This window comes from Limnohabitans sp. WS1 (assembly GCF_003063265.1).
Lineage (GTDB): Bacteria > Pseudomonadota > Gammaproteobacteria > Burkholderiales > Burkholderiaceae_C > Limnohabitans_A.
The window spans coordinates 55,243-170,585 of the sequence record NZ_NERU01000006.1; the positions used below are offsets into that span (position 1 = coordinate 55,243).

A 115,343-nucleotide genomic window follows, 5' to 3' on the forward strand; every position below is an offset into this window, starting at 1 on the left:
GCGCGGTGGATGAGCAGCGTGGTCATGGACTTGTCCTGGGCAAGGGGTGAAACAAGTCGCGGCCGAATCCCCAGGCCCCTGACTTGCAGGGGGAGGGCGAGCACCACGTTGCCGCGCGTCCCGGGCTGTGCAGTGGGGCGATTTTAAGCAGATGAGCGTTCGTGAAGCGCTGGCGCGTTGGCGTTTTCGCAAGACCTGAAGATGAACGGGCCTATTCTTCTGAAGCCCATCAATTGGCAAAACCCACCGGAATCAACAAGGCTTGAACGCGCCACAAAATCGCGTCCCCACCGACAGGTACACCCGGGGTGTGAGTGCCATGCTGGAGCGGTCATGCCAGACTTCGCCTGTCCCGTCGGCGTAGTGGCGATCGCGGTTAAAGCGGGCGTTGCCGATGTTGTACACCCCCACGCGCCAGTAACCCCAGGTCGGCTGCACGCGTCCGATGTAAACATCCAGCGCCGCACGGGCGTGGTCTCGTCCGGTGATGCCGGCAGAGGTGTTGAGTTGGGTCGGTCCCGTCAGCGATAAGGTGACGCCACCAAACAAACCGCCTGTGCTGCGCAGGGGTTTGGCCACGTTCACGCTGGCGGTGTAGCGGGCTTGGCCAGGAATGCGGTTGCCTTCGCTGGGGCCACTGGTCATCCGCGACTGCAACACACTGGCGTTGCTCGACAGCGTCCAGTCCCGCCCCAAACCCGCCCAGGCCAGTCCGGTTTTGACATCGGCCTCCAAGCCCCAGACTGTCGCATCACCCACATTGGCGCGGGTTTGTAACCAGCGGCCATTGATCGGCGTCACCAAGGTGGCCAGTGTGTCGCTGAGCTGGCGCACAAACAGGTTCAAGCCCAAATGACCTTGCTCACTCAGGCGTTGGTCCAGCCCGGTGTCCAGACTCCATGCCACTTCGGGACGCAGGTCGGGGTTGCCTGCGTTGTCAGGGTTGGTGATGCTGTTGCCCCCCACACTGGGACTGGTGCGGTTGAACAAATCGCGAACAGCGGGGTTGCGTGTGACCCGGGCAAGGTTCCAACGCCACTGCATGTCTTTGCCAATGGCGGTGCGTGTGTGCAGCGAGGGTTGGATGAAGTGCATGCGCCGCTCAGGGATGACGCTGGCATCGGCACTGGTCAGGATCATCGTTTCGGCGCGCAAACCGCCCGTCAGGGTGCTTTTGCCCGGTAACGCCCATTCGTTTTGCCCCCAGATGATCTGGCGTTGCAGCTTTGCGCCCATCTCCACGCGCTTGCTGCCGCGCAGGGTGTCGGTGTTCTGGGTCAATGCGTCCAGGCTCAGCGTATCCAGCTCCACCCCGGTCGACCACAGCAAGGGGCTGTCGGTGCCTGTGAGTTTGGATTTGAGCGTCCATTGCCTGTCGCGCTGCTCGTCAGACAAGGCGTAGTCGGAATTGGGGCTGCCCTGGGACTGCACGATGCCCTGGCGGTTCAGGCGGTAGTTGCTGCGTGCGCCATGCAGTGTGGTGTCGAGCTTGCTGCGGTCAAAACGGTGTGTCCAGTCCGCTGCCACTTGCAGGTATTGGCGCTGGTAGTCGTTCATGTCCTGGCTGTTGAGCGCATAGGGCGTGCCGTCGCGCCACAGGCTTCCAGAGGCCAGGGCGGTGCCGTCAAATTCGGTCTGGCTCAAGGTCGCGCGCAAGGTGAGCTGGTCACTGGCACCCATGCGCCCACTCACCTTGGGAAGCAGCATGGACTCGCTGCGGCGGTAGCGGCCCGCGGTATCGGTTGTCGACGTGAGCCGCCCATCGGACTGAGTTTGCCGCTGGGTATCGGAGCCAATCAAGTAATCGATGCGGCTGGCCGCGACAAAGTAAGTCCAGGGTTTGACGGGTGGCGTGTCCGACGCCGCATCGGCTTTGAGGGCAGCGGGGTCGGTGCCCAAGGGCCCTGACTGCGAGAAGTACAGCTGCCCCGCATTTTGACCCCAGACATGGTTGTCGGTCAGTTGCAAGGTGGTTTCGCGCTTCACGGTGGCAGCACGCAAGACGATGTTCAGTGTGCCCCCGGTGGCCCCAGCAAATTCAGCCGTTGGTGCGCGCACCACCTCAATGCGCTCGATCAGCTCAGAGGGCAGCTGGTCCAGTGGCAGGGAACTCTTGCCGCTGCTGACTCGCTGACCGTCAATCAGCAATTGCGTTGCACTGGCCTCCATGCCGCGCATGCGAATCTCAACGCCCCCTTGCCCGTTGGGCGTGACCTGCACACTCGGCAGCTGCCGCAGCACATCCACGACAGAAAATGCGCCCAAGGCGGCAATGTCTTTGCGCTCCACCACCACCAGTGATCCTGTTGCCTCAAAACGCTGCTCGATCGCACGCCGGGCAGACACTGTGACCGTCTCCGTTGACTGCTCCTGCGGCGTTGCCCGCTCATCGGGCAGGGTTTGAGCGATGACGAGCAGGGGCGCACCGATCAGGGAAAGCACTGAAATATGCAGAAAAAGAGGAGGAGTTCTCATGACACTTGGCGTTGACCTGCCACGCCAACAAGGCATGTAGAGGTTATTGACTTTAATGGCGGCAAATGGACCCTTTTGATCTGCACCGCTGTGGATTTGAATTTAACCATAATGGATTAATTTTTTACAAACTCACGCGACGCGATGCAGGGTTGGATTTGCTTGTTATTGCCCATGACAAGAAGTCTGAACGCCTTGGCCACAAAGTCCACAAACGCCCTGACCCCCAGTTTTCAGGGGGCGGGCGAGCACCCCGTTGCCGCGTGTTCCGGGCTGTGCAGTGGGGCGAATTGAAGCAGACGATTGGATCGCTTCACACCTTGGCCAGCCAGCGCTCCACCAGTTTGACCCAGTAAGTGGCACCGGTCGACAAGATGCGGTCGTTGAAGTCATAACCTGCGTTGTGCACCATGCAGCCGCCCACGCTGCCCACGCCGTTGCCGATGTTGATGAAGCAGCCGGGCACCTTTTCCAGGAAAAAGGCGAAGTCTTCGCTGGCCGGCACGGGCTCGGGCTTGGGCACCAGGCCGGTCTCGCCCAGCCAGTCGCGCACCAGGTCCAGACAGAAGGCGGTTTGGGTGGGGTCGTTCATGAGGACCGGGTAGCGACGCATGTAGTTCACATCGGCCGTGGCACCGTAGGTTTGCGCCACGGCGCTGGCGATTTCGTGGATGCGCCGCTCCAGCAGGTCGCGAATTTCGGGTTGCATGGCCCGCACGCTCAGCCGCAGCTCGGCTGTGCCCGGGATCACGTTGGGTGCGTCGCCTGCCAAAAATGCCCCCAGCGAAATGATGCCGGTTTGCAGGGGTGGCACGTTGCGCGAGACCACACTTTGCAAGGCCATGACCATGGCCGAGCCCACGAGGATGGGGTCGACCGCGTTGTGCGGAAAGGCTGCATGGCCGCCCACCCCCTTGACGGTGATGATGCAGGTGTCTGCGCTGGCCATGGCACAACCGGGCACGGCCATGAATTGGCCTTCAGGAATGCCGGGGCCGTTGTGCATGCCAAACATGGCATCGCAGGGGAACAAGTCCAGAAAACCGTCTTCGAGCATCTTGCGGGCACCGCCCAGGCCCTCTTCGGCGGGCTGGAACACGGCGTGCACAATGCCGTCGAACTGGCGCGTGGCCGCCAGATGGCGTGCCGCAGACAGCAGCATGGCGGTGTGGCCGTCATGGCCACAGGCGTGCATCTTGCCAAACACCTTGCTGGCCCAGGCCTTGCCCGAGGTTTCGGCGATCGGCAAGGCGTCCATGTCGGCACGCAGGCCGATGCGGCGTGTGCTGGTGCCCGCACGCAAGGTGCCGACCACGCCCGTGCCGCCCAAACCCCGGTGCACCTCCCAGCCCCAGCGTTCCAGCCGTGCGGCCACCAGATCACTGGTGTCGTTTTCTTGAAATCCCAGCTCGGGATTGGCATGAATTTGGTGGCGTATGTCCACCATCTCGGCTTCGTGCGCACGGATGGCTTCTAGGGCAGGTGGGAGGAGGGCGGTGTCGTTCATGGCGTGTCTTGGTCGTGGGCATCGGTGAGAGGGTCAGGTGCTACTTTGCCTTGTTCAGAGTTTCATGGCTGTCATGTTTGCGCCTTGGAGTGCACCACACAGTGGCCATCCATCGAGTCGGCGTTGTGTGGGTTGAACCCGACTTTGCCTCAGACAATGAGTGCGACGGATTTCACCTGGCACCAAACCGAAGCACCTTGTCGAAGCGCCAGATGGCGCAGCGATCTGCGTGTGACACGTCCAAGAATCAATGCTTGACCGCAACGCACGCGCACGACAACTTGCGAAGGATGGGCGTCTGAATCTATCGATTCGATGAGGCCCTGCAGACGGTTTTGTATGGTGGAGTCCTCGTGATTGGAGAGTGCGAGGCTGACATCGCGGGCCAGGATGCGGACACGAACGGTTTGACCCACTGCAACGCCCTGGTCGCGCACCCAAAGGGTTCCGCCGCCCCATTGAATTTGTGCCATGTGGTCCTCTGGGTTGCGCTCCATGACCCGGCCCAAGGTCACCATACCCGCCTCTTCGCCGATGGCCAGGGCCATGTCCTGCGACACCATGGCTTCGGTCATCGGTGCGCAAGATCGGACGTTGCCACCATCGAGCATGACCACTTGATCGGCCAAGCGAGCGAGTTCGTCCACCGAGTGGGTGACATACAGCATCGGGATCTTCAGTTCTGCGTGCAACCTCTCCAGCCAGGGCAAGACTTCTTTGCGCCGAGCGACATCCAGTGAGGCCAGCGGTTCGTCCAGCAAGAGCAGCTGAGGTTGTGTGGCCAAGGCCCTGGCGATCGCCACACGCTGACGCTCACCGCCTGACAGCGTGGTGACGCCACGCTCGAGCAGGTGGCCAATGCCCAGCAGCTCCAACGCCGCGTCAAGAACCTGCGTTTGTTTGGTTTTACCAGCCCTGCGCAGACCAAAGTGCAGGTTTTGCTTGACATTCAGGTGTTCAAAAAGGCTGGCTTCCTGAAAGACATAACCCATTTGACGCTGCCATGTGGGCTTGAAAAGTCGTTTTTCACTGTCTTGCCATATTTCATGGCCGAATGAGATGAGACCCTGGGCCTTCTCCAAACCGGCCACACAGCGCAACAGGGTGGTTTTGCCTGAACCGGACGGCCCAAACAAGACCGTGATGCCGTTGACTGGCAGGGTGAGGTCCACCTTCAGTGCGAAGTCGCTGCGGTCGAGCTGAACTTGGATGCGAAGCTGGGGTGAAGTGGTCATGACAGGACTTTGTCACTGCGTCTTTTCAGTCGCGCCAATGTGATCAAAACGGCAAATGAAAAGACGACCATGCCCGCAGCCAAGCCATGAGCTTGGGCATATTCCATCGCTTCAACATGGCCGTAGATTTGTGTGGACACCACGCGGGTTTGCCCCGGAATGTTGCCGCCGATCATCAGCACCACCCCAAACTCGCCAACCGTGTGCGCAAAGCTCAGCACAGTCGCGGTCAACAGACCGGGCTTGGCCAATGGCAGCGCCACTGAAAAAAAGGCGTCGATGGGTCTGGCCCGCAGTGTGGCTGCAACCTCCATGGGTCTTGTGCCCATGGCTTCAAATGCAGACTGAATGGGCTGCACCGCAAAGGGCAGAGAAAAGATGATCGAGCCGATCAGCAGTCCGGTGAATGAAAATGACAGAAGGCCCCAACCCACCGCTTGTGTGAGCTGTCCCACCCAACCGTGTGGACCCAGCAGCACCAAGATGTAAAACCCCAGCACGGTAGGCGGCAACACCAAGGGGAGCATGACCAAGGCGCTGATCGGGGAGCGCCAGCGCGACGGTGTCTGGGACAACCACCAGGCCAGTGGCGTGGCGATCAACAGCAGCAAAGCCGAGGACAGCGCTGCCAGTTTGAGCGTCAAACCGATGGCCTGCCAAGCTTCAGGGGTGAGGGCACCGTTCATTGGCTTGAGGGCTTCATGGATGATTGAAGTTCGTACCCGAATGAACGGATGACCGCCTTGGCCTGGTCACCCTGGAGGTATTGGAGGAGTGCGGCGGCAGCGGCATTGTCCTTGCCTGGGTTCAGCAAAACAGCATCCTGCTGGATCGGGGCATGCATGGAAGAGGGCACCACCCACCCAGAGCCTTCCTTGATCCTGCCGTTTTCGTAAACCTGAGACAGGGCGATGAATCCCAGTTGCGCATTCTCCGACGAGACGAATTGGAAGGTCTGGGTGATGTTGGACCCCTCTGCGATCTTGGGTGCGATGCGCTCGCGCAAGCCCATCTTGTCCAGTGCCGCGATGGCCGCTGCGCCATAAGGAGCAAGTTTGGGGTTGGAGATGGCGATTTTGTCGAACCGCCCGCTGCGAAGCACCTCTCCATGGGCATCGACGAATCCCGGCTTTTTGCTCCACAAGACCAACTTGCCAATGGCATAGGTGAACCGCGCGCCTAGCACCCCCAGCCCTTCCTTCTCCAGTTTGAGAGGCGTCGTGTCGTCGGCCGACAGCAGGATCGAAAACGGCGCACCATTCCGGATTTGCGTGTAGAACAGGCCTGTGGCCCCAAATGCCAATGTCAGCTTGTGGCCTGTGTCACGCTCAAAGTCTTGCGCGATGCGCTTCATAGGGGCCGTAAAGTTCGCCGCGACCGCCACACTGGCTTCGGCGGCCAGAAGGGTCACAGGCATGACCATTGCGATCAGGGCGATCACGAGTCGCCCCCATTCTTGTTTTTTCATGATGCCCTTCGCTATGGGAAAATATGAAATCAATTGCGTTTCGTTATTCTACATAGGAATAGCGGTGCCATCACCTTGAGGGACTGAGCATGTCTGCTCCAAAAATTCAATTTGACGACGTCCTGGGAGCCCCTGCTGTAGACAAGCGCCTGGAAGTGTTGAGATCCATGCACCATGCGGGGTCCATCTCTGAGGCTGCACGAGCCAATGGCGTGAGCTACAAAGCGGCTTGGCAGGCCCTTGAGACGCTGAGTAATCTGGCCGGGGTTCCTCTGGTGGAGAAAGCCGTGGGCGGTTCGGGCGGAGGAGGCGCCAAACTCACGCCTGCCGGCCTTCAGGTGTTGGAGGCCGCTGACCTGCTGAGTTCGGCTCGCGAAAATGCGCTCGCCCAATTTGTTCGCTCTGCCGACGGCTTGGGACTGAATTTGCGCGGTATCGCTGGCATGGGCCTTCGAACCAGCATGCGCAACCAGATGCCGTGTCAGGTTCAGGACATACGTGTGTCAAAAGGCGCAGCAACCGTCGTTCTTGAACTGCCCGATGGGCAAGGATTGACGTCGAAAATCACGCTGGAGAGTCTGCAACTGCTGAGTCTTCAACCCGGGCAGAAGGTGTTGGCCATGTTCAAAGCCACTGCTGTGACGGTGGCACCCACCATCGTGGGCGCTGGCGAAGTCAATCTGCTGCGTGGCAAAGTGGTGCGCCGAGGAACGGGTGCTGCAGGGCTAGAGGTCTCATTGCAACTCACGCCAGGATTGGTCCTGGTGGGGTTCGCTGATGCCGAGTCACCCCTCAAACTTCGGCAAAACGCGATGGCCGCTCTAGAGCCCAATGCGGTGGTGATCGGGCTTGCAGGGTGATGTTTTGAATTCGTCCGGAAAGGAAGAAATCAAAACACCAGGCTATTTTTCAGGCAAAAAGCAAACAGCTTCTGATCGAGGGCTGGGCAGCAGTTGTTCTTTGGCGGGCCCCACTTGCATATCGCGTGGCAGTGGCACCGCATTTTTCACGGCCAGCACTTCCGCCATCACGCTGACTGCAATTTCAGGCGGTGTTTTGCTGCCAATGAAAATGCCAATCGGTCCGCGCAGAGGCGCAAGACTTTCCTGAGTTTGATCAAAGTGTTCAACCATGCGTGAGCGCCTGGCCTCATCGTTGCGTCGAGAGCCAATCGCGCCAACGTACAGTGCATCACAGCTCAAAGCTTCCAACAAGGCCAGATCATCGAGTTTGGGGTCGTGTGTCAGAGCAATCACGCAAGTGCGTTTGTCGACGTGGAAAACTTTGACCACATCGTCGGGCATGTCAGACAGCAGAGTCACCCCGGCCACCTGCCAGCCACTGCGGTACTCTTCGCGGGGATCACAGACCGTCACTGCAAAGCCGCAAAACAAGGCCATCGTCGCCAAGTATTCCGTCAATTGACCGGCACCAATCAGCAACATGCGGTATTCAGGGCCGAAACAATTGCAAAGGTCCTTGCCATCGTCACTCAACGCTTGGGGTTGCAACGCCCGCAACAAGGTCACCTTTCCGGTGGACATGTCAGTGCGCCGATGAACCATTTGACCTTGGGTGAGCATGTCCACCAGTTGTTGGAGTTCAGCCACTTCGGGATTGAATTCGAGCACAAGCTCCAGCGTTCCGCCACAGGGCAAACCAAAACGGTGCGCTTCATCAGCGGTGACACCGTAGGTCACCCGCTCAGGGGGACTGTCTGGGATGTCATGTGTCAGATTTTCTGAGGGATGGGCAGCGGTCGGCTGACTGATGCGCTTGTAGCGATAAATCAGATCGTCTTCGATGCAACCACCAGAAACCGAGCCCACCACGGACCCGGTTTCACAAAGCGCCATGATGGAGCCCACGGGGCGAGGTGAAGAGCCCCATGTTCGCACCACAGTGGCCAACAAGGCTTTTTGGCCCTGTGCACGCCAGCCCAACAGCTGGTTCAACACCATGAGGTCGAGATTTTCCATCGTCTGGGGCTGTCAATCAGCGGGTCACCATGACCACCACGGCCAGGGCAACAGCTGCGCCCGCAGCCCACATCCAAACAGGCACGCCAGCGGATGTCTGTGCAGGCGCAGATTGTTGGGGAATCGGTTCTTCGGCGGGCGGGTAGCGTTTTTCGAGTTCAGCTTCAAACCGTTTGAAAAAGTCTTCGGCCATGTTTTTGGCCACGCCATCGATCAAGCGTTGGCCCAACTGTGCGATTTTTCCACCCACCGAGGAGTGCACGGTGTAATGCAATTCGCAGCCCTTTTCCAGTGGCTTGATTTCGACGGAAGACTCCCCTTTGCCAAAACCGGCCACCCCACCTTGGGCATCGAAGTTGAGTTTGTAACTTTGGGGGGCCACGATGTCCGTGAGCTGGACACTGCCATTGAACATGGCCGAGACCGGACCCATTTTGATGCCTGCTGCGACGGCGAATTTTTGATCACCCGAGGGCTCGAATCTTTGACAGCCGGGAATGCAGGCCTTCAGTATGTCGGGGTCATTCAGCGCCTCCCAGGCTTGCTGCTGCGTCACTTGTAAGGTGCGTTGTCCAGTCATGTCCATGATGAGTTTCTCCTGTCAAATGAAATGGGGGAATGGTTTGAACGTTTCATGAGCTTGCTGATGGCTTGTGCAAGGTCTTCAAGTTTGCTGAGATTGTGAACAGCCAGCATGCCATCTGCGTGTTGATGCAAGACTTGAGCACCGCTGGCCAGCGGCGCGTAGCCATCAAAGCGCAAGAGGGGATTGAGCCAAAACAGTTGGCGGCAATGCCTTTTGAGCCACTGCACTTCAGACTGCAATTGTTCAGGTGCGCCTGTGTCCAAGCCATCGCTGATGAGCAGCACCATGGTTCTGCGCCCAACCAGGCAACGCGCATGACGCTCGCGCAAAGTGGTCAAGGACGCGCCCAAGCGGGTGCCACCGGCGAAATCAGAGATCCGTGTGTTGGCCTCCTCCAGCATGCGATCGGTGTCTTTGTGCTTGAAAGCAGGACGCAGGTCCGACAGGTCAGTGCCAAAGGCAAAAACAGAGCGCGGGTGGGCCCGGGTGGCCTGGTGCAAGAAGGCCAAAAGCAATCGGGCATAGCGTTCCATCGATCCCGAGATGTCGACCAGCACCAGCAAGGGCAAAACCTGCGGGCGACGCGCCCGTTGAGGCAGCCACAACAATTCTCCCTCTGAGCGACCTGCTTGCTGCATGGCGGCAGGCCAATGGGGGCGTTGGCCGCGTGTGCCAGCGCGTGTGCGGCGACCGGGCACCGGTGCCAAAGACAAGGGAATGTCTCGAACCAAGCGTTCAATCAGGCGGAACTCACTGGCGTTCAGTGTCGCGAAATCGGCATGCTGCAGGCGATGGCGGTCACTGGCGGTCATGGCCGCATCCAGTTGGATTTCACTTTCTTGGCGTGGGCCGCCTTCTTTTTTGGAGGTGGCAGCCAAGGCTTCTTGCACCCTGGCTTTGCGTGATGGGGGCTGACCTTGACGCACCTTGGGCAACATTTGCGCCAACAGTTGCTGGGCCAGTTCGGGGTTTCTGAACAAGGCCGAAAACAACTGGTCAAAGACCTCCATGTCCTGCTGACGATGGATCAAAACCGTGCCAAGTGCTGCGTGCAGATCGTCTTTTCGTTCAAGACCCACGATGCTGGCCGCTTCAATGGCCAGCGCCATGCCTTGGCTGTCAATGGGCACACCCGCTCGCCGCAAGGCCCGACCCAAGCCCACGATGTTCTGAGGCAGTTTGCCACTTCGGGCGTCACCCAGTTTCATGGCATCAAGCCGACTGCGGCTCAGGTCGCAAAAGCTCGTCGATCATGGGGATCAAAGCTGCCACATCCTCACGCTGCTTGAACAAGATACCGGCCGTGTCCTGGATCACTTCCGGGTCAAGCTCCAGTGTGTCCAGTGCCACCAGTGCCTTGGCCCATTCCACACTCTCGGCGATGCCCGGGGAGCGCTGGAATGCATTGGCAAATGGCATCGCACGCAGCCGAGACACAAATTGTGTGACGGCTTCGGTCAACATCGGTGCGGCCTCAGGCACTTGACTTTGCACAATGGCCAGTTCCCGTTCACGCTCAGGGTAATCCAACCACTGGTAAAGACAACGCCGTTTCACGGCATCGTTCAGGTCGCGCGTGCGGTTGCTGGTGAGGATGGTGATCGGTGCCACTTGGGCCTTGATCGTGCCCAACTCTGGAATGCTCACTTGGTATTCGCCAAGGTATTCCAGCAAGAAGGCCTCAAACGGTTCATCGGCACGGTCGACCTCATCGATCAGCAAAACGGCACCCGGAGCCGGTGCTTGCAAGGCCTGCAACAAAGGCCGACGAATCAGGTAGCGCTCTTGATAGACCTCTTGCTCGATTTCGGCCACGGTGTGGGTGGCTTGCGCCGCACGCATGTGCAGCAGCTGCGCTGTATGGTTCCACTCGTACAAGGCTTCGCGCTGCTCCATGCCGTCGTAACACTGCAGGCGCAGCATGGGCCGCCCCAACACCTTGGCCAGTGCTTTGGCCAATTCTGTTTTGCCAACACCAGGTTCGCCTTCGAGCAACAAAGGCCTTTTGAGCTTCATGGCCAAAAAGACCGATGTCGCCAGACGACGAGGCGCGTGATAACCCACACCCTCCAGGGCGTGGGTCAATGCATCGATGCTCACAAAATCGTGAATGGTTTCACGCATTGGCTTGTTGCACCGCCCGCTGTGTTTGCACCTTGATCAATTGGGCACGGAACGCAGCGCTGGCATGCAAGTCGCCATTGAGTTCATTCGCATCAATCGACACACCTTCGACAGCCTCGGCCGTGAAGCTTTTCGACAAGGCCGCTTCCAAGCCAGCATGGCGAAACACGCCATTGCCCGCACCGGTGATGGCCACGCGAACGCCTTGATCGGTTTGTGCCACAAACACGCCCACCAACGCAAAGCGCGAAGCTGCTTGGCGGAACTTGGCATAGGCCGCTTTTTGGGGCACAGGGAAATGAATCGCGGTGATCAATTCACCTTCTTCCAGCGCCGTGGTGTACATGCCCTGAAAGAAATCGTCAGCCGCGATTTTCCGCTTGTTCGTTTGCACTGTGGCACCCAATGCCAAAACGGCGCTGGGGTAGCAAGCTGCGGGGTCGTTGTTGGCCACCGAGCCGCCCATGGTGCCCATGGCACGGACTTGGCGGTCACCGATTTGGCCCGCCAGTGCGGCCAATCCCGGGATCGTGGCTTTCACTTCGGCGCTGTCGGCCACAAACTCATGGCGTGTCATGGCACCAATGACCAATGTGTTGCCTTCTTTTTTGATCCCGCTCAGTTCACCGACACCTGCCAAGTCAACCAAACTGCCGGGCTGGGCCAGGCGCTGCTTGAGGGAGGCGATCAGGGTTTGGCCCCCTGCCAGAGCTTGACCTCCGGCAGAGATTTTGGCCAGTGCGTCTGCCAATGCGGCGGGACGTTCGTATGCGAATGCGTACATGTTGTGGTTCCTCAGGCTTTGGCTTGTTGAATGGCGGTCCATACCCGGTTCGGGCTGGCGGGCATGTCCAGGTCTTTCACGCCCAGGGGGGCCAAGGCGTCGAGCACAGCGTTCATCACCGCAGGCGGCGAGCCGATGGCACCGGCTTCACCGCAACCTTTGGTGCCCAAAGGGTTGGTGGTGCAAGGCGTGCACACATGGCCAATCGTGAAGGAAGGGAAATCGTCGGCGCGGGGCATGGCGTAGTCCATGAACGAACCTGTGACCAGTTGCCCGGTTTCGCGGTCGTACACGCAGTGCTCCAGCAGCGCTTGACCGATGCCCTGAACCAAGCCACCGTGGACCTGGCCTTCCACAATCATCGGGTTGATGATGGTGCCAAAGTCATCCACCGCAGTGAACCGGTCCACACGAACTTGGCCTGTGGCCGGATCGACTTCGACCTCGCAAATGTAGGTGCCGGCCGGGAAGGTGAAGTTGGTCGGGTCATAGAAGGCTGTTTCATTGAGACCGGGCTCCAACTTGTCCAGCGGGTAGTTGTGGGGCACATAGGCGGTCAGGGCCACTTGGCCAAATGTGACCATTTTGTCCGTGCCCTTGACCTTGAATTCACCACCGGCAAAGTCCACATCGGCATCGCTGGCTTCCATCAGGTGCGCCGCAATTTTCTTGGCTTTGGCCTCAATTTTGTCCAACGCCCGCATGATGGCTGCACCGCCCACCGAGATGGAGCGCGAACCATAAGTGCCCATGCCAAAGGGCACCCGACCCGTGTCTCCGTGCACGATGTCCACTTGCTCGGGCGAGAGGCCCAAGCGAGCGGCCACCACCTGTGCAAACGTGGTTTCGTGGCCTTGGCCGTGGCTGTGCGAACCGGTGAAAACGGTCACGCTGCCCGTGGGGTGCACACGCACTTCACCGCACTCAAACAGGCCTGCACGCGCACCCAGAGCACCTGCCACATTGGAAGGGGCCAGGCCGCAAGCCTCGATGTAGCTGGAATAACCCAAGCCACGCAACAAGCCTTTGGCTTTGGATTGCGCTTTGCGTTGCTCAAGACCTGCCACATCGGCCAATTCATTGGCTTGTTTCAGGCAGGCGTGGAAGTCACCGGTGTCGTACTGCAAGGCAACCGGTGTCTGGTAGGGGAACTCGGTGATGAAATTGCGACGGCGAATTTCGTCTTGAGACAGACCCATTTCCCAAGCCGCGCGAGACACGATGCGCTCCAGCAAGTAGGTCGCCTCGGGTCGACCTGCGCCTCGGTAGGCATCCACGGGCGCTGTGTTGGTGAACCATGCGTCGACCTCCACATAGACCTGTGGCGTTTTGTACTGACCGGCCAGCAATGTGGCGTAAAGGATGGTCGGAACGGCCGTTGAGAACGTCGACAGGTACGCGCCCAGGTTGGCATCGGTGTGGACGCGGAAACCCAAGAACTTGCCATCCTTGTCCATGGCCAACTCTGCATGGCTGACGTGGTCACGGCCATGGGCGTCAGACAGGAACGCTTCAGAACGGTCGCAGTTCCACTTGATGGGGCGGTTGAGCTTTTTGGAGGCCCAAGTCAGGCAAACATCTTCTGCGTACAGATAAATCTTGGCACCAAAGCCGCCGCCCACATCGGGGGCAATCACACGAACTTTGTGTTCGGGCAGGCCCATCACAAATGCCGTCAAAAGCAATCGCTCGACGTGCGGGTTCTGGTTGGAGACATACAGGGTGTAATCGTCACCGGCCCGGTTGTAGTGCCCGATGGCCGCACGCGGCTCCATGGGGTTGGGGGCCAAACGGTTGTTGACCAGGTCAAGCTTGGTCACATGCGCAGCATTGGCAAATGTGGCATCGACGGTCGCCTTGTCACCAATGGCCCATTTGTAGCACTGGTTGTTGGAGGCAATGTCGTGGATCACAGGTGCGCCCGGGGCTTGCGCATCACGCACATCCACCACCGCAGCCAAGGGTTCGTAATCCACCACCACCAATTCGGCGGCATTGCGGGCTTGTTCGTAGGTTTCTGCCACGACCATGGCGACGTGGTCGCCCACATAACGCACTTTTTCGAAGGCCAAAATGGGGTGTGGCGGCTCTTTCATGGGTTCGCCGTTGGTGCTGGTGATCAACCAGCCGCAAGGCAAACCATTGATCTTGTCAGCGGCCACGTCCTGGCCATCCAAAATACCGATGACACCCGGCGCTGCCAGAGCTGCCGATTTATCGATGCTGCGGATTTTGGCGTGTGCGTGGGGCGAACGGACAAAGTAGCACTGGGCCATATTGGCCAGCACGATGTCGTCGGTGTACTGGCCCGCCCCGGTCAGGAAACGGTAGTCCTCCTTGCGGCGGAGGGATTCCCCAATGTGGGGCAGGTTGGCGAAATCGGAAGCACCCATGTTCGATCTCCTTAAGATTTCATGGCCGCTGCACCCTGCAGCACGGACTTGACAATGTTTTGATAACCGGTGCAGCGGCAAATATTGCCTTCCAGCGCCTCACGGACTTCGTGTTCACCCGCATTCGGTTGACGTTTGCACAAATCCAGTGCGCTCATGACCATGCCTGGGGTGCAAAAACCGCATTGCAATCCATGGCACTCCTTGAAGGCTGCTTGCATGGGGTGCATGGTCCCATCGGCCGCCGCAAGGCCTTCGATGGTTTCGACCTCGGAGCCAGCAGCTTGCGCCAACAGCATGTTGCAGGACTTGACGGCCCGGCCATTCATGAGAACGGTACAGGCACCACATTGGGCCGTGTCGCAGCCCACATGTGTGCCCGTGAGTTTGAGATGCTCGCGCAATGCTTGCACCAGCAAAGTATGGGGCGCTGCCTCCACCGCAACGGCCTTGCCGTTGACCTTGAGTTGAACCTGCATTCCTGTCTCCTTTTTGAGGGTTTCACTTTTCATTTCAACGCACAAACACCCCAGATCCCGAGGACCCAAGTCCTTGGCGTGCATCCAGTTTCAGGCCGATCTTCAACCGATGGGCTCACGACCCGCAAAGCAGGACCGCAGTGAGGCGAGCCACAGCACAACCGTCTGGAAATGGCCTGACAAGGTGTTCTTGTTTGTGCAGTCATCCTAAGGGACGAAAGCTCATTTTTGGCTCAGGGATATCCGCTATGAAATGCGTTGCATACATCCCGGGCACGCGATGGACTGTCACCGTTCGCAATGAGGCACACTTCTGCCCGTGCAACACATCAACCTCTCTTACAGCTGGACCCCGCATCAAGCGCAGGCGCAGCAGCGTGACCAAATCAGCCCCCTGCGCAATCCTTTGATGGACATGCTGCAAGCCGTGCGGGCAACCGGCTCCATTGCGGGCGCTGCCCGCGTTTTGGATTTGTCCTATCGCCATGTCTGGGGCGAACTCAAGCGCTGGGAACAAGTGCTCGGCCAGCCATTGATTCTTTGGGAAAAAGGCCAAGCCGCCCGCCTGACGGAATTTGCCGACAAGCTGCTGTGGGCCGAGCGCCAAGCCCAAGCCAGGCTGGTCCCCCAGATCAGCGCTTTGCAAGCCGAACTGGAAAAAACATTTGCCGTGGCCTTTGACCCTGGCAGCCATTTGTTGACGGTCTATGCCAGCCACGACGATGCGCTGGTCAAACTCAGGGAACACAGTGCCCGGCAATCCCTGCACTTGGACATGCGCTTTTGTGGCAGCGTGGATGCGATCCGCGCTTTGAACGAAGGCCGCTGCACCGTCGCAGGGTTTCATGCCCCTTTGCAACCCGATGCCAGTACCTTGACGGCCCGCACATACAAGCCTTTGCTGAAAACCGGGCACCACAAACTGATCGGATTTGCCAGCCGCGAGCAAGGCTGGATGGTGGCCCCAGGCAACCCCAAGAACATCTCGGGCTGGCACGACCTGACGCGGGCAGACCTGCGCTTGGTCAACCGGACACTGGGCACCGGCACCCGTCTGCTTTTGGACCAATGGCTGCAAACCCACAAGCCTGCAAGCTTGCCCACTGGCTACGACAACGAGGAGCCCTCACACTCTGCCGTGGCCACCCGCATCGCCTCGGGCCACGCTGATTTGGGGCTGGGCATTGCATCCGCTGCACAAGCCCAAAAACTGGATTTTGTGCCCCTGACCCAAGAGAACTACTGGCTCGTGTGCCTGAAATCGGCCTTGAACAACCCGGCCGTGATCGCTTTACGGCAAGTGTTGCAAAGTCCCGAATGGCAGCAAGTGCTGGGGCAACAAACCGGCTACCGCCTGCATGATGAAGCTGGGCAAATTCAATCGCTCAAACAATGCCTGCCTTGGTGGCCAAATCGATGAAGTCTCCGACTTGAGTGAAGCAACATGGACACAAAAACTGCGTCCAGAAAAAATCAGGCCTTGATCCCTCAAGGCCTGGCGGGCCTGAACGCCTCGGCCACAAAGTCCACAAACGCCCGCACCCGCGCCGCCGATTTGTGCTGCGCGGGGTAGACCGCATAAATGTCGGCATCGGGTGTGTGGTGCTGCGGCAGCACTTGCACCAGCTGGCCCTTGGCCAGGTGCTGGCGGACGTCCCATTCGGCCCGCAGCAAGAGGCCGTGGCCGTCCAGCGCCCATTGCACCGCGATGCTGCCGTCGTTGGTGGTCAGGTTGCCGCGGGTTTTGATGGTCTCGGTGGGGCCTTGTTTGCCGCGTGTGAGTTTGACCACGCCATAGGCTTCGCCCCCTTGGCGGATGCTGATGAAGTTGTGCCGGGCCAGCTCGGCTGGGGTTTTGGGCTCGCCATGTGCCTGGAGGTAGGCGGGCGATGCACACAGCAAGCGTTGGTTGTCGGCGATCTTGCGTGCAATGACGCGGGTGTCGGGCGGCGGGCCAAAGCGGATGCACACGTCAAACGCGTCGTCGGTCAGCGAGGGCGGGTCCACCGACAGCTGCAGCTGTGCATCGACTTGCGGGTATTGCCGCACAAAGCGGCTGATCAGCGGGCCGATGTGGCTGCGCCCAAAGCCCAGCGTGGCGTTGATGCGCAGCAGGCCGCTGGGCGTGGAGCGGCTGGCGCCCAACTGCTGTTCCAGATCGGCCATCTCGGCCAGGATGCTGCGGGCGTGGCGCAGCATGGTTTCGCCTTCCACCGTCAGGCTCATGCGGCGGGTGGTGCGGTTGACCAGGGGCACCCCCAGGCGCGACTCCATGTGCGACAGGCGCTTGCTCACGGCGGCCGTGGTGATGCGCAGCTCACGCGCAGCGGCGCTCAGGCTGCCCGCCATGGCCAGTGCAGAAAAAAAGCCGAGATCGGCCGCTTGCAGGCGTGGTTCCATTGTTGATATCAGGTTAACAATGGATTGAATTTTAGGGTGTTTGTTGATCTGTTCCGGCTCCAGAATGTCTGCACCTTTCAACACCCATCCCGCATTCATATGAAAACCTACCGCATCGCCACCATCCCCGGAGACGGCATTGGCAAAGAAGTCATCCCCGCAGGCCAGCAAGTCATGCAGGCCTTGGCGCAAGCCTGTGGCACTTTTGCTTTTGAGTTTGAGAACTTTGGCTGGGGTGGCGACTACTACCGCCAGCACGGCGTGATGATGCCCGCCGATGGCCTGGACGCCTTGCGTGACAAAGACGCGATTTTGTTTGGCTCGGCCGGTGACCCGGACATTGCGGACCACATCACCTTGTGGGGCCTGCGCCTGAAGATCTGCCAGGGCTTTGACCAGTACGCCAACGTGCGGCCCACGCGCATCCTGCCGGGTATCGATGCGCCCTTGAAGCGCTGCACGCCCCAAGACCTGGACTGGGTCATCGTGCGCGAAAACTCCGAGGGCGAATATTCGGGCGTGGGCGGCCGTGTGCACCAAGGCCACCCGATCGAGGCCGCTACCGATGTGTCCATCATGACCCGCGCAGGCGTGGAACGCATCTTGCGCTACGCCTTCAAGCTGGCGCAGTCGCGCCCGCGCAAGCTGCTCACGGTGGTGACCAAGAGCAATGCCCAGCGCCACGCCATGGTCATGTGGGACGAGATCGCGGTGCAGGTCTCCAAAGAGTTTCCCGATGTGAAGTGGGACAAAGAGCTGGTCGACGCCGCCACGGCCCGCATGGTCAACCGCCCGGCCACACTGGACACCCTGGTCGCCACCAATTTGCATGCCGACATCCTGAGCGATCTGGCCGCTGCGCTGGCGGGCAGCTTGGGCATTGCGCCCACGGGCAACATCGACCCCGAGCGCCGTTACCCCAGCATGTTCGAGCCCATCCACGGCTCCGCCTTTGACATCATGGGCAAGGGCTTGGCCAACCCGGTGGGCACCTTCTGGTCGGTGGTCATGCTGCTCGAGCACATTGGCGAGCCCGCTGCGGCCCAGCGCCTGATGGCGGTCATCGAAAGCGTGACGGCCAATCCGGCCTTGCACACCGGTGACCTGGGCGGGAAAGCCCTGACAGCCGATGTCACCCAGGCTGTATGCAAAGCCTTGGCTTGACGTCATGATGCAGGGCTGGATGCAGTCTGTCCTTTACCTGATCAATGAATCTTGATCCCCCTCTCTTTGAAAGGTTTGACCATGCGCTTCCCATTTTTGCCCGTGTCCGTAGCTTGTGCCTTGCTCTTGTCTGCGAACGCCTTCGCACAAGACTACCCCGCATCGAACAAGTCCATCACCTTCGTGCTGCCTTATGCCGCAGGCGGGCCGACCGATAAAGCTGCACGCGACCTGGCCCAGGCCATGAGCAAGGCCATGGGCGGGCACAGCATCGTGATCGACAACTCGGCCGGCGCTTCGGGCTCGATTGGGGCCAACAAAGTGGCCAAGGCCTCAGCCGACGGTTACACGCTTTTGTTCACGCACATTGCGCAAGCGACCTTGCCGACTTTTTTCCGCAACTTGCCTTACAACGTGGAAAAAGACTTTGAGTACATCGGTTTGGTCAGCGAAAACCCGATGAACCTGATTGGCCGCCCCAGTTTGCCCGTCAACACCATGGGTGAGTTGGTCACCTGGATTCAGGGCAACAAGGGCAAGATCAACATCGCCAACGCAGGCCCCGGTTCAGCCTCGCACCTGTGCGGCATGTTGTTCCAGTCCACGCTCAAGGTGGACATGACCTCGGTGCCCTACAAAGGCACGGCCCCCGCCATGACCGACCTGATCGGCGGCCAGGTGGATTTGATGTGCGACCAGACCACGACCACGATCCCGCAGATCGAGGGCAAGAAGGTCAAGTCATTTGCCGTGACCACGCCAGCGCGTTTGTCCTCGCCCGTGCTCAAGGACATGCCCACCATGCGTGAAGCCGGTCTCAAGGATTTCACCGTCACGATCTGGCAAGGCCTGTATGCCCCCAAGGGCACGCCCGCAGCGGTGCTCAAAAAGCTCAATGACGCCCTGAAGGTGGCCGTCAAAGACCCGGATTTCATCCGCAAGCAAGACGCTGGTGGTGCCTCGGTCATCAACGACGCCCGCAACGATCCGGCAGGGCACAAGGCTTTTGTGCTGGCTGAGGTTGCCAAGTGGGCGCCTGTGATCAAGGCGGCGGGCGTTTACGCGGATTGACGATCTCCAGAGGGGATCGTTTTCGGATTCAGCACAATACGCCAGAACAAGACCTTCTGGAGATGTGCTGATGTCCAAGCCCGGATACAACCTGGCGCGATTTGATTTTGTGTCGATACGACTGGCGGTTTTATGCGCCCAAACCGGTAGTTTGACCACGGCTGCACGGGAATGCAATCTGGTTTTGCCTGCGGCCAGTCGACGTTTGAAAGAGTTGGAAACCGCCACCGGTTGTCAGTTGTTTGTGAGGCACTCGCGTGGTTTGGACATCACCCCGGCGGGTAGAGTTTTCATGCGCAGGGGCTTGGCTCTGCTCCAAGAGATGGATGGCTTGGTGAGCGAGTTGACCGATCTGCGGCAGGGCATTGCACGACATGTGCGCTTGTTTGCAGGGACAGCGGCCATCAACCAGTTTTTGCCGCCGTTGATGGCCGAGTTCACCCATTTGCATCCTGAGGTCCAGATCGATCTGGAGGAACAGGTTTCAGAGCATGTGGTGCAGGCTCTGCGCGAGGGACGTGCGGACTTGGGGGTATTTGTGGAAGGCCCCGACACCGAAGGCTTGGACGTGAAGGACTTTCGCCAGGATGAGTTGGTCTTGATATTGCCAAGGCATCACGCCTTGGTGGGTAAATCCCCTTTGGCTTTTGCCGATGCACTGGACGAGTCTTGGGTCAGTCTCAATCCCGGTGCGGCCCTGTTGCAGCAGCAGCAAAGTGCGGCCATGGCAGCAGGTCGAACATTGAAGCTGCGCATGCAGGTGCGTAGTTTCGACGCCGTGGGGCACTTGGTGGCTTCGGGGTTGGGAATCGCCTTGTTGCCCAAAGTGGCGGCATTGCCAATTGTCCGGGCGATGCAACTCAGCTGGCGTCCGTTAAAGGACGAATGGGCTCACCGACGGCTGAAAGTGGGTATTTGCAAAGAGGCCGATTCTCTGGTTGTCAACTTCAGGGATTTCCTGAATTCGCCTTCGCAAAACGCGAAGGCTGCCTGAGCGATTCACCAATAGACGTATTGGGGCATCCGCAAGACACTGTGGAGCATGAATGCCACAAGTACTGCCCATCACATCCAAGATCTCAATGCACTTTCGGGTTTGAAGGTGCTGGAGTTGGGCCAGCTGATTGCGGGACCCTTTGCCGCCAAAACTTTGGCTGATTTTGGCGCCGAAGTGATCAAGATCGAGCCGCCCAGCAGTGGTGACGCGCTGCGCAAATGGCGCATGCTCATGGAAGGCACCTCGGTTTGGTGGCAGGTGCAGTCGCGTAACAAACGTTCGCTTGCACTGGATTTGCGCACACCCGAGGGGCAAGACCTGGTTCGCCAATTGGCCACCGAGGCCGATGTGTTGATTGAAAATTTCCGACCGGGTGCACTCGAGGACTGGGGCCTGTCGCCCGAAGTGCTGATGGCCAGCAATCCGCGATTGATCGTGCTTCGCATCAGCGGCTATGGCCAAACCGGGCCATACCGCAACCGACCTGGCTTTGGTGTGATTGGAGAGGCCATGGGTGGTTTGCGGCACCTCACCGCAGAGCCCGGACGCGTGCCGGTGCGTGTGGGCGTCAGCATTGGTGACACCTTGTCGGCCTTGCATGGTGTCATTGGCATTTTGATCGCCTTGCAGCACAGACATGCCACCGGGAATGGACAGGTGATCGATGTCGCTTTATACGAGGCGGTGTTCAACTGCATGGAAAGTTTGCTGCCCGAATACAGCGCTTTTGGGGCGGTTCGTGAACCTGCTGGCAGTGCTTTGCCAGGCATTGCGCCAACCAATGCCTACTTGTGCAAAGACGGGGGGTACGCCTTGATAGCTGGCAATGGTGATAGCATTTTTCGCCGCTTGATGACTTTGCTGGGTCGTGACGATTTGGCCAACGATCCGACGCTGGCTGATAACGCCGGTCGTGTAGCGCGTGTGTCTGAATTGGACGAGGTGGTTGGGGCCTGGACTGCCGAACGCACGGTCGAAGAGGTGCTGTTGGCCTTGGAGACGGTCTCTGTACCTGCCGGTCGAATTTATACCGTGGCGGACATTGCTGCTGATCCGCACTACCAGGCCCGCGGCATGTTGCAAAAAATCATCATGGACGATGGCACAGCCCTGAGCGTTCCAGGCATTGTTCCCAAACTGACCACTACGCCGGGAACTCATCGTCGTCATGCACCGAAATTGGGTCAGGATACCGATCAGGTCCTGAAAGAGTTGGGTTTGACGCCCAGTCAAATTCAGGCATTGAAAGACCGTGGCATTGTAGAGAGCGCATCATGAAACAGCTTATTCATTTCAACGAAGTGGTGACGCGTGACGGTTTCCAGATGGAGCCCGAGTATGTGCCCACCGACACCAAAGTGGCCTTGATCAATGCGCTCAGTGGATGTGGTTACGCCAAGATCGAGGTGACATCTTTCACTTCCGCCAAATCGATCCCAATGCTGCGTGATGCAGAAGAGGTGATGGGGCGCATTGAGCGCGTGCCTGGTGTTGAGTACACCGTGTTGGTGCCCAATTTGCGTGGCGCCGAGCGGGCCCTGGGATCCCGACCCGATGAGTTTAATCTGGTCATGTCCACCTCTGAAACCCACAACTTGGCCAATTTGCGCATGCCACGCGAGAACAGCTTTGCGGCCCTTCGCGAAGTGGTGCAGCGCTACGGCGGGCAAGTGCCGATCAATGTGTCTTTGTCAGCTTGTTTTGGTTGCCCCATGGAGGGTGATGTTCCCCAGCAGGAGGTCTTGCAATGGGCTCAGCGCTTTGCTGATCTGGGTGTGCGTGGTTTGACCATTTGCGATACCACTGGCATGGCGCAGCCTGCGCAAGTGGCGAAGATGTGCGACGTGTTGCTAAACCTTTTTCCGAGTTTGCAGTTGACGCTGCACTTTCACAACACCCGGGGCATGGGGCTGGCCAACGTGCTGGCTGCGGTCCAGTCGGGTATTGACCGATTCGATGGCTCATTGGGAGGCTTGGGTGGTTGTCCATATGCGCCTGGTGCGAGTGGCAACATCTGCAGTGAAGATGCGATTCATATGTTGGAGGCCATGGGCTACGACACGGGCGTAGACCTGCAGCGCTTGTTGTTAATCGCCGCGCAGTTGCCTTCTGTCGTTGGCCATGAGGTACCAGGACAAGTTGCCAAAAGTGGTCGCATCACCGATTTGCACCCCGCGCCACCTTCGGTGGCCGAACTGAAAAAGGCGTTTTCATGATTGATCATCTTGACCATCTTGTGTTGACCACGGCCCGTGAGACTGCGTGTGTCGATTTTTACACCCGCGTCCTGGGCATGCAACTTGAAAGTTTCGTCGGTGGTACGCCACCGGTGGAGCGTCGCGCCTTCAAGTTCGGCAACCAGAAGATCAACTTGCATGTGCAGGGTTCAGAGTTCGAGCCCAAAGCGCATCTGCCTGTTCCGGGTGCACTGGATCTGTGCTTCATCGCCTCGGTTCCGCTGGCCCAGGTGATCGAACGCTTGAGCGCCGCAGCTTGGCCCATCATTGAAGGGCCAGTGATGCGCACGGGGGCGACACAAAAGATACGTTCGGTTTACGTGCGTGACCCGGACTTGAACCTGATCGAAATTTCCGAGTTGGCTTGAGCAACTGACGCATCTAAGAGAGCACACCATGACCACTCGACCCGCGTTGGCTTTCGCCTGCGCCCACATGACTGACGAACGGTTGTATGCGCACCAGATTGCTGCGCTGCAGCCAGCTTACGACTGCAGGGTGTTTGTCTTTCGCGAGCACGATTCGATGGCAGGCATGGCTCAGCAGGTGTTGTCTGCGATGCCGCAGCGCTTTACCTGGATTGGTTTGTCACTGGGAGGCTATGTAGCCTTTGAAGCGATCCGCTGCGCACTCCCTCGTCTTAAGCGTTTGGTACTCATCGATACCACGGCGGTGGCCGATCACCCGGCGCGTCGTCAAGGCAGACAAAAGGACATCGCCACAGTTCAGCATGGTGGCATTGAGGCCCTCATACCTGAGTTGCCTTCACGCTGGCTATTGCCTGACCATCTGGAAGATGTTGCGCTACAGGAACTGATGTCTGACATGGCACGCAGTGTGGGTGCGATGGGGCAGTTCAACCAGCAGACGGCCATGCTGGGAAGGCCTGATTCGCATGTCGACCTGGCGCAGGTGCGTGTACCAACACTGGTCATGTGTGGCAGGCAGGACCCTGTGACCCCACTGGCTGACCATGAAGCCATGGCCGCCTGCGTTCCAGGGGCTCAACTCACGGTGATCGAGCGCTGCGGGCATCTCGCGACGATCGAACAACCAGAGCTTGTGACAAACGAGCTGACGCAGTGGCTGCGATCAAACAATTGATGGACGTTTACCAAACAGATGACGCCCCTTTCCAATCTGAAATTATGAACAAGGAGATACCCATGCAAAGACGTCAATGGATCAGCATTTTTGGAAGCGTTACTGCTTTGGTTTGTGCCCACAACGTAGGGGCTCAGGGCAAGTTTCCGGATCGCCCTGTCACCATCGTCGTGCCCAGTGCGCCAGGCGGTACGACCGACTTCACTGCGCGTTTGATTGCAGAGCCATTGTCACGGGCGCTGGGGCAACCGGTCGTGATCGATAACAAGGCGGGGGCCTCTGGCAACATCGGCAACCAAATGGTGGCCAAAGCCAAGCCCGATGGTTACACACTGCTGTTGGCCTACAGTGGCTATCAAGTCGGTAACCCGCACTTGTTCAAAAAAGCAGGTTGGGATCCCATCAAAGATTTTGCACCAGTGTCCATGCTGACCCGAGCGCCACAAATCTTGGCAGCAAAGGCCAGTTTGCCGGTCAACAATCTGCGTGAGCTGATCGCTTATGCCAAAGCCAACCCCGGCAAGCTGAACTATGCCTCTTCAGGCAATGGTTCCATTCAACACATTGCCGGTGAGTTGTTCAAACAACTGTCTGGGACATCGATCACGCATATCCCTTACAAGGGCGCAGGCCCCGCGGTACAGGACTTGCTGGGAGGGCAAGTGGACTTGTTTTTTACCACGCCTGCTTCGGTCGTGAACCATATCAAAGCCGACAAACTCAAAGGTCTGGCTGTGACCAGCAATGCACGCTTGACATCTTTGCCCCAAGTGCCCACGACCAATGAAGCTGATTTCAAGGGATTTGCATTGGATTCCTGGTTTGCACTGTATGCACCCGCAGGGACTCCACAGGAAGTGGTGCTGCAGCTCAACAACGAATTGGCAAAAATTCTGAATACAGCCGATGTCAAGAAAAAGGCAGAGGAGGCGGGAACCCAGGTGGATCACATGGGGCCGGCTCAGTTGGCTGACTACACTCGCAAAGAATTGGAGTATTGGGGGCGAGTGATCCAGTCCGCCAAGATTTCGGCTGAATGAGTCATCCCTGAGAGATCGAAAATCCTCCATTGAACGCCCGTCTTCCGAGGTAAAACCTTTATGCTCAGGTTTTCTCGATTGCTCCGATGTCTCTGCTTATGATCGATCCCTCGGATTTCCTGCGCCACCTCTACGATGTGGCCGTGCAACGCGCCTTGCCCCTGCACAACACCGCAGCCCATTTGCCCACCCCGCCAGATTCTGCGAAGGGCCGCACCCTGGTGCTGGGTGCTGGCAAAGCCGGGGGTGCCATGGCGCAGGCGGTCGAGGCTTTGTGGCCCGCTGACGCGCCACTGTCGGGCCTGGTGGTCACGCGCTATGGCCACACGCCACCGCGCCCGGCGGGATTGCCCGAGCGCATCGAGGTGGTCGAGGCCGCCCACCCCGTGCCCGATGCGGCGGGCTTGCAAGCGGCCGAGCGCATTTTGGAATTGACGCAAGGTTTGACGGCCGACGACCTGGTGCTGTGCCTGATCTCGGGCGGCGGCTCGTCGCTGCTGACCTTGCCTGCCGAGGGCATCGATTTGCAGCTCAAGCAAGACATCAACCGCCAGCTGCTGGCCAGCGGGGCCAATATTTCCGAGATGAACTGCCTGCGCAAGCACCTCTCGCGCATCAAAGGTGGGCGGCTGGCGGCGGCCTGTAGCCCTGCGCAGGTGGTCACGCTCACCATCAGCGACGTGCCGGGCGATGACCCGTCCATCATCGCCAGTGGCCCCACCGTGCCCGATGCCAGCAGCTGCGCTGATGCACTGGCCATCCTCAAGCGCTACGCGATCACGGTGCCTGATTCGGTGCTGCAGGCTTTGCAGTCGGGTGTTTGGGAAACACCCAAGCCCGGCTCGCCCGTGTTTGCGGGGCACAGTGTGCACATGATCGCCACGCCCCAGCAATCGCTGGAGGCCGCAGCTGCTGCTGCTGCTCGTGCCATGGGGCTGAACGCCTACATCCTGAGCGACGAGATTGAGGGCGAGTCGCGCGAAGTAGGCAAGGTGCACGCGGCGCTGGCCCGTGCGGCGGCCAAGGGTCTGGGGCCCTTCACCAAGCCCTGTGTGATTTTGAGCGGTGGCGAAACCACCGTGACGATCAAGCCCCAAGCCGCCGGTGTGCCCAAGGGGCGCGGGGGCCGGGCGGGCGAGTTTTGCATGGGGCTGGCGCAAGCGTTGCAAGGCCAAGCGGGCGTGTGGGCCTTGGCCGCCGACACCGACGGTATTGACGGCATTGAAGACAACGCCGGGGCGCAAGTGAGCCCCGACACGCTGACCCGCGCCCTGGCGTTGGGCCACAAGGTGGACGAGCACCTGCAGCGCAACGATGCTTATGGCTTCTTTGAACCCTTGGGCGATCTGGTCATCACCGGACCCACACACACCAATGTGAATGACTTCAGGGCCATGCTGGTGCTGTGATGCAGCTCGATGGGTTAAGGCGCTGATGGGCCAGGTTTGCTTGGTTAATGCTTCAATGACGGCTTGTGATTGTTTTCTTGAAAATAAAAAAAAAGATCAAAATTCAATCCTATTTAGAATTCCTTGGTGGTTTTTTAAAAACGTGTGTCAGGGATACAAGTCAGGGTTTTCATGATCTTTCAAGTTTTTCGTCGTGGCGCTCAAATCATGGGCGCAAGCTGTGTGGTGATGGGTTTGTCTGCCTGTGGTGGTGGGGGATCAGGCCAGGCAACCGTGGGTGTTCCTGGTGCACCCACCGTGGACGCCGCTACGCCAGACCGTGCCAGCGCCAGTGTCCGCTTAAATGTCACACCCCCCGCATCTGACGGGGGTGCTGCCATCACTGGCTACAAAGCCACCTGCGCCGAAGCCCTTGAAGTGCCCCTGGGTGCTGCGGCCACCAGTCCCGTCGTTCTGTGGTTTGGCGAGTCTGCCAGCAGCCCTGTCACCGTCACGGGGCTGACCCGAGGTGCTTCTTACGTCTGCTCGGTCAGCGCCAGCAACAGCGCAGGCACCAGTCCTTCGTCTGCGTCGGTGAGTGTGTCCCTGGCAGGGCTGTGATCCATCTCGCCGGGGAAGGGTTGTCGGCGGCTGGGCCACAGCCATGACGGACAAAGTCGGCCTGCTGCCATGACCCAAGAGGTTTGGCCGCTGGAATTCCTGCGGGGTCAATCGCGCTGATTTGATGTGTGTCAAAGCCAAACACCGCCCGCTCTGGCACATTCAGGGTCATCATGTTGGATACTTCTTTGCACATTTTGTCCGAGCCCATCGTCACCCATGGGGCCGGTACCGCATTGCTGCGTCGCGGGGACCGGGTGGACCGCATCGTGCATGTCATGCAAGGGCGTGTGGTCTTGGGGGTGGTGATGGACGGCCAAATGGCGCATCAGTTGGGCGTGGTGGAAGGGCCTTTTTGGCTTGAAGCCGCTTCGGGCTTGTTGGACCTTCCACATGTGGTGGATGCCGTCGCCGAAACTCAGGTGAGCTTGCAGTACGTGAGCGTTTCCGATTTTGTGGCACAAGTGCATGCCTTGCCCGAGGCTTCGCAAAACCTGCTCATGGACATGGCGCGGTCACAGCGCCAACAAACCGAACTCGCCGTCAGCCGCGTGGCCAAAGACGCCGATGCGCGATGCGCCGAATGGCTGCTGCGCCATGCCGAACCCACTGACCCGTCGGGCGGTCTGGCCGTGAAGCTGACCGAACGCAAACGCACCATCGCCGCCCAGTTGGGCATCGCGCCCGAAACCTTTTCGCGGGTTTTGCGCCATTTGCGCGAACGCCAGCTGATCAGTGGCGGCGGTCGTGTGCTGGGCCTGCCCAACCCGCAGGCGCTGCGCGAGTTGGCCGGGGTTTGAGCTTTTTTTAATCTCCGCTGATCTTGCGTTCGCGGATGATGGCACCAAAGCGTTTGGAATCGTCCGCAGCGCGGGCACCGAACTCGGCGGGGGTCAAGGGTAGGGCCTCACCGCCCAAATTCTGGATGCGGTCCTTCAAGGCTTGTGTGCCCAAAATGCGGTTGATCTCGCGGTTCACACGGTTGACCACATCGGCGGGCGTGCCCGCAGGCGCGTAAAAGCCGAACACCGAATCGGCATCAAACCCTTTCAGGCCTGCTTCGTCCAATGTGGGTACGTTCGGGAACAGGGGAGAGCGCTTCATGCTGCCCACGGCCAGCAGCTTGAGCTTGCCCGCACGCACTTGGCCCAGACCAATGCCGGGGTCAAAGTAAAAATCCAACTGACCCGCCAACACGTCTTGCAGCGCGGGTGCTGCACCCCGGTAGGGCACATGCACGGCAAACAGGCCCGCCTGGCTTTTCATCATTTCGCCAGCCAAGTGGGGTGAGCTGCCGTTGCCTGCCGAGCCATACGACAAGCGGCCGGGGTTGGCCTTCACATGGGTCAGAAATTCTTGGATGGTGTTGGCCGGAAAGTTGGGTTTGGCGACCAGAAACACCAGCACGCGGGCGGCCGAGGCCACGGGCACCAGGTCTTTGGCGGGGTCAAAGGGCATGCGGGCGTAGATATGGGGGTTGACCGACACCATGCCGCCGGAGCTCATGAGCAGGGTGTAGCCGTCGGCGGGTGATTTGGCGACCATTTCACCGCCGAGGTTGCCGTTGGCACCGCCCCGGTTTTCGACCACCACAGGCTGGCCCAGCGCCTCGCCCAAGGGCACGCCAATGGCACGGGCAATCTGGTCAGCCGCGCCACCCGGTGGAAAGTTCACCACGATTTTGATGGGCTTGGTGGGCCAGCTTTGCGCGGCGGCGCTCAGGCACAGGGCAGGGCCTGCAGCGATGGCGAGCAGGGCGGTGCCGATGGCTCGGCGTGAGAAAAATTGGGTTTTTGTCATGCTTGTCTCCTTGTTTTTGGATGGGCTCAGTGTCGTTGATGAGGTCAGGATTTTTGCAGTCTCGGATTCTTCATCCAAAGCACCGGTTGTTCCTTGACCGGACGGGCTGGCGCACCATGTTGCAGCAAAGCCTGATCAAGCGCTTGACCGGCCTCGTCTTGCAAGGCCGCTTGGCGGATGCGGGCCACCGCCTCAGCTTGCTCGGCCACAGGTACTTGGGAGGCTGGTCCGCACACATGGCGCAGGATGTGCAGCAGGTTGTCCTTACCGCGCTCGTTGGTGCTGCCGTAGCCTTTGATGAGCTGCCCGCAACGCGCCAACTCCAGACCCAGCGCGGGGGACAGGCGCGTGGCCGCTTCGATGCCGCCCAGCCATTCTTCGATCAGGGTTTGTTCGGTGGCATAGCGGCTGCCCAGGGGGCGCAGCACGCGCAGGCTGGCCAAGAAGCGCAAGCTGGCCATGCCCCACAGCGCATGCCGCGCCACCTTGAGCGGCATGGACCATGGCGCAAGGCCTCGGGCCACGCGGGCGCGGTCCCAGCGCAGCAGCCGGTTGGCCAAGCCTTGTGGCAGCAGAGCCGCCAGCTCGGGCACGCCGGGTTTGAAGTGGTCGTACACCTTGAGCACATCGCCCTCTTTGGCTTTGACTTCTTGTGTGACGCGGTCCCAGCGGCTGGCGCGGCTTTTCAGGTCGGCCACGCGGATGATGTCGTCAAACGCCATCCACAGGGCCAGCCAGCGGGTGGCTTCAAAGGTCACTGGGCGGGTGCTGTCGGGTGAATTGGCTTCTGCACTGAGCAAGCGTTCGAGCCGCTGCACATACAGGCGGGCATAAGCGGGGCCTTGGTATTCCACCAAGCGTTGGTGCGCCAAGCCCATGAGGGGGTGCAGCTCGGCTGGAAACTTGGTGGCCACATCTGAAGGCAAAGCCGCCGCTGAAGATTCAGATGCAGAGGGCGCAGGCACAGCAGGTTTCATCACATGCTCAACATACTGCGCCTGCTCGCGCTGGCGCGTGACCAAGTCAAAAGCCGACGCAAAGCCACGCAAGCTGGCTTGCGCCGCCTTGCTCGGGCCTGCCAACACCGCTTCGTAATGTTCGCGTGTGAAAGGCAGCAAGCCACTGCCCGCAATGGCTCCCAACATGACCGCGCTGACCAGGGTGCCGCTTTCCTGACACAGGCGGGCCATGTCCATCACATGGTGACGCTGGCTGTGCGCAGCCACCACGTCGAGCAGGGGGCCTTCGGGGCGGCGGCCATCGCCCATGGTCATCTTCTCGGCGGTGGTGAGTGCCCGCGATGAGGCGCTGATCACCAGTGTGCGGTCGCTTGAAGCCAGGCCGTTGCCAATTTGGCGTGCGGTCTCCAGCAACTCGGACGACACCAGCGCATCGAGCCGCCCAGGCAGCGGGTTCAGGCCCAACACCGGCAAGCGGCCTTGCAGCTGGCTGTGGGGCAGGGGGTAAATTTCCAGGTAATAGGTGGTGGCCCCGGTGCGTTGCGCCACGCCGGGAATGGAGGTGGCTTGTGCCGGGTGGCCTGCGTGGCGGGCCACGTCGACCAGCCAGTCGGCCAGCACGCCGCCACCTTCGCCACCCAGGGCGCACAGCAAAATGGAAATCGGTTGGGTCATGATCTGTCTCTGGAATGGGCGTTTCAAGCGGGTTGCAACCAGCGTGTGGCCAGGCTTTGCCAGCGGGCCCACAGGCGCTCGTGCAGCTTGGGGTTTTGCACCACTTCGGCGCGGTAGAAGGATGGGCACAGCGTGGCTGCATGCGCGTTTTCGCCGCACAGGCCGCAGCCCACACAGCCGTCGATCACGGTGGCCACCGGGTCCACTTTCAGCGGGTCAGGGTTGTCTTTGAGCGTGAGGGTTGGGCAGCCCGAGAGGCGGATGCAGGCGTGGTCGCCGTTGCACACGTCTTCGTCCACGCCGTACTTCACGCGTTCCACCCGCTCGCCTTTGGACAGCAACGAGGCCAGCCAGGGCTTGATGCGGCGCTGGCGCTCCAGCTGGCATTCGCCTTCGGCCACGATCACTTTCAGGCCCTGAAACTCGGTGGTGAAGGCTTCGGTCAGCGTGGCTTGCATGTGGCTCACCTCGTAGGTGTGCACCGTGCGCAGCCATTGCACGCCCAGGCCTTTGAGCGTGGACTCGATGGTCTGGTTGGTGTGCACCATGCTCTGGCGCTTGTCCCCCGCCAGCTCTTTGGCGATGTCGGTGGGCGTGTTGATGATGTCCTGCGTGCCGGTGGCCGAGGTGTAGCCGTTCTTGAAGATCAGCAGCACCGCATCGTCGCCATTGAACAGCGCACTTTGCACGCCCGTGAGCAGGCCGTTGTGCCAAAAACCGCCGTCGCCCATGACCGACAAGACCCGCCGCTTCATGACAGGCGAAACGCCCGCCCGACTGGCCAAGCTCATGCCGTAACCCAAGATCGAGTGGCCCACCGAAAACGGCTCGAAAGTGGCCAGGGCATGGCAGCCGATATCCCCAGAAATGTGCACCGGGCCGACATCTTGCTGGGCCAGCTTGAGGGCCGAGAAAACGGGCCGCTCGGGGCAGCCAATGCACATGCTCGGTGGCCGCGCTGGCAACGGGGTGCCCAAGAGGGCTTGCACTTGTTGGCGGCGCTCGCCATTGGTGGTCAGCCATTGGCGTGTGGCTTCGGGCACGGCTTCGGCTTGGTGACGGTCCAAAAACTTCAGCAGGCCCTGGGCCATGACCTCGGCGGTGTATTCACCACCCGAGGGCAGCATGTCTTTGCCGTGCAGCGGGGTTTGCAGGTCCAGGCGGCGCAGCATCAGCGCGAGTTCTTGCTCGATGTATTCGGGCTGGCCTTCTTCGAGCAGCAGCACGGCCGATTTGTCTTTGCAGAAATTCACCAGCTCGTCAGGCACCAGCGGATACGTCACGTTCAGCACCAGCACCGACAGGCTGGTCACCCCAAAGGCATCGGCCAAGTCGAACTGTTGCAAAGCGCGGATCAGCGTGTTGTACAGACCCCCTTGCACGATCAGGCCCAGGTGGCGATGTGTTGTGCCTTCAAAGTGCTCGTTCAGGCGCTGCTCGGCAATGTATTGGCGGGCGGCGGGCAAGCGGTGCTCGACTTTGCGTTTTTCTTGCGCAAAGGTCACAGGCGGGTGCGCCAGCCGCATGTAGTTGAAGCCTGCGGGTTCGTCGATCAGGTGTTTTTTGGACAGCTTGGGGGCTTGGTTGTCCTTGGCCACAAACTGGCCGCGCACATGACAGGCGCGGATGCGCAGCTCCATCATCACTGGCATGTTGGACGCTTCGGACAGCCTGAAACCGTGCTCCACCATGTTGACCATCTGGCCCAGCTCGGGCCGGGGGTCCAGCAGGCACATGCCCGACTTCAGCGCATAGGCGTGTGTGCGCTCTTGAATGACGCTCGCGCCTTCGCCGTAGTCTTCGCCCACCACGATCAGCACGCCGCCGGTCACGCCGGGCGAGGACAAATTGGACAGCGCGTCAGCCGCCACGTTGGTGCCCACAATCGACTTCCAGGTCACCGCACCGCGAATCGGGTAATGGATGGACGCGCCCAGCATGGCCGCAGCAGACGCTTCGTTGGAACACGCCTCCACATGCACGCCCAGCTCGTCCATGTAGGGCTTGGCCTGCACCATGACATCCAGCAGGTGCGAGACTGGCGCGCCCTGGTAGCCGCCCACATAACTCACGCCCGACTGCAGCAGCCCCTTGGTGATGGCCAAAATGCCTTCGCCATGAAAGACCTCGCCCTCGCCCATGCGCAGGGCCTTGATTTCTTCGTGAAATGAAACTTCCAAAGCACGCTCCTTGCGTTGTTGTGCCCGCGTTCGAAGGGCCAGACCATCTTACATATCAGTTCATTCAATGCGTTGAATAAAGTTCATGCATCAAACGCATGTGCTGTGGCCAGTCATCTTGGTTACAGCCGAGCCGCAGGCAAGACGCCACCATGCGCCATCCCCCCAACCAACAGGAGTCGAGACATGAGCAGCAGACGACAGTGGATTCAATGGGCCGGCCTGGGTGCCGCTTCGCTGGGTGTGATGGGCCGAGCGTGGGCCGGGCCATTTCCTGAAAAGCCGATCAAAATGATCGTGCCCTATCCCGCAGGCGGCGGTGCCGATCAGTGGGCCAGGATTGTGGCGGGCAAGGCTGAGAAATTGTTGGGGCAGCCCATCGTGATGGATTACAAGCCCGGTGCCAGCACCACGATTGGTGCGGATGCTGCCGCCAAAGCGCCCGCCGATGGCTACACCGTCCATTTGATTGACAGCACCGCTTTTGCCTATGTGCCCAACATGCGCAAAGTGTCGTATGACCCGCTCAAGGCCTTCACGCCCTTGGTCCATTTGGGCGATTTGCCCTTTGTGTTGGTGGCCCACCCTTCGGTGCCGGTTCGCAATTTGCAAGAGCTGATCGCCTTTGCCAAAGCCAATCCCAACAAACTCAATTGCGCCAGCGCGGGGGTGGGCTCACCGCACCATTTGATTGCCGAGATTTTCAAGCAGCGAGCAGGCATCTCCATGAACCATGTGCCCTACAAGGGGGCGGCCCAGTACATCGCCGATTTGTTGGGCGGTCAGGTGGATTTGGCCGTCTCCACCCTGGGGCCGGCCATGCCGCACATCCAAACAGGCCGCATGCGTCCTTTGGCCGTGTCATCTGGCAAGCGTTCAAGCACCATGCCCGATGTCCCCACCATTGCCGAGCAAGGGTTTGAGGGCTTTGATGAAAAACCCTGGAACTGTTTTGTGACCAACGCGGGGGTGCCTGCCGAGGCGCTGGAGCGCTTGCGTTCAGCGTTTCGCGCCACCATGGATGACCCCGAGGTGCTGCAGGCTTTGCGCAAGACGGGGGTGGAAGAAGTGGGCCGCATGCCACTGGCCCAGATCAGCGAGCAAATGCGCCTGGACAACCTGAAGTGGGGCGATGTAATCCGCCGCGCCAAGATCACCATGGACAGTTGAGCGCCGCAGGCCCTGAAGTGGGGCCCGGGGCCGGCCCTTATGCTGCGGGGCGGGCCTTGTCCGGGTGCTGGTCAAACACGGTGCCCTGGGCGAACAGGGCTTCCATGTCTTGGGCCGAATAACCCAGTTGGCTGAGCACCGACCTGGAGTGCTGACCCAGCCAGGGGGCCGGCTGCCGAATGCTGCCCAAGGCCCCACTTGATTTGATGGGCAAACCCAAGGTCTTCATGGGGCCAATGATGGGGTGATCCAGGTCGTGCACCATTTGCCGGGCCAGCACATGCGGGTCGTGCAGGGCTTGCTCGTAGCCAAAAACAGGCCCGCCCGGTATGCCCACCGCATCCAGCAGGGCCACCCAGTGCGCCGTCGTGGCTTGTGTTGTCACCGATTCAATGTCGCGTTCGAGCGCGTCCACGTTTTTGACGCGCAGCGCCTGGGTCAGGTATTCGGGACGCTCAAGCCAGTCGGGTTGGCCGATGACTTTTTCACAAAAGTTGACCCACATTTTTTGGGTGCCCGCACCCACCGTGACATAACCATCGCATGTGCGGTAGGCCTGGTAGGGGGCCGAACGCCTGTGGCGGGTGCCAGTGGCGGTGGGGATTTCACCTGAGCCAAAGTAAGCCCCGAATTCCCAAGGGGTCCAGGCCAGCCCTGCTTCCAGCAGCGAAGTCTCGATGTACTGACCTTCGCCAAAACGCAGCTTGCCAATCAGGGCCCCCAAAATGCCCGACAGGGCCGTGACACCACTGGCAATGTCGTTCATGGCAATGCCCACTTTGGCCGGACGCCCACCCGGCTCACCGGTCATCATCATGATGCCGGACATGCCTTGGGCAATGATGTCAAATCCGCCTTTTTGGCCATAGGGACCGGTCTGGCCAAAGCCCGACATGGAGGCGTAAATCACGCCGGGGTTGTGTGCGCGAATGCGCTCGTAGTCCAGCCCCATGCGCTTGACCACACCGGGGCGGAAGTTTTCCATCACGATGTCTGCCTGGGCAGCCAGCTGTTGGGCGATCTTCAGACCCGCTGGGTCTTTCAGGTTCAGGGCGATGCTTTGTTTGTTGCGGTTGAGCACCGCAAAACAATAGGACTCGCCATTGACTTTGGGCTCAAACTGACGCGATGTATCGCCTTTGTCGGCGTTTTCGAGTTTGATGACCTCGGCCCCCATGTCCGCCAGGACCATGCTGCAGTAAGGGCCAGCCAAGACGTTGGTCAAATCCAGGACACGCAGGCCAGTCAAAGGGAGTTTCATGGTGAGGACTTTCTTGGATCAGCGTGGACGTTTCAGCGGCCGGTGAACACCGGTTTGCGTTTTTCCATGAAGGCGGTGCGACCTTCGGTGAAGTCGACGCTGTTGAAGCACTGCGCCACCAATTGGTCGCACAGGGCCACATTGCGCAAAGACGGGTCTTTGACGATTTCACCCACAATGGTTTTGATCGATGCCACGGTCATCGGCGCGTTGGCTGCGATGGTGTCGGCATATTGGGTCACATAAGCCAGCAGATCTTCCTGGGGCACCATGCGGTTGATCAGGCCCATGGCCAGGGCCTCGGGTGCACTGAACTGCCGCGCAGTAAAAAAGATTTCTTGCGCAAAGGACGGCCCCACCACGTCCACCAGTTTGCGCACACCGTCGAATTCGTAGCCCAGCCCCAGTTTGGCGGCAGGGACGGCAAAACGCGAATGGTCCGCGGCAATCCGGATGTCGCAGTTCAGCGCCACACCCACACCACCACCAATGCAATAGCCCTGGATCATGGCCAAGGTGGGTTTGTTGAGGTTTTTCAGGGCCTGCATGCCTTCTTGAGCCACCGCGTCGTAGCGCTGGGTGGCCTCGGCCGAGTCACGTTGTTCGGCAAATTCTGAAATGTCAGCACCCGAGACAAATGCTTTTTCGCCAGCCCCGTGCACCACCACCACGCGGATGTCGTCATCACGGGCAAATTCGTGGGCAATGTCTGCCAGTCCCTGCCACATCTCCAGTGACACGGCGTTGTGTCGGGCGGGGTTGTTGAAGGTGATCCAGCCCACATGCTTGTCTTTGCGGGCGGCCATTTTGTCGGTTTTCAAAAAGCTCATCGAGTGACTCCAAGGGAATGGCCAATCAGTATGTGGTCCATTGGGGTGCGCCCGCGTTACCCGCGCGACAGACGCTCTCTGAGGCTGTATGGGCCACCCTGCCAAAGCGCTCAACGCCCAACAGGGCTTGTATCCGTGCAAAATATCAGGTCTAGGCGGTATGCATTCCATGAATATCAAAGATTTGGACCTGAACCTCTTGCGCTTGTTCGATGCGGTCTGGCGCACGCGCAGCGTGAGCCTGGCTGCCCAACAGTTGGGCATGTCGCAGCCTGCGGCCAGTCAAGGGCTGGCGCGTTTGCGGGCGGTGTTGGGGGACGCCCTGTTTGAGCGCAGTGGCTCGGGTGTGCGGCCCACACCCCGTGCCGACCGGCTGGCGCAGGGGGTGCAAAGTGCACTCGCCACGATTGAGCAGGCGCTCAACGCTTCTCAAATGTTTGACCCTCAACGCTCGACCCGGGTGCTTCGGCTGCACCTGAGCGACATTGGTGAGGCGCGTTTTTTGCCAGAACTGGTGCTGGCCTTGCAAGGCTTGGCACCGGGCATGCGCCTGGAGGCTTTGCCGCTGCCACACGCTCAGATCGGCGCAGCCTTGGACAACGGGCAGCTGGACTTGGCCATCGGTTTTTTGCCCGAGGTGGTGCAGACCTTGCAGCAGCCATTGCTGAGCGACCGTTATGTGCTGCTCATGCGCAAAGAGCACCCTGTGGCCCTGCGCTGGGGGCGCATGAATGCTTCGATGTCGGAGCCCTTGGTCTGTGCGGACTCTTCAGCCTCCCCTGGTTCTTTGGCCCCAGCGCTGTTGGCCGAGCTGGAGTTTGCTGCCGTGCGCACCCATTCGGACACGCTGCGCATTTTGGAGTTGATGCATTGGCAGCACCGCCTGCGCCTGACGGTGAGCCACTTTTTGTCGCTGCCCGGCATTGTGCGCAGCAGCGATCTGGCGGTCTTGATGCCTCGCAATTTTGCGCAAGGCTTTGCCGAGACCGGGGCACTGGCCCTGATCGAGCCCGATTTGCCCCTGCGCGACTTCACGGTGTCCATGCACTGGAGCGCCCGCTTTGACAAAGACCCCTGCCTGCAATGGCTGCGCAGCACGGTGTCTCGTTTGTTCAGTACCCCCGAGGTGAATTCATGAGCAGTTTCAAACCCTACCTGAGCGCCATTGAAGCGCCCAACCTGGCCGAGGTGCAGGCACTGCCCGGCTTGACTCTGCTGGAATTTGGCACCGAATGGTGTGGCCACTGCCGCGCCGCCCAGCCCTTGATGGCACAGGCCCTGGCTAGCCCAACGCCGTGGCAGCACCTCAAAATCGAAGACGGACCGGGCCGTGCGCTGGGCCGCCACTACCGGGTCAAGCTCTGGCCCACGCTGGTGCTGTTGCGCGATGGGCAGGAAGTAGGGCGGCTGGTGCGGCCTACAAGCGAGCAGGACATTCAAACCGCCATGTCCAAGGCCTGAGTTGTGAGCAAAAGCTTGGTTTCAAGGTGCTTGCCGCCCATCGAACCGGCTTTCCGAATTTTTTGTAGGAGCGACGCCCTCGTCGCGAAAAGCCCCGCCGACCACCAAGAATCGCCCCGAGGGCTGGGCTCCCACAAGCAAAAGAATGCCCACAAACACAGGCATCCCCTTGTAGGAGCGACGCCCTCGTCGCGAAAAGCCCCGCAGACCACGAAGAATCGCCCCGAGGGCGGGGCTCCCACAAGCAAAAGAGTGCCCACAAACACACGCATTCCCTTGTACGGGCATTCCCTTGTAGGAGCGACGCCCTCGTCGCGATCAAGCCCCGCAGACCACTCCCCATCGACTGGGCATCACGCCCACACTGATCGCCCAGGTTTTTGCCTACAGTCGACAGTCGCCAGGCTTCAGCAGGCGGCCAGCGCTTGCTCCAGATCGGCCATCAGGTCGTCGATGTGCTCGATGCCCACCGACAAACGCACCATGTCTTCGCTCACGCCCGCCTTGGCCAGTTCCGCCGCGTCCAGTTGGCGGTGTGTGGTCGACGCAGGGTGTGTGGCCAGCGAACGGGCGTCGCCAATGTTGACCAAGCGGGTGAACAATTGCAGCGCGTCCAAGAAGCGTGCGCCTGCGGCGCGAGGATCGGCGTCTTGGCTCTTCAGGCCAAAGGAGACGATGCCCGAGGCTTTGCCGTTCATGTACTTTTGCACCAGCGCATGCTCAGGGTGATCGGGCAGACCGGCATAGTTGACCCAAGCCACTTTGGGGTGTTTTTGCAGGTGAGTGGCCACTGAGAGCGCGTTGTCGCAGATGCGGTCCATGCGCAGCGCCAGGGTTTCGATGCCTTGCAAAATCAAAAAAGCATTCATGGGCGAAATGGCTGCGCCCATGTTGCGCAGTGGCACCACGCGGGCACGGCCAATGAACGCCGCCGGGCCCAGTGCTTCGGTATAGACCACACCGTGGTAAGACACATCGGGTTCGTTCAGCCGTTTGAAGCGGACTTTGTGTTCAGCCCAAGGGAATTTGCCCGAATCGACAATCGCACCGCCGACGCTGTTGCCGTGGCCACCCAGGTATTTGGTGAGCGAATGCACCACGATGTCGGCCCCGTGCTCGATCGGGCGGCACAGGTAGGGGCTGGGCACCGTGTTGTCCACGATCAGCGGCACGCCATGGGCGTGGGCGATGTCGGCGAGTTTGGCGAAATCGGTCACGTTGCCCAGCGGGTTGCCCACCGATTCGCAAAAGACGGCCTTGGTGCGCTCATCGATCAGGGCGGCAAAGCTCTCGGGCTGGCGCGGATCGGCAAAGCGCACCGTGATGCCCATTTGCGGCAAGGTGTGGGCAAACAGGTTGTAGGTTCCGCCATACAAGGTGCTGGCCGAGACGATGTTGTCGCCGCTTTCGGCCACGGTCTGGATGGCGTAGGTGATTGCGGCCATGCCCGAGGCCACGGCCAGCGCGGCGATGCCGCCTTCGAGGGCGGCGACCCGCTTTTCCAACACGTCTTGTGTCGGGTTCATGATGCGGGTGTAGATGTTTCCGGGCACTTTCAGGTCAAACAGGTCAGCGCCATGTTGAGCGCTGTCAAACGCATAGGCCACCGTTTGGTAGATGGGCGTGGCCACGGCTTTGGTGGTCGGGTCGGGCATTTGGCCGGCGTGTACGGCCAGGGTTTCGATCTTCATGCAGAGTCTCCTTGGGGTTGGATGGGTCAGTTTATGCAATTGCCTTGCATGGAGCTGAAGTGAAGGCTGTTTTCATGAAACAGCTGGCTGTATGAAAAACAGGTCATGACGCCCTACCGAATTCCGATCCCAATTTTCAGAACCGAAACGGCTGTCCTAGGCAGATAAACTGTTTTTTTTGGCGTGAAATGCGCAGAACCACCACGGAGTCCTCCGACCATGATTCAAGACAACATCCACATTGCCATCGCTCGCTTGATGGAGGGCGAATCCCTGAATGATTTTTGCGACTGGTTTGTTCAGGCTCAAATGACAGACGCACAAGCCATGAACGCGATGCCGCCTGTCGCTGCCTCGGATGTGGCGCGCAGCTTGCGACATGTGGCCCGCCAACTGTGGGGCCAGCTGCCGTATCCACCTCTCCGCTGGCGTGCGCGTGGTTTGCCCAAAAGCGATCGCAATGCCCCTTGCCATTGCGGCTCAGGGCTCAAATTCAAGCAATGCTGCGCCGAGTTTGAGCACATGCCTTTTCCCCTGGAACCCGAGTCCTTGCAAATGCTGGCGCTGGAATATGCGGACCCCCAATGGTTGACGGGGGACAAGCTCAAAGAGGTGCCTGCCGTGGCCTTGGGGCATGCCGCCATGGCTTGGAACGATGCAGGCGAGCAAGACCGCACACTCCGTATTTTGAGCCCATGGTTTGCCGACCTGAAATCGCTGAACGAGCGCCACGAAATGGCCTTTGACGCCTTTGTGGATGCCTTGCAGCAGCACGGTCAAGAGCTTGAGCGGCGGGACTTGATCGACCGCATGGCGCAGCACCCCAACAAGGCGCTGGCCACTGCGGCTCGTACTCGTCTGGTGAGCATCCTGGCCAATCAAGGTGAGATGGACAAGGCTTGGCAGCTGTTTCAGGAGACCAGCCGCTTCAACCCCAATGACCCGCAGCTGTGGCACCTGGAGTTGAGTTTGCTGATGACTCAGGGGCGGCAAGAAGAGGCCCGTTTGCGAGCCCCCTTGCTCGCTGCCCGTGCGCGCAAGGTGGGCATGGATGATTTGGCCGAGGTGCTGGTAGGCATGGCCGAGGAAGGCATGGGTTTCTTGCGCGATGCGGCTTTTGATGAGGTTGACGACCCCTTTGAGGAGTCGCTGATCGATTTGGCGAACGCGGTGCCCGAGCCGCTGGATGTCCAAACCTTGCACAGCCTGTACACAGTCAAACGCTCACCGCAAGGAGAGGGCGACGCGCGTGTGAATGTCGCTTGGGTGGAGCCCGTCAAAAAAATGGCCGACCTGAACCGGCGCTGGCAACGAACATTCGCGGTGGTCAAGCCGGAAATGACCTGGTTCAACGGCGATGTTGACAACTTGATCGAAGCCTTGCCAGAAGCCCAGGAATTTTTGCAAAAGCACCCACAAGCCTGGTTCAGTGCAGAGGTGCTGGACGATGTGTTGATGACGGCCTATGCGCTGTGCGACGACGAATCGCCAGCCCCCGTGCTGGACGCTGCACAACGTTTGGCTGATCACGCTGTGGCTGTGCTGCAAAGTCTGGCGGGGGATGCGCAGCTGCACTGGACAGTCCAGGCGCATCGCCCCTTATTGCGCTGCTTGGCCATCGCCGTGGAGCTGGCGCAGATGCAGATTGACGAAGAATCGGCCCTTCAATACCTGACTTTGGGTCTGGCTCTGAACCCCAACGACAACCATGGCTGGCGCACCACGCTGGCAACTTTGTACATGGAGAGGGGCGACTACCAGCACGCCTTGAACTTGATGGCGAGTTACCCGCAGGACATGCCGCCTGCTGAACATCGCCGTGCCTTGGCTTTGTTCAACCTGGACCGCAAGCCTGAAGCCGAGGTCGTTTTGCGCGAAGCCCACCAGGCGCACCCCCTTTACTTCAAGGCCTTGCTGCCCAAGGTCATGGATGCCCCGCCGTCTACGGACGAGCGGGGGTATTTGCTGGGCAGCGAGGAAGCGGCTTGGCATTTTCGAATCGAATCCCGTCACTTGTGGGTGAGTACTGGGGCACTGGCTTGGGCGCAAGGTCTGCAGTTGCCAGACCCCAAGCCTGCCCAGGCGTCCTAACCTGCCCCCCGCCAAAAAGGCTGCGAAAAAGACGTCCTCTCCTTCCATGGGCATGATGGATGTGTCGCCCACTTTTGGCAGCCAACAAGAAAAGTAGCTGCGCAAAATTTGCAGCGATTACCCGCGTTTGCATGGTTTTTTGCAAGCGGTGGCCTGGTCTCCCCAGCTCATCATGCCCAACACCTGGCTGGGCACCGTCATGCCCACAAAGTGAACGCATCAAGTGGCACCTTCGGGCGTTTGCGTGGCTTGGCTGCGCGTGCAGCGCTGTGGCGTGTGCATTCGCGCGTGACCGACGACGAAGGCAAGCCCATCTTGCAGGCGCTGTCTGAGCAGCCTGTGGCTGGGTCGGAACTGGAGGCCGTTTTGCAAGACCTGTGGTCAACGGTGAACAAAGTGCGTTCAGCGGGAATGCATACCAATTGACGGCCTGAGGGCGAAGCCCTTGACGTTCGAAGTGCGCGTCTGCTGTGGCCAGAGCACCTGCCGACCGTCAAGCCAGCAAGGCCCCTGCATCCTCGTACCAGAACATCAACGCGGCGTCGTAACTTTCCCACACACAACCGTTGCAGCCCCGCCCGCAGCACGAGGTGGGCTCGGGGGGCGGCTCCCGGAAGTCGTGGCCTGCGGCCTGCAGGCGCTCCTGAAATTGCGCAATCCCCCGGCGCACGGAGGCGCGCTGGGATGCGTAGGGGTCGATGATGGGGTGATCGTTGTTTTCGGTCATGCCGTATTGTCGATCAGCTCTTGCATGGTTTTTTGCAAGTCGGTGGCTCCCTGTAGGTCGGTGGCTTCAGCTCCGACGTTGCGCGCTTCGGCGCAGGTCCTCTGTCGGGGCTGAAGCCACCGACCTACAAATACATGTCCCCGTAGGTCTGCACCGTCAGGTTCGACGCTTGTCTGCTTCGGCGCAGGCCCATGTCGGCGCTATTGCCGCCGACCTGAAAATGCATGGTTCCCTGTAGGTCGGTAGCTTCAGCTCCGACATGGCGTGTGTCGGCGAAGACTCATGTCGGGGCTGAAGCCACCGACCTACCCGATGTTCACGGGCTGCCCCTGCACCACCGTGTGCGCAATCAAGCGCTCGTCGCCCAGCACGATCATGGCAAACAGCCACTCGGCCAGCGTCTCGGTTTGCGCGGTGCGCCGGGCCAGCAGGGGCGTGGCTTGGGGGTTGAGCACCACAAAGTCGGCTTCGCAGCCGGGCAGCAAGTTGCCCACTTTGCCGCCCAGGTCCAGCGCGGCGGCGGCACCTGCCGTGTGTTGCCACCACAGGTGTTCGGGTGCCAGGCTGATGCCCGGACGGCCCACCCTTTGCCGGGCCACGGTGTAGGCCGCGTGCATGGTGTGAAAGGGGCTGAAGCTGGTGCCTCCGCCCACGTCGCTGGCCAGGCCGTAACGCAGACCGGCTGCGTTCGAGGCGGTGTAGTCGAAGAAGCCGCTGCCCAAAAAAAGGTTGCTGGTGGGGCTGACGGCGGCTGTTGCGCCCACCTCGGCCATGCGTCTGCGGTCGGCATCGTCGAGGTAAATGCAATGTGCGTACACCGAGCGCTGGCGCAAAAGGCCTGCGCGGTCGTACACATCCAGATAACTGCGGGCTTCGGGAAAGAGTTCGTGCACCCAGCGGATTTCATCCAGGTTTTCGGCCACATGCGACTGAATCCACACATCGGGGAACTGCTGCGCGATCTCGCCCGCGCCGTGCAGTTGAGCCTGTGTGCTGGTGGGGGCAAAGCGCGGTGTGATGGCGTAGCCCAGGCGGTCCACGCCGTGCCAGCGGCGAATCAGGTCTTCCGTTTGGCGCAGGCTCAAGTCGGTGTCGGTGTCGCGCAGGCCGTCGGGGCTGTGGCGGTCTTGAAGCACCTTGCCGGTGATCATGCGCAGGTGGCGCTTTTGCGCCTCGGCCATGAACACATCCACCGACTCGGGGTGGGCGGTGGCAAAACACAGCGCGGTGGTCACACCGTGGCGCATCAGCTCGTCCATGAAAAACGCGGTCACTTCATGGGCGTAGGCGGGCTCTGAAAAATGCTTTTCGTGCGGGAAGGTGTAGTGCTCCAGCCAAGGCAGCAGCCCGTCGGCGGGCGAGCCGATCACATCGGTTTGCGGGTAATGGATGTGCAAATCGACAAAGCCCGGCGCGATGCACAGACCGGACCATTGGGTCACAGGCAGGTCGGGGAATTGCGGGGCGAGATCGCGGTAGGGGCCCATGGCCTGGATGCGCACGATGCCACCGGCCTCGCGGGCGGTGACCAGCAGGCCGTCGGTTTCGTGCTGGGCTTGCGGCTGTGTCGGGTCGGGAAACCACAGCAGGCCAGCTCGCCAGCCTTGGAAAAAGGAAGGAGAGGTCATGGGTTTAATAAGCTGGAATCAAACGGTCAAAGTTGTTGAAGATCGAAGCCACGGCCTCGACAGGGAGCTGCGCTCAGGCCACAAATGTCGGAGCTGAAGCTCCGACCTGCGAGGACGGTCTCTTGTAGGTCGGTGGCTTTAGCCCCGACATGGACCGGTGCCAAGCCCACGAACGTCGGACCTGAAGGTGCCGACCTAAGGGGTAATGTCTCCTGCATCATTGGGATCTGACCCCTCGTTCAAAAGCGTTGTCATGGGGCAAGGATAGCGCCCAGCACGCGCTCGGGGGTGGCGGGGGTGTCGAGGCGGATGGGGGCGTGGCCAGGGCGGGTGGCACCGATCGCGTCGCGCAGCGCTTCGAAAACGCTGATGGCGAGCATGAAGGGCGGCTCGCCCACGGCCTTGCTGCCGCCCACGTTGTCTTCACGGTTGGCTTCGTGCCACAGGTCGATGTTGAGTTGCGCGGGCATGTCGGCGGCGGTGGGGATTTTGTAGGTGCTGGCGCCCTTGGTGAGCAGCTCGCCTTGGGCGTTCCAGACCAGCTCTTCGGTGGTGAGCCAGCCCAGGCCTTGGGCGAAGCCGCCTTCGATCTGGCCGATGTCGATTTCCGGGTGCAGCGAATGGCCCACGTCGTGCAGGATGTCGGTGCGCAGCACGCGGTATTCGCCCGTCAGCGTGTCGATGGCCACTTCGCTGCACGCTGCCCCATAGGCAAAGTAATAGAACGGCCTGCCGGTCAGGGTGCTGCGGTCGTAGTGGATTTTGGGCGTGGCGTAAAAGCCGTCGCTCCACAGCTGCACGCGCTGGCCATAGGCGTGTTGCACGGCCTCGGTGAAGCTGCGCTGGCGCAGGGGTGTGATGACTTGGCCGTTTTCAAAACGCACCTCGTCTGCCGAGCAAGCATCGGCTTTGGCGATACAGGCAGCGATGTTGTGGCGCACCTGCAGCGCAGCATTTTCGGCGGCGCGGCCATTGAGGTCGGTGCCGCTGGACGCCGCCGTGGCGCTGGCGTTGGCCACTTGGTCGGTGTCGCTGGCGCTGGCTTGCACTTGAGCTGCGGGCAAGCCCAACACACGGGCCACCAAGCCACACACCTTGGTGTGCAGGCCTTGTCCCATTTCGGTGCCGCCGTGGTTCACGCGAACGCTGCCGTCGGTGTAGACCGAAACCACCGCCCCGGCCTGGTTGAACTGCGTGGCGGTGAAGCTGATGCCGAACTTGACTGGCGACAGCGCCAGGCCTTTTTTGATCACTCTGTGCTGGGCGTTCCAGTCGGTGATGCTTTGCCGCCGCGCACGGTAGTTGCAGCGCTCGGCCAGTTGTGTCATCAGCGGGTGCAGGATGTTGTCTTCGACCTTCATGCCGTAGGGCGTGGTGTCTCGTTCGCCCATACCGTACAGGTTGGCCAAGCGCACATCGAGCGCGTCCAGCCCCAAGTGCCTGGCGATGTCACCCATGACGGTTTCGATCAACAGCACGCCCTGCGGCCCGCCAAAACCGCGAAACGCGGTGTGGCTTTGGGTGTGGGTTTTGCAGCGGTGCGAGGTGATGTGCAGGTCGCTCAAGAAGTAAGCGTTGTCGGTGTGGAAAATCGCCCGGTCGGCCACCGGGCCGCTCAGGTCGGCGCTGTGACCGCAATGGACCAGTTGCACCGAATCGAGCCCCAGCACGCGGCCATCTGCATCAAAGCCCACTTGCCAGTCGTGGCTGAAGGGGTGACGTTTGCCGGTGATCAGGATGTCGTCGCCTCGGTCCAGCCGCATCTTGACCGGTCGACCGAACTTGTGCGCGGCTAGCGCCGCCCACACAGCCAAATGCCCGGCCTGCGTTTCTTTGCCGCCAAAGCCGCCGCCCATGCGCCGGCACACCACCCGCACCTGCGACAGCGGGATGTGCAGCGCATGCGCCACCCAGTGCTGCACCTCGCCGGGGTGCTGCGTGCCGCTGTGGATCAGCCATTGACCGTTGTCTTGCGGAATTGCATAGGCGATCTGGCTTTCCAAATAAAAGTGTTCTTGTCCGCCGATCTCCAGCGAACCTTGCAGGCGGTGCGGGGCTTGGTCCAGCCCCTGCGCCGCATCGCCGCGCTGCACCGTGACTTGGGGCAACACAAAGCTGCCCGCTTGCAGGGCCTCGCGGGCATGCAGCAGCGGTGGTTCTTGTGTGGTTTGCAGCCGCATCTGGCGGGCGGCTTGCCGTGCTTGCGTGTGGCTGTGCCCCACCACCAAGCCCATCACCTGGCCCACATGCATGAGCTGCGGCCCGGCAAAAATGGTTTCGTCGTGCACAAAGGTCGCCAGCAGTGGGTCACCGGGAATGTCTTGCGTGGTGACCACCCCTGCCACACCGGGCGCGGCCAGCACCGGCTGCAAGTCCATGGCGATCAGTTGGGCATTGGCCAAGGGGCTCATCAGCGGCGCGGCGTGCAGCGTGCCTTCTACCAAGGGCAGGTCGTCGATGTAGCTGGCGCGGCCTTGCACTTGTGCGGTGGCGCTTTCGTGGAAGCGGTGGGTGCTGCTTTGGGTGTTGGATGGCGTGTTCATGCGAGTGCCTCCAGTCGAATGGTCTTGTACCCTGTGCTCTCCAGCCAGGCGCGGCGCAGCAGTTGGCCCAAGATGGTTCTGCGGTAATCGGCGCTGGCGCGCAAATCGCTGAGCGGTGAAAACTCTTGTGCGATGGCTTGTTGTGCCGCTGCCAGAGTGGCTTCGTTCCAAGGCTGGCCGATCAGCGCGGCCTCGGTCTGCACCGCCCGTGCGGGCGTGGCGGCCACACCGCCTGCGCCGATGCGTGCTGCGGTGATGTGCCCATCTTGCACATGCAGCTGCACCGCCAAGCACACGGCCGAGATGTCGTCTTCTTGCCGTTTGGACACCTTGTAAGCGCCCAGCCATTCGCCGGGGGCAGGGCGGGGGACCGCCACCCAGGCCAGCACCTCGTCCGGGGCCAGCAGGCTTTGGCGGTAGCCGGTGTAGAACTGGTCCAGTGGCACATGGCGGTGCACAACTCGCCCTTTTCTCGAAGCCATCAGCACCAACTGCGCGCCCAGCGCGATCAAGAGCGGCATGCTGTCGCCGATCGGCGAGCCGTTGGCCACGTTGCCGCCCAGCGTGCCCGACTGGCGCACCGGCCAGCCCGCAAAGCGTTCACCAAAGGGCGCTATCACGGGACGGTCGGCGGCCAGCGCCTCAAACGCGTCTTGCAAATTCACGGCTGCGCCAATGGCGATGTGCTGTGGGTAACGCTCCACCCGTCGCAGCTCGGCCACGCGGGTCAGGTCAATGATCTGCGGCATGCGGCGCAGGCCCTGGGTGATCCACAACCCGGCGTCGGTGGCTCCGGCGATCAATTGCGCTTGAGGGTGCTGGGCGCGGGCTTGCAGCAAAGCGTGCAAGGTGCTGGGGCGCAGGTAATCGCCAGTGGTTTGGGGGTAGGCCGCTAGCTGGTGCAGCGCCGCCACGATGGGCGTCTCATCCACGGCCTGCGCGGCATCGGCTTGCAAGCTGCACGCCGCCTGCACGATGGGCCGGTAGCCGGTGCAGCGGCACAGATTGCCCGACAAGGCCTCATGGGCGCGGTGCCTGTCCACGGCTTGGCCTTGGGCCACCGTGCGCTGGTACAGCGCAAACAGGCTCATCACAAAACCCGGCGTGCAAAAGCCGCACTGCGAGCCATGGCACGCGACCATGGCTTGCTGCACCGGGTGCAGCGTGCCGTCTGCTTGCGCCAGATCGGCGGCAGTCCAAAGCGCCAGGCCGTCCATCGCGTGCGCGGGCTTGATGCAGCTGTTGACGGTGCGGTACTGCAAGCGCCCGTTCACGGCTTCTGCAACCACCACGGTGCAAGCCCCGCAGTCGCCCGCAGCGCAGCCCTCTTTGGTGGCCGTCAGGCGCAGGTCTTCGCGCAGCAGATCCAGCAGGGTGCGGTCGGGGGGGATGTGATGGCGCGCAACCACAGCATCGCGGTGCCAAAAGCGCAGGGGCGTTTCAGTAACTGGGTGAAGAGTTCGGTTCATGGGCATCGTCCAAGGAGTGCTGCATGCTAGACCAAACCCTTTGGGGTGCTATGCCCAAATCGTGATACAAGCTATGGGGTTTTGGGTATGGGTTGGGTACGTTCTTGCCATACAGCCGAAGCAAGTCAATCATGATCTCAGCTATGGAGTGCGGAACTTGGGGTTCGGTACGTGTGAGGGAACGCGTGTTTTGATGGGGAAACACCCTAGAATCGCCCCTTGTCATGAAAAAAAATCCATCACTAGCTGCAATAAACACTGAACATGGGATCGGCTCAATGCCTAAAGCGGTGTCACTTTTTTCTGGTTGTGGTGGTTCTGACGCGGGTGTAACCGCTGCTGGCTTTGATGTGGTTATGGCTAACGATGTGTTGGCATATGCGAGAGATGTCTATCTCTCCAACCACCCAGAAACTGACTATGTGTTGGGTGATGTTGCTCAAATCGAGAGTTTTCCAGGAGCTCAACTGCTTGTTGGCTGCTACCCTTGCCAAGGCTTCAGCCAAGGGGGTGTCAGAGACCCAGGTCGGAAAATCAATACCTTGTATTTGGAGTTCGCGCGAGCACTGACTCAAATTAAGCCAAAAGCATTTATTGTTGAGAACGTCTCGGGTATGGTTCGAAAAAATTTCAGCCATTTGCTGACTGACCAAATTAAAGTTTTTAGCGAGGCAGGTTATTCGGTCAAATACCAAGTGCTTAACGCTGCTGATTATGGGGTAGCTCAAGAGCGGAAACGTATTTTTATCGTAGGCACCCGTTCTGACCTTGGCATTGAATACCAATTCCCAGCGCCTACTCACGCACCAGATGCACGGACCACTATTGCCCAAGCTTTACATGGAATGGAAGAATGGCCAGAGGGCGAGTTTTATGACCGTGAATTTCACTGGTACTACCTCAGCCGGGATCGCCGTCGCGACTGGCATGAGGTTAGCAAAACTATTGTAGCAAATCCAAGGCATATGCCGCTGCACCCGATGAGCCCAAAGCTCATCAAGCGTGAGCATAATGTTTGGGAGTTTGAGCATGACGATGCTCGGAAACGCCGCTTCAGCTACAAAGAAGCTGCGAGATTGCAAGGGTTTGTGCCAGGTATGATTTTCCCAGACACCCCGGCGGGCAGTTTGGACATGCGCTACAAAGTGGTGGGAAATGCTGTACCACCACCTTTGTTTGAAGCCGTTGCCAAAGCCCTACCTGATGTATGGGACTGACCTTTCACGTTGCCAAAGCCATTTGTATTTTGGTAGGTTCCTGCACAAAAGGCCAGTCGGGAATTCCGTTCCAAGATTGAGTTTCACGGAATAAATGCAGGATTCGGGCACGGTCGATCACCACTGTTCGTAAGACGTGTGAAGCACGTTGCCAAGCTGTATCGTTGCGGTGTAAGTCGTGCGGTACAAAACAGTAGGCTGCAGCTGGATGCTGAACATGAATCCGAGCCCCCACCGAAGCCTGTGTTACGCTGAGTTGTTTATATTCCCAGTCCTTTGGCGAACAAGCACATTGTCCAAATATGACTGGCAAGTTGCCTCGTTGATCACCCATTTTCATCCAGGCCACCAAGTCAATGCCACCATCTCCAGTGTTCCTTGTGTCGTCATCGTCGGCATTGGGTATTAAGGTTGCTTGTATATCGTTTGAAAGGGCTTCCAATTTCGCTTTAAGTGTCCCTTTGTATGACCCTGGCAATCTTTGATGTGCCCCAAATGGTCTGACTTCCCAATGCGAACTTAAGGAGCGTTGTAACCAGTGAAACGATATTTCCTCAAATGCACTGGTGATTTCGCCACTTCGCGTTTTTTCACACAAACGCAAAGATGATGCAATGAGCAGGGCGACGTATAAACGATGTTCTGGATTGGTCTCATCGAATTTACTGGTGAGCACTGCGCCTTCGAGATGAAATGGCCAACTTGCCCATGATTGGGTGCGAGCTTGCAAGCGTCGATAAATATCATCCCAATGCTTCGCTATTTGGTCATCCAGCACCTCAGGGTCGGCTTTCACCCCCTCCATGTCTTCATCATCTGATTGAAAATCGGCTTGGGTGTCAAATGCCTCTTGAGTGTAAGTTTGAATATTGGCACTGGACACGCAACCATTTTGACTGCACAGGCAAAGCAGCTCAACGTAATCCGCCCATAAAAAGTCATATCCCCAACTCGGAACACGATCCAAATTTTTGAAGAGAGCGGGCATTTCAATAACCTTCCGCTTGTCTGGCTGTTTTCTTAATTTCTTTTTGAATAAGAAGCTGAAGATTTTCTGCGTTATCGATGATTCGTTCGACTTGCTTTAAATGTCCTGTGTCAGGAACCAATGATGATCCTAATAAGCCAATACAGTCGGCAATAGCCCGCTCTGCTGCTGATAAGCGTTGTTCAAAAGCTTCACCAGGACCACTCGTGAAAACATAGGCTTGTTCCAAGTTATTGGATTTGCGAAGTTCTAGGACAGCCCTCTCAGATGCAACAACGGCAGCCAGTTGTTTTAGGCGACGCGATTCACCCAACACCGTTTCGCCGCTTTGGTCTTGAACAAACATCCAAGCCAATAATTCTTTGGCGTGACCATCATTAACGGACTTCACTGTGACAGCATCACGTCCAGGCAGCTCAAGAAATTTCACAATGTCGGCGTAGGACAAGGCCGTACTCAATAGTGAAAAACTAATGTCTTCTTCACCAATTTTTTGAAGACCGTAAAAATCGGTATCTCTTGCGCGGTCGTATAAATTCAATGCTGTTAGCAACTGCGCCACGTAATCACGACGACTGCCAATATCTCTTGCAACCGCACGCAATTGCTCTTGCAAATCCAGATCATCGTAAAAATTTCGAATCAAATCGGCTAAATACCGTGCTTTGGCCAGTGGACCCCAACGACGTGGGCCAGAGATATGACGGAACCCTAGGTATTTGAGAACATCCTTGCGGGCAGAAAATACAAAACAAGGTACTTCGCTTGGGATGCTGATTGCGTTGTCCTTGATGTCACGAAGACTAGGCGGCAGTGAGTCATTCGAAACCAATCCAGATAGCACGCGCAATGCCGCCAAGCGCCGATTGCCTTCCACCACGATGAATCGGCCCGGTGCCTCCAAATTGGCTGTAATTAACAAAGGCTCACCCGGGAAATATCCTTGCTGCCCGATGGAGCCCATCAGCTCTTCAATGTTTTCTTCTCGGAGCATCCGCGCTGTGGCTTGCTCATCGGTGCTCCCACTACCGCTCGCAATGTCAAAAAAACGAGGGTTTTGAGGGTCAAAGTCAAGATCCTTGATTGCTACGGTTTCCGGCGAACGGGTGGTTGGAGCGGAAGTTTTTTTCATAAATGAGTCCCTTAAGCAGGAGCAACATCAGCAAATGGTGCATTGTGCTGGTGGAATTTGTGGATCAACAAATTGATCATAAGTCAATAGAACTTATTTCCTGCAGTCACAGCGTGTGTCGTTAAGCTAAAAATTTTAGCTTTGTCAATTGCGCAGACGGTGTCTGCGCAATTGACAAAGTAAGGGACTTCTTCGGCTCATGTCGCGACAAGTGCTGGTGTTACATTCGCCTGCAATCCATCGAAGTCCCGGGTTGACCACGGGGTAGACCAACACTGAAAAAAACACAGAGACAAAGGCATGGGTGTGATCGATTCATTAGCACGTACGGCATTCAAAAGTTTCGTGGTTAACCCTGAAATGCGCGTGCATCAAACCATAAGCTGTATCGGGAATCTGATATGAAGCAGCCGCATCTTTTCGACAAGATCGACCTTCAACTCATTCGCACCCTTCACACCTTGCTCACCGAACGCAGTGTCTCCAAAACCGCCATGCGCCTGGGCCAGCAGCAGCCGGCTGTGTCGGTGGCGCTCAAGCGCCTGCGCGAGCTGACGGGCGACCCGATTTTGGTGCGTTCGGGCACCGGCATGGTGCCCACCGATGTGGGCTTGCGCATGCTGGGGCCTGTCACACAGATCTTGCAATCGGCCGAAAATTTGTTTTCGCCCGCTCGGGCGTTTGATCCGGCCCACGCGCAAGAGACATTTCGCATTGCCGCCAGCGACACGCTGGACCCGCTGTTTTTGCCCTCGGTCATGGCCCGCATCAAGTCATTGGCGCCGGGCTGCCGGGTCGAGGTGCATGCCTTGTCGGCGCAGGCGCAATACGCGCACGATCTGGGCCAAGGCCTGATCGACGTGGTGATTGGCAACTGGGCTCAGCCCAGCGAGGAGCTGCACCGCGCCCAGTTGTTTGAAGACGACATCATGTGTCTCGTCAGCAGCAAACACCCGGCGGTGCGCCGGGGCTGGACGCAAGAAGACTGGTTGGCCTGCGAGCACATTGCGCCCATGCCGGCCTATCCGGGTTGGCGCGGCGTGATCGACGAACACCTGGACCGTCTGAACCTGTCGCGCCACATTGCCGCACGCTGCGCCCACTTTGGCCTGATGCCGCGCATGGTGGCATCGAGTTTGCTTGTGCTGACCACAGGGCGACACTACTGCCAGCGCTTTCTCGAGGGCGACCTGCCTTCGGGCTTGGCCTTGCTGCCGTGCCCGGTGCCTTTTCCCAAGATGGTCTATTACCAGCTTTGGCACGAACGCAGCCACAACGCCGAGGCGGCCCGGTGGCTGCGAGAACAGGTGAAAATCAGCGCTTTGCAGTTGTCGCCCCCGACAGCTGCCTGAACTCTCCTGACGATAAAACCAACTAGAACACCCACAGACATGACCACACCCCTTTTGTCTTTGCAAGGCATCACCAAGCGCTACCCGGGCGTGGTGGCCAACCAGGACGTGTCGCTGACCGTGATGCCCGGCCAGGCCCATGCCGTGCTGGGCGAGAACGGCGCGGGCAAATCCACGCTCATGAAAATCATTTACGGCTCGGTCAAACCCGACGAAGGCCAGGTGGTGTTCAACGGCCAGCCGGTCAACATCCGCAACCCGCAAGAAGCCCGCAAGCTGGGCATCAGCATGGTGTTCCAGCACTTCAGCTTGTTTGACACGCTCACCGTGGCAGAAAACGTGTGGCTGGGCCTGGACAAGTCGCTGAGCCTGGCCGAAGTGACCGAGCGCATTGTGGCCAAGGCCAGCGAATACGGCCTGGACCTGGAGCCCGAGCGCCCGGTGCACACCCTGAGCGTGGGCGAAATGCAGCGGGTGGAAATCATCCGCGCCTTGCTGACCGAGCCCAAGCTCTTGATTTTGGACGAGCCCACTTCAGTGCTGACACCGCAGGCGGTCGAGAAATTGTTTGTGGTCTTGCACAAGCTGGTCAGCCAGGGCGTGAGCATTTTGTACATCTCGCACAAGCTGCACGAAATTCGGGCGCTGTGCAGTGCCTGCACCGTGCTGCGTGGTGGCAAGCTCACGGGTGTGTGCGACCCGCGCGAAGAAACCAACGCCTCACTCAGCCGCTTGATGATCGGTGCCGAGCCACCGGCTTTGCAGCATGTGGCGCGTGCGCCGGGCGAGGTGGTGTTGTCGGTGCAGGGCCTGAGCCTGACGCGGCAAGACCCGTTTGGCGTGGACCTGGACGGCATCAGCCTGCAGGTGCGTGCAGGTGAGGTAGTCGGCCTGGCCGGGGTGTCGGGCAATGGCCAGAAAGAATTGATGTGGGCCTTGTCGGGCGAAGACACCCGCTCGGGCGTGCAGTGCGGCGCGGCCAGTGTGAGCCTGTCTGGTCAAGCGGTGTCGGCTTTGGGGCCGGTGCCGCGCAGGCAAATGGGCTTGCATTTTGTGCCCGAAGAGCGCTTGGGTCGGGGCGCTGTGCCCTCGCTCAGCTTGTCGCAAAACCTGCTGCTCACGCGCAGCGAGGCCGTGGGCGCGGGTGGTTGGGTGCGCATGGGGGCGCTGGCCGATCAGGCGCGCAGCATCATCGATCGCTTCAAGGTCAAGGCCTCTGGGCCGGATGCCGCCGCGCAGTCGCTGTCGGGTGGCAATTTGCAAAAGTTCATTGTGGGGCGCGAAATCAGCGCGGCCCCGAAGTTGCTCATCGTCTCGCAACCCACTTGGGGCGTGGACGTGGGCGCGGCGGCGCAGATTCGCGCCGAGATTTTGGCGCTGCGCGACGCAGGTTGTGCGGTGCTGGTGGTGAGTGAGGAGTTGGAAGAATTGTTCGAGTTGTCTGACCGATTGCATGTGATTGCCAAGGGGCGCTTGTCGCCGTCTGTGGCGCGTACCGAGGCCACGGTGGAGCGCATTGGTGAGTGGATGAGCGGCTTGTGGCCTGTCTCCCAGAACGACAAGGCACAGGAGGCGCAACATGCTCAAGCTTGAACCCCGTCCCCAGGCCTCGCGCCTGTGGACTTACGCCTCGCCCTTGCTGGCGCTGGTGCTCACTGTGCTGCTGGGCGTGGCGCTGTTCATGGCGCTGGGCAAAGACCCGGTGCGCGGGCTGCAGATGTTCTTTTGGGAGCCCATCAAAACCAGCTACGCGCTGGGCGAGTTGATGGTCAAGGCCACGCCGCTCTTGGTCATTGCTTTGGGTTTGTCGGTGTGTTTCCGGTCCAACGTCTGGAACATCGGGGCCGAGGGGCAGTTTGTCATTGGCGCAGTGTGCGCCGGGGGCGTGGCGCTCTTGGCCGACAAAGACACGGGTCGCTGGATCGTGTTGGCCGTGTTGCTGGCGGGTGTGCTCGGCGGCATGTTGTGGGCGGGCATCACGGCGTTGCTGCGCGACCGGTTCAACGCCAGTGAAATTTTGGTCAGCCTGATGCTGGTGTATGTGGCCGACATGGTGCTGAGCTATCTGGTGTATGGCCCTTGGAAAGACCCGGCGGGTTTCAATTTTCCGCAGTCCAAAACCTTTGAGGCGGTCACGCAGATTCCGCGTTTGATGGCCGGTTCGCGCGTGAGCGTGGGCTTGCTCTTGGCGCTGGTCGGTGCCGGCTTGCTGTGGGTGTTCTTGTTCCGCACGCGGGCGGGCTTTGCCCAGCAAGTGGGTGGTCTGGCCCCAGCAGCGGCGCGTTATGCGGGCTTTTCTTCGCGCAAAGCGCTGTGGGTGGCGTTGCTCACATCGGGTGGGGCAGCGGGTTTGGCCGGTGCTTTGGAGGTGGCGGGGCCCATCGGGCAGCTGACGCCTTATGTGCCAGCGGGTTATGGTTTTGCCGCCATCATCGTGGCCTTTGTCGGGCGCTTGCACCCGGCGGGCATGGTGCTGTCGGCCGTGCTGATGAGCATGTTCTACATCGGGGGCGAACTCGCGCAGTCGCGCTTGGGTCTGCCCAAGTCGATCACGGGTGTGTTCCAGGGTTTGCTGCTGTTTTGTTTGTTGGCGTGTGACACGCTGGTGGCCTACCGTTTGCGCTGGGTGGCGGTCAAGAAAGGAGGCGTGTGATGGAGTCTTATGCATTGCTGATGGCAGCCACCCTGAATGCGGGCACGGTGTTGGCACTGGCCGCTTTGGGTTTGCTCATCAATGAAAAAGCGGGCGTGGTCAACTTGGGGGCCGAGGGCATGATGCTGTGCGCGGCCATCGCGGGCTTTGCCTGCGTGGTGCACACCGGCAACGATTGGCTCGGCTTTGCTGCGGGCATGGGCGCAGGTGCGGTGCTGGCAGCCATTTTTGGGGTGCTGGTCATTTGGCTGGGCACCAACCAATACGCCACTGGGCTGGCGCTGAGTCTGTTTGGCGTGGGTTTTTCGGCTTTTGTGGGCATTGGCTATGTGCAAGAGAAGTTGCCCGAGCGCCCCAACTACGCCATTCCAGGTTTGGCCGACATCCCCCTGGTGGGGCCCGCCTTGTTCAAGCAGCACCCACTCGTGTATGGGGCGATGGCGCTGGTCTTGGTCTTGATCTGGTTTTTGTACAAAACCCGCACCGGTTTGGTGCTGCGGGCGGTGGGCGAGTCGCCTGCTTCGGCCCACGCTTTGGGCTACCCGGTGCGCCGCATCCGTTTGGCGGCCGTGGTGCTTGGTGGCGCTTTGTGCGGGCTGGCCGGGGCCTACATCTCGGTGAGTTATACCCCTCTGTGGGTCGAGGGCATGGTGGCGGGCAAGGGCTGGATCGCGCTGGCGCTGACCACCTTTGCCACCTGGCGTCCGGCACGGGTCTTGCTGGGTGCTTACCTGTTTGGCGGCGTGACCATGCTGCAGTTTCATTTGCAGGGCGTGGGCGTGCAAGTGCCCAGCCAGTTGCTCACGGCGCTGCCCTACATCGCCACCATCGTGGTCTTGGCATTGATTTCGCGCAACCCGACCTGGATTCGCGTGAACATGCCGGCCTCGCTGGGTAAGCCCTTTTATCCCGGTTCATAATTGTGTTTTTTCAACCCCTGTAACCCTGTTCCAAAGGACCTGACATGACAGACATCTCCAAGCGCTCCATCGTCAAGATGGTGGCCCTGACCGCTGTGGCCGCCGCCGCACTGGTTGGCTGTGGCAAAAAAGAAGAAGCCCCCAAGGCTGAAGCCCCGGCTGCTGCGCCTGCCAAGGCCGAGCCCCTGAAGATCGCGTTTGCCTACGTCGGCCCTGTGGGCGACGGCGGTTGGACCTTTGCGCACGACAACGGCCGCAAAGAAGTCGAAAAAGCCTTCGGCGACAAAGTCGTCACCACCTTCGTTGAAAAAGTGCCAGAAAGCGCTGACGCCGAGCGCGTGATCCGCGACATGGTGGGCCAAGGCAACAAGCTGATTTTTGGGACCACTTTTGGTTACATGGAGCCCATGCTCAAAGTGGCCGCCGACAGCAAAGACGTGAAGTTTGAGCACGCCACCGGCTACAAAACTGCCGAGAACCTGCGCACTTACGACAGCCGCACCTACGAAGGCGCGTACATGGCCGGCGTGATCGCGGGCAAGATGACCAAGACCAACACCCTGGGTGTGGTCGCCTCCATCCCAATCCCTGAAGTGGTGCGCAACATCAACAGCTTCACCATGGGTGCGCAGTCGGTCAACCCCAAGATCAAGACCAAAGTGGTCTGGGTGAACGAGTGGTTCAACCCACCGAAAGAAACCGAAGCCGCCACTTCGCTGATCAACGGCGGCGCGGACGTGCTGATGCAAAACACCGACTCGTCGGCTGTGTTGCAGACTGCCGAAAAAATGGGCAAGCGTGCCTTCGGTTGGGACTCTGACATGACCGCCTACGGCCCTAAGGCCCACCTGGGTTCGGCCGTGATCAACTGGGGCCCTTACTACGTCAAAGCCGTGGGTGAAGCCCTGGAAGGCAAGTGGAGCACTGGCCAAAGCTGGTGGGGCGTGAAAGAAGGCGCGATCGACATGGTCAACGTGGCCGCTGACGTGCCAGAAGACACCCAAAAGAAAATCACTGAGATCAAAGCCGGTCTGAAAGACGGCAGCTTCTCCATCTGGAAAGGCCCGATCGTGGACCAAGCCGGTAAAGAAGTGCTGGCCAAAGACGCTGTTGCCGACGACAAATTCCTGGGTGGCGTGATGTTCTACGTCAAGGGCGTGGAAGGCAAGATCCCAGGCAAGTGATCTGATCTTTTTTTGCGGCGGCATGGTCCGCCCAGTTCAACCGCCCGATGTTCATCGGGCGGTTTTTTTTTGAGTGCGCGAGCGCAGAAGGGGGGCTTCATCTTGGATGCTCTGAATTGTTAAAACTGCAAAAAATCATTGTTATTAATATTTCTTTGATATACAATAAAAACATCAATTGATTAAAAAGTACCAACAAAATTGGTATTTGATGTTTTCAAGGAAGTTGTCCATGTCCTCCCCGATCGGATCCATTCAAAAATGGGTGTTGTCTGACACTTCATGGCCCCAATGGGGCAGGCCTCAATGGCGCCTGACATGGCCCTTCACACGACGGGCCTTGAAGGGGTCTTCCCGCAGAAACCGTTACTTTTTTTCCATCGTCTGCATCTGGGTGCTGGCGCTTCACTTGACGCACTTGATGGCCAAAAGCGATCACGGGCCCATCGTCTGGGGGCCGCCTGTGGAGCCGCCTGGCTCGGTCATCGTGACAAACGGTCAGACCGAGCTGACATCGGCCGCATTGCAAGGGCAAGACCGTGCGGACGATGAAAAAAGCGAACTGGCCGATGGTGAAGTACCGCCCCATGGCTTGAGAGCCACATTGCGTCAGTGGAGTGAGGCATGGCAGCGGCAGGACGTTCCCGCGTATTTGGACATGTACACCCCTGAGTTTGTGCCCTCAACGGGTTTCAGTCGGGACGCCTGGGTGCAGTCACGAACCCAAAGAATCAGGGAAAAACGCAGCATCCGCCACGAGATGCGCGATCTGGACATTCAAATGAGCACCTCAACAGCGGTGGTCAAATTCACCCAAATTTACCAAGATGAAAAGGTCAAGCTGATCGATCAAAAAACCATGCATTGGGTCTATCGCGATGGTCTTTGGATGATTTCCTTGGAAAAGACGAACTGAGCCATGGGTGACAAGGCCGCGAAGGCCTGGTGGGACAATTTACCGATCCGCTCTGAATGGGCGAACGATGGAAGGATCTGATCTTGTTCAAACACCTCGAATTACCTGGGAGTCCTTGGCGTTCGCTGCGGCAAATTCAGGCCGACTTTGGCGCGACTTATTTTGGCAATGCCTTGATCGGCTTCATCTTTGCAGCCACCGGTCCGGTGGCCATCATTTTGTCGGTCGGATCACGGGGTGGTTTGTCGCCACAAGAGCTGGCCTCTTGGGTGTTTGGTGTGTTTTTTGTCAACGGTTGGGTGACCTTGTTCATGAGCTGGCGCTACGCCACCCCTTTGGCATTTGGCTGGACCATTCCAGGCACGGTGCTGGTAGGGCCTGCCTTGCAACACCTGAGTTTTCCGCAGGTGATGGGGGCGTTTTATGTCACGAGTGTGCTGATCTTGTTGCTGGGCCTGAGTGGCTGGGTCAAGCGGGTCATGGCGGTGTTGCCCATGCCCATTGTCATGGGCATGGTGGCCGGGGTGTTTTTGAGATTTGGTCTCGACATTGTGCGTGCGCTGCACAGCGATGTGGCCATTGCCGCCCCCATGGTGGCCGTGTTTTTGCTGCTCTCGGCCCACGCCAGTTGGGGCAAGCGTCTGCCGCCGGTGATTGGCGCTTTGCTGGTGGGGGCCGTGGCGGTGGGCTTGTCGGGCAGACTGGACGGTTCGGCGCTGGGGCAGTTGAGCCTGGCGCAGCCCCTCATTCAGGCGCCGGTCTGGTCATGGGCGGCCATGCTGGAGTTGGTGGTGCCGCTGACCATCACCGTGCTGGTGGTGCAAAACGGTCAAGGTGTGGCGGTGCTTAAAAACGCGGGGCACGAGCCGCCGGTCAACATGATTGCTGTGGCCTGCGGTCTGGGCGCGGCCGTGAGTGCGGTTTTTGGTGCCGTCAGCACTTGCCTGACCGGTCCCACCAACGGCTTGTTGACCTCGACTGGTGAAAAAAAACGCCATTACAGCGGTGCTTTGGTGTTTGGCGTCTTGGCTTTGATGTTTGGTTTGATGGCCCCCACCTTCACCAACTTGATGCTCGCCTGCCCCAAGGAATTCATCATGGTGCTGGGGGGCTTGGCCATGTTGCGGGTCTTGCAGGGGGCTTTTGTGGCCTCGTTTGGAGCGGGCAAGTTTTCACTGGGTGCCTTGGTCAGCCTGTTGGTCACAGTGGCTGACTTGGGCTTGTTCAACATTGGTGCAGCCTTCTGGGGCCTGGTGGCCGGCTTCGCCGTGTCTTGGTGGATGGAGCGAGGCGACTTCCAGAAGGCCTGAGGCCCGCTTCAGACTTCCTGAACAATGGTGTTGGACAAAACGCCAATGCCCTCGATCTCGATTTCGCACACGTCACCCGGCACCATCCACACAGGCGGTGTGCGGGCATAACCCACACCAGCGGGGGTGCCGGTGATGATCACGTCACCGGGCTCCAGCGTCATGCATTCGGTGATGATGACCAGGGCCTCGCGCACGTTCCACAAAAAATCACGCGTGTTGGCGTCTTGCATGACCTGGCCATTCAGGCGGCTTTGGATGCGCAAGCCCTCTGCACCCACAGGCAATTCATCGGGTGTGACGATCCAAGGGCCAAAGCCTCCGGTGGCATCGAAATTTTTGCCAATCGTCCATTGCGCCGATTTGCGTTGGTAGTCGCGCAGGCTGCCATCGTTGAAGCAGGCGTAACCAAACACACAGTCCAGGGCATTGTCGGCATGCAGGTGGCGGGCTTTTTGTCCAATGATGACGGCCAATTCGGCTTCGTAATCCAGTTTGGTGGACACTTTGGGGCGCACGATGGGGCCGTTGTGCGGCGTCATGGAGGTGGCCACGCGCATGAAAAAGCTGGGGTATTCGGGACGGGCGTTGCCGCCTTCCTTGGCGTGATCGGCGTAATTCAAGCCCATGCACACAATTTTGGGCGGTTGAGCGATCGGCACTTCAAATTGCACATGGGCCAAAGACTGAAAGGTATCGGCCGGGGTTTGGCTCAGCTTGTGTGCCACGCGTTCGCGCACCACCGGGTCAAACAAGGCGGAAATTTCGGGGCTGGCGGTGGCATCGAGCATGGCCAAGTCAACGAACTGGTGGGACGTGCCCGAGGGCATGACGCCCACGCGTGCTTGACCTTGCTGCACGTAACGAAATAATTTCATGGTGAGTCTTTCCTGAAGGTGCTGTGTCGGGGCGCGAGGGTGCGCAAATGCGAAGGCTGCATTATCCGAACAGGACGGGTTTGAAGGTGTAAGCTTGGCTACAGCGCTTGCAGCTCGCGGATTGCACCGCCACACACATCGCGCCTGAAGGGGGCACCATGCTCGAACGCTTCATCCAAAACAAGAAACTCGATGCCGCCAAACTGACGGCCAAAAAATTGTTGAGTGCGCGAGGTGAGGCCAACGCCCAAAGCATGGCCATGAAACTCATTGAGAGTTACGAGCACCTCGATCCACGCAGCCAGACCGATTTTTTCCACCACCTGTCGAGCCAATTCAATCCCGATCCGGCTTTGGTCTTGGCCGCAGCCCAGCGCTACCACTCCGAACGCAATGAATCCAGCTTGATCCAGCTGTGTCAGGTGGTGGAGCCCCCTCGGCAAGAGTTGCTGCGTCGTGTGAACAGGGCTCCTTCGGGCACGGCCACTTTGTTGAAAATGCGCCGCAACCTCTTGTCTTGCCTCAAAGAGCATCCGGCGTTCGAAGCCGCCGACGCGGACTTGCACCATTTGCTGAGTTCCTGGTTCAACCCCGGTTTTTTGGAGTTGCACCAGATCACATGGAATTCACCGGCGCAGTTGCTCGAAAAAATCATCGAACACGAGTCCGTTCACGCCATTGACGGGTGGGACGACTTGCGCCGCCGTTTGCAACCCGACCGTCGGTGCTTTGCATTTTTTCATCCCCAACTGCCAGGCGAGCCGCTGATTTTTGTCGAGGTGGCCTTGGTGTCCCACATGGCCAAAAATGTGGCGGATTTGATCAACAAGCAGGCCCCGGTGGGCGACCCCAAAAGTTTCAAAGCGGCTATTTTTTACTCCATCAGCAATTGCCAGCCAGGGTTGAGGGGCGTGTCTTTGGGCAACTTCCTGATCAAACGGGTGGCTCAAAAACTGATTGAGGACATCCCGACCCTGAAAATGTTCTCGACCCTCTCGCCCATTCCGGGTTTCACCCAGTGGCTGGATGCTGGCGCTGCCTTGCCCGAAGAAAAGCTCAGTTCGGCTCAGCAGCGCAAATGGCATGAGGCTAAAAATAGCTTGTCGATTGGCAGCCTGAGCTGGGCAGAACGATTGAAAAATGGCTGGCATCCCGAGCGCAGCGATCCGCATGAAAAAACGCCACTCATGCGTCTGTGTGCCCTGTACCTGATGCACAAAACCCCTGAGCCTCAAGGCGACGCCGTGGGTAAATTTCACTTGAGCAACGGAGCCACCCTGCACCAGATCAATTGGGCTGCCGATCTGTCCTCAAAGGGGCTGCAACAATCGGCCGGGCTGATGGTCAATTACCTTTATGAGCTGGACAAAGTCGAAGAGCAGCATGAAGCCTTCAGCCACAAGAAGGTCTGCTGGTCACGCGGTGTGGAAAAGCTGGTTTAGTCGCGACGTGCCGCCTGGTGGCTGCCATGTCAAACACACGACAGGCTTTCAATGCGATTCTGATAGCCTGAGTTGATTTGCCACATTGATCAGGAAATTAGCTGTGAACACTCTGTCCTTGAACCAAGCCAACCTCATCTTGCAAGGTGCCATCGCGGCTGCGCGAGCCGCCTCCTACAAACCCATGGGCATTGTGGTGCTTGATGCCTCCGGGCAGTTGGTGGCTTTTGCGCGTGAAGATGGTGCCAGCATGTTCCGCTTTGACATCGCCCGGGGCAAAGCCTGGGGCGCTGTCGGCATGGGCTCGTCCAGCCGTGCTTTGGCCGAACGGGCCAAAGACAACCCCAACTTTTTTGTGGCCTTGGCCGCCACGGCAGAGGGCAAGTTTTTGCCACAACCGGGCGCTGTCCTCATCAAGGATGCCCAAGGCCAGATCTTGGGATCTGCAGGCGCCAGTGGCGGCACCGGTGATGAGGATGAGTTGATTTGCATCGCAGGCATTCAGGCCGCTGGCTTGGTGGCGGGTTGAGGCCATGGCCACGGCAGGAAAAACCAAGCCCGCTTTGCCTCGGGTGGGTGTTGTGGGTCTGGGCATCATGGGCGGCACCATGGCCGAAGCTTTGCTGCAGCAGGGTTACACGGTGTGTGGCTGCGACATCAATGCGAAAGCCTTGGCACGCCTCAAGCGTGCCGGTGGTCAGTGCCTGGGCAGTGCGGCCGATGTGGCCAGCCAGTCGGACGTGGTGATCGTCTCCTTGTCCACCTCACAAGCCTTGGCCCAAGTGACCCAATCGATCGCGGCCCTGCCCAAGTCGCAATGGGCACACAAGCCCATCGTCATCGAGACCAGCACCTTGCCCATGGCGGACAAAGACGCGTGTGCCAATGCCTTGGGCAAGTTGGGCATCGTCACTTTGGACGCGCCCATCAGCGGCACCGCCGTGCGCATCAAAGAGCGGGCCTGGACGTTTTTTGTCAGTGGCAAAGAAACGGCGCACCGAAAGGTCTTGCCCGTGCTGCAGGTGTTCACGGACAAGGTGTCTTTTGTGGGGCCTTACGGCAACGGCACCAAGATGAAGTTTGCGGCCAACCATTTGGTGGCCATTTACAACGTGGCTTATGCAGAATCCGTGACGCTGGCCCGCAAAATGGGGCTGAACCCTCAGGACGTCCTGGATCTCTTTGGCAACAGTCCCGTGCTGGGCACAGGCGTCATGCGCTTGCGCATGCCCATGATGCTGGAACGCCAATACAGCCCACCCACCATGAAGGTTGAGGTCTGGCAAAAAGACATGCAGGTCATTGGCGACATGGCCAAGTCGGTGGATTGTCCGACCCCTTTGTTCTCGACCTGCGCCGCGATCTACACCAGTGCCATGGCCCAGGGGCTGGCCCTGGAAGACACGGCGTCGACGGCCGAGGTCATGTCGGCCATGGCAGGTATTGCACCCGCCAAGGGGCGAAGCAAAAAACCGGTCAAGCCTTGATCTTGGATGTTGATTTGGCCTTGGCTGTCGATTTGGTTGAGGCCTTGGCGGGACTTTTGGCAGGTTTTGTTTTGGCGGGTTTTGTTTTTGCCGTGGTGGCCAGTTTTTTGGCCGCTTTTTCCGCTGCTTCGATCAAGGGCAATTCGTCGCGCACCGCCTTGTAGGCGTCCAGCGCGGCAGGACCGCCGCAGTAAAGGAAGGAGTGCAAAATCAGCTCGCGCAATTCTTCGCGCGACACGCCATTGCGCACAGCCCCTCTGAGGTGAATTTTGATTTCGGCGGGCCGGTTCAAGGCAATGCACATCGACAGCGTGGACAAGCTGCGCTCTTTCAGGGTCAGGCCCGGACGTGTCCAGACCTTGCCCCAAGCGAATTCGGTGGCCAGTTCCTGAAAAGGCATATTCAGGTCATCGGCGTTGGCAAATGAGCGTTCGACGTAATCATCGCCCAACACTTTTTTGCGCATGGCCAAGCCGGCTTTGTAGCCCTCGGACTTGGGTGGGTTGTCAGACTTCTTGTTGGTGGCGGTTTTCATGGCAAGGGTTCTTTCAATCTGCTTTGATGTTGGCCGAGCGCACCACAGCGCCCCACTTGACGATTTCGTCTTTGATGTAGCTCGCAAATTGCTCAGGCGTGTCCCCCACAGGCAAGGCACCTTGTTGGTTCAGTTTTTCGGCCACGTCGGGCAGTTTGAGAATGTCCACAATTTCGCGGTTGAGCCGCGTCACGATTTCTTTGGGTGTTTTGGCGGGTGCCACAATGCCCACCCAAGAGTAAGCCTCATAGCCTGGTAATCCACTTTCAGAAATGGTGGGGATGTCGGCCAGTGAGGGTACGCGTTTGGCGCTGCCCACGGCAATGGCTTTGAGCTGGCCGGATTTCACCTGGTTGATCACAGACGGAATGCTGCTGTAAAGCATCTGGACTTGGCCCGCCAACAAATCGGACAAAGCCGGGCCTTGGCCTTTGTACGGCACATGCACCGTTTGCACGTTGGCCATGGAGTTGAACAACTCGCCCGCCAAATGGCCTGAGTTGCCGCTGCCAGGGGATGCGAAGAACAACTGCTTGGGTTTGGACTTGGCAAGGGTGATCAATTCCAGCGTTGTTTTGGCGGGCACCGAAGGGTGCGTGACCAAGAGCAAAGGAAAATTCACCATGTTGGTAATGGGCGCGAAATCCTTCAGTGGGTCATAGGGCAATTTGTCGTACAGACTGGGGTTCACCGCCATGGGCCCAGCGGCCGCCACGGCCAAGGTGTAGCCGTCTGCTGGGGATTGCATCAAGGCCTGCAGGCCCACAATGCCGTTGGCTCCGGCCCGGTTGTCGATCACCACTTGTTGACCCAGACGTTCATTGAGCTTTTGGGCGACCACGCGGGCGATCACATCGTTGCCGCCACCTGGTGGAAAGGGCACGATGATGCGGATAGGCTTGTTGGGGAAGGTTTGCGCTATGACTGGCGCAGCAAAGGCCAGCAAAACGGTGGACACAACAGCGATCAGAGGCTTGGCAACGCGGAACATGGAGTCTCCAGAGGTATTGAACCGATCTAAAACGAGCATGCTCATGCTTGCACAAAGTGGCCAATGTCCTGTAATTTGGGCGACAAACCATGGAGCCAGCCCTGTCTTCTTAGGAAGCCTTGGTGGTGGACGCGGCACCCATCACCACAATGGAGTCAGGCAGACCGCTGCCTTGGTGGCGAATTCAAGGGTGTGGAGCGTCAAGCCGTGCAAAATAGCCCATGCTCAATTCTTTGCTTCAACCCATCAACGATGGCGTGTGTGCCCTGCATGACCCTTCGGGCCTGCATGTGGGCAACTTCAAGTGGGTCCATGGCCAATGGAAGTTCAAGGCCGTGGGCTATGGCCCTGCAGGCCAAGTGATGCCGGGCCATGGGCCTTTGACCGACCGACACAACAGCTGTTTCGCGCAATTGGACGAAGCCACCATCCGCGCCCAATTTTTCAAGGATTGACCATGTTCAAAGTCCACGCCATCCCCCCAAGCCGCCTGCCCGAGTTGCTGCGCCGCATGCCCAAGGCCGAGCTGCACATCCACATTGAAGGATCACTGGAGCCCGAGTTGATCTTTGCCCTGGCCCAGCGCAACGACGTGTCGCTGCCCTATGCCGATGTAGCAGCCTTGCGCAGCGCCTATGCTTTCACCAACCTGCAAAGTTTTCTGGACCTGTACTACGCCGGGGCCAGCGTGCTGCTGCACGAGCAAGACTTCTACGACATGGCCTGGGCGTATTTTGAAAAAGCCGCCGCCGACCATGTGGTGCGGGCCGAGCTGTTTTTTGACCCGCAGACCCACACAGCCCGGGGTGTGGCCATGGGCGCGGTCATCGATGGCCTGAGCCGCGCCTGCCGCGATGCACAAACCCATCTGAACATCAGCGCCGATCTGATCCTGTGCTTTTTGCGCCACTTGTCTGAAGACGATGCGCTGGCCACGCTGGAGGAAGCCATGCCCTGGCGCGAACACTTCATCGGCGTGGGTCTCGATTCGAGCGAGCTGGGCCACCCGCCCGAAAAGTTTGCCCGCGTCTTTGCCCGCGCCCGCGAGCTGGGCTTGCACTGCGTGGCCCACGCGGGCGAAGAGGGGCCACCCGCCTACATTTGGGGCGCACTCGACGTGTTGCAGGTCGAGCGCATCGACCACGGCGTGCAAGCCATCCACGATGCCGCGTTGATGAAGCGCTTGGCCGACAGCCACATGCCGCTCACCGTGTGCCCGCTGTCCAACCTCAAACTGTGCGTGTTCAAAAACCTGGCTGACCACAACCTGGGTCAGATGCTGGATGCAGGCCTGTGCATCACCCTCAACTCGGACGACCCGGCCTACTTTGGCGGCTACCTGAACGACAACTACCTGCAAACCTTTGCGGCCCTGCACCTGAATGCGCAACAGGCCTACAAACTGGCCGCCAACAGCATCGAAGCGAGCTTTGCCCCCGAGGCGGACAAGCACCGCTGGATGCATGAACTGAAGGCTTGTTTTCAGGGGTTTGCGGAGCAGGATTGAGGGCTTTGCCTGTCAAAATGGCGCGATGCTCAAGCAAGAATCCCAGCACACCGAATGGAAAGAAACCTGGCGCGATGACTACCTGCGCTGGGTTTGCGGCTTTGCCAATGCGCAAGGCGGGCGTTTGCTGCTGGGGGTGAATGACAAGGGCCAAGTGGTGGGTCTGCCCGAAGCGGCCAAGCTTTTGGAAGATTTGCCCAACAAGGTGCGCGATCTGTTGGGCATTGTGGTGGACGTGAACCTGCACACCGAGGGCGAGTTGCACTACATTGAGGTGGTGGTGCAAGCCTATCCCAACCCGATCAGCTACCGGGGCCATTACTACATGCGCAGCGGCAGCACGCTGCAAGAACTCAAGGGCGCGGCGCTGGACCGCTTTCTGTTGGGTCGCCATGGGCGCACTTGGGACGGTGTACCTCTGCCCCAGTTCAGTTTGGCCGATGTGTCGGCACCGGCCATGGCGCGGTTTCGCCAGCTGGCCCAGCGCAGCGGTCGGCTCGATGCCGAGACCCTGGCCGAGAGCGATGCCAACTTGCTGGACAAGTTGCGTCTGAAAGAGGGGCCGTATTACCAACGGGCCACAGCCTTGTTGTTTGCTGCAGATCCCCAGCGTTTTGTGACGGGTGCGTTTGTGAAGGTGGGTTATTTCGAGTCAGAGACCGAGTTGCTGTACCACGACGAGGTCGAAGGCGATTTGTTCCACCAAGTCAAGAACACGCTGGACCTGTTGCTGACCAAATACCTGAAGGCAGTCATTTCATACGATGGCATTGTGCGGGTGGAGACTTTTCCTGTCCCGCGTGCGGCGCTTCGTGAGGCACTGCTGAATGCGCTGGTGCACCGCGACTATGCGGTCACCGCGCCGGTCCAGATCCGTGTGTACGAAAACCGCTTGCGCATCTGGAACCCTGCGGTCTTGCCCGAGGGCTGGACCCTGGACACGCTGCTGGGCGCGCATTCCTCCAGTCCGTACAACCCGGCCATTGCGAATGCCTTTTTCAGGGCTGGCGAGATCGAGGCCTGGGGCCGTGGGGTGGAGCGGATTTTTGCGGCTTGCGCGGCGGCGGGCACGCCCAAACCCCTGCTGCGCTACCAACCGTTCGACATGTGGCTGGAATTCCCATTTGACCCCGCGTATTTGAAGGTGCTCAGAGCGGGGCAAGGGCAGAGCGAACAAGTCACCCCCGAAGTCACCGAACAAGTCACCGAACAAGTCACCGAACAAGTCGCGCGCCTGATTGTTGCGCTGGGCGATCAGACATTGAGCCTGCAGGAGTTGATGCAGGCCTTGGGTTTGTCCCATCGGCCCAATTTTTTGGCGCTGCATTTGCGCCCAGCTTTGGTGGCCCAACTGATACAGATGACGGTGCCAGATAAGCCCCAGAGTCGTCTTCAAAAATACCGACTGACGCCAGCAGGTCGACGCTGGCTTGCCAGACAAGCTTAAAACATACCCAAAGGGGGCGTGATGCGATTGTCATTTGTTTCAGATATTCATGGCAATTTGCCTGCTTACGACGACGATCACCCTTACCCTTTGTCCAAGTTCCATCGCATAGAGAACGGCAGCCCCGATGCACGTTATGCGGTGGTCGAAAAATCGGGAGGGGACTGGTGTTGTGAGTTGATCAGCGTGCCCTATGACCATGAATCCATGGCGATTTTGGCCGATAAGCGTGGCCGTGATGATTGGGCGCATGCCTTGAGAACCGGGTGGATGCCCGGAGTTTGAATCAAGGAGGATTGACCATGTTGTTTGCCGTTTTGTTCACCGACCGACCCGATCAAGGCGCTTTGCGTGCCACCCATTTGCAAGCCCACATTGACTGGGTGGCTTCACATCAGGCGCAAGTGCGCGTGGCCGGCAGTTTGCGCGAGCAGCTTGGGCAGGTGCCCAAAGGTGCTTTATGGATCGTTGAGTCCGAGTCCAAAGAAAGCGTCCATCAATTGATGCAGACCGACCCCTTCTGGACTTGCGGGCTGCGCCAGAGCGTGGAAGTTTTGCATTGGAGCAAAGCGCTGGACCAGCAGGTGTTGGTTTGAGGCTTTTTACGCACACTGGTCTGCTTTCAGTCTTTGCCGTGGGCTTTTGATGAAGCGAATGGACGGTATGGACAGATACCCCATGTAAAATCCACCCCCGAAGCCCGCCGCCCCGGCGGGCTTTGTTTTGTTCAATCTCGGGGCCATGTAGAGGACTACCATGTATAAAAACCTCGCTGCCACGCTCGTGGCCGCCTGCTTTTTTCTTCCTGCCGTTCAGGCACAAAACTCCAAACCAGCGACCGAGCCCATCAAGGCCGGTTTTGTCTATGTCTCGCCCATCACCGAGGCGGGCTGGACGCGTCAGCACGACGAGGGCCGCAAGGCCGTTGAGCGGGCTTTGGGCGATCAGGTCAAGACCACCTTTGTGGCCGATGTGGCCGAGGGCGCTGACGCCGAGCGTGTGATCCGCGACTTGGCCAGCCAAGGCCACCAAATCATCTTCACACCCAGCTTTGGCTACATGGAGCCGACACTGCGGGTGGCCAAAGACTTTCCGAATGTGAAGTTCGAGTCGGTGACCGGTTTCAAGACCGCGCCCAACGTGGCGGCCTCCAATGCCCGTTATTACGAAGGCCGCTATTTGGCGGGCATCGCAGCCGGGCGCATGACACAAACGAATGTGGCCGGTTATGTGGCGGGCTTTCCAATTCCCGAAGTCCTGCAGGGCATCAACGCCTTCACTTTGGGCATGCGCTCGGTCAACCCCAAGGCCCAAGTCAAAGTGGTCTGGCTCAACGCCTGGTTTGACCCACCCAAAGAGCGTGAAGCGGCCATGGCCTTGTTCAACCAGGATGTCGATGTGATCGCCTTCCACACGGGATCAACCGCCGTGATGGCCGCTGCGCAAGAGCGCGGCAAGATGGCTGTGGCCTACCACTCCGACATGCGCAAGACCGGGCCGGATGCGCAGATCATCGCCGTGACCCACCAGTGGGGCGACTACTACACGGCACGCGTCAAGGCGGCCATGAATGGCACATGGACTTCGGGCAGTGTGTGGGGCGGCGTCAAGGACGGCATGATCCGCGTGGGCGACTTTGGCCCCAAGGTGCCCAAGAAGGTTCAGGACGAAATCCTGGCCAAGCAAAAACGTGTGGGTTCTGGGCAGCTCAAGCCTTTTGTCGGGCCCATCTCCGACAACGAGGGCAAAGAAGTAGTTCCTGCCGGGCAGGCCTTGAGCGATGCACAGATTTTGCAGATGAATTATTTGGTGCAAGGCGTGCTGGGGCGCGTCACACGCTGAGCGCGTGCCCGCTTTGGGCGGGCCGATGACACGCTGTCAGGGCCCAGCCGCTTTGCACCCTGGGGCCTGGGATCAAGCGGCATCCAGGTTGATTTGCCGTTCTTTGGCCAAGTCTGTCCAGCGAGCCAGGTCTTTTTTCATGAAGTCGGCAAATTGCGTGGGATTCATGGGCATGAGTTCAACCGCTTCGGCACTCAGTTTGTCGCGAAAGTCGGGCTGGGCCAAGACGGTGGCCATGGCGTCGTTGAGTTGTTTGACCACCGCCGCAGGCATGCCCGCCGGGCCCACCACGCCGTACCACTGCTGCGCATCAAAACCTTTGAGTCCCGATTCCTCCATCGTGGGCACGTCTTTCAGGGCCGGGTGGCGTTGTGTGCCTGTGACCGCCAAAGCCCGAATGCGACCGCTGCGAATGTGGGGCAGGGCGGCCGCCAATCCCGGAAACATGGCTTGGGTTTGACCGGCAATCACATCATTGGTGGCGGGCGCGATGCCTCGGTAGGGAATATGGACCATGAAAGCGCTGGTTTGTGCCTTGAACAACTCCGCCGTGAGGTGGGTCAGCGAGCCCGCGCCTGCCGAGCCGTAGGACACCCGACCGGGGTTCTTTTTGACGTAGTCGATGAAGGCTTTGACGTCCTTGATGGGCAAGTTGGCGTTGACCACCAGCACATTGGGGGTGCTGCCAATCATGCCGATGGGGCTGAAGTCTTTGATCGGGTCGTAGGGCAGTTTGCGTGTGGCGGGGGATGTGCCGTGTGTGGCAACGTAACCCTGCATCAGGGTGTAGCCATCGGGGCTGGCTTTGGCGGCCATTTGCGAGGCGATCACGCCCCCGCCACCGCCGTGGTTTTCAACCACCATGGCTTGCCCCAGCACTTTGCCAAACCGATCGCAAAATTGACGGCCCACCATGTCCGAGCCCCCGCCTGCAGCCACCGGCACAATGTATTTGATGGGACGGTTGGGGTACCCTGTCTGGGCGCTTGCCAGCCCGGGCAGTCCAAACCACAAGGGGCTGGCCTGAATGAAGGTGCGTCTTTGCATATCGGTCTCCACAAAAGGTGTTGTTTTGCCGTTTATTTTGTTGGCAAATCATGTCCTGAGCAGTTGCTGGGGAGACTCTGGCTTGCCGGCCTTGCACCAGGTCAAGGCCTTGAATGGGCAAGAGGCCTAAAATGCAGGCCTTCTTCAAAGGGTGAGCGATGAGCATCAAAAGCGACAAATGGATCCGCCGCATGGCCGAAGAGCACGGCATGATCTCGCCGTTTGAACCGGGGCAAATACGCAAAGACGCCGCAGGCCAAAAAATCGTCAGCTATGGCACCAGCAGCTATGGCTATGACATCCGTTGTGCCCCTGAGTTCAAGGTATTCACCAACATTTACAGCACGGTGGTGGACCCGAAGAATTTTGATGAACGCAGTTTTGTGGACATCGAAAGCGATGTTTGCATCATTCCCCCCAACAGTTTTGCGCTGGCCCGCACGGTGGAATATTTCCGCATACCGCGCAATGTGCTGACCATTTGCCTGGGCAAAAGCACCTACGCCCGCTGCGGCATCATCGTCAACGTGACCCCCTTCGAGCCCGAGTGGGAGGGCTATGTGACCCTGGAATTCAGCAACACCACCCCTTTGCCGGCCAAGATTTACGCGGGTGAAGGTTGTGCGCAGGTGCTGTTTTTTGAGAGCGATGAAGTCTGCGAAACCAGCTACAAAGACCGGGGCGGCAAGTACCAAGGCCAAGTGGGCGTGACACTGCCCAAAACCTGAACCTGCATGCCAGTTTTGGGGGTGTCACCCCAAAATGCGACAATAGCGGGTTAATGACCGACTCTTTTTCCAATTTATCGCTGGCGCCCACGCTGGCACGAGCCGTGGCCGAAATGGGCTACGAATCCATGACCCCTATCCAGGCCCAAGCCATTCCGGTGGTGTTGACGGGTCAGGACGTGATGGGCGCGGCCCAGACCGGCACCGGTAAAACGGCGGCGTTTTCGCTGCCTTTGCTGCAGCGGCTGCTCAAACACGAAAACCCCTCCACCTCGCCTGCGCGTCACCCGGTGCGGGCTTTGGTGCTGTTGCCCACGCGTGAGCTGGCCGACCAGGTGGCCCAACAGATCAAGTTGTACGCCAAGTACACCCAGCTGCGCAGTGCGGTGGTGTTTGGCGGCATGGACATGAAGCCCCAGACCTTGGAGCTCAAACAAGGGGTTGAGGTTCTGGTGGCGACCCCCGGCCGTTTGCTCGACCACATCGAAGCCAAAAACGCGGTGCTCAACCAAGTGGAATATGTGGTGCTGGACGAAGCCGACCGCATGTTGGACATTGGCTTTTTGCCCGACTTGCAGCGCATCCTGAGTTATTTGCCCAAGCAGCGCACCACACTGTTGTTTTCGGCCACCTTCTCGCCCGAAATCAAGCGCCTGGCCGGCAGCTACCTGCAAAACCCCATCACCATCGAGGTGGCCCGGCCCAACGAAACCGCCTCCACCGTCGAGCAGCGTTTTTACGCCGCGCAAGATGACGACAAGCGCCGCGTGATCCGCAAGGTGCTCGACGACCGGGGCATCAAGCAGGCCTTTATCTTTGTCAACAGCAAGCTCGGCTGCGGCCGCTTGGCCCGCTCTTTGGAGCGCGAAGGCCTGCGCACTGCCGCCTTGCACGGCGACAAAAGCCAGGACGAGCGCCTGAAGGCCCTGGAAGCCTTCAAGCAAGGCGAGGTCGATTTGCTGGTGTGTACCGACGTGGCCGCCCGTGGCCTGGACATCAAAGACGTGCCTGCCGTATTCAACTTCGATGTTCCTTTCAACGCCGAAGACTATGTGCACCGCATTGGCCGCACTGGCCGCGCCGGGGCGTCGGGTCTGGCCGTGACCTTGGTCAGCCCGTCCGATGCGCGTTTGGTCGGTGACATTGAAAAGCTGATCAAGAAAAAGCTGGAAGTCGAAACACTGCAACTGGACGTCCGCCCAGCAGGCCCCGTGCCAGAAAAATGGGGCACCCGCGCCGAAGACCGTCCCCGTGCACGGCCCTACGAAGGTCGTCGACGCGAAGAATTTGATCCACGCGATGGCCTGGATGCCCCACGCCGTGGTGGTTTTCGCCCTGCACCCATCAACCGCGACCCGTTTTTTGAAAAGCCTTACGAAGCAGCTTCCAGCGACGCTTCTCCCAGCTGGGAAGCCGCCACGCCCAAAACAGCCCGCTCGTCGATTTCGGCCAACATCAAACCCAAGCGCAAAGTGGCCGCTTTGTTCAAATCGGACGAGTGAGGTCATGCGACGGTGGCCCGGCGTTGGGCTCGGGTGGGATTGATCGGGCTTGAGTCCCGGTCTTTGCCAGAGCTCGGCACCGGTGTCGTGGGAGGCTGTCAAAATGGGTCCATGCGCGATCCCCACACCCTTTCCCCAATTTCTTTGGTTTTACAGCCTTTGACCGGCCAGCGTTCAGCCTCTTCTGGTGGCCTGCTGGCAAGGACTGCCGTTTTGTTGTCTGTGCCTGGCCTGCTCATGGCGCAAACGACGGCAATTCCGCCTGCTGCAACGGACCTCGGCCGTGTCGAAATTCGCAGCAACCGCAACAACGACGCCGAAGCGCGTCAAGAATCCACCGCTTCCAAAATCGTGATCGGCCGCGAAGAGATCGAGAAACAGGGCGATTCAACCCTGGGCGATGTGCTCAAGCGTTTGCCGGGCGTGACGGTGCAAGGTGCACCGGGCCGTGGCGGTGCCATTCGCATGCGGGGCTTGGGTGGTGGTTACACCCAAATATTGCTGGACGGCGAACGCATGCCCCCGGGTTTTTCGGTGGACTCTTTGACCCCGGAGCAGGTCGAGCGCATCGAAATTTTGCGTGCTCCGACGGCCGAAACCGGAGCCCGTGCGATTGCAGGCACCATCAACATCGTGCTGCGCGAGGGCAGAAAAGCCACCCCAGACGATTTGAAAATCACCGGCAGCCAAGAGCATGGCCAAGGCTCCAGCATGGTCAATTGGGTGCACAACCTCAAAACCGAACCCTTGGCGGGCACCTTCACGCTGTCGGCCATGGACAACCACCGTGACGACCAAAGCCTGACCGAGATCGACTCGGACTACCGCGATGATCAGTTACGGGTGTCCGAGTCTTCAGGCCGCAGGCAGGGGGTGTACGCCAATGCCCGCTTGCAATGGAAAGGTGAGCAGGGCAAGACCCTCACCTTGATGCCGTTTTTGATTTATTCCGAATACGCCGCCCAAGGGCGCATCGATGCCCGGCGCTTGACCTCACCGGGCATCACCGACACCGCGCTGACCGACAACCACAGCCGCTACGCTGCAGCCCGGCTGAACGGCCAGTGGGGCCAACGCTTGTCGGCCGATGACCGTTTGGAAGCGCGTTTTGGTTTAGGCCAGGCCAGGTACAACCAGCACATCACCCAGACGGCTGTCACCAGCACCGGGCTTTTGTCCAATGCCTTGGATGAGCAACGCTTTACCGACCGCAACACCAGCTTGAACGCCAAGTGGACCCGGGTGCTGGACAACGGCCACCAATGGGTCAGCGGCCTGGAGCACGAAGGCGTGCGCCGCGTCGAAGAAGCCAGTGCGGGTGCGGGCGACGACAGCGGCAACCTCAAGGCCAGCACGGCCCGTTGGGCGACCTATACCCAAGACGAGTTCAAGATCAACCCGAATTGGTCGGCCTATACGGGCATTCGCTACGAAAGCATCCTGACCGAAGGGCAGGTGGGCGAGGACCTCAAACGCAACAAAAGTCAGGTGTGGACCCCGTTGCTTCACGCGATGTGGAAGCCCGACCCGGCCAAGCGCGACCAGGTGCGCATGAGCCTCACGCGCAGCTACAAAACGCCCACCCTCTACAACATGGTGGCACCGCTGCGTTACTCGCGCGATTACCAGCCGGACGTGTTTCCCAGCAACGTGCCCACCCAGCCCGACCGTGTGGGCAACCCTGACCTGAGGGCCGAGTTGGCAACCGGCATTGACTTGGGTTTTGAACGCCATCTCGAAGGCGGTGGTGTGCTCAGCGCCAATGTGTTCCGTCGCAACATCAGCGATCTGATCCGTTACCAGACCCGTTTGCAGACCGTGCCTTGGTCAAGCCAACAGCGTTGGGTGTCCAGCCCTCAAAACGTGGGCGATGCCCTCACCCAAGGTGTAGAGCTGGAGGCCAAGTTTCGCTTGAACCAGGCCTGGGCCGCGGCCTGGCCTGTGGACATCCGCAGCAACGTCAGCTTTTTCCGATCCAAAGTCAAGGATGTGCCCGGCCCCGACAACCGTCTGGACCAGCAACCCAGCATGACCGCCAACTTAGGGGGCGACTACCGCCTGCGTGGCATGCCTTTGACCTTGGGCGGCAACGTCAACTGGAACCCCGACTACGACACGCGGCGCAGCCAAGAGCAGTGGTCGTACCAAGGCCTCAAGCGCGTGGTCGATGTGTATGGGCAGTGGCGTTTTTCGGCAGCGACCGCTTTGCGGTTGACCGTCAGCAACTTGCTGCCGCGTGACTACGAAACCGCCACCACATTCAACACGGGCACGCAGCAGGAGACAGCCCGCACCACCGATCGCAATTGGCGCAACGTCCAACTGCGCCTGGAAATGAAAATTTAAAGAGGAGACCGCCATGCCCACCAAAGACGCCGACTGGCACGACCGCATGTACAACAATCGGGCGCTGGTGCCCGACTTTGCGGACCATTTTGCGCATTGGACCCATGCCTCCGAGCAGGCGCGTGAATCGCTCAAGCCAGTGCGGGATCTGCCCTATGGTGATGGACCCAACGAAACCTTGGACGTCTTTCCTGCTGCCACCCCACATGCACCCGTGGTGATCTTTATCCATGGCGGTTACTGGCGCAGCCTGGACAAGTCAGACCACTCCTTTGTGGCACCGGCGTTGAACGACATGGGCGCTTGTGCGGTGGTGGTCAATTACGCCTTGTGCCCAGGCACGCCCGAGCAGCCCATCACCATTCCCGATATCGCTTTGCAAATGGCCCGTGCCTGTGCTTGGGTCTGGCGTCACATTGCTGAGCATGGCGGTGACCCTGGCAACATCACCGTGGTCGGGCATTCTGCAGGTGGGCATTTGGCCACCATGCTGCTGGGCTGTGACTGGCCACAAGTCGGCCATGATTTGCCCTCGGGTCTGTTGCGCAAAGCGCTGTCCATTTCTGGCCTGTTTGATCTGGAGCCCATTCGCAAAACGCCGTTTCTCCAAGGTGATTTGCGACTCACACCCGCGCAGGTGCGCAAGGCCAGCCCCGCCAAATGGAAGCGTCCCACCCAAGGCGTTTTGTACGCCGTGGCCGGGGGAGACGAAAGCGCTGAATTCCTGCGCCACATCCGCTTGATTCACCAAGCCTGGGGGCCTCAAACCGTGCCGGTGTGCGAAGCTTTGTTGGGCCTGAACCACTTCAGCATCGTGACCGACATGACGCGAGCGGGAACGCGCTTGAATGGTTTGGCCAAGGCGCTGATCCATCAGCGCTGACTGAACCGTTGCCGTACACAAGTCTGTCAGCTTCCACCCCCAAAACGAGGGTGGCCCCCACGGTGCTCAATGGGCCATCAACCTGGCGTGGACATCCGTGGCCAACCGCTTGGGCAGTTTGAAGGTGCTGCACATGGGCGGGTATTTGCCGTGGACAGATTCATGACAAGGCATACAAGTCAAGCAGGCGTGCACTTGGGTCAGCACATGTGCGCTGGACGATTGGGTTTGTGGGCCTTGCTCCACGGTGGCAGGCTGATTTGCTGGACTGCCTAAGCGTCAAGAGCTTGCGTAAAATGAGCTTTGGATCTGTTCAAACTCACTGGGCCCATTCACCCGCCACTGTACACAGCCCCGCCGTTCAGCCGCTAAAAAGGAATCCTCATGACCACCGTTCAAGTTGAATTGCCCGATGTCTTGGCACAAAGCGCACAAGCCGCTGGCCTTCTCACACCGCAAGCCCTGGAGGCGATGCTGCGCGAGCAGCTCAAACGCCAGGCAGGCAATGCGTTGCGCACCATGTGGGCCAGCGCACCACCCGAGGAGCTGTCGCCAGAGATGGAACAGATGATTGATGAACAGGTACAAGCAGTGCGCGCTCAGCGCCGAAAGCAGGCGACCCATTGAGCAGCAGCAGCCTTAGCGGCACCCGACTGCGTTTGGTACTTGATACCAATGTGGTGGTGTCTGGTTTGTTGTGGGGCGGCCATTCGCGCCGTTTGCTGGAGCTGGCGCTAACCGACACCATTGTGCTGTACAGCAGTCCATTGCTAATCGATGAGTTGAGCCAGACGCTGCACTATGCCAAGTTGACCAAGCGCATCGCGGCTCTGCACACAACAGCGCAAGCGTTGATGGAGCACTACAGCGCCATGGTCACGCTGGTGGTGCCACAGCAGGTGCCGCGTGTGATTGCCCAAGATGCCGATGATGACCAGGTGCTGGCGTGTGCATTAGAAGCGTGCGCTCATTTGATTGCCTCGGGCGATCAGCATTTACACAGTTTGGGCGGCAACTACCTGGGGGTCCGCATCGTGACACCTGCCGAAGCAACAGGGTTGCTGGACGCTCTGTAACGGTTGAGCCGTCCTGCTCACCCAAGTTGTCGCTGTCTTTGACCACCTAAAGAATTCCAGCAGCACGACGCAGGAGTTGGGCGGTTGTCTTTCGACCCACCGCGCCAGCCTCAAGCACTGAAAGCGTCAATCGAGCTTGATGTTCGCCGCCTTGATGGCCTGCGTCCAGTCGGCGATGTCGCGGTCCAGGATTTTGGTCATCTCGGCCGGTGCCACAAAGCGCACTTCAATGCCAGCGGCATCCGCGCGTTGTTTGCTTTCGGGCAGGTCCAGGCTGCGCTTGACGGCGTCGGCCAGTTGGTTGATGGCCGCAGCAGGCGTGCCCGCTGGGGCGTACAAAGCCACCCACGATTCGAGGTCAAAGTTGGGGTAACCGGCTTCGGCCATGGTGGGCACTTGCGGCATGCCCGCGTGGCGTTTTTTGCCGGTGACGGCCAGCGCCTTGAGCTTGCCGCCTTGGATGTGCTGCATCACCGAGGGCGGCGTGGTCATGAACACCTGCACCTGGCCGGCCAGCACGTCGGCAATGGCTTGGCCCGAGCCTTTGTAGGGCACATGCACCAAGCTCACGCCGGTTTGCTGTTTGAAGATTTCGGTGCCGATGTGCGAGACCGAGCCATTGCCTTGCGAGGCGTAGTTCAGCTTGCCCGGGTTTTGCTTGGCGTAGGCGATGAACTCCTTCATGTTGTTCACCGGCACCGAGGGGTGCACCGCCACCACGTTGGTGGCCACGGTGATCAGGCCCACGGGCGTCAGGTCCTTCAGCTCCCAAGGCAGCTTGCTCATGAGGATCGGGTTGGCAACGTGGTAACCCGAGTACGACACCAGCAAGGTGTGGCCGTCTTTGGCGCTGCGGGCCACTTGCTGGTAGGCCAGGTTGCCACTCGCACCGCCCTTGTTTTCCACCACGATGGACTGGCCAATCAAGCGGCCCAGGGGCTCAGAAATCAGACGGGCCGAGGTGTCGACCAAGCCACCCGGTGGCACGGGCACGACCAAGGTAATGGGCTTGCTGGGGAAGGCTTGCGCCATCAGGGCCATGGGTGCGCACAGGCTGGCCACAGCCAGCAGTTTGGAAATTTTGCGACGGGTGTTCATGGTTGTCTCTCTTTAAAGGGTGTGTAAATCAGCGCATGCCAATCTTGGCGTCGTTGAAAATGTTTTTGGCTTCGCGGGGCAGGCTGCGCCAGTACTGGTGTTGTGAGTCGACCGTGCCGCCCAAGGCCACCGCCGCTTCCCAGCCCCAGCGCGGCTTGTACAAAAAGCTGCGGGCCAGCGCCACCAAGTCGGCGTCGCCACGTTGCAGCACAGCCTCGGCCTGCGCGGGCTCGGTGATCAGGCCCACGGCGATGGTGGTCAGGTCCGATGCGTCTTTCACGGCTTTGGCCAAGTGCACTTGGTACTCTGGGCCCAGGGTGATTTTTTGCAAAGGCGACACGCCGCCCGACGAGATGTGCACAAACTGCGCCCCGGCTTGTTTGAGCTGCACCGACAAAGCGGCGGTTTCTTCGACCGTCCAGCCGCCGTCCACCCAATCGGTGCCCGAAATGCGCATGCCCAGCGTGCCGCCAAAGGCTTCACGCACGGCAGTGAACACTTCCATCGGAAAGCGGATGCGGTTTTCAAACGAGCCGCCATAGGCGTCAGTACGCTGGTTGGAAATCGGCGACAAAAACTGGTGCAGCAAATAGCCGTGTGCGGCGTGCAGTTCCACCGCCTCAATGCCCAGTTCGTGGCTGCGTCGGGCGGTGTTCACAAAGTCGGCCTTGATCTGCGCGATGTCTGCCAAGCTCAATTCGGTAGGCGCAGCTTCTTGCGGCAAGTGGGGCAGGGCGCTGGGCGCCACGGTCTGCCAGCCACCGTTTTCCGGGGCGATTAACATGCCGCCGTCCCAAGGTGCGGCGCTCGATGCCTTGCGGCCCGCGTGGCTGATTTGGATGCACACCGGCATGTGCGGTGCCAAGCGGCGGGCGCGGTGCAGTTTGTCACCCAGCGCCGCTTGCGTCGCGTCGTCCCACAGGCCCAAACAACCGGGGCTGATGCGGCCCACGGCCGAGACCGCAGTGGCCTCGATGGTGAACAAGCCTGCGCCGCTGTTGAGCAAGTTGGTCCAGTGCGTCAGGTGCCAGTCGGTGGCTTGGCCGTGGTCGGCCGAGTACTGGCACATGGGCGCGATCACGATGCGGTTGGGCAAGGTGAGGGGGCCAGAAGGGGCGTCGAAAGTGAAAGGCGTGAAAAGCAGGCTCATGAAATGGGTCGTCGCGGTGTGTGGAAGCTTGGCGCACGATGGCGGCTGAGATCGGCATCTTATGGAAAACCGGGCCGATCGTTATCCGTTGGGTGACAACCGCCCCCGCTGTGAGGATATCCCCCCTGTGGGAGCGACGCCTCCGTCGCGAAAACCCCTTGCAAACCACCAAAAATCACCCCGATGGCGGACATCACAGACAAACTGCGGCTTGCCTCCTTTCATCACTCAATACCCCCGCATCAACCGTGGGCAATCACCCCTCAGGCTTGGCATCGGCAAGGGCCGCGTATTCTGAGCACCCCATTGTTGAAGGATGCAAAGCATGTTGAACCGTCGTCATTTTTTGGGTGCTGGCATGGCCGGTGCCTCTGCGCTGACTTTTTCTTCGGTCTGGTCGCAAAACACCCCACAGTTTGGCGCACCCGAATTGCCTGCGGTGGGCTTTCGCCGCATGAAGCTGGGAGCGATGGAAATCATTGCCCTCAACGATGGCGCGGTGCGTCGCCCCTTGGGTCAAGAATTCGTCCCCGCCGTGCCGCTGGACCAGGTCAAAGCCCTGTTGGCTTCGCAAAACCTGCCCACCGATTACATCGACGTGCCCTACACCCCGTTTTTGCTGGTCAACGGCAACCAGCGCTACCTGTTTGACACCGGTTTTGCCGACAACGGCCCACCCACGACCGGCAAACTGCTGGGCAACTTGGCCGCAGCGGGTTTCAAACCCGAAGACATCAACAACGTGGTGCTGAGCCATTTTCATGGCGACCACATCAATGGCTTGCGCTTCAAAAACGGCAACTTGGTCTACCCCAATGCCCGCGTGCATGTGCCAGCCCCCGAGCACGCCTTTTGGACAGACGAAGCCCGCATCGCAGCGGCACCCGCGCAGATGCAAGGCGCTTTTGGGGCTGTCAAACGTGCCTTGACGGGTTTGACCGCAGACCAATTGGTCAAGTTCGAGCCCGGCAGCACCGTGGCCCCTGGCATCCAGTCGGTGGCCGCCTTTGGCCACACACCTGGCCACACCTTGTTTGCCGTGCGCTCCGAGGGCCAGTCATTTGCCTACGTGGCCGACATCACCAACGTGCCTTCATTGTTTGCCCGCAACCCCGACTGGGCCGTGCTGTTTGACATGAACCCCGAAATGGCCCGTCAAACCCGCCGCCGTGTTTTTGACATGTTGGTCAAAGAAAAAATGATGGCCGGTGGTTTCCACTTCCCCTTCCCGGCCTTTGGCTCCATCACGCCCTCAGGCAACGGCTACCAGTTTGTGCCCGTCGCCTGATGCTTGAATCGGCCCTGCGAATTTTGCAGGGCCCCTGTCCCCTGTAGGAGCGATGCCACCATCTCTTGTAGGAGCGACGCCCCCATCTCTTGTAGGAGCGACGCCCTCGTCGCGATAAGCCTCGCAGACCACAAACAATCGCCCCGAGGGCGGGGCTCCCACAAAATCCTGCAGGCCCCTGTCCCACAAAATGCAGGGCAATGTCCCCTGTAGGAGCGACGCCCTCGTCGCGATAAGCCTTGCAGACCACAACCCATCGCCCCGAGGGCGGGGCTCCCACAAAATCCTGCAGGCCCCTGTCCCACAAAATGCAGGGCAATGAATGTCCCCTGTAGGAGCGACGCCCTCGTCGCGATAGGCCTCGCAGACCACAACCCATCGCCCCGGGGGCGGGGCTCCCACAAAATCCATATCAAGCCTCGCAGACCACCACCCATCGCCCCGAGGGCGGGGCTCCTACAAAATCGCGGTAAGCCTCGCAGACCACCACCCATCGCCCCGGGGGCGGGGCTCCACTCAGGGGGGTTGACGCGTGCGTTTGAACAGCGCCCTTATGCCGCTTTCAGGGCCTCGCGCAACTCACGTTTGATGATTTTTCCGTTGGTGTTTCGCGGCAGCGCTTGCCTGCGGATGTCCAGGGTTTCGGGGACTTTGTAGTCTGCAAGCTGGTCTTTGCAAAACGATTGCAATCCCCGCAAACTGAAATCTTCTTGCAGCGTGTGCACAACGGCATGAACCCGTTCGCCGAGAACGGGGCAAGGTCGTCCGATGATGGCCGCCTCCAACACACCCGGAATTTGCTGCAACACGTTTTCGACCTCGACGCTGTAGATCTTGTAGCCGCCTCGGTTGAGCATGTCCTTTTTGCGGTCAAAAATGCGCAAATAACCCTCAGCGTCCAGTGAGCCCAAGTCGCCAGAATGCCACCAACCCGACGTGAATTCTCGAGCGCTTGCGGCCGGGTCGTTCCAGTAGCCTTTGACCACCATCGGCCCGGATATCCAAATTTCACCCACCTCCCCGGCGGGCAGGGCTTGGCCCTCATCGTTCATCACCAAAACGTCAGCGCAGGGCAGGGGCATGCCCACAGAGTCGCGGGGGGCGTGAGCCAGGCCCATGGGCATGAGGGTGGTCGGTGAGGTGGTTTCCGTGGACCCATAAGCGTTCAGAAGTTGAAGCTTGGGGAGTTTTTTGGCCATCTCTTCAATGGTCGAAGTCGGCATGGGGGCGCCACCAAAACCACCAATGCGCCAAGCCGATAAATCGAAGGTTTCAAAGTCGGGGGCCATCAATAAAAGTTTGTACATGGCCGGCACCATCAAGGTGTGTGTCATGCCCTCTTGCTGCGCCATTTGCAAGAAATGATCAGCCTTGAAAACCGGCAGCATCAACAAGGTGCCACCCACCGCCACCATGCACATCATGTTCGCGATCAAGCCAGTGACATGCGTTACCGGCACCCCGAGCATGGATTTGTCCGTGCATCCCAAACCCATGCAACTGACATAGTGCTGCACTGAATGCACCACATTGAAATGGGTCAACATCGCGCCCTTGGGTCGTCCCGTCGTGCCCGAGGTGTAGAGGATGATGGCCGTGTCCTCTTCATTGGCCAAATGCACACTGCCGCACGGCGGCAAAGTAAGCCAGTCACGCCAAGCCACGGTGCGGTCGCTGCGCAAGGCTTCAGGGCAGTGTCCTGCCACAAGAATCCATTGCAAATCCGGGGTGTGCGCGGGCTCAGGCACACGATCCAGCAGATCCGCATCACACACCAAAGCTTTGGCCCCGCAATGCTGCAAAATCCATGTCAGGCCCGCTCGCTGCTCCCGCAGGCCCACCGCCACCGCAATGGCCCCCAATTGCTGAATGGCCAAAAAAGAGATCACAAACGCTGGGTTGTTGCCTTGAAACAAGGCGACCCTGTCCCCGGGCAAAATACCCGCCTGCTGAAACCCTGTGGCCACGCTGGCAACTTGGGCATGCAGTTCACGCCAAGTCAAGCGTTGTGATTCGCACACCAAAGCCAAATCGTCGGCACGGTGCAAGACCGTGTGGGCCAGCAAGTCGTGAATGCGGCGTGCTCGGGGCTCAAATGAGCGCACCAGCCGGTCGCCAAAGTGGGCCTCAACACGCACGCCCGGCAAGTTGCAGCTCAGCCAGGGTGAAGGTGCAGCAGAGCTGTCGGTTTTCATGGGTGTTGTCATTCAGTCTGCAACGGCCACGGCATTCGAGCCGCGTTCAATCAGCACCTTTTGGTCCAGCATCGAGGCCGCATGGTTCAGTTCAGATTGGGCGATGACCACGGTCATGTCTTTGCCCCGCAGTCCAAAAATCACATCTGACAAACGTTGCGAAAGCGCTGGTGCAACGCCTTCAAAAGGCTCGTCCAGCAACAGCAAACGGGTCCCCACGGCCAGGGCACGCGCCAGCGCCACCAATTTTTGTTGACCGCCCGACAGCAACAAAGCGCGGCGGTCCTTCATGGTGTGCAACTCGGGCAGCACGCTGTAAACCATCTCCAAGCGTTCTTTGGGCTGCAGTGTTGCCGAAACCCAGACAGGAATCAGGATGTTTTCTTCCACTGTCAACTCTGGCACAAGCCCACGGTCCTCGGGCATGTAGCCAATGCCCAGCGCGGCCCGCGTGTGGGTGGCTTGCGAGTTCAGACGAACCCCCGCCCATTCAACGTGGCCTGCTGTGGGCTGAAGGTGGCCCATCACGGTGCGCAGCAGCGTTGTTTTGCCCGCGCCATTTCGCCCCACAAGACCCACCATTTGGCCAGGCTGAACGTTCAATGAAAAACCCCGCAGGGCTTGAACCGACTGGATGGTGACATTCACCGAATCAATTTTCAACATGATTAATGGCCTTGTTTGACGGTGCCGGTGACGTAACGTTGAACCTCGACGTTGCTCAGCACAGACTCTGGCTGATCGTCGGCAATGACACGACCGCTGTAAAAAGCGATCACGCGGTCTGAATAATGGGTCACGATTTCCATGTCATGCTCCACAAACAAGACCGTGACCTTTTCGCTCGACAAGGCCGCCGAAATCGTGTCCATCATCGGGAATTTTTCATCCACCGACACGCCGCTGGTTGGCTCATCCAACAACAAAAGTTTGGGTTTTCCGGTCAAGGCCATGGCAATGTCCAACAGCTTTCGCACGCCACCGGGCAACTCGGCCACCCGCCGATGAATGTGGGCGGTCAACTCAAACTTTTCCAGCAAGGCTTCGGCCCGAGCGATGCGATCGCCAGCGTGTGCCGGACGCCAAAATGACTGATGGCCATCGTTGCAAGCGGCGGCCACCAGCATGTTGTCCAAGGCCGTCATGTCCAAGGCCAATTGTGGGATCTGGAACGACCGGGCGATGCCCATGCCCGTGATTTGGCGCGGCCCCAAGCCCTCGATGGATTTGCCATCCAGTTCAATGCGGCCCGCATCGGGTTTGAGGTAACCCGTCACCATGTTCACAAACGTGGTTTTACCCGCGCCGTTGCTGCCGATCAGACTCACACGCTGGCCAATGGGGATGTCGATGTTGACATCGTCTGCAGCGGTCACAGCGCCAAATGATTTTTTCAAACCCTTGGCCGACAGCATGTAGGGCATGTGTTGGGCGCTCATGACTTATCTCCTTTGTTTTGGCGGCGGTCCATCCACAAACTGCCCAAACCACGCGGCAGAAAACGGATCACGACCAGCAAAAACAGGCCCATGGCCAATTGCCAGGTGTTGGGGAAATACAAGTTCGAAAACGACCGAACCACCTCCACCAAAAATGAGCCGATGAACACGGCCAACATGCTGTGGTGCCCCGCCAAAATGGCAACGAACACAAACTCACCCGACGTGGTCCAGTAACTGAAATTCGGTTCGATGTGGCCCAAAGACATCAGCGTCAGTGCACCACCTACACCGCCCATGAAAGCCGCAATCAGGTAATTGGATGCAATGGACTGCGACACCGAGGCCCCCAAATACTCGACGCGCAATTCATTTTCTCGAATCGCCAATGACACCAAACCCCTGACAGAGTCTGCATAAATGCGGGCCATGGTCGCGATCACACCCACCACAACGACCGCCAGGTTGTACAACACCCAATTGGAGTTTTCGGATGCGATGGATTGGCCAAAAAGTGTTGGCTTGCTGACGTTGAAACCATCAGATCCGCCCAGGCTTTCTGTTTTGACCAAGATGCCATACAGCACCATCGAAATGGCCAAGGTCAACATGGCAAAAAAGATGCTGCGGTAACGGGACAGCAAGGGGGCAAAAGGCAGCGCACACAGTGTGGCTGCCAAGCCGCCGACCAGCACCATCAAAATCGCATCGGTGATGCCCAAGTGGTTGGCGGCCAAGGCCGTGGCGTACCCCCCGGCTGCAAAAACAAAACCTTGTCCAAACGAGACCACCCCGCTTCGCATTTGAATGACGATGCCCAGGGAGACCATGCCGTGAGACAAAGCCATGGTGGACAGGAACAGCAGCCACTTGGGCATGACCAGACCTGCCAGCAAAAATACAACGACCAACAGCGCACCCATGCGCACTGTTTTGCTCAGACTTGCGTGCATCAGATCTTCCTCGCTTGAATCCGTTGGAACAAACCTTCGGGCTTGAACACCAGAACAATCGCCATCGCGATGTAAATGCTGAAGAGTTCAGCGGCAGGCCATGTGTGAACGGCCAAGGCGCGGGCCAAGCCAACAATGATGGCCCCAATGGCGGCGCCTTGAATACTGCCCAATCCACCGATGATCACCACCGCAAAAGACACAATGATCACCCCCGAGGCCAAGCCCGGCTGCACCGAAATCATGGGGGCTGTCATGGCACCCGCCAGTGAGGCCAAGAACACACCAAAGACAAAGGCCCATGTGCACACCCGTGCCACATTGATGCCCATGCTCGCTGCAATTTCATTGCTGTGAATCACGGCCAGCACAATTTTTCCGGTTCGAGTCCGATTCAGGCCCCACCACACGCCGATGCCACAAACGATGGCAAACGCGATCAAAGTGAAGTCATAGCCCACGTAGGACAGTGGCCCCATCTCCAGAACCCCGAACAGCATGTAGGGCTCGGTCACGTAATAGGGCACCGCCCCCCAAATCAGCTTGGTCACATCTTCCAAAATCAGAAAAAGTGCATAGGTCACCAACACCAGCAAGACTTCATCGCGACCATAAAAAGACCGCAACAAAACGCGCTCCACAAAGGGCGCAAGAATCAGCGCAACGGCCGATGCCGCAAGCACCATGGCCAGCAGCGACCACGCGGGCGACAGTCCCCAAGCCACAGACCAGGCCACAAACGAGGCGGTCACGTAGGCCCCCACAGCATAGAAGCTGCCATGGGCAATGTTCAGGATTTTGAGAACACCAAAAACCAAGGTCAGACCCAAGGCAACGATGAACAGCCATGAGGCGTAAATGATGCCGTCAAAAAGAATCGTCAGTGCGAGCATCGGTCAATTTCCACCAGATTAAAGAACTTCAGGGTCGCGCAGGGCCAAGCCCCATGGGGCTGACCTGCGCAAATGTGACGTGGCCAGCGACCCTGCCTCATGAAAAAATGAGGCAGGGTCGAGTGAGCTGATTCAGCTCAGCACTTGGCACCTTTGAAGCCGCTCTTGATCCACTCTTCTGAACTCATGTTCGAAGGCGGGTTCACGCATTCGGCGGGAAAGCGAAGGATGTCCACAATGTCCACCCGTTTTTTGGCGGGGTTGTACTTGGTCCGACCGATCGCGGTTTCTTGAATGGCCTGGTGACCATTGCCGTTGACCATTCGGATCGTGCCCGCAGGCGATTCCCAGCTCAAGCCCTTCATGGCGGCGGCCAACTGCTCGTGGTTGGGCTTTTTGCCACCGTTGGCTTCCATGGCTTTTTCTGTGGCCAGTTTCAGGCCCAGCAAAGCCTGCACCATGCGGTAGGGGGCTTGCACGGGGATGGTGTTGTACTTGTCTTCGTACAGTTTGAACCACCAACGGTTGAGCGCCGTGTCTGGCGACATCAGCCCATACGCACCACGAGCACCCAAAATCACACCATCGGGCATTTTGTCGCCTAGGCCCGGCAGAACGTGGTCACCCGCAGAAAGGATCAGCTGAGAACGGCGCATCACGCCGCGTGGTGCTGCCTGCAAAATGAAGGACTGCAAATCACCACCCCACAAACTCGAGTGGGTGATGCTGGCTGGCTTGGACAAAAGCGAAGAGATTTCGGTGCCATATTGACCGGCGCCGAACTTGGGGCGCAAGTCTTGCTGGGTTTTGGAATCAGGAAACAACTGCTCTGCGGTCAGCTGAAAATCCTTCAATGAATCATGTCCCCAAGCGTAGTCCTGGTTGATGTAATTGATGTTGTCGACCTTGATGTTTTTCGCTTTGAGGTACCGACCCAAAGACACGTTGTCCATGGTGGCGTGGGCTGCGGTTCTGAAGACGTAGTTGTAGGACTTTTCTTCAAAAATCCGAGGTGTTCCGCAGTCGTACAAAATCAGAAACTTTTTCATTTCTTCGGCCACAGGCGCCACGGCCAGACAGTCGCCTGAACCCACATAGCCCACGACCGCATCGACTTTTTCGCGGTCATACAAATTGCGCAGTTCTTGCACTTGTTTGGTCGCACCGCCTGCTTCGTCGACATACACGGCTTCAAACTTCATGCCGCCAAAACCCTTTTTGTTGAAGGGCGCAGGTGCCTGACCATTGTTGAAAGCGTCGACCAGAACTTTTGCACCATTGACGGCGGGAATGCCAAAACTGTCGGCGGCTTGGCCGGATAAAAAACTCACAATGCCCACGCGAAATGTCTCTTGGGCCAAGGCCGTGCCCGATGCTGCATACATCAAGCCCAACGATGCAACCACACGCGAAAGTTTCATGACAAGGTTCTTGCGACTCATTGTTTTGTCTCCTGATAATTGGATGAAGAAAATCGACTGCGCACACGATGAACGGTATGGATGTCGCTCGATATCCCAAATCGACACCGCATGAATTCACCGATTCCACATCCTAATTTCTTCACGATGGCCTTCCATGTCCCAGCAGAGACAGCTTGGCGTAAGCCTTTTACCGCCCCCCGCAGGAGCAACACCCCCGCCCCGTTTTTGTAGGAGCGACGCCCTCGTCGCGATTTTGTAGGAGCGACGCCCCCGTCGCGATAAGCCTCGCACACCACAACCCATCGCCCCGAGGGCGGGGCTCCCACAAAATGCAAAGCAATGCCCCCTGTAGGAGCGACGCCCCCGTCGCGATAAGCCCCGCACACCACAACCCATCGCCCCGAGGGCAGGGCTCCCACAAAATGCAGAGCAATGTCCCCTATAGGAGCGACGCCCCCGTCGCGATAAGCCTCGCAGACCACAACCCATCGCCCCGAGGGCAGGGCTCCCACAAAATCATGCAGGCCCCTGTCCCACAAAATGCAGAGCAATGTCCCTGTAGGAGCGACGCCCCCGTCGCGATAAGCCTCGCAGACCACAACCCATCGCCCCGAGGGCGGGGCTCCCACAAAGTCGCGATAAGCCTCGCAGACCACAACCCATCGCCCCGAGGGCAGGGCTCCCACAAAATCGCGATAAGCCTTGCACACCACAACCCATCGCCCCGAGGGCAGGGCTCCCACAAAATCATGCAGGCCCCTGTCCCACAAAAACATGCCACAACACTCTGCACAGGTGACAGCATCCGCCATGCATTCGGATTAGCCTTTCACATCCGACTCCCTATGCCAAGGACCCCAACATGAAAACCACCACCCTGGGCAAAAGCCCATTGATCGTCTCCCGCCTGTGCCTGGGCACCATGATGTTCGGTGACCAGACCCCGCTCGAAGACGCGAGATCCATCGTGGCCGATGCGCAAGAAAAAGGCTGCAACTTCATCGACACCGCCGACGTCTACACACTGGGCAAATCCGAAGAGATCGTCGGCCAAGTGCTCAAGGGTCAACGCCATCGATGGGTCTTGGCCAGCAAGGTGGGCAATGCCATGTCGTCCTTGCCGAACGAAAGCCGTTATTCGCGCAGCTGGATGCTGCGGGCCTGCGAAGACAGCTTGCGTCGGCTGGACACCGATCACCTCGACATCTATTACTTGCATCGCGACTACAACGGCATGAACCTCGAAGAGCCCTTGCGGGCCATCGAAGCCTTGCTGCGCGACGGCAAGATCCGCTATTGGGGCGTGTCCAATTTCCGGGGCTGGCGCATTGCCGAGATGGTCAACATGGCCCGCCAGATGAACATGCCCGGCCCCGTGGTGTGCCAGCCTTATTACAACCTGCTCAACCGCTTGCCCGAGGTGGAAATTCTGGAGGCCTGCGGGCATTACGGTCTGGGCGTGGTGCCCTACAGCCCGATTGCACGCGGCGTGCTTACAGGCAAATATGCGCCCGGCCAAACACCCGCCGAAGGCAGTCGTGCCGCGCGGGGTGACAAGCGCATTTTGGAGACCGAGTTCCGCGAAGAGTCGCTGCAGATTGCGCAAACGCTGCGTCAACATTGCGAGGCCAAAGGCGTTTCATTGGCGCACTTTGCCACCGCTTGGGTGCTGGCCAACCGCCATGTCAGCGCCGTCATTGCCGGCCCCCGCACGCTGGCGCAGTGGCAAGACTACGCAGGCGCTCTGGAGGTGAGCATCACCGCCGAAGACGAAGCCCTGGTCAACAGCTTGGTGACCCCAGGCCATCCATCCACGCCGGGTTACAACGACCCGTCTTATCCTTTGAATGGGCGCTGAAAGCAGGGGCTCCCTGTGGTCAGGGCACCTACAGTGAGCAAGCTTTCCCCTGTAGGAGCGACGCCCTCGTCGCGAAAAGCCTCGCAGACCACCACCCATCGCCCCGAGGGCGGGGCTCCTACAAAATGCGGTGCATTGTCCCCTGTAGGAGCGACGCCCTCGTCGCGAAAAGCCGCGCAGACCACCACCCATCGCCCCGGGGGCGGGGCTCCTACAAAATGCGGCGCATTGTCCCCTGTAGGAGCGACGCCCTCGTCGCGATAAGCCCCGCAGACCACCACCCATCGCCCCGGGGGCGGGGCTCCCACAAAATGCAGAGCAATGTCCCCTGTAGGAGCGACGCCCTCGTCGCGATAAGCCCCGCAGACCACCACCCATCGCCCCGGGGGCGGGGCTCCTACAAAATGCGGTGCATTGTCCCCTGTAGGAGCGACGCCCTCGTCGCGATAAGCCTCGCAGACCACCACCCATCGCCCCGGGGGCGGGGCTCCTACAAAATGCGGTGCATTGTCCCCTGTAGGAGCGACGCCCTCGTCGCGAAAAGCCTCGCAGACCATCACCCATCGCCCCGGGGGCGGGGCTCCCACAAAATGCGGTGCATTGTCCCCTGTAGGAGCGACGCCCTCGTCGCGAAAAGCCCCGCAGACCACCACCCATCGCCCCGGGGGCGGGGCTCCTACAAAATGCGGTGCATTATCCCCTGTAGGAGCGACGCCCTCGTCGCGAAAAGCCTCGCAGACCACCACCCATCGCCCCGGGGGCGGGGCTCCTACAAAATGCGGTTCATTGTCCCTTGTAGGAGCGACGCCCTCGTCGCGAAAAGCCTCGCAGACCACCACCCATCGCCCCGGGGGTGGGGCTCCTACAAAATGCAGTGCATTGTCCCCTGTAGGAGCGACGCCCTCGTCGCGAAAAGCCTCGCAGACCACCACCCATCGCCCCGGGGGTGGGGCTCCTACAAAATGCAGTGCATTGTCCCCTGTAGGAGCGACGCCATCGTCGCGATCAGCCTCGCAGACCACCAAAAATCGCCCCGGGGGCGGGGCTCCCACAAAATGCGGTGCATTGTCCCCTGTAGGAGCGACGCCCTCGTCGCGAAAAGCCTCGCAGACCACCACCCATCGCCCCGGGGACGGAGCTCCTACAAAAGGCAGGCACGGCCCAATGGGGCGTTTGACAAGGCATGTGTTATTTCTGTACAGTCTGTACATAAATCAAGGAGTTGGCCATGTCAGACACCCCGCAATACGGACTCGAACAAGCCCGGGCGCAGTTGCCACTCATCGCCTCAGAGGCGGTGGCGGGTTACAGCAGCGTGATCACGCGCCACGGCAAGCCGGTGGCGGTGGTGGTGCCGGTCGAGCAGTGGCGCGATCAACAGATCCGTGCGCTCAAGCAGGGTGGTGTGCTGGCCTTGCGGGGTTCCGGGCGCGGCCTGTGGCCTGAGGGTGCGGCCTCGGCGGTGTCGCAGCTGCGCGATGAATGGGTTTGAGCAATGGCCACCCGCGTCCGTCCATCGGCGTCGCTTTGGTGCGGCCTGAATGAGGGGGCCACCGTGCTGGTGGACACCGCGCCCTGGATTTACCTGCTCGAAGACCATGTCGAATTCGCCCCCCGTTTTGTGGGCCTGTTTGAGGCCGCTGAACGGGGCCAAATTCAGTTGGCCCTTAGCACCATCACTTTGGCCGAAGTGCTGACCGGACCCTTCAAGGCAGGCCAAACGGCCTTGGCCAAACGCTACGAAAACGCCTTGAACCAATACCAAGTTGTGCCCATGACGCCCGCCGTGGCCAGTCTGGCGGCCCAGTTGCGCGTGGAGTACCGCCTCAAATTGCCCGATGCGGTGCAACTGGCCTCGGCGCTCGACATCGGCGCGGCAGCCTTGGTCACACACGATCGTGACTTTTCGGCGGTGCAAGGCCTGCCGGTGCTGATGGGGGCGTGATGGGCGTGGCTGATGTGATCACCCCGTTTCCCTACAGAAAGCCGGCGTTTTGAACCCCGACATGGTGTCTGCGTGCTTGTTGCGAACTCGCAGGTCATCAAACTTCAAGAGAGTTGATCGTGGTCATGGTTTTCAATTGCCCGATTTTTTGAGCACTTCAAGCTCAAGGCACAATGGAGCCATGACAAGAATGCATCCATAACGGCTTCGCAAGCAGGTACTCCGCTTCAAGCCCAAGACAAAATTAACCCATGTCAATAATTGATCGTGAAAAGCTCGTGGTGGTAGGCGGCGGCATTGGCGGACTGGCCACTGCCATTGCATGCATCCAAAAAGGCATGGCTATACAGCTGATCGAGAGAACCCCGCAATACTCGCATGTGGGGGCGGGCATCCAGCTGGGGCCCAATGTGACGCGCATTTTGCAGGCCTGGGGTCTGGGCGACGCTCTGGCGAAGGTGGCCGCTTACCCCAAGCAACTGCAAGCGCGTGATGCCCGAAGCGGCAAGGTACTGGGCACCTTGCCACTGGCGGGACGGGCTGAAACCTTGTACGGCGCGCCTTACGTCACCGTGCACCGGGCCGACTTGCACCGTGTGCTACACAAAGGGGCTCAAGTCGACGGCGTCGGCTTGTGGTTGGGCCAGAACATCCGAGGCTGGTACGAAAAGCCCGAAAGGGTGTACGTGCAAACCGATGGGCCCCAGTCCATTTACGCCAGCGCGCTCATCGCTGCCGATGGTTTGTGGAGCGTCTTGCGTCGCCAAATGCTGGTCACCGACCGACCCAGTTTTTCTGGGCATCTGGCTTACCGGGCCATGGTGTCGCAGGCCGATTTGCCTGCGCACCTGCGCAGCGACCAAGTCACCGTGTGGATGGGGCACCGGCTGCATGTGGTGCATTACCCGGTGCGCGGGGGTGAATCGCTCAATCTGGTGGCCATCGTGCACGGTAAAAAGCCCGAGCAATTTCAAAATTGGGACCAGGACGCAGACACCCGGGAACTGATGCAGTCCATGGGCAAAGTGGGCCGTGATTTGCACGAACGATTGGCCTCGGTGCCCGCCTGGCGCAAGTGGGCGCTGCACAACAGCCCCCCCCTAAGCTCCGCGAGTGAAATGGTCCAAGGCCGCGTGGCCCTGCTGGGCGACGCGGCCCACGCCATGCTGCCCTATCTGGCACAAGGCGCAGGCATGGCCATCGAAGACGCGCATGTGGTGGCGCAATGCCTCAGCACAGATGGCCAAACGGTGCAAGAGCAACTTCAGGCCTATGCCGAACAGCGCTGGGAACGCAATGCCCGCGTGCAAGCGCGAGCCGTGCGTAACGGCCAAATCTTCCACGCCCGAGGCCTCGAAGCCATCGGCCGCAACCTGACCATGCGCTTCATGGGCGAGCGGGTGATGGATGTGCCTTGGTTGTACGGCGAAGGTCCTAACCCCTAAAAAACCTCGTTGCGTGGCGCTAGCTGGCATTTGTGCGAGCCCCGCCCCGGGGTGAGGGGTGGTGGTCTGCGAGGATTTTTCGCGACGAGGGCGTCGCTCCTACAAGGGAAGCGCCCTGCATTTTGTAGGAGCCCCGCCCACGGGGCGATGGGTGGTGGTCTGCGAGGCTTAAAAATTGGGGTCAGATCCCCATTCTTTGTTCGGGTTCTCGATGTTATTTGCTTTTACAAAAAATGTGAATCTGAGTTTTTAAATGAAATATAGGTTTCAAATAAATTAATTGAAATTTAAATCAGTAAATTCAAAACAAAATTTACATTAAATAAAACGTAATTTAAATTTACAAAATTTCCACCAAGTTCAAGCCTTTGACCGTTCATTTGCATGACGCTGTACATTGGCAGCCGCGCATTCAGACGCCTACAAAACTTCAGGGAATTTTCAACATGACAACACCTTCAAAAACGCCCAGCCCCCAGGCCATGCTGCGGTTGGCCGGCATGACTGCGTTGCTGGTCACCGCTTGGTTGGCCCCCAATGCTTGGGCGCAAAGCACCGATTTATCGGCCTGCATGGCCGAGTTGCGCCCAGCTGCCCGCAGCGGCAAAGTCAGCGACGCCACCTGGTCGCGCCACACCACGGGCTTGCAAGCCGACTTCAGCGTCATCGACAAACTCAACTTTCAGCCCGAATTTCGCAACGCCATATGGGACTACATGTCGGCCTTGGTCGACGAAGAGCGGGTGGCCGACGGTGTTGCCCGCCTGAGCGAGCACCGCCAAGCGCTCGAAAAAGCCGAGCAACGCTTTGGTGTGGATGCCGCCACGGTCGTCGCGGTTTGGGGTGTCGAAAGCAATTTTGGCCAGACCTTCGGCAAATACCCGCTGGTTCAGGCGCTGGGCACACTGTCTTGTCACGGGCGGCGGCAAAGCTATTTTCGGGGTGAGTTTTTTGCGTCGCTGCGCATCTTGCAGGCTGGCCACATCGCGCCCGAGCGTTTGATCGGTTCGTGGGCGGGAGCGTTTGGCCACACCCAGTTCATGCCCAGCACTTTCGAGCGCCTGGCGGTGGACTTTGACGGCGACGGCCGCGCCGACCTGATGGACAGCAGCGTGGACGCGCTCGGATCGACCGCCAACTTTTTGGCCCGTGCGGGCTGGCAAAGTGGCTTGCCCTGGGGCATCGAAGTGAAGCTGCCCGCTGGCATCTCATTGGCGGGAGAGGGCCGCCGCAGCAAACGCCCGGTGGCCGACTGGGCGGCGCGGGGCGTGCGCCGGGTAGACGGCTCAGCCTTGCCTGCCAGTTTGGGCTCGGTCGGCCTGCTCACATTGGCGGGGCCCAACGGCCCAGCGTTTTTGGTCACCCGCAACTTCGACGCGCTCTACAGCTACAACGCGGCCGAAAGCTACGGCCTGGCCATTGCCCACCTGAGCGACCGCCTGCGCGGTGCGGGCCCCTTCGTCACCCCCTGGCCAACCGATGACGCCGGCCTGTCACGCGCCGAGCGGCGCGAGCTGCAAGGCCTGCTGGCGATGCGCGGTCACGACATCGGCCCGGTCGACGGCATGTTGGGCGACAAATCCCGCGAGGCCATCCGCGCCGAACAACAACGTCTGGGCATGGAACCCAACGGCCGCGGCGGCCAAAAAATCCTCAAAGCCATGCGCGCCCGCTGACCCCTCAACGCCTTGCCCCCCTGTAGGAGCGACGCCCCCGTCGCGATAAGCCCCACAGACCATTAAGAATCGCCCCGAGGGCGGGGCTCCCACAAAAGGCAGGGCAATGTCCCTGTGGGAGCGACGCCCTCGTCGCGAAAAGCCTTGCAGACCACCAAGAATCGCCCCGAGGGCGGGGCTCCCACAAGGGGCAAAAAACCATCGCCCCGAGGGCAGGGCTCCCACAAATGGCAGGGCAATGTCCCTGTAGGAGCGACGCCCTCGTAGCGATAATCCTCGCAGACCACCACCCATCGCCCCGAGGGCGGGGCTCCTACAAATGGCAGGGCAATGTCCCTGTAGGAGCGACGCCCCCGTCGCGAAAAGCCCCGCAAACCACCAAGAATCGCCCCGAGGGCGGAGCTCCCACAAGGTGCAAAAAACCATCGCCCCGAGGGCAGGGCTCCTACAAAAGGCAGGGCAATGTCCCTGTAGGAGCGACGCCCCCGTCGCGATAAGCCCCGCAGACCACCAAGAATCGCCCCGAGGGCGGGGCTCCCACAAGGGGAAAAAACCATCGCCCCGAGGGCGGGGCTCCCACAAAACGCAGGGCATTCCCCCTGTAGGAGCGACGCCCCCGTCGCGATAAGCCTCGCAGACCACCAAGAATCGCCCCGAGGGCGGGGCTCCCACAAAAGACACACAACAGATCGCAACCGTGTGTGCCGCGCCCGGTTAATGAACAAACTTTTACAAATTCATAAACTATTGATTTAAATTCACCTTGCATGCCCTACACCCCCACTCCAATAATTTAAAAAAGAGGGAGGTGCAAGATGGATAACAAGCCACGTTCGAGCAACTTGCGGACAGGTCGGTACACGCTGACGGGGCAAATCTATTTGCTCACAACGGTCACGGTGGATCGACAGCCGGTGTTTGCAGATTTCCAGGCCGCACGTTGCGTGATTCATTGCCTTCAACAAGCCCAGCAGTTGCAGCACGCCGACACCTTGGCGTTTGTGGTCATGCCTGACCACTTGCATTGGCTCATGCAACTGGGGCCAAACAACGATTTGTCGAAATGCATGTCGGGTGTCAAATCCATCAGCGCCAGGCAGCTTGGAAGTCCTGTCTGGCAAAAAGGATTTCACGACCATGCCGTTCGCAAAGAGGAAGACCTGCCCGCTTTGGCTCGGTATGTGGTTGCCAATCCCGTCCGTGCAGGTTTGGTGCCGCGTGTAGGCCTCTACCCACATTGGGATGCCATCTGGGTTTGATCCACATCGCTCAGGGGGGGTGTTTGTAGGAGCGACGCCCTCGTCGCGATAAGCGTTGCGGACCACCAAGAATCGCCCCGGGGGCGGGGCTCCTACAAAAGGCAGAGCATCTCCGGGGTCCACAAAAGGCAGGGGCATACCCGGGTTCACAAATGCAGGGGCATGTCCCTGTAGGAGCGACGCCCTCGTCGCGATAAGCGTTGCGGATCACCAAGAATCGCCCCGGGGGCGGGGCTCCCACAACGGGAAAAAACCAATCGCCCAAGGGGCGGGGCTCCTACAAGGGGAAAAAACCAATCGCCCCGGGGGCGGGGCTCCCACAAGGGGAAAAAACCAATCGCCCCGGGGGCGGGGCTCCCACAACGGGAAAAAACCAATCGCCCCGGGGGCGGGGCTCCCACAAGGGGAAAAAAACCATCGCCCCGGGGGCGGGGCTCCCACAAGGGGGAAAAACCAATCGCCTCGGGGGCGGGGCTCCCACAAGGGGGAAAAACCAATCGCCCCGGGGGCGGGGCTCCCACAAGGGGCAAAAAACAATCGCCCCGGGGGCGGGGCTCCTACAAGGGGGAAAAAACAATCGCCCCGGGGGCGGGGCTCCTACAAGGGGCGAAATCCGAAGGCCGATGTGTTCGTTGGCACACCCTCCAACACCCAACATAACGATCAACTTTTACAAATTTCATCAATCGTTATTCCACTTTGAACCGATCAAGCAAAGCCCCAACGTCCGTGAAATTTTTACATTTGGGCACAAAAAATTTTAAATGAACTATTTATATCTCAATAACTATAAATATCTACAAATTTATCAATATTATTCAACACAAGGCACAAAAAATTAAACTATGTGTAAATTGTTACTTTCACAGCCTTGCAATGATTCTCAAATATACTAACCCTCACAGATTTATTGTTTTTAACATTGAATGTCTGAAATGTGCCTCAAACGTTGACGGTACTGCGGTAGCCATGGTTTTTTGAGTATTTGTGAATACTTTTCAATGACTCAAAACCTTCTCAAAGCGTTGTTCGCCATTCAAAACCCCCCAATGGCCTACGTACAAACCACAAGCCCTCTTCAAGCTTGCGCCTCATGAAACAGTTATTCCTTCGGGCCATGCCCCTGTTGGCCGCAGCCGCATTGGGTGGCTGTGCTTACGCGCCTGGGTTTTACACAGGCACCAACAGTGCAGGCCCCGAATGGCTCAACGCGGCCTTTGACCCTGCCGACGCGCCACCGCCTGGCTCGCTCCTCAGCATCACCCCCGAGTTGTTGCGTCAACAACGCGCCAGTCAATCCAACGACATTCCCGAGCCCGTCAAACAGCTCTTCGACAAACCCAAGCCCTACCTCATTGGCGCTGGCGACGTCATCAGCATCATGGTTTGGGGCCACCCCGAGTTTTCACAAACCACCACCGGCACCCAAGGCGGCGGTGACGCGGCCAACAGCGGTTTCAACATCAGCCCCGACGGCCTGATCCAGTTCCCCTATGTGGGCACGCTCAAGCTGGCAGGACTCACCGAATACCAAGCCCGCGACCTCTTGGTTTCGCGGCTGTCCGAATACATCAAGGCACCTCAAGTCACCTTGCGCGTGCAAGCGTTTCGCAGTGGCCGCATTCACATCGACGGTGAAGTGCGCACTCCAGGCACCATGCCCATCAACGACATGCCCATGACCCTGACCGAAGTCATTGGCAGGGCAGGGGGCTTCACCCCCACGGCCGACCGCGCCGCCATTGCCGTCACACGCAACGGCAAAACCGCCACCGTCAACCTGCCGCAGCTCATTGAAAAAGGCATCAACCCCTCCAACATCATGCTGCGCCACGACGACCTCGTGCGCGTGCTGGGCCGCGAAGATGCCAAAGTGTTTGTGCTGGGCGAAGTGCTGCGCCCCAGCACCCAGTCACTGCGCAACGGTCGCCTCACCCTGAACGAAGCCCTGAGCGAAGCCGGTGGCATCAACCCCAATTCGGCCGACCCGCGCCAAATCTTTGTGGTGCGCACGGCCAACCCCGAGCAACCCGAGCTGTACCACCTCAACGCCAAATCACCCCTGGCCTATGCCCTGTCTGCCGGGTTTGAACTTCAAGCACGCGACGTGATTTATGTCGACCCCGTGCCCCTTGTCCGATGGAACCGTGTGATCAGCCTGGTCCTGCCCAGCGCCCAAGCTGTCACCACCACCCGCATCGTGACAGGCAACTGAAGGCATGCGGCACATCCTGACCCTGTGCGTGGGCAACATTTGCCGCAGCCCCTTGGCCCAAGCCTTGTTGGCGCGTGAACTGCCCGAGCACCACGTCCGATCAGCCGGCCTGAGCGCCATGGTCGGCTACCCGGCCGACCCCGAAGTCATCCGTGTGGCCAAAGAGCAAGGGCTCGAATTGCAAGCCCACCGGGCGCAGCAAGTCACCAGCGTCATGTGCCAACAAGCCGAACTGATTTTGGTGATGGAACAAGAGCACAAAACCCAACTCGAACAGCTCTACCCGCAAGTGCGCGGCAAAGTGTTTCGCCTGGGCCTGTATGGGCAATTTGACATTGCCGACCCCTATCGCCAATCCAGCGAAGCATTTGACACGGCCTACCAAGGCATCGCACAAGGCGTTGCCCTCTGGCTGCCACGCATCAAAAAATTGAACTGACCATGAATCTTCCTAACCCGAGTGCGCAACTGACAGCGCAACCCGCATCGCCCATGGTCGATGAAGACGACGGCATCAACCTGCTCGACATGCTGGACGTGCTGATTGATCAGCGCTACCTCATTGCCATCGTCACCACCATCGTCTTGGCCATCGGCGCCGGTTATGCACTGACTACGACACCCATTTACGAAGCCAACTCGCTCATCCAAGTCGAAGACACCAAAGGCAACTCACTGGGCGCACTCATGGGCGAAAACAGCGCCCTGTTCGACGTCAAATCGCCAGCCAGCGCCGAAATCGAAATCTTGCGCTCGCGCCTGGTGGTCGGCCAAGCCGCCAGCAACCTGCAACTCGACTTGTCGGTCACGCCCAAATACGTGCCCTACATCGGCGCATGGCTGTCACGCAGTGCCACCGAACCGTCTAACCCCAGCTTTGCAGGCTTCAAAGGTTATGTGCGCGGCAACGAAAGCCTGCGCGTGGCCCGTCTTGACCTCCCCGCACCGCTTTTGGGCATGCGCTTCACTGTGCTGGTGACCGACACCGGCTACGAACTGGTCACCGAGGCGGGCACCAAACTGGGCGAAGGGGTGGTTGGCAAGCCACTGACCTTCAGCTACCAAGGCCATTCGGGTGAACTGCTGATCGCCAAACTGGTGGGCAAGCCTGGCGCAGAGTTTTTTGTGTCCCGCAGCTCTTTGCTGGGCGTGACCCAGCAGCTGCAAAACCAAATGAAAATCACCGAGCAAGGCCGCCAATCAGGCGTCTTGCGCGTCACCCTTGAAGGTGCCAACCCCGATCGCATTGCCCAAATCCTGAATGAAGTGGGCAACCTGTACGTGCGTCAAAACACCGAACGCAAGGCGGCAGAAGCCAAAAAGTCGCTTGAGTTTTTGAACACACAACTGCCTCAGCTCAAAAAACAACTCGAACAGTCCGAAGCCAGCTTCAACCAGTTCCGCACCCAGCAAGGCACCTTCGACCTCGACACCGAAGCCAATGCCTATCTCTCGCAAGTGGTGAACCTCAAAGTCAAGTTGTTCGAACAGCAAAGCAAACGCAAAGAACTCGAACTGCGCTACACCGCCAAGCACCCCAGTGTGGAAGCGGTCGACATCAGCATCCGTGACATCAAAACCGAACTGCGCGAAGCCGAAAAGAAAGTCAAAAAGCTCCCGACCATCGAGCAAGACCTGCTGCGCCTGACGCGTGACGTCAAAGTCGACAGTGCCCTCTACACCAACTTGCTCAACAGCGCCCAACAACTGGGCTTGGTCAAAGAAGGCAAAGTCGGCAATGTGCGCATCATCGACAAAGCCGTGACCCCTGAAAGGGCCATCAAACCGAATCGTTCATCCATTGTGGGCATCTCGGCATTGCTGGGCCTCTTGGCCGGGTTGGGCCTCGCCTTTTTGCGCAACAGCCTGCGCCCCGGCATTAAAAACGCCGAAGAGCTTGAACACCGCTTGGGCCTGAACGTCTTTGCCACCGTGCCCCTGTCTGCAGCGCAGCAACAGCTCGACATCGACACCATGGCCAAAAAGCCTGGCAGCCACTTGTTGGCCACCTTGCGCCCCAACGAAGCGGCCATCGAAAGCCTGCGCAGCCTGCGCACCGCTTTGCAATTTGCCATGCTCGAGGCCCCCAACAACATCGTGTTGATCACCGGCCCCACGCCCAACATTGGCAAGTCATTCACTGCGGCCAACTTTGCAGCCGTGTTGTCTGCAGCGGGCCAGCGCGTGTTGCTGATCGACGCGGACATGCGCAAAGGCCACATCAACCAGTTCTTTGGTTTGTCACGCGGCATGGGTTTTTCCGAACTCATCACGGGCACACAAGTTTTGGACAAAGTGCTGCACCGCAACGTGGCCCCGGGTCTGGACTTTATTACCACCGGCACCATGCCACCCAACCCGGCTGAGCTGCTGATGTCGCCCGCCACACAAGCGCTGTTCAAGAGCTTGTCAGAGCAATACGACCTGGTGCTGATTGACAGCCCCCCCGTGCTGGCCGTGTCCGACACCGCCATCTTGGCCCCCATGGCCGGCACCACCTTCCTGGTGGTCCGCGCCGACGTCTCGTCACTGGGCGAAGTGCAAGAAGCCGTCAAACGCATTGCGCAGTCGGGCGAGTCGGTCAAAGGCATCATCTTCAACGGCCTCGACATCTCCAAACGCCGTTACGGCTATGGCTACGGTTATGGCTACGGCTACAAATACAAACGCTACGGCTACCGTTACCAGTCGTACAACTACGGCCAAGACAAACCCCGCAATTGAATCCCCCCGTAGGAGCGACGCCCCCGTCGCGATAAGCCGCGCAGACCACCAACAATCGCTCCCACAAAGGCAACCCCCCTGTAGGAGCGACGCCCCCGTCGCGAAAACCCTCGCACACCACCAACAATCGCCCCGAGGGCGGGGCTCCCACAAAGACAATCCCCCTTGTAGGAGCGACGCCCCCGTCGCGAAAACCCTCGCAGACCCCCAACAATCGCCCCGAGGGCAGGGCTCCCACAAAGGCAATCCCCTTGTAGGAGCGACGCCCTCGTCGCGAAAAGCCTCGCAGACCACCACCCATCGCCCCGAGGGCGGGGCTCCCACAAAATGCAGGCACCCTGCCAAACCCATCAACCATGACCACAAGCAACACCCTCTGCATCGTCAGCACGGCGTTCGTGGCTTCATTGCTGTCGGCGGTTTTTTTGGTCTTGACCCAAAAAATCCATGGCCGCTACAGCAACGATGAAACGCATGGCATCCAAAAATCGCACCGCACCGCCACACCGCGAATCGGTGGCGTCGCCATCGTTGTCGGTTTGATTGCGGCATGGGCTTTGGCCGATCAACAAACACAAGCCATTCTTGGCCCCTTGCTCTTGGCCGGGTTCCCTGCATTTGTCTTCGGGCTGGCCGAAGACTTGACCAAAAAAATCGGTGTCATGCCCCGCCTGCTGGCCACTTTTGCGTCGGGCATTTTGGGCTGGTGGCTCACCGGCGTGTCGCTCACCTCGGTGGACATCCCCTTCCTCAACCCCTTGCTTAGCATCACCTTTGTCTCGGTGCTGTTCACCGCTTTTGCCATTGGCGGTGTGGCCAACGGCATCAACATCATTGACGGTTACAACGGTCTGGCCAGTGGTTTTGTCACGCTGGCCCTCATGGGCATCGGCGCCATTGCCTTCGATTCGCAAGACATGGGCTTGACAGTGGCCTGCTTTGCATTGGCCGCGTCATTCCTGGGCTTTTGGTTGGTCAACTGGCCTTGGGGCAAATTGTTCTTGGGCGACGGCGGCAGTTATTTTGGCGGTTTTGCCTTGGCTTGGGCCTGCGTCATGCTCATTGAGCGCGATGCCGAAATCACCGCCTTTGCCCCCTTGCTGGTGTGCATTCACCCCGTGACCGAAGTGTTGTTCAGCATTTACCGCCGCAAACTGCGTCGCACCCACATTGGTCACCCCGACCGGCTCCACTTGCACAACCTCATCATGCGCCGCGTGGTGCGCAGTCGCCTGCATATCAGACCCAATTTGAGCAACCCTGCTGCTGGCTTGTTGTTGGCACTCATGTCTTTGCCCGCCATTGTGGTGGCCTATGCCGTGCACGACAGCATCGTCTGGGGTGCCATCATGAGCTTGGTGTTCATGTTGGGCTATGTGAGCCTCTATGCCCGTTTGGTGCGCTTTCACTGGTGCTCACCCCTGGCCTTTTTGCTGCTCAAGCCCACACGCCCCAACTATGCGTGATGTCTTGAGCATGAAGTTTTATTTCCGTTTCCTTTAACCACTTTTCACCAAAGAAGGAGTTTTCTCATGAAAGCAGTCAACAAAAAGCTGGGCCTCTTGGCCATCTGCGCGGGTGCACTCACTTTGGTGGCGTGCGGGGGGGACAGTGCCACGGTGCCGCTCACGCTTCGCGGTGTGGCAGCCACCGGTCTGGCCATCGACGGCGGCAGCGTTGTGGTTCAGTGCGTCTCTGGTTCGGGTACGGCCACAACCTTGGCCAATGGTTCTTACAGCGTGACGGTTCAAAACGGCCAAGGCCCTTGCTTGATCACCGTGACCAAAGGTTCAGTGGTGCTTCGCTCCATTTCGCCCCAAACCACCTCAGGCACTGCAGTGGCCAACGTCACGCCTTTCAGTAACGCCATTGTCAACTCCATCGTCGCAGCCAAAGGCGCTGGATCGCCAGCAGCATTGGTCACAGGCGGCTCTTTTGTGCCCAGCAACAGTGATTTGACCTCTGCCGTCACCGCCGTGATTGTGCAAATCAACGAAGCCTTGGCCGCCTTGCCTACCCCCATTGCGCCGTTGAGCCTGACCACCGATTTGTTGGGTCAAGTCGATTACGTAGCGGCCACAGTCAGCTCACCCAGCAGTGGCGACTTGTTGGACAAAGCCATTGACGCCTTGGTCCAAGGTGACGGCGTCACGTTGCCGCCCGCACTGGTGGCAGACATCAACACAGCCACCGACACCGTGGTGGACCCCACCCCCACAGGCGGCACTGGCGGTTTCTAATCCCCCCATGTAGGAGCCCCGCCCCCGGGGCGATGGGTTGTGGACCGCAAGGCTTGATCGCGGCGAGGGCGCCGCTCCTACAAACACATAAATGGCAACCCATGTAGGAGCCCCGCCCCCGGGGCGATGGGTAGTGGACCGCAAAGGTCAATCGCGGCGAGGGCGCCGCTCCTACAAACACATAAATGGCAACCCATGTAGGAGCCCCGCCCCCGGGGCGATGGGTTGTGGCCGGCAAGGCTAGATCGCGGCGAGGGCGCCGCTCCTACAAAAGAAGCGCTCAATCAAACTTTATCGATCTGAATACATCAATAAAACGAACTGACCCAACAACACAAAAAAAACACCATGCGACCCAACCCCCTCACCACCAACCCCCACCGGCTCACGCTGTGCCTCACCCTGTGCCTGCACAGCCTGGCGGCGTACAGCCAAACGGCGGGCAGTGAGTTGGCGGCCAACAGCGCCGCTTGGCGCATGTTGTCGCCATCGGGTTACACGGGCAGCATCAACACCCCCAATGCGCATGTGCAAAGTTGGGGAGTGGCCAACATGGCCTGGACCAACAGCAACCCCGAATACGCCCGAAACTTTCAACACGGGCACTTTGGCAGTTTGAATGTCGGAATCGGTTTGCTACCCGGTCTGGAAATGGTGGGGCGTTTGACTACCGAGGGCGACCTCAACTGCAACCTTTACCGTGCTGGTTGCGGTGGTGGGCGCGACCTTTCACTCAGCGCCAAATACCAACTGCCCCTGCAGCTGGGTGACCACACCCGTGTGGCCGTCGGCATGTCCGACTTTGGCGGTGCGGCCACCAACTTCAGGCAAGTCTATGGCGTGGCCACCACCCAGTGGCTCAACACCGAACTGTCTTTGGGCTACAGCCACGCACAGTCCACCCGCGCATTGATGCACGGAGTTTTTGGCAGTGCACGCTTTGCCCTCAGCCCCCGTTTGCACCTGCTGGCCGAACACGACACCCAAGAACGCAGGGCAGGTGTGCAATACCAACACCCCGTGGGCGACCGCAGCAGTTTGCAAGCCGGTTACAGCCGCAAATGGTCCAGCAACACCGGCCAAGAAGCCAACCAACTTCAACTGGCCTGGGTTCTGCATATGGACCGCAGCACGCCCAGACCTGTTACCCAATTTGTAAATCCAGCTTACACGACAACGGCTGGCACAGCCACCCAGACCGCAGCCAGCACCACCAGCTCTGCAAACACCGCCCAAACCATCCCCGTCACCCCAGCCCGCAGCACCGCCCCCAAAGCCACCGCCCAAAGCATGGCCCAAGCCCTGCAAAACTTGGGTTACGCCAATGTAAAAGTTGATCACTGGCCAGCCAGCGCTGCACACGCGGGCCTGTGGCTAATCAGCGCCGAGTCGCGCACCTACCGCCAAAGCCAAGTCGAAGCCATGGGCCGCGCTCTGGCCCCTTGGGTTTCTGGCGTGCGCCAAAACACCGTGGCAGGCCAAGACCAAATTGCCCTCACGCTGACCTACCAACGCCAACCCGTCTTGCACGCCCTCGCTCAAGCCAACTGCCTGGCCGACTGGGCACAGGGCGCACCCGCTGCAGCTTCGGCCGCTTGCAACCCCACCGAGCCGCTCACACTCAGCCGCACCCCCATTGCACAGGCACAAACCCTGCAAGCCGAGCGCGAACAACAAGGCCCCTCACAAATCGCCCAAGCCTCGGCTGGCCCCTCGTGGGCGCCGCAGCTCACCCTCAGCCCCGCCGTGCGCAACACCCTGGGCACCGAGTTCGGCTTGGTGGACTATTCTCTTGCCGCCCAAATGGGTGCCGAAGTCGCCATTGCCCCGGGCCTGTTTTGGCAAGGTGTGTACCTGGTGCCCATCAGCAACAGCAACGACTTTGACAACGGCAAAGTCTTTGGCGACCGGCGCTTTGCCAAAAACCAGTGGCACAACAGCCAGCTGACCTATTGGACGCCGCTGCCCTGGGGCCTGAGCGCCCAAGCCAGCATTGGCCAAATCACCCCGGGCGTGACCGGTGCCCAGTGGGACGCCCTGTGGATGAATCCGGACGGCCGCTTGCGCTTGGGCATGAGCGGCGCACGCTACAGCCGCGACGCCTTCACCCGCGAACAACTGCCCCTGTACGCCCAAGCCCGCTACTCCATCATTCCCGGCGCATGGCACGCCGAAGCCACCGCAGGCCAGTTCATGAACGGCGACCGAGGTTTCAAACTCGCATCGGTGCACTGGGCAGGCGACACGCGTGTGGCCCTGCAATACCAAAAAACCGGCGACACCCGCCAACCCAACATGCCAACCCGCAGCTTTGCGGGCATCAACATCAGCCTGCCCTTCGGCCCCAAAGCCGCAGTGCCCATCGGCCCCGTGTGGCTGCGAGCCCAAGACCAATGGAGCTGGGGCGTCCAAACCAAGGTGGGCGAGAGCAACAACAACCTGACCACCGGCTACGGCGAAATCGCCCGCCAACGTCAAGGCCTGTGGAGCGACGTGACCGACCACGACCGCAACGGCCAAGCCGACCTGCAAGCCCAATTGCCAAGACTCAGAGCCATCCTGGCCACGCCCTGAGAAATAAATGACAGGACACCGGTGACCACGGGCAATAACCCGGTCTTTGTAGGAGCCCACCCCGTGGCCGATAAACCGTCCCAAAAGCAACACCCATTGCCAAAGGGGTGACCTTTTACTAAACCACATGTCACCCATAAACGATCTATTTATCTGCCAAAATTAACCCCATGCGCCTCACCCCAGCCCAAATCAACACCATCAAAAGCACAGCCACCGCAGTGCTGGGTGAGGGCGCGCAGGTCACTTTGTTTGGTTCTCGGGTGCATGACGACAAAAAAGGCGGCGATGTAGACCTGTACGTGGAAATGGATCAACCCGAATTGATGAAAAAAATCCGTTGCAAAGTCAGCCTGCAAGACCAGTTAGACATGCCCGTTGACCTGATCGTCAAACCCTATGGCGACCGCAGCCCCATCGCCATGATCGCCAAACAAGAAGGCATTCTGTTGTGAGCGAACACATTGCGCTCATCTGGAAAAAGCTCGATCATTTGTTGCGAATGAGGCAATACCTCAACTATTCGACCGAACAAGTCACTGCGCTGTTGCCCATCACTGATTGGCAATCACTGCAACCCGATCAGCACGAAACTCTGGCGGCTTTTCGGATTCGCTTCAGTGAATTTCAAGAGCACATGGGTAAAACCATGAAAGCTGTAGCCGTAGAAGAAGAAAAACCGGCAGAACCCTTTACAGCTGTGTTGCTGTACATGGAAAAATTGGGATGCATCCCATCGGTTGACCGATGGAAAGAGATTCGAGAACTGCGAAATGCCGTTAACCATGAATACGCGGATGACCCAGAGCTGCTGCATGAATTTTTCGAGCAAATGATCAAATCAGTCCCAGAACTCATGACCTGGCACGAACAGCTGATTGATTTTTGTAAATCTACGTACCAAGAAAATTAACCCCATGCGCCTCAGCCCAGCCCAAATCATCACCATCAAAAGCACAGCCACCGCCGTGCTGGGTGAGGGCACACAGGTCTGGCTTTGTGGGTCCAAATTAGACAATTAATCGGGATCTGACCCCAATTAATTTGTACCGCAAACAAAACAATCGCCCCGAGGGCGGGACTCCTACAAGAAACAATTGACCCTGTAGGAGCGACGCCCTAGTCGCGATAACCCCCGCAAACCACCGCCTGAACAACCAGGCCAAAACTTGTAAATCCCGGTACCCCAAATACCGACCAAACCTTACCCCCAGTAGGTCGGCACCTTCAGGTCCGACAACCATCCCCTCGCGAAGCGACAAATCAGTCGCCCAGCCCCCCAAGCAGACCCCCAAGACCCGCCACATAGCGCGGCAAGCCTTGGCACGTATCCGCACCATGACAGAACCCAAAATCTACGTCGCTGGCCGCAAAGGCATGGTGGGCTCGGCCATTGTTCGGGCCTTGCAGGCGCAGGGGCAAACCCGCTTCGTCACCCGCAGCCACGCCGAGTTGGACCTGACCAATCAAGCCGAGGTGCGCGAGTTTTTCGCGCAAGAAAAGCCCGACCAGGTCTACTTGGCCGCTGCCAAAGTCGGTGGCATCCATGCCAACAACACCTACCCGGCCGACTTCATTTACCAAAACCTCATGGTGCAGGCCAACGTCATTGACGCGGCATTTCAAAACGGCATGCAAAAACTGCTGTTTTTAGGGTCCAGCTGCATCTACCCCCGCATGGCCGAGCAGCCCCTGCGCGAAGACGCCCTCTTGACCGGCCCCCTGGTGCCCACCAACGAGCCCTATGCCATCGCCAAGATTGCCGGCATCAAACTCTGCGAAAGCTACAACCGCCAATATGGCCAAAGCTACGGGGTGGAATACCGCAGCGTCATGCCCACCAACTTGTATGGCCCGGGCGACAACTACCACCCCGAAATAGCCACGTCATTTCCGCGCTGATTCGCCGTTTTCACGAAGCCAAAGTCAGCCAAGCCCCCAGCGTGGCCATTTGGGGCACCGGCACCCCTAAACGTGAATTTTGTATGTGGACGACATGGCCGCAGCCAGCGTGCACGTCATGAACCTGCCCAAAGCGCTTTATGACCAACACACCAGTCCCATGCAAAGCCACATCAACGTGGGCAATGGGCAAGACGTGACCATTGCCCAAGTGGCCCAAATCGTGGACTACACAGGACGCATCGAGTTTGACACCAGCAAACCCGACGGCACCCCCCGCAAGTGGATGGACAGCAGCCGCCTCAACAGCCTCGGCTGGCAAGCCCAAGTGCCCTTGCACCAAGGCCTAACCCAAGCCTACGCCGACTTTCTGAAGACCCCATAACCCGTAGGTCGGCGGCTTCAGCCCCGACATGACTGACTCAACAACTCGTAGGTCGGCGGCTTCAGCCCCGACATGTCTGACTCAACAACTCGTAGGTCGGCGGCTTTAGCCCCGACATGACTCCCTCATGACCCACCCCAAAGTCGCCCTAATCACCGGCATCACCGGCCAAGACGGCTCCTACCTGGCCGAATTCCTTCTAGAAAAAGGCTACATCGTCCACGGTATCAAACGCCGTGCCAGCAGCTTCAACACCCAGCGCGTGGACCACATCTACCAAGACCCCCACGTCAGCAACGCCAACTTCAAACTGCACTACGGCGACTTGAGCGACACCAGCAACCTGGTGCGCATCATCCAGGAAACCCAGCCCGACGAAATCTACAACCTGGCCGCCATGAGCCATGTGGCCGTCAGCTTTGAAAGCCCCAAATACACCGCCGACGTGGACGACATTGGCACCCTGCGCATTCTGGAAGCCATTCGCATCTTGGGGCTGGAAAAGAAAACCCGCTTTTACCAAGCCAGTACCAGTGAGCTGTATGGCCTGGTGCAAGAAACCCCCCAAAAAGAAACCACCCCCTTTTATCCCCGCAGCCCCTACGCAGTGGCCAAGCTCTATGCATACTGAATCACGGTCAACTACCACGAAGCCTATGGCATGTATGCCTGCAACGGCATCCTGTTTAACCACGAAAGCCAACGCCGAGGCGAAACCTTTGTCACCCGCAAAATCACCCGGGGCCTGGCCAACATCAGCCAAGGGCTGGAAGAGTGCCTGTACATGGGCAACATCGAAGCCCTGCGCGACTGGGGCCACGCCAAAGACTATGTGCGCATGCAGTGGATGATGCAGCAACAACACCAGCCCGAAGACTTCGTCATCGCCACCGTCGTGCAATACAGCGTGCGCCAGTTCATCAACTGGACAGCAAAAGCCCTGGGCATGTCACTGCGCTGGCAGGGTGAGGGTGTTGACGAAGTCGCCTATTGGAACGACCAAGCCGTCAACCTCATCGACCCCCGCTACTTCCGCCCACCGAAGTCGAAACCTTGCTGGGCGACCCCAGCAAGGCTAAAGAAAAATTAGGATGGGTGCCTGCAATCTCGATTCAGCAGTTGTGCAAAGAAATGGTGACATATGACTTGGCTCAAGCAAAACAACACGCACTACTCAAAGCGAATGGTTACAACGTCAACGTGAGTCTGGAATAGGCTGGCGGTTCTCGAACAGTGAACACACTATGGAATTAAAAAATAAAAACCTAGCGATCATCGGGCTAGGCTACGTTGGCCTTCCATTAGCCGTCGAGTTTGGCAAAAAATTTGACACTATTGGTTTTGATATCAACCCTCAGCGCATTGCCGAACTCCAATCCGGTAATGACCGTAACTTGGAAACTAATGCAGCTGAAATGGCCGAGGCTAACCGTCTGCGCTTCACGCACGACTCAGCTGATTTGAATACGTCCAACGTTTATATCGTTACTGTTCCCACACCGGTTGATCAAGACAAACGTCCCGACTTCACTCCCTTGATCAAAGCCAGTCAAACGGTGGGTCGGGCGCTGAAGCCCGGCGACGTGGTCATCTACGAGTCCACCGTGTACCCCGGCGCCACCGAAGAAATCTGCGTTCCCGAACTGGAGCGCGCCAGCGGCCTCCAGTTCAACACTGGCTTTACTGTTGGCTATAGCCCCGAGCGGATCAACCCCGGCGACAAGGAGCGTCGCCTCACCAACATCCCCAAGGTCACCTCCGGCTCCACCACAGCTGCGGCAGACTTTGTGGACGCGCTGTACCGAACCATCATCACCGCCGGCACCCACAAGGCCAGCAGCCTCAAAGTGGCCGAAGCCTCCAAGGTCATAGAAAACACCCAGCGCGATGCCAACATCGCCCTCATCAACGAATTTGCGCTCATCTTCCACCGCCTAGGTATCGACACACATGAAGTGCTGGCAGCTGCCGGCACCAAATGGAACTTTTTACCCTTTACGCCTGGGCTGGTGGGCGGCCACTGCATTGGCGTAGACCCGTATTACCTCATTCAAAAAGCCCAGTCTGTAGGCTACTACCCCGACATTCTGTTGGCCTGCCGGCGCATCAACGACGCCATGGGTCTGCATGTGGCAGCAGAAGTCGTCAAACTCATGATCCGCAAAGGTCAAACTGTGGCCCGTGCGCGTGTGCTGGTGCTGGGCTTCACCTTCAAGGAAAACTGCCCGGACTTGCGCAATACCCGCGTGATCGACCTTGTTCATGAGCTGCAGGCCTTTGACACCCAGGTAGACCTATACGACCCGCACGCGAATAGCGCCGAGGCGCAGCACGAATACGGCATCAGCCTGCTGTGCTCTCTGCCCGAGCCTGGCCAGTACGACGCCCTGGTGGTTGCTGTGGCGCATGACGAATTCAAACAACTGGGCATTGCCGGCCTGCGACGACTTGCGAATGGGCGTGCGGTGATCTATGACATCAAGGGCATGTTCGGCAAAGATGAAGTTGATGGGCGACTCTAGCCATAGGGCATTTTAGAAATATTGAAAAAACAAATTATGAAAACTACCAGTCTCCCCCATTATTTACGCAACTTTCTATGGCGACTTGGTCGCAAGATATACATATTCGCACGCGGCGATGGTCAGAATGAACCTCGCACGAATGGTGAATACTGGTTATTGAAAGAAACCCTAAAGTCCCAATCTAGTCCAAGTGTGTTGCTTGATGTCGGAGCAAACAAAGGAAATTGGTCGACAGAAGCACTTAAAATTTCTACTGATTCGCACCCTATTCAGATACATGCGTTCGAACCATCGCTGGCCACGCGTTTATTGCTTATTGGTCGCTTCCATGGAAGCAATGCTGTAACAGTACAACCTTACGCACTCTCTGACTCAATTGGCGAAGCTACCTTTTACAGCGAAGAAGAGGGGGGTGGCACAAATTCGCTTTCTCCGGTATCTGGCCGAACTGCCGAAAATGTGCAGGTGAATACAGTTGATAGATTTGTGGAAGAAAATTCTATCCAAGCTATCTCAATGATGAAAGTTGACACTGAAGGATTCGATCTTTTTGTCTTGCGTGGTGCAGTGACTTCGCTGAGTGCAGGGTTAATTGAGGTGATTCAATTTGAATACAACTGGCGCTGGCTTCTAAATCATGCATGCCTTCGAGATATCTTTGATTTGATCGCAGATAAACCCTATCGCTTTGGTAAGCTGGTTGGAGAGAGCATCGAGTTTTATGATGAATGGCACTTTGAATTCGATCGGTTTTTTGAGAATAACTACGTTCTCGTTAGAAATGACAGCGCTTTGGGCGCGCTAGGTACACCGTACACATTCGATGAAGCAAATGTTGGCGTTCGTGGATAGCGTGTCTCACCCTAGATTTTTGGTTTGTTAGGCTATGTCCTTGCTTCGTCAATCAGGCCTTGCAGCCGCCTCCGCCATTCTGCTTACTGGTTCACGATTCGTCTTTACCGCGATCCTGGCCAGAGCCATGCCAATCGAGTCGTTTGGCCAGTTTGCCTATACACAGTGGATCGTGGACATTACCTTTCTGGTCTGTTCCTTTGGTGCAACTGGTGCAGCAGGGCGCTATTTGGCAGAATACCGCTCGGAACCCCAACGGGTGGCTGCGTTCCTGAGGGCATGGCAACCGTGGGCGATTGCCCTGCCGGGCGTGACGGGCGCGCTCGTGCTAGCAGGTGCCTGGCTTTCAGGTTACGTCCTTGATCTACCTACCAGCCTTTCGCTTAGCATCTGGGGCGCTGCCAACGGGTACATGGCTTTGTATACGGCTACGCTGGTTGGGTTGCAGAGGTTTGAGTTGATCCTGGTCTCAAATGTGGTTTTGGCTGCGGTGATGCTGGCAGGCGCGGCATGGTTGCCACTGGATGTGATCGGTCTCACCGGCCTTTTCACGTGGATGGCTGTCGCAAGCTTGCTGGCTGCGATGCCCGGGTGGGTCGCCGCGGGACAGATTCGACGTGCTCGGTCCATCGCAGTCCTACAAGCTTCCGACGCAAGCTCGATCAAGAGATATGCAATCAATATGTGGCTGGTAGGGCTGCTGTGGTCGATGGTGTGGTCCCGCGGTGAACTGCCATTTGTTAAAGCGGTGTTAGGGGACGCCGCTGTCGCAGGGTATGTGGCCGCGCTGACCATTTTCGGCGGGGCCATGCAAGGGGTGATGCTGGGCATGTCGGCCGTCGCACCGCAGCTAACACGCCTGATCGGTGAAGGCAAGAAAAGAGATGCAGTGCAACTGGCCCGTAGAATTACAGAATATCAATTAATAATATGTGTATTAGCTGTTACTGTACTAGCATTGTTAGCGCCAGAAATAATTGGCAGTGTATTTGGTGGTAAATACGAGTCAAGTGCAGAAGCGCTCACAATACTCAGTTTTGGAATAATTCCATTAGCCTTTTCAACTCAAAATCACATTTTGCAAATTGAAACCAACGGCAAATACAGCCTTTTGTCAACTCTGATCGGATTAATACTACTTGCCGCATTTTCTTATTTGCTAGTCGAAAGATATGAAATATCAGGTGCGGCATTTTCAAGAATGGCGTCAATATTTTTAGTTGGTGTATTATCCATAGCTGCAATGTTAATGCTTGAAGGTAAAGCATCAATACCGCTTTTGCAGATTGGAAAGACTGCCACATTTCTTTTGTTTTTGTTTTTTATGGTGACCATGTTGCCCGATGGAGATTTAGGTCGCCTAACCAGATACAGTACTGTACTACTTACAATCCTAGTATTTGGCATACTGCTATTAAAAAAGATAAAAAATTTTAAAAAATTAAATATGTAGTAAATTATTATCTAAAGCAGCATAAATTCTAAAATAATACAGCCCTAAAAAAGTTATTTTTTAAGTAAGTCTGCCGATCATTTAAATTTTACAGGAATTAAATGTTTTATACAGAATTTTTACATGACTGCAAAACTCTTTATTAACGTCACTTCATTGTTCTTGACGTTAGTTGGCCTGTTCTTGATGATTATATATTCTCCAAGCGATTGGCAGGCTACAGTCGGCGTAATGATGCTGACGCAATCATTTACTGGTTGGATGGCGTGGACAAGATTTAAATTAATAAAATTGGCGATATTCCCTGATTTTCTTTCTTTTATTTTATTATACCAATTTGGAACAAAGTTACTAGCGATGGTGGGACTCATCCTGAAGTCGCTTGACGATAATCTTGGCACGATAAGCGAAAATTTAAAATTGATAGAATCCGTACCCTTAAAATATCAGTTTCAAGCAGAAGTTGTATTTTTATTGTCAATTATTGTTTTCAGCGCAGTGTGGCGCCTGCAGGAGCGCAAGAGGATCGCAGCGGTTTGGCATGAGCCAACTGCCAAAGCGGCTTGGTTGGCCTATGCAGTTAGTTTGATTGGCTATTTGAGCTTGGCAGCAAATGATGCTGGCGTTTCGTTGGGCGCAGTTCAGGATTTGCTGCGGATATTTTCAATTGGTGCGATAGCTGCCTTGCTGGCCGGCAGCAGTGCTTACGCCTTGGGTAAGCCCAGAGGGTGGTTGCCTATTGTTGCTCTGGCCCCATTGCTCTTGCTTGCGCTTAGATCGGGGATGAAGTCTGAGGTCGCCGTGGCATTCTTTCCGCTATTCATCCCTATTATTCGAAGAATGACTGCAAGAAGATTTGGTTTTATTAGTGTATTTCTATTGTTCACTTTGCTGTTTATCTTTCCGTTCTCGGAAGCATGGCGAACTCAAAATTGGCAAGTGAATGGGGGAACCAAACAACAGGAAAGTGTGCTGGAGGTAGCTGGCAAGGTTACAGATTTATGGGATCAAAACGGCATCGTTGAAACTGTGTACAGTAGCACTGCAAAATGGTTGGCTCGTGGATCGACCTCTCAAATGGGCGGGCTTGTTATGTCATTGGCTGAACGGGATGGTTTTATTGGGCCTATTCTGATTGAAGGTTTGGCAACAATCTTCGTGCCTCGCTTTTTTTGGCCAAACAAGCCAACATACGCGCCAGGCGCCTGGTTTACCTGGTATTTAGGTATGGCGTATTCCCCTGAGACTGCCACAAGTGCAACAGCGATGATGTTGCCGACCGAGCTTTATTGGATGTTTGGCGTTGCCGGCGTTCTTATTGGAATGTCGCTCCTAGCGGTGCTTTATTTTAATGCTTGGATTTTTCTGCTAAAGAAATCCACGAATAATGTTATTGCCTCACTTGCATTGTTTGCGCTTTTAGCACGGTCGTCCGGGCTGGAGGAGGTGCACACAATCTATGCGATTTCATCTCCGATTATACTGGTTGGATACGTATTGATTTTTACTATGATTATAAGATTTTTAACTTTATGGCATCGAAGGCGTTTGCCACTTAAATGAAATGATGAAGATTATTTATGTTGGTGAGTCTTGGTTAGGCTCCTGCGCAAGGAGCCTAAAAGAAGCGTTGGCTCGGAATTCACAAGTCGATCTGGACGAAGTCAACGAAGATCATTTTTTCCCAAAGCACCGTGCCAAATGGCTGCGAGGAATTCATCGTCTGCTGCGCCAAAGCTACCGCCAGGAGTTGTACCGGGAAATTCTGGCCAGAGTCGCTGTGTTCCAACCCGACTATGTGATAGTTTACAAAGGTTATTCACTTGATGCGAACTTTGTTGGGCAACTTCGTTCGCTCGGTGTGCAGACGGTGAATATATATCCGGACTGTTCACCGCATGCTCATGGGGAGCGCCATCGCAAGGCAGTTGGCGCCTACGATCTAGTCATTTCGACCAAGTCCTTTCATCCGGCACTCTGGCAGTCAAGCTACGGCTATGCTAATACTTGCGCGTTTGTGCCACAGGGCTATGACCCGAATCTTCATCTCGTTGCATCGCCGCCAGTCGAGCAGTTATTCGATGTGCTACTCATCGCGAACTGGCGTATCGAATATGGTGACCTCATGAAGCGACTTGCTGTGTTACTGGAACGGCATCAGATCAAAGTAGGGATTGGTGGGCCCGGTTGGCTGCAGCATCGATCAGAGTTTCCGGCTGATTGGGTGTTTGTCGGGGCAATGGTAGGACGTAGTTACGTAGAGTGGCTGCGCCAAGGCAAGATATGTATTGCGCCGGTCACACGAGAGGTTGTCATCAACGGCGCTCGACAACATGGAGATGAAGACACGACCCGAACATATGAGTTGGCGGCCGCACATTGTTTCTTCATTCATAGACGTACAGATTTCGTAAAAACTCTTTATTGCGAAGAAAAAGAGGTGCCAATGTTCGATAGTCCAGAAGAGCTAGCAGCAAAAATACTCTATTACCTGCCACGAAGCGAGGAGAGATCTTATATGGCTGGAAGGGCAAACATGCGGGCCGTTGCGTTCTATTCGACTGATAGCAGGGCTGCAGAAGTTGTTACTGTTTTATCAGAGCGACTAGCAGGCTGATGAAATACTGACGCGCTGAAAGCACCAATTCAGCTGTGCAGTCGACAACTCAGGCATCACAAAAATCAAACAGACATGCGGGGCGCTGACACCTTTACCGAGAGCTTGTTTCTGATGAAACGCCTCGATGATTTCGTCCCAACGGGTCACCCTTTGCGTGCCATACGCGAGGTGGTCGACAAGGCCTTGGTGGCCATGAACGGTTTGTTCGCCGACATGTATGAGGCCGACATCAAAGGCGGTCGTCCCAGCGTTGCACCCGAGAAGTTGTTGCGCGCCATGCTGTTGCAGGTGCTCTACAGCGTGCGCTCTG

The 115,343-nt window shown here is 58.8% G+C and carries 98 protein-coding genes and 4 pseudogenes (2 of these 102 only partly in view); 64 read left to right on the plus strand and 38 right to left on the minus strand.

Going from position 1 to position 115,343, the window contains the following annotated elements:
* The 6 genes from B9Z48_RS09725 to modA form a co-directional block, all read right to left on the minus strand.
* Positions 1 to 26 carry the start of an 8-oxoguanine deaminase gene (locus B9Z48_RS09725; RefSeq protein ID WP_108378017.1) on the minus strand. 1,402 nt of this gene lie to the left of the window's left edge, so 26 of the gene's 1,428 nt are visible here — the first part of the coding sequence; its start codon is at positions 24 to 26; its stop codon lies off the left edge, out of view.
* Positions 27 to 252: 226 nt separating this feature from the next.
* A complete protein-coding gene (locus B9Z48_RS09730) occupies positions 253 to 2,442 on the minus strand; it encodes a TonB-dependent siderophore receptor (protein ID WP_158273241.1) in 2,190 nt (729 codons plus the stop codon).
* A gap of 346 nt (positions 2,443 to 2,788) precedes the next feature.
* Positions 2,789 to 3,982, minus strand: coding sequence for a M20 aminoacylase family protein (locus tag B9Z48_RS09735; protein WP_108378021.1), 1,194 nt, complete (start codon positions 3,980 to 3,982; stop codon positions 2,789 to 2,791).
* Between the two features lie 149 nt (positions 3,983 to 4,131).
* Entirely contained in the window at positions 4,132 to 5,217 is a 1,086-nt protein-coding gene (gene modC, locus B9Z48_RS09740) for a molybdenum ABC transporter ATP-binding protein (protein ID WP_108378023.1), read from the minus strand.
* On the minus strand, positions 5,214 to 5,903 hold the full coding sequence (modB, locus tag B9Z48_RS09745; protein ID WP_108378025.1) for a molybdate ABC transporter permease subunit: 690 nt from the start codon (positions 5,901 to 5,903) through the stop codon (positions 5,214 to 5,216). Before modB ends, modC begins: the two co-directional genes overlap by 4 nt.
* Positions 5,900 to 6,640 carry a molybdate ABC transporter substrate-binding protein gene (modA, locus tag B9Z48_RS09750; protein ID WP_233261085.1) on the minus strand — a complete coding sequence of 247 codons (741 nt, stop codon included), beginning with the start codon at positions 6,638 to 6,640 and terminating at the stop codon, positions 5,900 to 5,902. Before modA ends, modB begins: the two co-directional genes overlap by 4 nt.
* Positions 6,641 to 6,774: 134 nt before the next feature.
* Between modA and B9Z48_RS09755 the strand changes: the two genes are divergently transcribed.
* Complete coding sequence (locus B9Z48_RS09755; RefSeq protein WP_108378029.1) at positions 6,775 to 7,545, plus strand: TOBE domain-containing protein; 771 nt, start codon at positions 6,775 to 6,777, stop codon at positions 7,543 to 7,545.
* Between the two features lie 42 nt (positions 7,546 to 7,587).
* On the opposite strand, the gene B9Z48_RS09760 is transcribed toward B9Z48_RS09755, so the two are convergent.
* Genes B9Z48_RS09760 through B9Z48_RS09790 form a run of 7 tightly spaced genes read right to left on the minus strand, consistent with a single transcriptional unit; the run spans position 7,588 to position 15,030 of the window.
* On the minus strand, positions 7,588 to 8,664 hold the full coding sequence (locus B9Z48_RS09760; RefSeq protein ID WP_108378031.1) for an XdhC family protein: 1,077 nt from the start codon (positions 8,662 to 8,664) through the stop codon (positions 7,588 to 7,590).
* Positions 8,665 to 8,680: 16 nt separating this feature from the next.
* Positions 8,681 to 9,250, minus strand: coding sequence for a CoxG family protein (locus tag B9Z48_RS09765; protein WP_108378033.1), 570 nt, complete (start codon positions 9,248 to 9,250; stop codon positions 8,681 to 8,683).
* Positions 9,241 to 10,458: a VWA domain-containing protein gene (locus B9Z48_RS09770; RefSeq protein ID WP_108378035.1), complete on the minus strand. Its 1,218-nt coding sequence runs from the start codon at positions 10,456 to 10,458 to the stop codon at positions 9,241 to 9,243. The genes B9Z48_RS09765 and B9Z48_RS09770 overlap by 10 nt, the downstream gene beginning before the upstream one ends.
* A 4-nt stretch (positions 10,459 to 10,462) precedes the next feature.
* The gene (locus B9Z48_RS09775; RefSeq protein ID WP_089958794.1) at positions 10,463 to 11,374 is read right to left on the minus strand and encodes a MoxR family ATPase; all 912 of its coding nucleotides are present in this window, start codon (positions 11,372 to 11,374) and stop codon (positions 10,463 to 10,465) included.
* On the minus strand, positions 11,367 to 12,158 hold the full coding sequence (locus B9Z48_RS09780) for a xanthine dehydrogenase family protein subunit M (protein WP_108378037.1): 792 nt from the start codon (positions 12,156 to 12,158) through the stop codon (positions 11,367 to 11,369). Before B9Z48_RS09780 ends, B9Z48_RS09775 begins: the two co-directional genes overlap by 8 nt.
* Positions 12,159 to 12,169: 11 nt before the next feature.
* The gene (locus B9Z48_RS09785) at positions 12,170 to 14,551 is read right to left on the minus strand and encodes a xanthine dehydrogenase family protein molybdopterin-binding subunit (protein ID WP_108378039.1); all 2,382 of its coding nucleotides are present in this window, start codon (positions 14,549 to 14,551) and stop codon (positions 12,170 to 12,172) included.
* A gap of 11 nt (positions 14,552 to 14,562) precedes the next feature.
* Complete coding sequence (locus tag B9Z48_RS09790) at positions 14,563 to 15,030, minus strand: (2Fe-2S)-binding protein (protein ID WP_089959120.1); 468 nt, start codon at positions 15,028 to 15,030, stop codon at positions 14,563 to 14,565.
* Positions 15,031 to 15,358: 328 nt separating this feature from the next.
* Between B9Z48_RS09790 and B9Z48_RS09795 the strand changes: the two genes are divergently transcribed.
* On the plus strand, positions 15,359 to 16,450 hold the full coding sequence (locus B9Z48_RS09795; RefSeq protein WP_233261086.1) for a substrate-binding domain-containing protein: 1,092 nt from the start codon (positions 15,359 to 15,361) through the stop codon (positions 16,448 to 16,450).
* 68 nt (positions 16,451 to 16,518) lie between these two features.
* Here the strand turns inward: B9Z48_RS09795 and B9Z48_RS09800 are convergent, their stop codons facing one another.
* Positions 16,519 to 17,430 (minus strand): LysR family transcriptional regulator, encoded by a 912-nt coding sequence (locus B9Z48_RS09800; protein WP_108378206.1) that lies wholly within the window; start codon positions 17,428 to 17,430, stop codon positions 16,519 to 16,521.
* Positions 17,431 to 17,529: 99 nt separating this feature from the next.
* Here B9Z48_RS09800 and B9Z48_RS09805 point away from each other — a divergent pair, with 99 nt between their 5' ends.
* The 11 genes from B9Z48_RS09805 to B9Z48_RS09855 all read left to right on the plus strand — a co-directional run bounded on the left by B9Z48_RS09805 (position 17,530) and on the right by B9Z48_RS09855 (position 27,852).
* Positions 17,530 to 18,594 carry a tartrate dehydrogenase gene (locus tag B9Z48_RS09805; RefSeq protein ID WP_108378041.1) on the plus strand — a complete coding sequence of 355 codons (1,065 nt, stop codon included), beginning with the start codon at positions 17,530 to 17,532 and terminating at the stop codon, positions 18,592 to 18,594.
* Between the two features lie 81 nt (positions 18,595 to 18,675).
* Positions 18,676 to 19,665: a tripartite tricarboxylate transporter substrate binding protein gene (locus tag B9Z48_RS09810; protein ID WP_089959105.1), complete on the plus strand. Its 990-nt coding sequence runs from the start codon at positions 18,676 to 18,678 to the stop codon at positions 19,663 to 19,665.
* Positions 19,666 to 19,735: 70 nt separating this feature from the next.
* Positions 19,736 to 20,659: a LysR family transcriptional regulator gene (locus B9Z48_RS09815; RefSeq protein WP_108378208.1), complete on the plus strand. Its 924-nt coding sequence runs from the start codon at positions 19,736 to 19,738 to the stop codon at positions 20,657 to 20,659.
* A gap of 48 nt (positions 20,660 to 20,707) precedes the next feature.
* Positions 20,708 to 21,940 (plus strand): CaiB/BaiF CoA-transferase family protein, encoded by a 1,233-nt coding sequence (locus B9Z48_RS09820; RefSeq protein WP_108378043.1) that lies wholly within the window; start codon positions 20,708 to 20,710, stop codon positions 21,938 to 21,940.
* A complete protein-coding gene (locus B9Z48_RS09825; RefSeq protein ID WP_108378045.1) occupies positions 21,937 to 22,878 on the plus strand; it encodes a hydroxymethylglutaryl-CoA lyase in 942 nt (313 codons plus the stop codon). Before B9Z48_RS09820 ends, B9Z48_RS09825 begins: the two co-directional genes overlap by 4 nt.
* Positions 22,875 to 23,267 carry a VOC family protein gene (locus B9Z48_RS09830; RefSeq protein ID WP_108378047.1) on the plus strand — a complete coding sequence of 131 codons (393 nt, stop codon included), beginning with the start codon at positions 22,875 to 22,877 and terminating at the stop codon, positions 23,265 to 23,267. Before B9Z48_RS09825 ends, B9Z48_RS09830 begins: the two co-directional genes overlap by 4 nt.
* Positions 23,268 to 23,295: 28 nt before the next feature.
* The gene (locus B9Z48_RS09835) at positions 23,296 to 24,003 is read left to right on the plus strand and encodes an alpha/beta fold hydrolase (RefSeq protein WP_108378049.1); all 708 of its coding nucleotides are present in this window, start codon (positions 23,296 to 23,298) and stop codon (positions 24,001 to 24,003) included.
* Between the two features lie 62 nt (positions 24,004 to 24,065).
* A complete protein-coding gene (locus tag B9Z48_RS09840; RefSeq protein WP_108378210.1) occupies positions 24,066 to 25,043 on the plus strand; it encodes a tripartite tricarboxylate transporter substrate binding protein in 978 nt (325 codons plus the stop codon).
* An 86-nt stretch (positions 25,044 to 25,129) separates the two neighbouring features.
* Positions 25,130 to 26,452 carry a glycerate kinase gene (locus B9Z48_RS09845; RefSeq protein WP_108378051.1) on the plus strand — a complete coding sequence of 441 codons (1,323 nt, stop codon included), beginning with the start codon at positions 25,130 to 25,132 and terminating at the stop codon, positions 26,450 to 26,452.
* A gap of 171 nt (positions 26,453 to 26,623) precedes the next feature.
* Positions 26,624 to 27,052 (plus strand): fibronectin type III domain-containing protein, encoded by a 429-nt coding sequence (locus B9Z48_RS09850; protein ID WP_108378053.1) that lies wholly within the window; start codon positions 26,624 to 26,626, stop codon positions 27,050 to 27,052.
* Positions 27,053 to 27,225: 173 nt separating this feature from the next.
* On the plus strand, positions 27,226 to 27,852 hold the full coding sequence (locus tag B9Z48_RS09855; RefSeq protein WP_089958763.1) for a Crp/Fnr family transcriptional regulator: 627 nt from the start codon (positions 27,226 to 27,228) through the stop codon (positions 27,850 to 27,852).
* 7 nt (positions 27,853 to 27,859) lie between these two features.
* On the opposite strand, the gene B9Z48_RS09860 is transcribed toward B9Z48_RS09855, so the two are convergent.
* Genes B9Z48_RS09860 through B9Z48_RS09870 form a run of 3 tightly spaced genes read right to left on the minus strand, consistent with a single transcriptional unit; the run spans position 27,860 to position 32,666 of the window.
* Complete coding sequence (locus B9Z48_RS09860) at positions 27,860 to 28,852, minus strand: tripartite tricarboxylate transporter substrate binding protein (protein WP_108378055.1); 993 nt, start codon at positions 28,850 to 28,852, stop codon at positions 27,860 to 27,862.
* Between the two features lie 44 nt (positions 28,853 to 28,896).
* Complete coding sequence (locus tag B9Z48_RS09865; RefSeq protein WP_108378057.1) at positions 28,897 to 30,486, minus strand: indolepyruvate oxidoreductase subunit beta family protein; 1,590 nt, start codon at positions 30,484 to 30,486, stop codon at positions 28,897 to 28,899.
* A 23-nt stretch (positions 30,487 to 30,509) separates the two neighbouring features.
* On the minus strand, positions 30,510 to 32,666 hold the full coding sequence (locus B9Z48_RS09870; protein WP_108378059.1) for an indolepyruvate ferredoxin oxidoreductase subunit alpha: 2,157 nt from the start codon (positions 32,664 to 32,666) through the stop codon (positions 30,510 to 30,512).
* A gap of 186 nt (positions 32,667 to 32,852) precedes the next feature.
* Between B9Z48_RS09870 and B9Z48_RS09875 the strand changes: the two genes are divergently transcribed.
* Positions 32,853 to 33,836, plus strand: coding sequence for a tripartite tricarboxylate transporter substrate binding protein (locus tag B9Z48_RS09875; protein WP_108378061.1), 984 nt, complete (start codon positions 32,853 to 32,855; stop codon positions 33,834 to 33,836).
* Between the two features lie 37 nt (positions 33,837 to 33,873).
* Here the strand turns inward: B9Z48_RS09875 and B9Z48_RS09880 are convergent, their stop codons facing one another.
* A complete protein-coding gene (locus tag B9Z48_RS09880; protein WP_108378063.1) occupies positions 33,874 to 35,097 on the minus strand; it encodes a CaiB/BaiF CoA-transferase family protein in 1,224 nt (407 codons plus the stop codon).
* Positions 35,098 to 35,129: 32 nt separating this feature from the next.
* Positions 35,130 to 35,927, minus strand: coding sequence for an enoyl-CoA hydratase (locus B9Z48_RS09885; protein WP_108378065.1), 798 nt, complete (start codon positions 35,925 to 35,927; stop codon positions 35,130 to 35,132).
* Positions 35,928 to 36,096: 169 nt separating this feature from the next.
* On the opposite strand from B9Z48_RS09885, the gene B9Z48_RS09890 reads away from it, so the two are divergent.
* Both B9Z48_RS09890 and B9Z48_RS09895 read left to right on the plus strand, forming a co-directional pair.
* The gene (locus B9Z48_RS09890) at positions 36,097 to 37,065 is read left to right on the plus strand and encodes a LysR family transcriptional regulator (protein WP_199233488.1); all 969 of its coding nucleotides are present in this window, start codon (positions 36,097 to 36,099) and stop codon (positions 37,063 to 37,065) included.
* A complete protein-coding gene (locus B9Z48_RS09895; RefSeq protein WP_108378069.1) occupies positions 37,062 to 37,388 on the plus strand; it encodes a thioredoxin family protein in 327 nt (108 codons plus the stop codon). The genes B9Z48_RS09890 and B9Z48_RS09895 overlap by 4 nt, the downstream gene beginning before the upstream one ends.
* A gap of 407 nt (positions 37,389 to 37,795) precedes the next feature.
* On the opposite strand, the gene B9Z48_RS09900 is transcribed toward B9Z48_RS09895, so the two are convergent.
* Complete coding sequence (locus B9Z48_RS09900) at positions 37,796 to 39,079, minus strand: O-acetylhomoserine aminocarboxypropyltransferase/cysteine synthase family protein (protein ID WP_089958731.1); 1,284 nt, start codon at positions 39,077 to 39,079, stop codon at positions 37,796 to 37,798.
* 219 nt (positions 39,080 to 39,298) lie between these two features.
* On the opposite strand from B9Z48_RS09900, the gene B9Z48_RS09905 reads away from it, so the two are divergent.
* Both B9Z48_RS09905 and B9Z48_RS09910 read left to right on the plus strand, forming a co-directional pair.
* Complete coding sequence (locus B9Z48_RS09905) at positions 39,299 to 41,170, plus strand: SEC-C domain-containing protein (protein ID WP_108378071.1); 1,872 nt, start codon at positions 39,299 to 39,301, stop codon at positions 41,168 to 41,170.
* A gap of 210 nt (positions 41,171 to 41,380) precedes the next feature.
* The gene (locus B9Z48_RS09910; protein ID WP_146186260.1) at positions 41,381 to 41,596 is read left to right on the plus strand and encodes a hypothetical protein; all 216 of its coding nucleotides are present in this window, start codon (positions 41,381 to 41,383) and stop codon (positions 41,594 to 41,596) included.
* 67 nt (positions 41,597 to 41,663) lie between these two features.
* On the opposite strand, the gene B9Z48_RS09915 is transcribed toward B9Z48_RS09910, so the two are convergent.
* From B9Z48_RS09915 to xdhA, 4 genes are all read right to left on the minus strand, one after another.
* The gene (locus tag B9Z48_RS09915; protein WP_089958720.1) at positions 41,664 to 41,897 is read right to left on the minus strand and encodes an oxidoreductase-like domain-containing protein; all 234 of its coding nucleotides are present in this window, start codon (positions 41,895 to 41,897) and stop codon (positions 41,664 to 41,666) included.
* Positions 41,898 to 42,202: 305 nt separating this feature from the next.
* The gene (gene guaD / locus B9Z48_RS09920; protein ID WP_108378075.1) at positions 42,203 to 43,525 is read right to left on the minus strand and encodes a guanine deaminase; all 1,323 of its coding nucleotides are present in this window, start codon (positions 43,523 to 43,525) and stop codon (positions 42,203 to 42,205) included.
* Positions 43,526 to 43,776: 251 nt separating this feature from the next.
* On the minus strand, positions 43,777 to 46,068 hold the full coding sequence (xdhB, locus tag B9Z48_RS09925) for a xanthine dehydrogenase molybdopterin binding subunit (protein WP_108378077.1): 2,292 nt from the start codon (positions 46,066 to 46,068) through the stop codon (positions 43,777 to 43,779).
* The gene (gene xdhA, locus B9Z48_RS09930; RefSeq protein ID WP_108378212.1) at positions 46,065 to 47,537 is read right to left on the minus strand and encodes a xanthine dehydrogenase small subunit; all 1,473 of its coding nucleotides are present in this window, start codon (positions 47,535 to 47,537) and stop codon (positions 46,065 to 46,067) included. The genes xdhB and xdhA overlap by 4 nt, the downstream gene beginning before the upstream one ends.
* A 224-nt stretch (positions 47,538 to 47,761) precedes the next feature.
* Between xdhA and B9Z48_RS09935 the strand changes: the two genes are divergently transcribed.
* On the plus strand, positions 47,762 to 48,754 hold the full coding sequence (locus B9Z48_RS09935) for a DNA cytosine methyltransferase (RefSeq protein ID WP_233261081.1): 993 nt from the start codon (positions 47,762 to 47,764) through the stop codon (positions 48,752 to 48,754).
* 4 nt (positions 48,755 to 48,758) lie between these two features.
* Here B9Z48_RS09935 and B9Z48_RS09940 read toward each other — a convergent pair whose 3' ends face one another.
* Together B9Z48_RS09940 and B9Z48_RS09945 are read right to left on the minus strand one after the other, a co-directional pair.
* On the minus strand, positions 48,759 to 49,742 hold the full coding sequence (locus B9Z48_RS09940) for a hypothetical protein (RefSeq protein ID WP_108378079.1): 984 nt from the start codon (positions 49,740 to 49,742) through the stop codon (positions 48,759 to 48,761).
* A 1-nt stretch (position 49,743) separates the two neighbouring features.
* The gene (locus tag B9Z48_RS09945; protein WP_108378081.1) at positions 49,744 to 50,874 is read right to left on the minus strand and encodes a ParB N-terminal domain-containing protein; all 1,131 of its coding nucleotides are present in this window, start codon (positions 50,872 to 50,874) and stop codon (positions 49,744 to 49,746) included.
* 401 nt (positions 50,875 to 51,275) lie between these two features.
* Between B9Z48_RS09945 and B9Z48_RS09950 the strand changes: the two genes are divergently transcribed.
* The 7 genes from B9Z48_RS09950 (at position 51,276) to B9Z48_RS09980 (ending at position 59,209) form a co-directional block, all read left to right on the plus strand.
* Complete coding sequence (locus B9Z48_RS09950; protein WP_090141007.1) at positions 51,276 to 52,226, plus strand: LysR family transcriptional regulator; 951 nt, start codon at positions 51,276 to 51,278, stop codon at positions 52,224 to 52,226.
* 39 nt (positions 52,227 to 52,265) lie between these two features.
* Positions 52,266 to 53,819: an ABC transporter ATP-binding protein gene (locus B9Z48_RS09955; protein ID WP_108378083.1), complete on the plus strand. Its 1,554-nt coding sequence runs from the start codon at positions 52,266 to 52,268 to the stop codon at positions 53,817 to 53,819.
* On the plus strand, positions 53,806 to 54,879 hold the full coding sequence (locus B9Z48_RS09960; protein ID WP_108378085.1) for an ABC transporter permease: 1,074 nt from the start codon (positions 53,806 to 53,808) through the stop codon (positions 54,877 to 54,879). The genes B9Z48_RS09955 and B9Z48_RS09960 overlap by 14 nt, the downstream gene beginning before the upstream one ends.
* The gene (locus B9Z48_RS09965; RefSeq protein WP_108378087.1) at positions 54,879 to 55,799 is read left to right on the plus strand and encodes an ABC transporter permease; all 921 of its coding nucleotides are present in this window, start codon (positions 54,879 to 54,881) and stop codon (positions 55,797 to 55,799) included. Before B9Z48_RS09960 ends, B9Z48_RS09965 begins: the two co-directional genes overlap by 1 nt.
* Before the next feature lie 44 nt (positions 55,800 to 55,843).
* Entirely contained in the window at positions 55,844 to 56,983 is a 1,140-nt protein-coding gene (locus tag B9Z48_RS09970) for a BMP family ABC transporter substrate-binding protein (protein ID WP_108378089.1), read from the plus strand.
* A 340-nt stretch (positions 56,984 to 57,323) separates the two neighbouring features.
* A complete protein-coding gene (locus B9Z48_RS09975; RefSeq protein WP_233261082.1) occupies positions 57,324 to 57,899 on the plus strand; it encodes a nuclear transport factor 2 family protein in 576 nt (191 codons plus the stop codon).
* An 83-nt stretch (positions 57,900 to 57,982) separates the two neighbouring features.
* Entirely contained in the window at positions 57,983 to 59,209 is a 1,227-nt protein-coding gene (locus tag B9Z48_RS09980; RefSeq protein ID WP_199233489.1) for a benzoate/H(+) symporter BenE family transporter, read from the plus strand.
* 8 nt (positions 59,210 to 59,217) lie between these two features.
* On the opposite strand, the gene B9Z48_RS09985 is transcribed toward B9Z48_RS09980, so the two are convergent.
* Entirely contained in the window at positions 59,218 to 60,087 is an 870-nt protein-coding gene (locus B9Z48_RS09985) for a fumarylacetoacetate hydrolase family protein (RefSeq protein WP_108378095.1), read from the minus strand.
* A 158-nt stretch (positions 60,088 to 60,245) separates the two neighbouring features.
* Between B9Z48_RS09985 and B9Z48_RS09990 the strand changes: the two genes are divergently transcribed.
* The 3 genes from B9Z48_RS09990 to B9Z48_RS10000 all read left to right on the plus strand — a co-directional run bounded on the left by B9Z48_RS09990 (position 60,246) and on the right by B9Z48_RS10000 (position 63,016).
* The gene (locus B9Z48_RS09990; RefSeq protein WP_089959090.1) at positions 60,246 to 61,529 is read left to right on the plus strand and encodes a malonyl-CoA decarboxylase; all 1,284 of its coding nucleotides are present in this window, start codon (positions 60,246 to 60,248) and stop codon (positions 61,527 to 61,529) included.
* Positions 61,530 to 61,632: 103 nt separating this feature from the next.
* Complete coding sequence (locus B9Z48_RS09995) at positions 61,633 to 62,058, plus strand: heme-binding protein (protein WP_089958668.1); 426 nt, start codon at positions 61,633 to 61,635, stop codon at positions 62,056 to 62,058.
* Positions 62,059 to 62,062: 4 nt separating this feature from the next.
* Positions 62,063 to 63,016 carry an NAD(P)-dependent oxidoreductase gene (locus tag B9Z48_RS10000; RefSeq protein WP_089958664.1) on the plus strand — a complete coding sequence of 318 codons (954 nt, stop codon included), beginning with the start codon at positions 62,063 to 62,065 and terminating at the stop codon, positions 63,014 to 63,016.
* A 145-nt stretch (positions 63,017 to 63,161) separates the two neighbouring features.
* On the opposite strand, the pseudogene B9Z48_RS10005 reads toward B9Z48_RS10000, so the two are convergent.
* Positions 63,162 to 63,551, minus strand: a pseudogene (locus B9Z48_RS10005) (carboxymuconolactone decarboxylase family protein); the annotation flags it as partial.
* A gap of 13 nt (positions 63,552 to 63,564) precedes the next feature.
* On the minus strand, positions 63,565 to 64,542 hold the full coding sequence (locus tag B9Z48_RS10010; RefSeq protein WP_089963868.1) for a tripartite tricarboxylate transporter substrate binding protein: 978 nt from the start codon (positions 64,540 to 64,542) through the stop codon (positions 63,565 to 63,567).
* A gap of 221 nt (positions 64,543 to 64,763) precedes the next feature.
* Between B9Z48_RS10010 and B9Z48_RS10015 the strand changes: the two genes are divergently transcribed.
* From B9Z48_RS10015 to B9Z48_RS10040, 6 genes are all read left to right on the plus strand, one after another.
* On the plus strand, positions 64,764 to 64,997 hold the full coding sequence (locus B9Z48_RS10015) for a hypothetical protein (protein ID WP_089963866.1): 234 nt from the start codon (positions 64,764 to 64,766) through the stop codon (positions 64,995 to 64,997).
* Between the two features lie 2 nt (positions 64,998 to 64,999).
* Entirely contained in the window at positions 65,000 to 66,049 is a 1,050-nt protein-coding gene (locus B9Z48_RS10020; protein ID WP_108378097.1) for an adenosine deaminase, read from the plus strand.
* Positions 66,050 to 66,074: 25 nt separating this feature from the next.
* Positions 66,075 to 67,496, plus strand: coding sequence for a Fic family protein (locus B9Z48_RS10025; protein ID WP_089963863.1), 1,422 nt, complete (start codon positions 66,075 to 66,077; stop codon positions 67,494 to 67,496).
* A gap of 21 nt (positions 67,497 to 67,517) precedes the next feature.
* Positions 67,518 to 67,781, plus strand: a complete 264-nt coding sequence (locus B9Z48_RS21370; protein WP_146186262.1) for a hypothetical protein — start codon at positions 67,518 to 67,520, stop codon at positions 67,779 to 67,781.
* A 17-nt stretch (positions 67,782 to 67,798) separates the two neighbouring features.
* Entirely contained in the window at positions 67,799 to 68,092 is a 294-nt protein-coding gene (locus B9Z48_RS10035) for a YciI family protein (protein WP_108378099.1), read from the plus strand.
* A gap of 160 nt (positions 68,093 to 68,252) precedes the next feature.
* Positions 68,253 to 69,338 carry a BMP family ABC transporter substrate-binding protein gene (locus tag B9Z48_RS10040; protein ID WP_108378101.1) on the plus strand — a complete coding sequence of 362 codons (1,086 nt, stop codon included), beginning with the start codon at positions 68,253 to 68,255 and terminating at the stop codon, positions 69,336 to 69,338.
* A gap of 72 nt (positions 69,339 to 69,410) precedes the next feature.
* On the opposite strand, the gene B9Z48_RS10045 is transcribed toward B9Z48_RS10040, so the two are convergent.
* Positions 69,411 to 70,385, minus strand: coding sequence for a tripartite tricarboxylate transporter substrate binding protein (locus B9Z48_RS10045; RefSeq protein WP_108378103.1), 975 nt, complete (start codon positions 70,383 to 70,385; stop codon positions 69,411 to 69,413).
* Positions 70,386 to 70,543: 158 nt separating this feature from the next.
* Between B9Z48_RS10045 and dcd the strand changes: the two genes are divergently transcribed.
* The 6 genes from dcd to B9Z48_RS10080 all read left to right on the plus strand — a co-directional run bounded on the left by dcd (position 70,544) and on the right by B9Z48_RS10080 (position 76,920).
* On the plus strand, positions 70,544 to 71,113 hold the full coding sequence (gene dcd, locus B9Z48_RS10050) for a dCTP deaminase (protein WP_089963855.1): 570 nt from the start codon (positions 70,544 to 70,546) through the stop codon (positions 71,111 to 71,113).
* Between the two features lie 53 nt (positions 71,114 to 71,166).
* On the plus strand, positions 71,167 to 72,615 hold the full coding sequence (locus B9Z48_RS10055) for a DEAD/DEAH box helicase (protein WP_089963853.1): 1,449 nt from the start codon (positions 71,167 to 71,169) through the stop codon (positions 72,613 to 72,615).
* Between the two features lie 222 nt (positions 72,616 to 72,837).
* On the plus strand, positions 72,838 to 74,961 hold the full coding sequence (locus tag B9Z48_RS10060) for a TonB-dependent siderophore receptor (protein WP_233261087.1): 2,124 nt from the start codon (positions 72,838 to 72,840) through the stop codon (positions 74,959 to 74,961).
* A gap of 13 nt (positions 74,962 to 74,974) precedes the next feature.
* Positions 74,975 to 75,844 carry an alpha/beta hydrolase gene (locus tag B9Z48_RS10065; RefSeq protein WP_108378105.1) on the plus strand — a complete coding sequence of 290 codons (870 nt, stop codon included), beginning with the start codon at positions 74,975 to 74,977 and terminating at the stop codon, positions 75,842 to 75,844.
* Between the two features lie 384 nt (positions 75,845 to 76,228).
* Entirely contained in the window at positions 76,229 to 76,471 is a 243-nt protein-coding gene (locus B9Z48_RS10075) for a hypothetical protein (protein ID WP_108378109.1), read from the plus strand.
* A complete protein-coding gene (locus B9Z48_RS10080; RefSeq protein ID WP_108378111.1) occupies positions 76,468 to 76,920 on the plus strand; it encodes a putative toxin-antitoxin system toxin component, PIN family in 453 nt (150 codons plus the stop codon). The genes B9Z48_RS10075 and B9Z48_RS10080 overlap by 4 nt, the downstream gene beginning before the upstream one ends.
* Before the next feature lie 126 nt (positions 76,921 to 77,046).
* Here the strand turns inward: B9Z48_RS10080 and B9Z48_RS10085 are convergent, their stop codons facing one another.
* Both B9Z48_RS10085 and B9Z48_RS10090 read right to left on the minus strand, forming a co-directional pair.
* Entirely contained in the window at positions 77,047 to 77,961 is a 915-nt protein-coding gene (locus B9Z48_RS10085; protein WP_228769391.1) for a tripartite tricarboxylate transporter substrate binding protein, read from the minus strand.
* An 85-nt stretch (positions 77,962 to 78,046) separates the two neighbouring features.
* Positions 78,047 to 79,168 carry an NADH:flavin oxidoreductase/NADH oxidase gene (locus tag B9Z48_RS10090; RefSeq protein ID WP_108378113.1) on the minus strand — a complete coding sequence of 374 codons (1,122 nt, stop codon included), beginning with the start codon at positions 79,166 to 79,168 and terminating at the stop codon, positions 78,047 to 78,049.
* Positions 79,169 to 79,493: 325 nt separating this feature from the next.
* On the opposite strand from B9Z48_RS10090, the gene B9Z48_RS10095 reads away from it, so the two are divergent.
* Positions 79,494 to 80,456: an MBL fold metallo-hydrolase gene (locus B9Z48_RS10095; RefSeq protein WP_108378218.1), complete on the plus strand. Its 963-nt coding sequence runs from the start codon at positions 79,494 to 79,496 to the stop codon at positions 80,454 to 80,456.
* Positions 80,457 to 81,007: 551 nt separating this feature from the next.
* Here the strand turns inward: B9Z48_RS10095 and B9Z48_RS10100 are convergent.
* From B9Z48_RS10100 to B9Z48_RS10125, 6 genes are all read right to left on the minus strand, one after another.
* Positions 81,008 to 82,651: a class I adenylate-forming enzyme family protein gene (locus B9Z48_RS10100; protein ID WP_108378220.1), complete on the minus strand. Its 1,644-nt coding sequence runs from the start codon at positions 82,649 to 82,651 to the stop codon at positions 81,008 to 81,010.
* A gap of 12 nt (positions 82,652 to 82,663) precedes the next feature.
* A complete protein-coding gene (locus tag B9Z48_RS10105; protein ID WP_089963875.1) occupies positions 82,664 to 83,317 on the minus strand; it encodes an ABC transporter ATP-binding protein in 654 nt (217 codons plus the stop codon).
* 2 nt (positions 83,318 to 83,319) lie between these two features.
* Positions 83,320 to 84,090 carry an ABC transporter ATP-binding protein gene (locus B9Z48_RS10110; RefSeq protein WP_199233490.1) on the minus strand — a complete coding sequence of 257 codons (771 nt, stop codon included), beginning with the start codon at positions 84,088 to 84,090 and terminating at the stop codon, positions 83,320 to 83,322.
* On the minus strand, positions 84,087 to 85,043 hold the full coding sequence (locus B9Z48_RS10115) for a branched-chain amino acid ABC transporter permease (RefSeq protein ID WP_108378115.1): 957 nt from the start codon (positions 85,041 to 85,043) through the stop codon (positions 84,087 to 84,089). Before B9Z48_RS10115 ends, B9Z48_RS10110 begins: the two co-directional genes overlap by 4 nt.
* Positions 85,043 to 85,936: a branched-chain amino acid ABC transporter permease gene (locus B9Z48_RS10120; RefSeq protein ID WP_089963878.1), complete on the minus strand. Its 894-nt coding sequence runs from the start codon at positions 85,934 to 85,936 to the stop codon at positions 85,043 to 85,045. The genes B9Z48_RS10115 and B9Z48_RS10120 overlap by 1 nt, the downstream gene beginning before the upstream one ends.
* Positions 85,937 to 86,073: 137 nt before the next feature.
* A complete protein-coding gene (locus tag B9Z48_RS10125; RefSeq protein ID WP_194944925.1) occupies positions 86,074 to 87,357 on the minus strand; it encodes an ABC transporter substrate-binding protein in 1,284 nt (427 codons plus the stop codon).
* A gap of 865 nt (positions 87,358 to 88,222) precedes the next feature.
* On the opposite strand from B9Z48_RS10125, the gene B9Z48_RS10130 reads away from it, so the two are divergent.
* The 22 genes and pseudogenes from B9Z48_RS10130 to B9Z48_RS10235 all read left to right on the plus strand — a co-directional run.
* Entirely contained in the window at positions 88,223 to 89,218 is a 996-nt protein-coding gene (locus tag B9Z48_RS10130) for an aldo/keto reductase (protein WP_108378117.1), read from the plus strand.
* Positions 89,219 to 90,446: 1,228 nt separating this feature from the next.
* Entirely contained in the window at positions 90,447 to 90,710 is a 264-nt protein-coding gene (locus B9Z48_RS10135) for a type II toxin-antitoxin system Phd/YefM family antitoxin (protein WP_108378119.1), read from the plus strand.
* A 3-nt stretch (positions 90,711 to 90,713) separates the two neighbouring features.
* Positions 90,714 to 91,163 carry a PIN domain-containing protein gene (locus B9Z48_RS10140; RefSeq protein ID WP_108378121.1) on the plus strand — a complete coding sequence of 150 codons (450 nt, stop codon included), beginning with the start codon at positions 90,714 to 90,716 and terminating at the stop codon, positions 91,161 to 91,163.
* 251 nt (positions 91,164 to 91,414) lie between these two features.
* A complete protein-coding gene (locus B9Z48_RS10145; RefSeq protein ID WP_108378123.1) occupies positions 91,415 to 92,608 on the plus strand; it encodes an FAD-dependent monooxygenase in 1,194 nt (397 codons plus the stop codon).
* A 446-nt stretch (positions 92,609 to 93,054) separates the two neighbouring features.
* Positions 93,055 to 94,284: a lytic murein transglycosylase gene (locus B9Z48_RS10150; protein WP_108378125.1), complete on the plus strand. Its 1,230-nt coding sequence runs from the start codon at positions 93,055 to 93,057 to the stop codon at positions 94,282 to 94,284.
* Positions 94,285 to 95,099: 815 nt separating this feature from the next.
* Positions 95,100 to 95,543 carry a transposase gene (locus B9Z48_RS10155; protein WP_089963891.1) on the plus strand — a complete coding sequence of 148 codons (444 nt, stop codon included), beginning with the start codon at positions 95,100 to 95,102 and terminating at the stop codon, positions 95,541 to 95,543.
* Positions 95,544 to 96,636: 1,093 nt separating this feature from the next.
* Positions 96,637 to 97,758: a polysaccharide biosynthesis/export family protein gene (locus B9Z48_RS10160; RefSeq protein WP_199233491.1), complete on the plus strand. Its 1,122-nt coding sequence runs from the start codon at positions 96,637 to 96,639 to the stop codon at positions 97,756 to 97,758.
* Positions 97,759 to 97,762: 4 nt separating this feature from the next.
* Positions 97,763 to 98,197: a low molecular weight protein-tyrosine-phosphatase gene (locus tag B9Z48_RS10165; protein ID WP_089958003.1), complete on the plus strand. Its 435-nt coding sequence runs from the start codon at positions 97,763 to 97,765 to the stop codon at positions 98,195 to 98,197.
* 2 nt (positions 98,198 to 98,199) lie between these two features.
* On the plus strand, positions 98,200 to 100,482 hold the full coding sequence (locus B9Z48_RS10170) for a polysaccharide biosynthesis tyrosine autokinase (protein WP_108378127.1): 2,283 nt from the start codon (positions 98,200 to 98,202) through the stop codon (positions 100,480 to 100,482).
* A 356-nt stretch (positions 100,483 to 100,838) separates the two neighbouring features.
* The gene (locus B9Z48_RS10175) at positions 100,839 to 101,948 is read left to right on the plus strand and encodes a glycosyltransferase (protein WP_108378129.1); all 1,110 of its coding nucleotides are present in this window, start codon (positions 100,839 to 100,841) and stop codon (positions 101,946 to 101,948) included.
* A gap of 66 nt (positions 101,949 to 102,014) precedes the next feature.
* On the plus strand, positions 102,015 to 102,722 hold the full coding sequence (locus B9Z48_RS10180; protein WP_108378131.1) for a hypothetical protein: 708 nt from the start codon (positions 102,015 to 102,017) through the stop codon (positions 102,720 to 102,722).
* 348 nt (positions 102,723 to 103,070) lie between these two features.
* A complete protein-coding gene (locus B9Z48_RS10185) occupies positions 103,071 to 105,296 on the plus strand; it encodes a YjbH domain-containing protein (RefSeq protein WP_108378133.1) in 2,226 nt (741 codons plus the stop codon).
* 170 nt (positions 105,297 to 105,466) lie between these two features.
* Positions 105,467 to 105,751, plus strand: a complete 285-nt coding sequence (locus B9Z48_RS10190; protein WP_108378135.1) for a nucleotidyltransferase family protein — start codon at positions 105,467 to 105,469, stop codon at positions 105,749 to 105,751.
* Complete coding sequence (locus B9Z48_RS10195) at positions 105,748 to 106,209, plus strand: hypothetical protein (protein ID WP_108378137.1); 462 nt, start codon at positions 105,748 to 105,750, stop codon at positions 106,207 to 106,209. Before B9Z48_RS10190 ends, B9Z48_RS10195 begins: the two co-directional genes overlap by 4 nt.
* A 425-nt stretch (positions 106,210 to 106,634) precedes the next feature.
* Positions 106,635 to 107,583, plus strand: a pseudogene (locus B9Z48_RS10200) (GDP-L-fucose synthase family protein).
* A gap of 127 nt (positions 107,584 to 107,710) precedes the next feature.
* Positions 107,711 to 108,798 (plus strand): annotated as a pseudogene (gene gmd / locus B9Z48_RS10205) (GDP-mannose 4,6-dehydratase).
* 29 nt (positions 108,799 to 108,827) lie between these two features.
* Positions 108,828 to 110,105: a nucleotide sugar dehydrogenase gene (locus tag B9Z48_RS10210; protein ID WP_108378139.1), complete on the plus strand. Its 1,278-nt coding sequence runs from the start codon at positions 108,828 to 108,830 to the stop codon at positions 110,103 to 110,105.
* A 36-nt stretch (positions 110,106 to 110,141) separates the two neighbouring features.
* Complete coding sequence (locus B9Z48_RS10215; protein ID WP_108378141.1) at positions 110,142 to 110,960, plus strand: FkbM family methyltransferase; 819 nt, start codon at positions 110,142 to 110,144, stop codon at positions 110,958 to 110,960.
* Between the two features lie 34 nt (positions 110,961 to 110,994).
* On the plus strand, positions 110,995 to 112,413 hold the full coding sequence (locus B9Z48_RS10220) for a lipopolysaccharide biosynthesis protein (RefSeq protein WP_108378143.1): 1,419 nt from the start codon (positions 110,995 to 110,997) through the stop codon (positions 112,411 to 112,413).
* 123 nt (positions 112,414 to 112,536) lie between these two features.
* Positions 112,537 to 113,976, plus strand: coding sequence for a hypothetical protein (locus B9Z48_RS10225; protein WP_108378145.1), 1,440 nt, complete (start codon positions 112,537 to 112,539; stop codon positions 113,974 to 113,976).
* Between the two features lie 4 nt (positions 113,977 to 113,980).
* Positions 113,981 to 115,030 carry a glycosyltransferase gene (locus tag B9Z48_RS10230; RefSeq protein WP_158273243.1) on the plus strand — a complete coding sequence of 350 codons (1,050 nt, stop codon included), beginning with the start codon at positions 113,981 to 113,983 and terminating at the stop codon, positions 115,028 to 115,030.
* A gap of 75 nt (positions 115,031 to 115,105) precedes the next feature.
* Positions 115,106 to 115,343: pseudogene (locus B9Z48_RS10235) on the plus strand (IS5 family transposase); it runs 863 nt beyond the window's last position.

Excerpts from the sequence above, each read along its gene's own strand:
- B9Z48_RS09735 (WP_108378021.1), bottom strand. The coding sequence starts at position 3,982 with ATGAACGACACCGCCCTCCTCCCACCTGCCCTAGAAGCCATCCGTGCG.
- modC (WP_108378023.1), bottom strand. The coding sequence starts at position 5,217 with ATGACCACTTCACCCCAGCTTCGCATCCAAGTTCAGCTCGACCGCAGC.
- modB (WP_108378025.1), bottom strand. The coding sequence starts at position 5,903 with ATGAACGGTGCCCTCACCCCTGAAGCTTGGCAGGCCATCGGTTTGACG.
- modA (WP_233261085.1), bottom strand. The coding sequence starts at position 6,640 with ATGGTCATGCCTGTGACCCTTCTGGCCGCCGAAGCCAGTGTGGCGGTC.
- B9Z48_RS09755 (WP_108378029.1), top strand. The coding sequence starts at position 6,775 with ATGTCTGCTCCAAAAATTCAATTTGACGACGTCCTGGGAGCCCCTGCT.
- B9Z48_RS09760 (WP_108378031.1), bottom strand. The coding sequence starts at position 8,664 with ATGGAAAATCTCGACCTCATGGTGTTGAACCAGCTGTTGGGCTGGCGT.
- B9Z48_RS09765 (WP_108378033.1), bottom strand. The coding sequence starts at position 9,250 with ATGGACATGACTGGACAACGCACCTTACAAGTGACGCAGCAGCAAGCC.
- B9Z48_RS09770 (WP_108378035.1), bottom strand. The coding sequence starts at position 10,458 with ATGAAACTGGGTGACGCCCGAAGTGGCAAACTGCCTCAGAACATCGTG.
- B9Z48_RS09775 (WP_089958794.1), bottom strand. The coding sequence starts at position 11,374 with ATGCGTGAAACCATTCACGATTTTGTGAGCATCGATGCATTGACCCAC.
- B9Z48_RS09780 (WP_108378037.1), bottom strand. The coding sequence starts at position 12,158 with ATGTACGCATTCGCATACGAACGTCCCGCCGCATTGGCAGACGCACTG.
- B9Z48_RS09785 (WP_108378039.1), bottom strand. The coding sequence starts at position 14,551 with ATGGGTGCTTCCGATTTCGCCAACCTGCCCCACATTGGGGAATCCCTC.
- B9Z48_RS09790 (WP_089959120.1), bottom strand. The coding sequence starts at position 15,030 with ATGCAGGTTCAACTCAAGGTCAACGGCAAGGCCGTTGCGGTGGAGGCA.
- B9Z48_RS09800 (WP_108378206.1), bottom strand. The coding sequence starts at position 17,430 with ATGGAACCACGCCTGCAAGCGGCCGATCTCGGCTTTTTTTCTGCACTG.
- B9Z48_RS09805 (WP_108378041.1), top strand. The coding sequence starts at position 17,530 with ATGAAAACCTACCGCATCGCCACCATCCCCGGAGACGGCATTGGCAAA.
- B9Z48_RS09810 (WP_089959105.1), top strand. The coding sequence starts at position 18,676 with ATGCGCTTCCCATTTTTGCCCGTGTCCGTAGCTTGTGCCTTGCTCTTG.
- B9Z48_RS09815 (WP_108378208.1), top strand. The coding sequence starts at position 19,736 with ATGTCCAAGCCCGGATACAACCTGGCGCGATTTGATTTTGTGTCGATA.
- B9Z48_RS09820 (WP_108378043.1), top strand. The coding sequence starts at position 20,708 with ATGAATGCCACAAGTACTGCCCATCACATCCAAGATCTCAATGCACTT.
- B9Z48_RS09825 (WP_108378045.1), top strand. The coding sequence starts at position 21,937 with ATGAAACAGCTTATTCATTTCAACGAAGTGGTGACGCGTGACGGTTTC.
- B9Z48_RS09830 (WP_108378047.1), top strand. The coding sequence starts at position 22,875 with ATGATTGATCATCTTGACCATCTTGTGTTGACCACGGCCCGTGAGACT.
- B9Z48_RS09835 (WP_108378049.1), top strand. The coding sequence starts at position 23,296 with ATGACCACTCGACCCGCGTTGGCTTTCGCCTGCGCCCACATGACTGAC.
- B9Z48_RS09840 (WP_108378210.1), top strand. The coding sequence starts at position 24,066 with ATGCAAAGACGTCAATGGATCAGCATTTTTGGAAGCGTTACTGCTTTG.
- B9Z48_RS09845 (WP_108378051.1), top strand. The coding sequence starts at position 25,130 with ATGTCTCTGCTTATGATCGATCCCTCGGATTTCCTGCGCCACCTCTAC.
- B9Z48_RS09850 (WP_108378053.1), top strand. The coding sequence starts at position 26,624 with ATGATCTTTCAAGTTTTTCGTCGTGGCGCTCAAATCATGGGCGCAAGC.
- B9Z48_RS09855 (WP_089958763.1), top strand. The coding sequence starts at position 27,226 with ATGTTGGATACTTCTTTGCACATTTTGTCCGAGCCCATCGTCACCCAT.
- B9Z48_RS09860 (WP_108378055.1), bottom strand. The coding sequence starts at position 28,852 with ATGACAAAAACCCAATTTTTCTCACGCCGAGCCATCGGCACCGCCCTG.
- B9Z48_RS09865 (WP_108378057.1), bottom strand. The coding sequence starts at position 30,486 with ATGACCCAACCGATTTCCATTTTGCTGTGCGCCCTGGGTGGCGAAGGT.
- B9Z48_RS09875 (WP_108378061.1), top strand. The coding sequence starts at position 32,853 with ATGAGCAGCAGACGACAGTGGATTCAATGGGCCGGCCTGGGTGCCGCT.
- B9Z48_RS09880 (WP_108378063.1), bottom strand. The coding sequence starts at position 35,097 with ATGAAACTCCCTTTGACTGGCCTGCGTGTCCTGGATTTGACCAACGTC.
- B9Z48_RS09885 (WP_108378065.1), bottom strand. The coding sequence starts at position 35,927 with ATGAGCTTTTTGAAAACCGACAAAATGGCCGCCCGCAAAGACAAGCAT.
- B9Z48_RS09890 (WP_199233488.1), top strand. The coding sequence starts at position 36,097 with ATGAATATCAAAGATTTGGACCTGAACCTCTTGCGCTTGTTCGATGCG.
- B9Z48_RS09895 (WP_108378069.1), top strand. The coding sequence starts at position 37,062 with ATGAGCAGTTTCAAACCCTACCTGAGCGCCATTGAAGCGCCCAACCTG.
- B9Z48_RS09900 (WP_089958731.1), bottom strand. The coding sequence starts at position 39,079 with ATGAAGATCGAAACCCTGGCCGTACACGCCGGCCAAATGCCCGACCCG.
- B9Z48_RS09905 (WP_108378071.1), top strand. The coding sequence starts at position 39,299 with ATGATTCAAGACAACATCCACATTGCCATCGCTCGCTTGATGGAGGGC.
- B9Z48_RS09915 (WP_089958720.1), bottom strand. The coding sequence starts at position 41,897 with ATGACCGAAAACAACGATCACCCCATCATCGACCCCTACGCATCCCAG.
- guaD (WP_108378075.1), bottom strand. The coding sequence starts at position 43,525 with ATGACCTCTCCTTCCTTTTTCCAAGGCTGGCGAGCTGGCCTGCTGTGG.
- xdhB (WP_108378077.1), bottom strand. The coding sequence starts at position 46,068 with ATGAACACGCCATCCAACACCCAAAGCAGCACCCACCGCTTCCACGAA.
- xdhA (WP_108378212.1), bottom strand. The coding sequence starts at position 47,537 with ATGAACCGAACTCTTCACCCAGTTACTGAAACGCCCCTGCGCTTTTGG.
- B9Z48_RS09935 (WP_233261081.1), top strand. The coding sequence starts at position 47,762 with ATGAAAAAAAATCCATCACTAGCTGCAATAAACACTGAACATGGGATC.
- B9Z48_RS09940 (WP_108378079.1), bottom strand. The coding sequence starts at position 49,742 with ATGCCCGCTCTCTTCAAAAATTTGGATCGTGTTCCGAGTTGGGGATAT.
- B9Z48_RS09945 (WP_108378081.1), bottom strand. The coding sequence starts at position 50,874 with ATGAAAAAAACTTCCGCTCCAACCACCCGTTCGCCGGAAACCGTAGCA.
- B9Z48_RS09950 (WP_090141007.1), top strand. The coding sequence starts at position 51,276 with ATGAAGCAGCCGCATCTTTTCGACAAGATCGACCTTCAACTCATTCGC.
- B9Z48_RS09955 (WP_108378083.1), top strand. The coding sequence starts at position 52,266 with ATGACCACACCCCTTTTGTCTTTGCAAGGCATCACCAAGCGCTACCCG.
- B9Z48_RS09960 (WP_108378085.1), top strand. The coding sequence starts at position 53,806 with ATGCTCAAGCTTGAACCCCGTCCCCAGGCCTCGCGCCTGTGGACTTAC.
- B9Z48_RS09965 (WP_108378087.1), top strand. The coding sequence starts at position 54,879 with ATGGAGTCTTATGCATTGCTGATGGCAGCCACCCTGAATGCGGGCACG.
- B9Z48_RS09970 (WP_108378089.1), top strand. The coding sequence starts at position 55,844 with ATGACAGACATCTCCAAGCGCTCCATCGTCAAGATGGTGGCCCTGACC.
- B9Z48_RS09985 (WP_108378095.1), bottom strand. The coding sequence starts at position 60,087 with ATGAAATTATTTCGTTACGTGCAGCAAGGTCAAGCACGCGTGGGCGTC.
- B9Z48_RS09990 (WP_089959090.1), top strand. The coding sequence starts at position 60,246 with ATGCTCGAACGCTTCATCCAAAACAAGAAACTCGATGCCGCCAAACTG.
- B9Z48_RS10000 (WP_089958664.1), top strand. The coding sequence starts at position 62,063 with ATGGCCACGGCAGGAAAAACCAAGCCCGCTTTGCCTCGGGTGGGTGTT.
- B9Z48_RS10010 (WP_089963868.1), bottom strand. The coding sequence starts at position 64,542 with ATGTTCCGCGTTGCCAAGCCTCTGATCGCTGTTGTGTCCACCGTTTTG.
- B9Z48_RS10015 (WP_089963866.1), top strand. The coding sequence starts at position 64,764 with ATGCTCAATTCTTTGCTTCAACCCATCAACGATGGCGTGTGTGCCCTG.
- B9Z48_RS10020 (WP_108378097.1), top strand. The coding sequence starts at position 65,000 with ATGTTCAAAGTCCACGCCATCCCCCCAAGCCGCCTGCCCGAGTTGCTG.
- B9Z48_RS10025 (WP_089963863.1), top strand. The coding sequence starts at position 66,075 with ATGCTCAAGCAAGAATCCCAGCACACCGAATGGAAAGAAACCTGGCGC.
- B9Z48_RS21370 (WP_146186262.1), top strand. The coding sequence starts at position 67,518 with ATGCGATTGTCATTTGTTTCAGATATTCATGGCAATTTGCCTGCTTAC.
- B9Z48_RS10035 (WP_108378099.1), top strand. The coding sequence starts at position 67,799 with ATGTTGTTTGCCGTTTTGTTCACCGACCGACCCGATCAAGGCGCTTTG.
- B9Z48_RS10040 (WP_108378101.1), top strand. The coding sequence starts at position 68,253 with ATGTATAAAAACCTCGCTGCCACGCTCGTGGCCGCCTGCTTTTTTCTT.
- B9Z48_RS10045 (WP_108378103.1), bottom strand. The coding sequence starts at position 70,385 with ATGCAAAGACGCACCTTCATTCAGGCCAGCCCCTTGTGGTTTGGACTG.
- dcd (WP_089963855.1), top strand. The coding sequence starts at position 70,544 with ATGAGCATCAAAAGCGACAAATGGATCCGCCGCATGGCCGAAGAGCAC.
- B9Z48_RS10055 (WP_089963853.1), top strand. The coding sequence starts at position 71,167 with ATGACCGACTCTTTTTCCAATTTATCGCTGGCGCCCACGCTGGCACGA.
- B9Z48_RS10065 (WP_108378105.1), top strand. The coding sequence starts at position 74,975 with ATGCCCACCAAAGACGCCGACTGGCACGACCGCATGTACAACAATCGG.
- B9Z48_RS10075 (WP_108378109.1), top strand. The coding sequence starts at position 76,229 with ATGACCACCGTTCAAGTTGAATTGCCCGATGTCTTGGCACAAAGCGCA.
- B9Z48_RS10085 (WP_228769391.1), bottom strand. The coding sequence starts at position 77,961 with ATGGCCCTGATGGCGCAAGCCTTCCCCAGCAAGCCCATTACCTTGGTC.
- B9Z48_RS10090 (WP_108378113.1), bottom strand. The coding sequence starts at position 79,168 with ATGAGCCTGCTTTTCACGCCTTTCACTTTCGACGCCCCTTCTGGCCCC.
- B9Z48_RS10095 (WP_108378218.1), top strand. The coding sequence starts at position 79,494 with ATGTTGAACCGTCGTCATTTTTTGGGTGCTGGCATGGCCGGTGCCTCT.
- B9Z48_RS10100 (WP_108378220.1), bottom strand. The coding sequence starts at position 82,651 with ATGAAAACCGACAGCTCTGCTGCACCTTCACCCTGGCTGAGCTGCAAC.
- B9Z48_RS10105 (WP_089963875.1), bottom strand. The coding sequence starts at position 83,317 with ATGTTGAAAATTGATTCGGTGAATGTCACCATCCAGTCGGTTCAAGCC.
- B9Z48_RS10110 (WP_199233490.1), bottom strand. The coding sequence starts at position 84,090 with ATGAGCGCCCAACACATGCCCTACATGCTGTCGGCCAAGGGTTTGAAA.
- B9Z48_RS10115 (WP_108378115.1), bottom strand. The coding sequence starts at position 85,043 with ATGCACGCAAGTCTGAGCAAAACAGTGCGCATGGGTGCGCTGTTGGTC.
- B9Z48_RS10120 (WP_089963878.1), bottom strand. The coding sequence starts at position 85,936 with ATGCTCGCACTGACGATTCTTTTTGACGGCATCATTTACGCCTCATGG.
- B9Z48_RS10125 (WP_194944925.1), bottom strand. The coding sequence starts at position 87,357 with ATGAAACTTTCGCGTGTGGTTGCATCGTTGGGCTTGATGTATGCAGCA.
- B9Z48_RS10130 (WP_108378117.1), top strand. The coding sequence starts at position 88,223 with ATGAAAACCACCACCCTGGGCAAAAGCCCATTGATCGTCTCCCGCCTG.
- B9Z48_RS10135 (WP_108378119.1), top strand. The coding sequence starts at position 90,447 with ATGTCAGACACCCCGCAATACGGACTCGAACAAGCCCGGGCGCAGTTG.
- B9Z48_RS10140 (WP_108378121.1), top strand. The coding sequence starts at position 90,714 with ATGGCCACCCGCGTCCGTCCATCGGCGTCGCTTTGGTGCGGCCTGAAT.
- B9Z48_RS10145 (WP_108378123.1), top strand. The coding sequence starts at position 91,415 with ATGTCAATAATTGATCGTGAAAAGCTCGTGGTGGTAGGCGGCGGCATT.
- B9Z48_RS10150 (WP_108378125.1), top strand. The coding sequence starts at position 93,055 with ATGACAACACCTTCAAAAACGCCCAGCCCCCAGGCCATGCTGCGGTTG.
- B9Z48_RS10155 (WP_089963891.1), top strand. The coding sequence starts at position 95,100 with ATGGATAACAAGCCACGTTCGAGCAACTTGCGGACAGGTCGGTACACG.
- B9Z48_RS10160 (WP_199233491.1), top strand. The coding sequence starts at position 96,637 with ATGAAACAGTTATTCCTTCGGGCCATGCCCCTGTTGGCCGCAGCCGCA.
- B9Z48_RS10165 (WP_089958003.1), top strand. The coding sequence starts at position 97,763 with ATGCGGCACATCCTGACCCTGTGCGTGGGCAACATTTGCCGCAGCCCC.
- B9Z48_RS10170 (WP_108378127.1), top strand. The coding sequence starts at position 98,200 with ATGAATCTTCCTAACCCGAGTGCGCAACTGACAGCGCAACCCGCATCG.
- B9Z48_RS10175 (WP_108378129.1), top strand. The coding sequence starts at position 100,839 with ATGACCACAAGCAACACCCTCTGCATCGTCAGCACGGCGTTCGTGGCT.
- B9Z48_RS10180 (WP_108378131.1), top strand. The coding sequence starts at position 102,015 with ATGAAAGCAGTCAACAAAAAGCTGGGCCTCTTGGCCATCTGCGCGGGT.
- B9Z48_RS10185 (WP_108378133.1), top strand. The coding sequence starts at position 103,071 with ATGCGACCCAACCCCCTCACCACCAACCCCCACCGGCTCACGCTGTGC.
- B9Z48_RS10190 (WP_108378135.1), top strand. The coding sequence starts at position 105,467 with ATGCGCCTCACCCCAGCCCAAATCAACACCATCAAAAGCACAGCCACC.
- B9Z48_RS10210 (WP_108378139.1), top strand. The coding sequence starts at position 108,828 with ATGGAATTAAAAAATAAAAACCTAGCGATCATCGGGCTAGGCTACGTT.
- B9Z48_RS10215 (WP_108378141.1), top strand. The coding sequence starts at position 110,142 with ATGAAAACTACCAGTCTCCCCCATTATTTACGCAACTTTCTATGGCGA.
- B9Z48_RS10220 (WP_108378143.1), top strand. The coding sequence starts at position 110,995 with ATGTCCTTGCTTCGTCAATCAGGCCTTGCAGCCGCCTCCGCCATTCTG.
- B9Z48_RS10225 (WP_108378145.1), top strand. The coding sequence starts at position 112,537 with ATGACTGCAAAACTCTTTATTAACGTCACTTCATTGTTCTTGACGTTA.
- B9Z48_RS10230 (WP_158273243.1), top strand. The coding sequence starts at position 113,981 with ATGAAGATTATTTATGTTGGTGAGTCTTGGTTAGGCTCCTGCGCAAGG.